This window comes from Streptomyces sp. NPDC017448 (assembly GCF_044330565.1).
Taxonomy (GTDB): Bacteria; Actinomycetota; Actinomycetes; order Streptomycetales; family Streptomycetaceae; genus Streptomyces.
In genome coordinates this window covers 1-87009 of sequence record NZ_JBIRLM010000028.1, presented here as the reverse complement: position 1 = coordinate 87009, position 87009 = coordinate 1, and the positions used below count along the sequence as shown (strand labels likewise).

Genomic DNA, 87009 nt, shown 5'->3' with positions numbered 1-87009 from the left:
GCCACACTGCACAACCACGCCCTGGCCGCATGATCAACAAGGCCCCGGCCGACAGCTTCGCCTGCCCACTCACAGCCTTCTGCAACACGCTTTAGAGGTTGTCCCGTAAATGATCTGAGGCATGCAGGATGACCTGCTTGTTTGCCTTTCATCCGGTGAGGGTGAGGTTGTGGAGGCGGGCGATGCCGAGCATCGCGTGGTGGACGCCGTCACCTTTCAGGCGGCAGTCACGGAGGATCTTCCAGCTCTTCATGCGGGCGAAGGCGTGCTCGACGCGGGCGCGGACCTTGCGGTGGGAGGCGTTGTGGCCCTCCTTCCAGGCCGGCAGTTCTTCGTTCTCTGAGGTGGCCTCGACAGCGGCCTTCGTGCCGGAGTCTTCCCAGGCCCGGCAGTCGTTGCGGTTGCCGGGCAGCGGCTTGCCGAAAACCCGCGCGGGGCGGCGAGGCCAGGGGAGAGCAGGATGACCCCGGCCGCTCCGGTCGCCAGGCCTGCAGTCACCCACGGACGGCCGGTTCGTGCAGCAGAGTAGAGGGCGACCGCGAGGGCGGCGCCGAAGTGATGGCTCACGGACGTCGTCAGGTTCAGCAGCGCGCCGAGCACCAGGCTGACGGCCATGACGGTGAGCGGAAGGCGTCGCCTCACCAGCAGCGGTAGCGCCGAGACGGTCACCAGCAGGATGCCGACAGTCGATACGGGCACACCCGCGACCTGTGAGAACGCGCGGTACCCGACGAGATCCACCACAGCGGCACCGCCGGCCAGCAGGACATCGTTACGGGACCACGGCAAAGAGCCGGCTCCCGCCGGAAAGAGGCGCGCGCAGCCCGGGCGCGAGGGCGGAGCGCTGTACCACGTCGCCATGCCGGCCCCTCCCTGGTCGTCCTTCGCCGCGATGCCGAACGGTCCGGACGGCATCGATCCCGCTGGTGCCATTGTCGCCGCGTGCCACGCCACCCGGCTCAGTCGCAGGGCCGAGACCGGACCAGGACCAGGGCCCCGGTCCGGCGGGCGACCGGGCCCAGGGCCCCGTACTGCTTCTCGTCCCACGCTCGTACGGTTTCCGCGTATTTCGGTGATGTGCTGAAGGGGAACTTCCCGAGAGCGTGTGGGGCATGGCTTCAGCGTTTGTCGCGGGCCTTCCCCGAAGACCTCATACGCCATGATCGAAGGACCGAATCAGATGGCCACTCATAAGAAGCGCGTCAGCCGCCGGGTACTCCTCGCCTCAGCGGCGATCGCGGCGGGAGCACTCTTCACTCCCGCGGCGGTCAATGCGGCCACCGCCGACAAGTCCCCCGCGGGCGGGGAAGCCCGCAGCGAGGTACGCGCGCTAGAGTCGGCCGCGCACCCGCTGCGCTCGATCGAGCCCGGGGGCAGCACAGCAGACCTGCGGGCCTTGTCCTCCATGATCGGCAACGCCAAGGTGGTGGGTCTCGGCGAGGCCACCCACGGATCCCACGAGTTCTTCACCATGAAAGAGCGGGTCTTCCGTCACCTCGTGGAGAAGAAGGGCTTCACGACCTTCTCCCTGGAGATGGGCTGGGCCTCTGGGCTCCAGGTCGAAGAATACCTCCAGAGCGGAAAGGGGGACGTGCGCAAGATCGCCAAGGAGGCTCTGGGCGGTTCCCCCTGGGAGCGGGAGGAATTCGTGAGCCTTATCGGGTGGATGCGGGATCACAATCGCCGCCACCCGAGCCGCACCGTCCATTTCATGGGCAACGACGTCAGCGCTCCCACACTGAGTGACGCGTTCTTCGCCCGGGTCACCGGGTACGTACAGCGCAACCGCCCCGAGGCGCTCCCCCAGCTCAACGAGCTCTACGCGGGTCTGCGCCCGATCGACGACGCCTTCGCGTACTTGGGCAAGCCCCTCGCGGAACGGCAGGAACTCGCCGCCAAGGCGCACCAAGCCCTGGAACTGGTCAGCAGCCGGGAGGACTCCGGCGATGAAGATTTCGTATGGGCCGAGCAGAACGCTCGGTCGATCGCCCAGACCGCCGAATTCCTCACCATGGACGTAACCGACCCGGAATCGGTGGCGACCTCGCAGCGCTTCCGCGACAAGGTGATGGCCGACAACGTCACCTGGTGGCAGCGGCAGATCGGCGGCAAGGTGCTCCTGTCGGCGCACAACGAACATGTCGGCTACCTCGCCGCCGACCCCAAGATGTATCCCAAGACGCAGGGTTCATTCCTGCGCGACACTTTGGGTAGGAATTATCTCCCTATCGGCTTCACTTTCAATCAGGGCTCCTTCCTGTCCAAGGACACCGCCCTCGGCGGCGAATGGAAGAAGTTCACCGTCGGTGCCGCCGGCCCCGGCAGGAACGAGCACACCCTCGACCGCATCAGGTACCGGGACTTCTACCTCGACGTCCGGCGCGCCCCGGCCGCCGCGCGCGCCTGGCTGAACACTGCCCGTCCCACGCTCAGCCTCGGTACCCAGTTCCCCGCCGAGCCGCGCGACGTCGCGCTCGCCGCATCCTTCGACGTCCTCATCCACCTGCACGAGGTCCGGGAGGCCGACAAACTGAAGCCGTGACAGTGCCTCACCGGGGGCTCCCGGTCCGGGCCGCACGGCACCGCGCCTCACCCGGAGGTCACTCGGCCGAGAGCGCCTCGACGTAGTCGTTCAGGACGACGTCCGCCGCGAGCGGACCGCCGCGCGTGGACCACACCGAGCCGTCGACCGTCACCGCGTGGCCGTTCTTGACGGCGTCCAGCTCCTTGTAGGCGGGCTTGGACTGGACGTCCTTGAGCGCCTTCTCGCCGTCCGAGGTCAGCGTGGACATGAAGAGCCAGTCGCCGTCGATCTCGTCGATCTTCTCCAGGCTCAGCGACGGCGTGTGCGCGTTGCCGTCCTTGTTCTGGGACGCGGGCCGCTTCAGCCCCATCTCCAGGGCGACGCCGCTGGCGAACTGCTTGTTCTCCATCCAGCTCGGCCCGTCCGGGTTCCAGCGGACGATGGAGACCTCGGCGCCCTTGTTCGCGCCGAGCTTCTCACCGGCGGCCTTGGCGGCGGCCTCGTGGCCGGTGATGAACTCGTTGGCCTCGTCCAGCTTGTTGACGGCGTTGCCCACGCCCCGGAAGAACAGCTTCCAGTCGTCGGTCGGGGCCATCGTCACCAGCGTGGCCGGGGTGATCTCCCGCAGCTGTTCGAGCACCTGCTCGTCCTGCATGTCACCGGCGAGGATCAGGTCCGGCTTCGCGGCGACGACCTTGTCCATGACCGGCTGGAGCAGGTTGCCGACGACATCGACGCCCTCGACCTTGTCGGCCAGGTAGGCCGGAGGCTTGTCCAGCCCCTGCCCGTTGGTGATGCCGACCGGCTTGATGTCCAGCGCCAGGACGGCGTCCAGGTCCTCCTGGGTGAGGGTGACGATGCGCTTCGGCTCCGCCGGGATCTCCACCGCCTTGCCGGTGGCGTCCTTGACCGTACGGGTCGCGGAGGAGGCGGAGTCGGCCTTGCCGGCCTTCCCCCCGGCGGAGGCGCCCGAGTCGGAGTCCGATCCGCAGGCCGTCAGGAGCAGGGTGGCGGCGCCGAGGGCGGCGACGGCGTGCGCCGCTCTCCGGGCGGCGGTGCGGGCGGGACGACGGTGCAGGTTCATCAAGGGCTCCGGGTTCAACGGGACATGAAGCGGCGACGGCCGTACGGGCGCAGGGATGCGCCCATCGGCTCGTGAGCGAGCTAAGGTTAGCCTTACTTTAGCTGCACCGGGCGCAGTGGTGCCCAAGTCCTCCGGAAAGGCCGGTCTCCGTGGAAATCCGTGTCGAACAGCTCACCGCTGGATACGCCGGTCACACCGCCGTCGATCGGGTCGATCTGACGGTCCCCTCCGGACAGGTCGTGGCGATCGTCGGCCCCAACGGCTGCGGCAAGTCGACCCTCCTGCGCTCCATGGCCCGCCTCCACCAGCCCCGCTCCGGCGCCGTCCTCGTCGGCGGCGCCGATGTCTGGCGACTGCGCCAGCGCGACGCCGCCCACCGCATCGCCCTGCTGCCCCAGGCCCCGCAGGCCCCCGAAGCGGTCACCGTGGCCGGACTCGTACGGTACGGACGCCACCCGCACCAGGGCCTGTTCCGCCAGTGGTCCCACCGGGACGAGGAGGCCGTCGCCCGCGCCCTGGAGGCCACCGGGACCGCCGCGCTGGCCGGACGCCGCCTCGACCAGCTCTCCGGCGGCCAGCGCCAGCGCTGCTGGCTCGCCATGGCCCTCGCCCAGGAGACCCCCGTGGTCCTGCTCGACGAGCCCACCAGCGCCCTCGACATCGGCCACGCCGTGGAGGTCCTGGACCTGGTCCGCGAGGTGGCCGCGCAGGGCCGCACCATCGTCATGGTCGTGCACGACCTCGCCGCGGCGGCCCGGTACGCCGACACCCTGGTCGCCATGCGCGACGGCCGGATCGTCGCCTCCGGCCCGCCCCGCACGACCGTGGACGCCGCGCTGGTGCGGGAGCTGTACGGCATCGAGGCGGAGATCCTCACCGCGGCCTCGGACGGCGCCCCCGTCGTCGTGCCGAGGGTGAGCGCGCCCGCGGCCGGCGTCTGAGCCGACCGGCGCGGGCCCCGCGCGCACCCGCACCGGCGCGGGCCCCGGACGGCTCGCTAGGGTCGAACGCATGACGACATCCCCGGCCGGCAGCGCCTTCGACTCGCTCCGTCTCGACGCCGTGTCCGACCACGAGGAGCTGCGCCGGGCGTACGCGCTGCCCGGCGCCGCGGCCGTGCGCAAGCAGATGACCGAACTCACCGAGCAGACCCGGCAGTTGATCCGATGTTCCTCGCTGGTCCTGGTCTCCAGCGTGGACGCCGGGGGCAACTGCGACGTCTCACCGCGCGGCGGCCCCGCCGGTTTCGTCAGCGTCCTGGACTCGCGGACCGTGGTGATCCCGGACGCGACCGGCAACAAGCGCCTGGACACCATGCAGAACATCATCACCACCGGACGGGCCGGCCTGCTCTTCCTCATCCCCGGGCGCACCACGACGCTCAGGGTGAACGGCCGTGCCTGCGTCTCCACCCGCCCGGAACTGCTCGCGCAGCTGACCGCCGTGGGCAAGCCCCCGGCCGGCGCGCTGGTGGTCGGGATCGAGGAGGTCTACCCGCACTGCCCCAAGTCGCTCATGCGCAGCGGCGCCTGGAAGCCGGAGCAGTGGCTGCCGGCGGACGCCCAGCCGACCTCGGCCGAGGTGACGCTGGCCCAGTTGAGGATGCCGGAGCTGACGATCGCCGACATCGAGCGCGTGGAGGCGGAATCGCTGAAGTACCGGTACGAGTAGCAGCACCGCTCCCGCGGCTCGCCCGGCCGAGGCACCGGTCCTCACCTCCCGCCGGCGCGGCTGCGGCCGCGCCGGCATGCGCGAACGCCTCCCGGGCGGGAGTGCGGAGGCATTCCCTAGGCTGTCCCCAGGTCCGATCAAGAAGCGGGGCAGGGTTCATGCGCGTAGAACGTCATCAGGTGTCCCGGGCCGCCGTGTCGGCGGCCCGCGAGGACTTCACCGACCGGATCGGAAGCCGGGTGCGCTCCCTGTCGAGGGCCGACCGGATGACCACCTACGCATGGCGGTCGATCGCGGACGAGTTCCTGGAGTACCTGGGCGCCCTCTCGGTCGAGACGCCCGACCTGGACACACCGGAGGCCGAGGCCGTTCTCAAGGACGCCTCCGAGGCCGCGGCGGGTGCCGTCGCCTACGCGGCCTACCACCCCCACTGCGGCTTCCAGGTCTTCCTGGACTACGTCAACTTCGGCATGAGCTACGACCGGGGCGAGGACGCCCCCGAGGAGAGCGTCACGGCGGGGGAGTGGACCGACGCCCTCTGCCTGGCGGTCCTCAGAGACCGGGCCGCCCGGCACGGAGAGGCGTTCCGCTTCGCACGGGACAAGTTCGTCGAGCAGACCCGGGGCACCCCGGCGGGCGAACTCGCCACCGGGCTGATGGCCGTGGTTCTGGACGACACCGGCGACGAGGACGACTGCCCGCCGAGCGCCGAGGCCAAGCTCTCCGCCCTCGACGCCGCCCTGGACCGTGTCCGTGCCCGCGCGGAGGAGACCGGCGAGTCCCTGCTGGAGAGGCCGGGCAGCGCCGCGCTGTACGCGTTGCGTGCCCTGGTCGCCGAGGACCGGGACGCCTTCGACGCCGCGCTGGCCGACATCCTGACCCGGCACGCGGCGCTGCACAGCGCCTCCGCCACCCCCGCCAGCCTCCTCCCGCTCGTCCCCCTGGCCCTCGCCGCGCTCGCGTACCGCACCCTGGGCTGGTCCCCGGCCGTCCGGACCGACTACCTTCCGCACGCGCTGGTCACCGGCTTCGAGCCGCGGAGTCCGCGGGTGGCCGGGTTCGGCCGGAACCGGCGGCCCGACGCGGTGGCCGCGCTCGCCGCCGGCCCCCTGACGGTGGAGCGGCCGTCCTTCGAGTGGACGGTGCACCTGCAGGCCGAGACCCTGTACGAGGAGCACGTCGCGGACCTCCTCGCCACCGGCGGCGGCGAGCCCCACGCGGTCTGGCGGCTCGGCCGGGCCATGGGCGACCAGGAACGCCTGTTCAAATGGCGCTCGGGTGTGTCGGAGGGGGCCACGGACGACCAGCTCCGGAACGTCCGCCTGGCCTCGCAGATGGGGGCGGCACTGTTCCGCATCGCGCTGGCCGAGCCGGGGACCGACGTCGAGGTCGCCATCGACGGCCGCCCCCTGCGCTACCGGGCCCAGCGCGACGAGAAGGCCGGGCCCGGCCCCTGGCACACGGCCACGGCCTTCGCCCTCATCACCGGCTCACGGGAGGACCTCGCCCCTCTCGTCCTCACCGGCCCGACGTTCGCCGCCCCGGACGGCTCCGCGTTCAGCGCCTACCGCGAGGCCCTGCACGCCTACTTGACGGGGACGGCCCCCGAAGCGGCGGCCGAGCGGGCTCTGCGGCAGGCCGAGAAGGCCAGGGAGTGGGGCTGGGCGATGCCGCCGGCCGTCCTGCTGTCCCAGCTGGTGGAAGGCGACGCCGAAAGCTTCAACCTGGCCCTGGCCGACGCGCTCGAAACCCACCGCGCCCACTACCAGGTCGCCGACCGGGCCGACGACCCGGACGCCGCCGTCAACCTCGACGCGCTCGCACTGGCCTGCCACGCCCGCCGCCGCGGCTGGGACATCCGCGTCGACTCCGCGTACCTCCCGAAGGAACTCCTCCGGGCCGCCGAGCCCTTCGAGGACGCGTCCGGCCGATGATCTGATCACTCGGTGAAAAGCCCGGGAAGCGCGTGCCCTCGACAAGCATGTGCGGAAGACCGGCGAACAGGTGCGTTCAGCGCGCAAGCAGGTATGCCGACCACGGCGGGCCGGACGAATCGGGCGAGGCTCTCCCGGCAGTGTGGCGCACCGCGAGGCGAGGCATTCCGTGCTCGACGCGTTCGGCCAAGGGGGCCACTTTCGGCGTAGGCGTTCCTCCAGCCGTGCTCCGTGCGATCGGAAAGTCCGGGCAACACCCCGCTCCTGAGCCAAGTGGACTGACCCGCCGGGGGTATCTTCGCTCGGACGCGACGGTCGTAGATCCGTTCTGATCGCAGGCGGGCGGTGCCGTGTCTCGGGATTGCGCCGCCGGCCGGTCATCACTTTTGACGCATGAAGAGACCCGGGCGTCTCGCTGTGTGGCCGACAGGCCGCGTACGTGGAGTACAGGGAAAACCCCGTGCCGCCGTCCCTCCGCCCCCCGGTCGCGCGCTCTCGACGCAGTGGCCGGGAAAGCCCGTGACCGCCCGAGAAAGGATTTTTGATGAACTCTGAGTCGGAACATGTGCTGACGGCGCGGTTTCGTGCGGACGCGAACCCCTGGCCCACATGCGAAGAAGACCGCCGGGAGGCAGACGCGCTCGTCGCCCGGATGACGCTGGAGGAGAAGGTCTCCCTGCTCACAGCGCCCATGGGCTACGGTCCCCGTCCCCCACGCGACGCAGTGGGTTCCGCCGGGCACTGCGGCGGTCTGCCACGCCTGGGGATTCCGCCCTGGGACGAAAGCGACGCGAGCCTCGGCGTGACGAACCCCATGTCGGTGCGCGGGGATGAAGCGGCGACGGCTTTCCCCTCCAGCCTGGCTCTGGGCGCTACGTTCGACCGTGAACTCGCGGCTGCCCAAGGACGCGCTCTGGGCGTCGAGTCCCGGGCGGCGGGCATGAGTGTTCAGTTGGCCGGCGGCATGAACCTGATTCGTGAGCCGCGAGGGGGACGCAACTTCGAGTACTTCAGCGAAGACCCGCTTCTCAGCGGAATCCTCGCGGGGAGCAGCGTCCGCGGTGTACAGGAGAAAGGCGTCGTCTCCACGCTGAAGCACTTCGCGCTGAATGCTCAGGACACGGGACGAGTGATGATCAGCTCGGATCTCGCGGAACCCGAATTGCGCGCATCGGACCTTCTCGCCTTTCAGATCGCGATCGAGCACGGCGGTCCTCGTTCGATCATGACGGGCTACAACATGGTCAATCGCGTCTACGCTTCGGAGAACCCGTGGCTGCTGAACACTGTGCTCAAGGGCGACTGGGACTTTCGGGGCTTCGTCATGTCGGACTGGGGCGGAACCCACTCCTCGGCCCATGCCGCGACGGCCGGGCTGGACCGGCAATCCGGCCATCAGCTCGACACGGACACCTTCTTCGGTGACGGACTGATCGCGGCCGTGCGGGCGGGCCGTGTGCCCGAGGCGCGGATCGACGACATGGCCGCGCGCATCATCGGCGCGCTGCGATCGGTCGGCGCGCTCGGCGCGCGACGGGAACCGGTCGCCCTCTCGCAGGAAGTCCGGGAGCAGCACGCCGGCATCGCCGGCCGAGTGGCAGTGCGGTCCCTGGTGCTGCTGCGCAACGAGAACGGCGTCTTGCCCCTGGATTCCGGGCTGCCGCGTCTGGTCGTGGTCGGTGGCCGGGCGGACACCGGAGTCCTGTCCGGAGGCGGAAGTTCGGCGGTCACCCCACCCGACGCCGAAGTGGAGGAGGGCTTCACGATCGCCCAGATGTCGATGCCCAAGGTCCTGCACCGCCCGGCGCCTCTCGACGAGATGCGACGAGCCTTTCCGCACACGGAGGTCGTCTTCCTGGAAGGCGGGGCTGACGAGGTCGCGGCGTCGCTCCGGGAGGACGACACCGCGGTCGTCTTCGCCGGCAGATGGGCCACGGAGGGACGCGACAACCGGGATCTCCGTCTCGACGGCGATCAGGACGCCCTCATCAGCGCTGTCGCCGCCGGGGCCCGCCGAACGGTGGTCGTACTGGAAACCCCCGGCGCGGTGACCATGCCGTGGCTCGAGGACGTCGAGGCCGTACTCGCGGCCTGGTACGGCGGCGGAGGCGGGGCGGCCGCGATCGCCGCCGTGCTGGCCGGGAAGGCGAACCCCTCCGGACGGCTGCCCGTGACCTTTCCCGCGCAGGAGAGTCAGCTTCCACGCCGCGAACTGCCCTCCTTCGACGCGACCACGTCGAATCCCGGGGAGCCCCTTCGCGGCTCCTTCCCGCTGGTGAGCTATGACATCGAGGGGGCGGACGTCGGATACCGCTGGTACGCGCGAGAGGGGCTGCGCCCACTCTTCTGGTTCGGTTCCGGTTTGTCCTACACCGAGTTCGAGTACAGCGAGGTGGACATCCGCGTGGGGCCGGGTGGCTATCCGACGGTGTCGTTCCGGCTCACGAACACGGGCGGGCGTGCGGGGATCGACGTTCCCCAGGTGTATCTCGCCCCGCCGGACGGTGTGTTCCGTCTCGTCGGCTGGGCCGACGTGGCCCTCGATCCGGGACAGCGGCGGACGGTGCGCATCACCGCCGACGAGGCCCGTTCGTACGGCCGCTACGTCGTCGACGACCCGCGGTGGGTGGTCGAGGCGGGAACCTACCGGGTTCGACTCGCGCGGAGCGCCGCCCCTGATGACGTGGTGACGGAGGCGGCGGTCGACCTCGAAGAGATCGTGCTGAAGCCGTGACCTCTCGGGTTCCCCAACAGGCATGGAGAGGCTGGGGGTTGACCACCCCGGAGGGCGGCGGCGCACCGATCGCACTGCCGGTGGGCGAGCGCTCGACGGAGTGATGGGGCCGGCACCGGACGCCGGCCCCGACGCCGCAGCCGGCCCGCTGGAACCAGGATCACGCACCGGACACGCAGCGGGGGCCCGGGGTCACCACGGGCCCCCGCTGCGTGTCCGCGACGGCGCGCGGCGCCGTCGCGCTCAGCCGTTCCCGCCGCGTGCGCCGCCCTCGGGGAGCGCGCCGCCGCGGAACGCGCCCAGGATCTCCTCGGCCGCCAGCGTCGCCGTCAACGTGCCCTCCCGGACCCGCTGTTCCAGCTCCGGCGCGAGCTTCCGCACCACCGGGTGGCTGCGCAGGCTGTCCAGCAGCTCGTCGCGGACCATCGACCAGGTCCAGTCCACCTGCTGGTCACGCCGTTTGGCGGCCAGCCGACCCGTCGAGTCCAGGACCGCGCGGTGCTGCTCCAGCCGCTCCCACAGGGTGTCCAACCCGGTCGACTCGCGCGCGCTGCACGTGAGCACCGGGGGCGTCCACGCCGCGTCCGACGGGTGCATCAGCCGGAGCGCGCCCGCCAGTTCACGCGCCGCCGAGCGGGCGTCGCGCTCGTGCGGGCCGTCGGCCTTGTTCACCGCGATGGCGTCCGCCAGCTCCAGGACGCCCTTCTTGATGCCCTGCAGCTGGTCGCCGGTACGGGCCAGCGTCAGCAGCAGGAACGTGTCGACCATGTTGGCCACCGCCGTCTCCGACTGCCCGACGCCCACCGTCTCCACCAGCACCACGTCGTAGCCCGCCGCCTCCATCACCACGATGGACTCCCGGGTCGCCTTCGCCACCCCGCCCAGCGTGCCCGCCGAGGGAGAGGGGCGCACGAAGGCGGCCGGGTCCACCGCCAGGCGCTCCATCCGGGTCTTGTCACCCAGGATGGAACCGCCCGTACGGCTGGAGGACGGGTCGACCGCCAGCACCGCCACCCGGTGACCGAGCCCCGTCAGCATGGTGCCGAGCGCGTCGATGAACGTGGACTTGCCCACGCCCGGCACCCCGCTGATCCCGATCCGCCGGGCCGCCCCCGCGTGCGGCAGCAGCCGTTTCAGCAACTCCTGCGCCAGCACCCGGTGTTCGGCGCGCGTGGACTCGACGAGCGTGATCGCGCGCGCCACGGACGCCCGCTTCCCGTCGAGCACTCCCCGCACATAACCGTCGATGTCGATCTTCACGGCCATCCGGTCAGCGGCTCACAGCTCGTGGCCGAGCGCGGCGCCGAGCCGCGTCACCAGGTCGTGGGCCGCGTCCGGGATCACCGTCCCCGGCGGGAAGACCGAGGCGGCGCCCGCCTCGTGCAGGGCCTCGACGTCCTGCGGCGGAATCACCCCGCCCACCACGATCATGATGTCCTCGCGCCCTTCGGCGGCCAGCTCCTCGCGCAGGGCGGGAACGAGCGTGAGGTGCCCCGCCGCCAGCGAGGAGACGCCCACGATGTGCACGTCGGCCTCGACGGCCTGCCGCGCCACCTCGCCCGGCGTCTGGAACAGCGGGCCGACGTCGACGTCGAAGCCCAGGTCGGCGAAGGCCGTGGCGATCACCTTCTGGCCCCGGTCGTGGCCGTCCTGGCCCATCTTGGCGACCAGGATGCGCGGCCGGCGGCCCTCCGCCTCCTCGAACGCGTCGACCAGCGCACGGGTCCGGTCCACGGAAGGGGACTCTCCTGCCTCTTTGCGGTACACACCGGAGATCGTACGGATCTGCCCGGCGTGGCGCCCGTACACCTTCTCCAGCGCGTCCGAGATCTCGCCGACCGTGGCCATCGCGCGCGCCGCCTCGACCGCCAGCGCCAGCAGATTGCCCTCCAGGTCCGGACCGGGATCGCGCCCGGCGGCGGCCGTCAGCGCGCGCAGCGCCTCCTGGCACTTCGCCTCGTCGCGCTCCTCGCGCAGTCGGCGCAGCTTCTCGATCTGCTGCGTGCGCACGGAGGAGTTGTCGACCTTGAGCACGTCGATCTGCTCGTCGGTCTCCACCCGGTACTTGTTCACGCCGATCACCGGCTGCCGCCCGGAGTCGATCCGCGCCTGCGTGCGCGCGGCCGCCTCCTCCACCCGGAGCTTGGGGATGCCCGCGTCGATGGCCTTCGCCATCCCGCCGGCCGCCTCGACCTCCTCGATGTGCTGCCAGGCCCGGTCCGCGAGGTCCCGCGTCAGCTTCTCCACGTACGCGCTGCCGCCCCACGGGTCGATGACCCGGCAGGTGCCCGACTCCTGCTGGAGCAGCAGCTGGGTGTTGCGGGCGATCCTGGCGGAGAAGTCGGTGGGCAGCGCCAGCGCCTCGTCCAGCGCGTTGGTGTGCAGCGACTGGGTGTGCCCCTGCGTCGCGGCCATCGCCTCCACACACGTACGCGTCACGTTGTTGAACACGTCCTGCGCGGTGAGCGACCAGCCCGACGTCTGCGAATGCGTGCGCAGGGAGAGCGACTTGGGGTTCTTCGGGTCGAACTGCTTGACCAGGCGCGCCCACAGCAGCCGGGCCGCCCGCAGTTTGGCGACCTCCATGAAGAAGTTCATCCCGATCGCCCAGAAGAACGACAGGCGCGGCGCGAACGCGTCGACGTCCAGCCCCGCCTCACGCCCGGCGCGCAGGTACTCCACCCCGTCGGCCAGCGTGTACGCCAGCTCCAGATCGGCCGTCGCCCCGGCCTCCTGGATGTGGTAGCCGGAGATCGAGATGGAGTTGTAGCGCGGCATCTTCCGTGAGGTGAACGCGAAGATGTCGGAGATGATCCGCATCGAGGGCGACGGCGGATAGATGTAGGTGTTGCGGACCATGAACTCCTTCAGAATGTCGTTCTGAATGGTCCCGGCCAACTTCTCGGGCGGTACGCCCTGTTCCTCGGCGGCCACGATGTACAGCGCCAGCACGGGGAGCACCGCGCCGTTCATCGTCATCGACACCGACATCCGGTCCAGCGGAATGCCGTCGAACAGCTGGCGCATGTCGTAGATCGAGTCGATCGCCACCCCGGCCATGCCGACGTCCCCGGTCACCCGGGGGTGGTCGCTGTCGTAGCCCCGGTGGGTCGGCAGGTCGAAGGCGACCGACAGGCCCTTCTGCCCGGCTGCGAGGTTGCGCCGGTAGAAGGCGTTGGACTCCTCGGCCGTGGAGAAACCGGCGTACTGGCGGATGGTCCAGGGCTGGTTGACGTACATCGTCGGGTAGGGCCCGCGCAGGTACGGGGCGATGCCCGGGTACGAGTGCAGCGCGTCCAGGCCCTCCAGGTCCTCACCGGTGTAGAGCGGCTTGACCGTGATGCCCTCGGGCGTCTCCCAGAGCGGGGCCCCGGCGCCGTCGGCGGCCTTCGTCACGGCCGCCTGCCACTCCTCGGCCGAACCGGCCGGGGCGGTGGGCGCGTCGGAGGCGAGCGGAACGTCGGAGAAATCGGGAACGGAGGGTTTCCGGTCCGTGGGCGAGGTCGGCATCACGCCACTCCCATGCGGTCGAGTACGGAGGTGAGAACGGCGACCGCGTCGCAGCCCGCGAAGACGTAGCCGTCGACGCCGGCGTACTCGCCGGGCCGTCCGGCGAGGAACACCCGCGCCGCGCCGGCCGACTTCAGCGCACCGGCCACCGGCTCCGCCTGCTCGGCGTAGAGCGCGTCGGAGGAGCACAGCACGGCGACCGACGCCCCGGAGGACTTCAGCGCCCCGGCGGCGGTCTCCGCGTCCACCGACACCGGATCGTGCACCGCCTCGATCCCGCCGGCCCCGAAGAGGTTGACGGCGAACGAGGCCCGCGCGGTGTGTGCCGCGGCCGGGCCGAGCGCGGCGACGAACACCTTCGGGCGGCTCCCGGTCGCCGCGAGGTGAGCGTCCGACCGGGCGCGCAGCGCCTCGAACGCCTCGTCCCGCCGGACCCGCGGCAGACCGCCCGGGGCGCCGGCGTACGGGTCGGGCGCGGGTTCCCGCTCCACCGCGCGCTCCCCGGGCATCGGGAACTCGCTCACCCCGGTGATCGGCTCCTTGCGGCGGGCCAGCTTCGCGCTGCGCGCCGCCCAGGTGGCGGCCAGCCGCTCCGCGACCATTCCCGAGCGCAGGGCGGCGGGCAGCCCGCCCGCCCGCTCGGTCTCCTGGAAGAACTCCCAGGCCGCAGCGGCGAGTTCGCCGGTCAGCCGCTCCACGTACCAGGAGCCGCCCGCCGGGTCGACGACCCGCGCCAGGTGGGACTCCTCGATGAGGATCGTCGAGGTGTTGCGGGCGATCCGCCGTGCGAACGCGTCGGGCAGGCCCAGCGCGTGATCGAACGGCAGCACGGTCACGGACTCCGCGCCGCCCACCCCCGCGCCCAGCGTGGCCAGGGTGGTGCGCAGCATGTTCACCCACGGGTCGCGGCGCGTCATCATCACCGGCGAGGTCACCGCGTGCTGCCGCTGCGCTCCGGCGGCGGGAGCCCCGGACGCCTCGGCGACCCGCGCCCACAGCCGGCGTGCCGCGCGCAGCTTGGCGATCGTCAGGAACTGGTCGGCGGTGGCCGCGTAGCGGAACTCCAGCTGCCCGCAGGCCGCTTCCACGCTCATCCCGGCCTCGGTGAGGGCCCGCAGGTAGGCGACGCCGGCGGCCAGGGAGAGGCCCAGCTCCTCGCCGGCCGAGCCGCCCGCCTCGTGGTAGGGCAGCGCGTCCACGGCGATCGCCCGCAGCTCCGGGTACTCCGCGTCGCACCGCTGCGCCCAGCGCACGGCGGGGGCGAGCTCCGCCTCGACGCCCGTCCGGGCCTCGTGGCCGAGCGGGTCGGCGCCCAGCGTGCCGCGCACCTCGCCCTTGGCGACGCCGCGCTCGCCGTACAGCCTCAGCAGCTCCGTCGCCGCGGCGTCCAGGTCGGCCGGGGCGTCGAGGGCGATCGGCGCGAGATCGAGGTACACGCCGTCCAGCGCCCGCGCGAGCCCGTCGACGGGGACGCCCGCCGGGCCGCCGACCGCGAGCCAGAGCGAGGTGGCCCCGTTCTCCAGGTCGCCCAGGAGCGCCTCGTTGAGCCGGACGGGGTCGGGGAGGGCGTGGCGCTGGCGCACGTCCCAGCCGCCCGCCGCGTTCCCCTCGGCTCTGCTGCCCCGGACGAAGGGGGCGAAGCCGGGGAAGCCGGTGTCCGGGGACTCGTCGTTCGCGGTGTAGAGGGGGCGGGTGGTGAGCCCGTCCTCCAAAGTGGTGGACAGGGCTTCCTCGGCGGCCGAGCCCGAGACTTCCTTACCCGACTTGCGCAGTACGCCTTCGACGAGGCTCTGCCACTGGTCGTGGGAGGGGTCGGGGAACGCGGCGGTTGGAGAGAGCCCGTCAGCAGGCTGGACCGTCATGCTCAGATGCTAGGGCAGGGCAGGGAACGAGCAGCAGGGGCACGGGCTGTGACCTTGCCCTCGCGGAGATGCACTTGATCCTTTACACCCGGTCGCGTAACCGGCGGGGCCGCCCGGTGAGGGGCAACACGACGGGTCGCGACATCGGGATGAATCGGACTGGCGACGCATATTATGTGCGGAGTTTCCTGATGTGTTGTGCCATCCCTGGAATGCCCGTATCCACCCCGGCGCGCCCACGGCCGCCGGGACACGGAGAGGACGCGACCGTGGCCGTCGGACCTGTGGAGTACCTCGTCATCGCCTTCCCCGGCAGCAGCTTCACCGGGTCGATCGCCCCCGCCCTCGCCGGAGCGGTGTCCTCCGGCGCCGTCCGGGCCGCCGATCTGGCTTTCGTCCACCGGCCCGGGGACGGTGCGCCGGTCCAGGTGGAGCTGCGGGCACTGGACGCCGGGGGAGCGGTCCCCGCGGACGCGGACGGCGGCGACGCTGCGCCGCTGAGCCGCCGGGACCTCGACCTGCTCGACGGGAGGGTGCCCGCCGGGGACGTCGCCGCGATCGTCGTCCGGGAGGACCGGTGGAGCACGGAGGCGGCCCGCGCGCTCCGCGAGGCGGGCGGCGTCTTCGTCGCGCACGAACGCCTGGGCCCCGGGGCCGGCGGGGAGGAGGCCGCCGACGACGACATCATCGACCGCCTGGAGCGCCTCGCCGACCTGTGGAAGCGCGAGATCCTCAGCGACGAGGAGTTCGTGGAGCAGAAGACCAGGCTCCTGTCGGACTGAGCTCCTTCCGGCGCCCCGGGCAGCCGGACCGCGTCTCCCGGGACCGGAGCCCACCCGCCACCGACATTGATCCTGATAGGGGGAATCCCTGGATTTCCTCGGGGAAAGAGGCAGTTCATCGTGCAGACCGCCCGGACCGTTCCGGCCTCCACCGTTGTCAATCTGCGCGACCTGGGCGGCATCGCCCTGGGCCGTGACCGCCGGGTGCGCCAGAGCGTCCTCTTCCGCTCCGGCCAGCTGAGCGAACTCGACCCGGAGAACGACCGGGCGGTCTTCGCGCTCGGCGTCCGCACCGTCGTGGACCTGCGCACCGCCGACGAGCGCCGGTGGGCCCCGGACCGGCTGCCGGTCCGGTCCCGGCTCTTCGTCGCCGACGTGCTGGGCGACCACCCCGGCGTCGCGCCCGCCCGGCTGCGCTCCCTGCTCGCCGACCCCGCCGAGGCGGAACGGGCGCTCGGCGGCGGCCGCGCCGAGGAGCTGTTCGCCGAGACCTACCGCAAGATGGTCCTCTCGCCCGGAGCGTCCGCCGCCTACCGGGCCTTCCTGGAGACCGCCGCCGACCCCCGCGCCCGTCCGGTGCTCTTCCACTGCACGGCGGGCAAGGACCGCACCGGCTGGGCGGCGGCCGTGCTGCTGATGGTCCTCGGAGCGCCCCGCGCCACGGTCCGGGCGGACTTCCTCGGAGTCAATCCGGCCGTACGGGCGGCGTTCGCCCCGCAGGTGGCGCGGTTCCTCGATCAGGGCGGCGACCCCGCCGTCGCCGCCGCGATCATCGAGGTCCGCCCCCGCTACCTGGACGTGGCGCTCGACGCCATGGACGAGCGGTGGGGCGGCCTCGACGGCTATGTGCGCGACGGACTGCGCGTGCCCGCCCCCGTACTGGAGCGGTTGCGCGAGGACCTGGTGGTCCGCGGCTGAGACGGTCGCCGGAACGGGCGAGCGCGGGGAGGGGGCGGGGGGGGGCCGGGGCCCCCCCCCCCCCGACCGGACCACGGAGGTCTCCATGCCGCCCGCTCCCGCCACCGCTACGGACGACGCAGGGGGAACGGGGACCGGCCGTCGTCGGCCCTCCCTCCTGCTCGTCACCGATCTCGCGTACGAGGCGCGCGGGCGGCGCTACGGCGACGAGGACGTCTTCCTCTCCTCCCGGCTGCGCGAGACGTTCGACGTCGCGCTCTGCCACCCCCGGGACGCGGCCGCGCTGCTGGAGGGGTTCGACCTCGCCCTCGTCCGCAACAGCGGGCCCGTCCTGCACCACCGGCAGGCGTACGACGCCTTCCGCGCACGTGCGCGGGGGCTGGCGACGCCGGTCTACAACCCGCTGGACGGGCGGGGCGACATGGCGGGCAAGGAGTACCTGGTCGAGATGGACCGGGCGGGCCTCCCGGTCATCCCCACCGTGGACCGGGCGGCCGATCTGGGCCGGCTGCCCGACGTCCCCCGGTACGCGGTCAAGCCGAAGCTGGGGGCGGACTCGGTCGGGCTGCGGTTCGTCACGGCGGCGGAGGCCCGGGCGGAGCTGGGGCGGGCGGCCGAGGGCTCCCTGCTCGTCCAGCCCCGGATCGGCTTCCGCCACGAGGTCTCCTTCTACTTCGTCGACCACGACTTCCAGTACGCGCTGTACGCCCCGGACCCGGAGCGGCGCTGGGAGCTGGAGCCGTACGCGGCGAGCGCGGCGGACCTGGAGTTCGCCCGGCGCTTCATCGCCTGGAACTCCCTCACCCACGGAATCCAGCGGGTCGACGCCTGCCGCACGGTGGACGGCGCTCTGCTGCTCGTCGAGTTGGAGGACCTCAATCCGTACCTCTCGCTCGACCGGCTCCCCGAGGAGGCCCGTGAGGCGTTCGTCTCCCGGCTGACGAGGTCGATCGCCTCACTGCTCCGCCGGCCCCCGTCCGGCCCGCTCCGCGTGCGGGGGGCCGGGGGCGGTGTGAGGGTGCAAGGGTGACCACTGCCAGCGAGCAAGCTTCCGCCGCGCAGGATTCCGCCGCGCCGCCGCCCGTCCTGGACCGGCGGCGGCGCAACATCGTGTTCGCCACGATCGTGCTCGGCATGCTGCTCGCGGCGCTCGACCAGACCATCGTGGGCACGGCCCTGCCGACGATCGTCTCGGATCTGGGCGGCGCCTCGCACATGTCGTGGGTGGTCACCGCCTATCTGCTGGCGGAGACGGTGGCCACCGTCCTCGTCGGGAAGTTCGGCGACCTGTTCGGACGGAAGCTGGTCTTCCAGGTCTCGGCGGTCATCTTCATCACGGGGTCGTTCCTGTGCGGCCTCGCCTCGGACATGCTGCTGCTGATCCTCTGGCGCGGCATGCAGGGCATCGGCGCGGGCGGTCTGATGGTCACCTCGATGGCGCTGATCGCGGATGTGATCCCGCTGCGCGAACGCGGCAAGTACCAGGGGGCCATCGGCGCGGTCTTCGGCATCTCGACCGTGATCGGACCGCTGCTCGGCGGACTGTTCACCGACCATCTGACCTGGCGCTGGGCGTTCTACGTCAACGTGCCGATCGCCATCGTGGTGGTCATCGCCGCCGCCCGGAACATCCCCTCGGTGAAGGCGGCGGGCCGCCCGGCCATCGACTACGCGGGCATCGCTCTGGTCAGCGTCGGGGCGAGCGCGCTGATCCTGGCGACGAGCTGGGGCGGCAACGAGTACGCCTGGGGATCGGTCGTGATCATCGGCCTCTTCGCCGGCGGTCTGATCGCGCTCGCCCTGTTCTGCGTGGTGGAGACGCGGGCGAAGGAGCCGATGCTGCCGATGCGGCTGTTCCGCAACCCGGTCTTCACGGTCTGCTCGGTCCTCAGCTTCATCGTGGGCTTCGCGATGCTGGGCTCGATGATCTTCCTGCCGACCTATCTGCAGTACGTGGACGGGGACTCGGCGACGCTCTCCGGGGTGCGGACGCTGCCGCTGGTCGTCGGCCTGCTGGCCGCCTCCATCTTCAGCGGCAACGTGGTGAGCAAGACGGGCCGCTACCGGGTGTTCCCGATCGTGGGGACGCTGGTCATGGCGGCCGGGCTGTTCCTGCTGTCGAGGATGGGGCCGGAGACCGGAGTCTGGCTGGAGTCCCTCTACATGGTGGTGCTGGGCCTCGGCATCGGGTTGGCGATGCAGGTGCTGACGATCGCCGTGCAGAACACCGTGGACTACGAGGACCTGGGCACGGCCACCTCGGGCGTGACGTTCTTCCGTACGCTGGGCAGCGCCTTCGGCACGGCGGTCTTCGGCACCATCTACGCCAACGCGCTGAAGCCGAACCTCACCGACGGCCTCGCGCGGGCGGTGGCGGCGGGCGGCGACCCGGCGGCCCTGGCCGGCGCCTCGCAGAGCCCGCAGGCGCTGCACGCGCTCCCCGCGGCCCAGTCGGAGCCGCTGGCCCAGGCGTACGCGGACACGCTGCACACCGTGTTCCTGTGGACGGTGCCCGTGGCGCTGATCGGCTTCGTCATCGCGCTGTTCCTCAAGGAGGTGAAGCTGCGGGACTCGGCCCGGCTCGGCTCGACGGACATGGGCGAGGGGTTCGCCCAGCCCGGCAGCGGGGACTCGGCGAAGGTCCTGGAGTACTCCGTGGCCACGATCCTGCGGAACGCCGGGCCGGAGACCGCCCGGCGGATCACCGCCGAGTCCGACACCCGGCTCGACATGGCGGGGGCCTGGGCGGTGATGCAGGTGGACCTCTTCACCCGGATGGTCGGCCATGCGGGCCTCCGGCTGATCGCGGCCCGGCACCGCATCCCGCCGGAGGTGCTCGTGCCCGTCTTCGACCGGATGATCGAGGAGGGGTACCTCACGGGCGACGGCCGGATCTTCTCGCACACGGCGGCGGGCCGGCGCGAGGCGGCGGTGATCTCCGACGCCTGGGGCCGCTGGCTCAACGACCGCCTGGCCGAGGACGGGGCCCGCCCCGACGACCGTCGGCTCCGCGCCACCGTCGACATCATCGCCAAGCGGCTGCTGGCGGAGGACCTGGCCCAGGAGTTGTCCCCCGCGCCCGCCCCGGGCGGCTCCTCACGGGTGGGCGCCCCCGTCTGAGGCCCGGACGGGCGCCCCGGCTCCGTCAGCGCTCCCAGGACCGGGGGCGGTCCAGCGCCTCCCACTCCGTGCGGAGCAGGCCGAGGATCGCGTTGTCATGGCGGCGGCCGCGGTGCAGACAGGAGGACCGGCGTACGCCCTCGTGGACGAACCCGGCTCCGCGCAGGGTGGCGAGGGCCGCCGCGTTCCCGGTGTGGGTGACGGCTTCGACCCGGTGCAGCGGCAGTTCGCCGAAGGCCAGGTCGGTGAGGGCGGCGAGCGCGTCGGACCCGATGCCCCGGCGGCGGTGCTCGGGGGCGAGCAGGAGGTACGCCTCGGCGGTGCCGTCGACGAAGTCCTCCTCGATGAGGGCGATGTGCCCGGCCGGTGTGCCGTCCGCCAGGAGGACGAGGAAGTCGTCGCGGTCCCGGTCCTCCACGTAGCCCTCGACGCGCTCGTGGAACTGCTGGAGCGCACCGGGCCAGACGCCGATCTCCTGGGCGGCCACGGGGTCGGCGCGCCAGTGGTGGATCAGCTCGGCGTCGTCGGGCTCCAGCGGGGTGAAGGCGACGTCACGGCCCCGCCAGAACCGTTCCCGCGCGGCGTACGACGTCACGTCCTCGTGCTCGTTCATGCGTTCGTGCTCGTTCACGCGTAGATCGTACGAACGGGCCCGAGCGGCGGGAAGCGGGTTTCCGTACCCGCCGCCGGGGCCGCTCCGGGCCCGGAGCGGTGGACGGCCGGGCTCAGTCGACGAAGACCGCCGTCGTGTAGACCCAGGCCCCCTCGTGCCGGACGAAGCGGCTCTTCTCGTGGAGGGAGTCGGGGCGTCCGTCGTCGGTGTAGTGGGCGCGGAAGGTGACCGTTCCGGTGGAGTGGAAGGCGCTGCCCTCGGTGGTGTCCAGGATCTCCAGGCGCACCCAGCGCATCGCGGGGTCGAAGTCGACGCCGGGCGGGCGGGTCTCGGGGTGCCAGGTACGGAGCAGGTACGCCGCGTCCTGGACGGCGAAGGCCGCGTACCGGGAACGCATCAGGGCCTCGCAGGTCGGTGCGGCGGCACTGCCGGAGTGGAACCGGCCGCAGCACTCCCCGTAGGCGGCGGACAGTCCGCAGGGGCACGGGGAGGCGGGGGCGACCGGCGGGGCGGCGGACGCCCGGGGCCGGGAGGCGCGTCGTGACATGGGTCCATTGTGACGCGTGCGGCGGACGGGGCGAGAACGGGCTCGGCCCCCGCCTCCCCGACGCGCGGCACCCCGCCTCTCCGACGCACGGGGCCTGTGCGTGTCGCCCCCGCGTGCGGGGCCGGCGCCGGGGCTCCCCGCCGCCGCGGAGGCGGGCGGGGAGGGGGAGGCACGGGTCAGGGCTTGCGGGCGACGCCGGCGTAGCCGGGGATCGGCTCGTCGCCGGGGACGTCGATGACCTCGCCCAGCTCCGGATGCCAGTCGGCGGAGAGCGTGACGCCCGGTTCGACCAGTTCGAGGCCGTCGAAGAAGGCGGTCAGTTCGGCGCGGCTGCGGGGCCGCAGCGTCATCCCGCGCTCCTTGTACATGGCCCGTGCCTGCGCGGCGCCCTCCGGGTTGAAATCGCCGGTGGTGTGCGAGAGCACCAGGTAACTGCCGGAGGGAAGCTGGTCGACGAGCTTGTCGACCAGCTCGCCCGCGCCGTCCTCGTCGTCGATGAAGTGGAGCAGGGCCAGCAGCGACAGGGCGATCGGCCGGTCGAAGTCCAGGACCTTGCCGGCCTCCGCCAGGATGGTCTCGGGCTTGCGGGCGTCGGCCTGGATGTACTCGGTCGCCCCCTCGGGCGTGGAGCGGAGGAGGGCCGCCGCGTGGGCCAGCACGATCGGGTCGTTGTCGCAGTAGACGACGCGGGCGTCGGGAGCGGCCTGCTGGGCGATCTGGTGGAGGTTCGGCTCGGTGGGTATGCCGGTGCCGATGTCCAGGAACTGGCGTACCCCGCTCTCGGCGAGCCAGCGGGTGGCCCGGTGCATGAACGCCCGGTTGACCCGTGCCATGTCACGTCCCCGCGCGTCGAGGGCGAGCAGTTGACGCGCCATCTGTTCATCGACCGGGTAGTTGTCCTTGCCGCCGAGGAACCAGTCGTACATCCGGGCCGGATGCGGCTTGGTGGTGTCGATCTCGATGGAGTGGTGCTCTGGTCCGGTCATGGCGTGCTCCGTGGTCGGGGTCCGTGGGTCGACGATGGGGGGACGCGTGGTACGAGGGGCGGGGCGGGGTGCGGACTCAGGTGAGCAGGAAGTCGGCCTGGCCGGCCTTGGCTCCCTGGATGAACGCGGCGATCTCGCCGTTGGAGTAGATGAGGGCCGGTCCGTCCGGGTCCGCGGACTGGCGGACGGCGACCCGCCCGTCGGCGAGTTTCATCGCCTCGATGCAGTTGCCGCCGTTGCCGCCGCTCCACGGCTTGTACCAGCCTTCGGAGCCGAGGTCACCGGCCGGCATGCCGTTGTATATGTGGTTCATCGCAGCTCCTTGCGGAAGTCCCGGAGGATTTCCTTCGTGCGTTGTGCAGTCGCGGCCTGAGCCGCCATGCGGTCCATGACTTCGAGGTAGGAGGCCACCTCGGGGCGGGCGTCGAAGTAGACGGCTCCGGTCAGGTACTCGCTGTAGACCATGTCGGGGAGTTCGGGGACGGCGAACCGGAAGAGGACGAACGGACCGTAGGTGCCCGGGTGGTGGCCGGTGGCGAACTCCGCTATCTGCAACGTGACGTGGGCCAGCTCGGTCGCTTCCAGCAGCTTGTCGGCCTGCTCGCGCATCACCCGGGCGCTGCCGACGGGACGTTGCAGCACGGTCTCGTCCATGATCACCCACAGTTTGGGGGCGTCGGGCTTGGCCAGCAGGGACTGCCGCTCCATCCGCAGCGCCACATGGCGCTCGATGTCCTCGGGGCGGGTCTGGCCGACCGCTCCGGTGCGCATCACGGAGCGGGCGTACTCCTCGGTCTGGAGCAGTCCGGGCACGAAGTGGGGCTCGTACATGCGCAGCAGGCTCGCCGCGCCCTCGAGGCTGACGTACATGCTGAACCAGTCGGGCAGGACGTCGTGGAAACGCTGCCACCACCCCGGCTTGTTGGCCTCCTCCGCCAGGTCGACGAAGGCGTCGGCCTCCTGGTCGCCGACGCCGTACGCCTTCAGCAGCAGCTGGACGTAGGGGATCTTCAGCCCGACCTCGGCCGTCTCCATCCTGCGTATCGTCGCCGGGGCGACCCGGAGCACCTTCGCCGCCTGGTCGCGGGTCAGGCCGACACGCTCGCGCAGATCCTGCAGGCGCTTGCCGAGAACGACCTGGCCCACGGTCGGGGCGGACCGCGGTTCGCTCACTTCAGACCTCCCCATGCGCTGTTCTGCGAGCAGTGTGCCATGCGTGCACCCGCCACGACACGGCCACTCTGGAAATTTCAGAGTGCCTCTTGCCAAGTGTCATCGTCAGGGGGAGAGTTGGCTCCCGAACCAGTTCGCTCAGTCACGCCTGCCCCCGGCCCGCCGGGGGGACGAAGCGTGACGCAGCCCCCACTGTGAGGAATCGGTCGTGGCACCTGGCAGTGCGCTCATCCCCCGGCTCATGGACCTCAGCCCCGGGACGGAGGCGCTCCGTTACTGCTTCGCGCTGCCGGCGCGACCCGAGTCGGTGGCCGGCGCCCGCGAGCTGACGCGGGTCCGGCTGGACGCCTGGGAGCTGGGCCGCGACACCTGTGACGCGGCTGTCCTGATCGTCTCCGAGCTGGTGACCAACGCGGTCGTGCACACCGCGAGCACCCGGGTGGTGTGCGAGCTGAGCCGTTCCGGCGGACGGCTGCGGATAGCCGTGCAGGACCAGGGCCACCAGCCCGACGGCCCGCGGTTGCGCCGCTCCTCCGACGACGAGCACGGCCGCGGTCTGCTCCTCGTGGACGCGATGAGCAGCGCCTGGGGTTCGCACGACGCGGGGGACGCCTCCGGGCGCATCGTCTGGGCCGAACTGCCGCACGACGCCGGGCACCGCTCCGGCGCCGAGCCGCCGTGTTGAGGCACGCGCTGGCCCGGCTGCGGACGGCGCACCGGGTCCGGACGCCGGAGCAGGCCCGCGTCGGCCGGATGCGGCTGACCCTGCCGGGCTCGATGTCGGTCTCCCTGGGCTGCGACGCGGTCGGGGTCCCCGCCCGGCACGGCTTCCGCCTCATGTCCCATCTGCCGCGTACCGGTTGCGTCTTCGCCGACGCGGACCGCTGGTGGTGGATCGTCCCGGCCGGCTCCGACCTGGAACTGGCCTGGCCCGAGCAGGTGACCTACGCGCGGGACGCGGACGTGCCCGGCGGGCGGCCCCGGTTGATCCACTCCCCGGACGCCCCCACTCCGTACACCCCGCCCATCCCGCTCTTCCTGATGGTCTGCCAGGTGACCGGGGTGGCCCCGCGCTGGTCCTCGGCCGGAGAACCCAGCGTCGTACCGGCCCCCTGAGCGGCGGGCCGAGCGGTCCCGGCCGGCCCCGGCAGGGGGTCAGGGCCGGTCGAGGTGGGCGAGGCCCGGGTGGACCTCGGTGTACCGGTCGAGCAGCCGCCGGGCCACCGTCACGGAATCGACCAGCGGATGCAGGGCGAACGCCTGGACGGCCGCCGCGCGGGAACCGCTCTCCGCCGCCTCCAGCACCGCGCGTTCCACGGCCTTCACCGCGCCGACCAGGCCGAGCGCGTGGTAGGGAAGGGGCGCGACGGCCACCGGACGCGCGCCGTTCGCGTCGACGAGGCAGGGGACCTCGACGACGGCGTCCGCGTCCAGGACCGAAAGCGCGGTGCGGTTGCGGACGTTGAGGATCAGCGAGGCGCGTTCGTCGCGGGCGACGGCCCGCATCAGGGCGAGTGCGACCTGTTCGTAGCCGCCGGACTCCAGGTCGCTCTCCTCCCGCTCCCCCGCCCCGGCGGCCTCGCGGTTCTCCGCCATGTACGTGGCCTCGCGCTCGGCGCGGGTGCGCTCCCAGGTGGCCAGGGCGGGGGCGCCCGGCTCGCGCATCCGGGCGTAGAAGCCCTCCTGCTGGTCCTGGAGGAAGGCGCCCCGGGTGCGCTCGGCCTGCCGGTGGGCGCGGACGGCTTCCCGGTTGAAGTAGTAGTAGTGCAGGTACTCGTTGGGGATCGCGCCCAGCGACCGGAGCAGCTCCGCGCCGAAGAGGCGGCCCTCCTCGAAGGAGCCGAGGAGCTTCGGGTCGGCGAGCAGCCGGGGCAACTCGTCCCGGCCGTCCACGTACAGCCCCCGCACCCACCCCAGGTGGTTGAGGCCCGCGTAGTCGATCCGGGCCCGGTCCGGGTCGGCCCCCAGGACACGGGCGATGCGCCGGCCCAGCCCGACCGGGGAGTCGCAGATCCCGATGACCCGGTCGCCCAGGTGCCGGGACATGGCCTCGGTGACGAGCCCGGCCGGATTGGTGAAGTTGATGGTCCAGGCGTCCGGGGCGATCCGGGCGATGCGCCGGGCGAGGTCGAGGGCGACGGGGACGGTGCGCAGCCCGTAGGCGATGCCTCCGGCGCCGACCGTCTCCTGGCCGAGCACGCCCTCGTCGAGGGCGATCCGTTCGTCGGCCGCGCGGCCGGCCAGACCGCCGACGCGGATGGCGGAGAAGACGAAGTCGGCGCCGCGCAGCGCCTCGTCCAGCTCCGTGGTGGCGACGACGGCGGGGGCGTCCGCGACGTCCCGGCCCTGTTCCGCCAGGACGCGGGTGACGGCGGTGAGCCGGTCGGCGTCGGTGTCGTACAGGGTGACCCGGGTGACGCGGCCCTCGGCGTGATCGCCGAGGAGGGCCCCGTACACGAGAGGCACCCGGAATCCGCCACCGCCAAGAATTGTCAGCTTCACGCTGCTCGATGGTACGGGCAGCTCCGGCTCCCCGGTGCTGCCCGCGCCCGACGCCCGCCGCGGTGCCGACCGCCCGGCCGGGCCGCACGGCGCGGCGGCCCGGCCCATGGACGTGGTCCGGGCCGCCGCGACCGTGACGCGGTCGGCCGGCCGGTCAGGCCGCCGACCGGTCAGATTGCCGGCGGCGGGTCAGTGGCCGTTCCACCAGCGGGCGACCGCCTGCCAGAGCCGGGCGGGGGCCGCGGGCCGGCGCTGCGGCGGGATCGTCGCCGCCGGGGCGGGTCCGGCGGAGGCAGGTTCGGCGGGGGCCGGTAGCGGCGCGGGGGCGGCCGGTGCGGGGCGGGGCTGGGCGTCGGGGGCGTGGGCGGGCTGCGTCCCGGCCGCCTCGTGCCGGGGCTCGGGGACGGTCCTGGCCGGGGAGGAGATCTCCCAGGCGTCGGCCGGGCGGGCGTTGCGGGCCATCACCGAGAGGGGGTCGGCGTCCAGCTTCTGCTGCGGGCTGGGGGCGAACTTCACCGGCAGTTCGACCAGGTGGCGGGACATGATGTTGCCGACCCAGCGCAACTCGCTCTCCTGGACGCCGAGTTCCAGGTCCGGCAGCCGCATCAGGAGGGCGTCGACCCCGACGTCGGCGATGGCCCGGCCGATGTCCTGGCCGGGGCACTCGTGAGGGCCGCCGCTGAAGGCGAGGTGGGCGCGGTTGCCGCCCATGTCGGCGCGGAGGTCGGGGCGGACGGCGGGGTCGGTGTTGGCCGGGGCGATCCCGACGAGCAGGGCGTCGCCCGCCTTGATCCGCTGTCCCCCCAGCTCGGTGTCCCCGACCGCCCAGCGGCCGAAGACGGCGGTGAACGGCGGCTCGTCCCAGAGAGTCTGCTCCACCGCCTCGGGGACGGTCATGTGGCCGCCGCTGAGCCGGGCGCGGAAGCGGGGGTCGGTCAGGACCATCCGCAGCACGTTGGCGATGAGGTTGGCGGTGGACTCGTAGGCGGCGATCATGGTGAGGCGCAGATGCTCGACGACCTCGATGTCGGTCATCTGCGCGGGGTGTTCGAGCAGCCAGCTCGCGAAGTCCGGTTCGGGGGCGGCGCGGCGACGCTCCACCAGGCGGGTCAGGACGGAGACGACGTGGGCGTTGCTGGTCACGGCGGTCTCGGTGCCGCGGATCATGTCCCGGGCCGCCTGGACGAGGCGCTCGTCGTACTCCTCCGGCATGCCGAAGATCGCGCACATGACCATCATCGGCAGGTGCTCCGCGAACTGGCCGACCAGGTCGGCGGAGCCCTTCTCGCAGAAGTCGTTGACGAGCCGGTTGCTGAAGCGGTTGATGTGGCGGCGGACGCCCCGGGTGTCGATGCGCGCCATGCTGTCGGTGACGGCGCCGCGCTGCCGTTCGTGCTGGGTGCCGTCGGCGAACACGCAGACGGGCTGCCAGGTGAAGATCGGCGCGAGCGGGTGGTCCGGGGCGACGGTGCCGTCCTGGAGGGCGCGCCAGCGCCGCGAGTCCCGGGAGAACTGGGACGGCGTACGGGTGAGGTGGAGGTTCTCGCTGTGGCCGAGCACCAGCCAGGCGGGCACGTCGCCGTGGAGCAGGACCGGGGCGACCGTACCGTGTTCGGCGCGGAGCTTGTCGTAGAGGCCGGCGGGGTCGTTCTCCGCCTCGGGCCCGTACAGGCGGCGCAGTCCGCCGGGGCCGATGTCGGGGTTGTGGGCCGGGCACTGCGGCGGGGGGACGGCGCCGGGTTCGTGGTGGAAGGGGGTTGTCACAGGGTCTCCAGGGATCAGGATTCCGGGGCCGGTGCGCGAGCGGGGGCGGGCCCGGCCGGGGGCGTGCGCCGCGGGATGGCGTACGCCCCGGCCGGGGCCCCGGTCGCGGGGCTCCGGCGCGTACGGCGTCAGGCGAGGGGGACGGCCAGACTGTGCAGGTAGCGCATCAGGGTCATCAGCACGTCGCGGCTGGACGTGCGCAGCCGGGCGTCGCAGTCGATCATCGGTACCTCGTCCGGCAGGTCGAGGGCCCTGCGCAGGGCTTCGACCGGGTGGTGCGGTGCGTTGGGGAAGGTGTTCACGGCCACCACGAACGGCACGCCGCGCTCCTCCAGCCGGCCGATGACGTCGAAGCTGACCTCCAGCCGTCTGGTGTCGATGAGGACGACGGCGCCGAGCGCACCCTCGAAGAGGCCGTTCCAGAGGAACCAGAAGCGTTCCTGGCCGGGGGTGCCGAACAGGTAGAGGACCAGTTCCTCGCTGAGGCTGATGCGCCCGAAGTCCATGGCGACCGTGGTGGCGGTCTTCGTCTCCACCCCGGCGTTGTCGTCCACGCCGACGCCGGCCTGGGTCATGGTCTCTTCGGTCGTCAGCGGCCGGATCTCGCTCACCGAGCCGACCATGGTCGTCTTGCCGACTCCGAACCCCCCGACGATCACGACCTTCACCGCGGCGGTGGCCGTGGTGGGCAGGACGTCCTCGCTGCGGGGTCCGGTGATCGTGTCAGAGCTTCTGAAGTCCATGCATCACCGCTTCGAGAAGGGACCTGTCGGGGAGCGTGGCGCGGACGATCGGCGCGCGCGACTCGATGAGTTCGGTCGCGAGGAGATCGCTCAGGAGCGAGGTGACCACGCTGAACGGCAGGCCGAGGTAGGCCGAGATCTCGGCGACGGACAGGGGGGACTGGCAGAGCCGCAGGATGGCCGCCTGTTCGGGCTGGAACGTCGGCGAGGGCTCCGCCTGGGCGACGACCATGGTGACGAGGTCGAGCGCGTCCCGGCCTCCGGTGTCGAGGTCGCCCGTGATCACGTACAGCCGTTCCGGATCGTGGAGGTCCGGATCGGCCTTGCGGCGCTCCCGTCGGGGTCCGCTCATCCGGACTGCCCGCCGTGGCGGGGCGGACTGGTCAGGTGGGCTCCGATCCGCACGACCATGTCCCGCATGCGGGCCCCGACGAGTCCGGCGTCGACGGTCTCGCCGGCCAGGACCGCGAGGTAAGCGCCGGTGCCGGCCGCCATCAGGTAGAAGAACCCGCCGGTCACCTCGATGACGACGAGCTTCATGAGGCCGTCGCTGTACGGGATCTCGGTGGCCACCGCGGCGGCCAGGCTCTGCAGTCCGGCGCAGGCCGCCGCCAGCCGGTCGGCGACGTCGGGGTCGCCGCCGTGCATGGCGATGCGCAGGCCGTCCGACGAGAGCACCACGATCTGGTGGATGCTCGGGACGTCGTCGGCCAGCTCCTTGAGCATCCAGTCCATGTTTCCCCGCTGCTGGATCACTTCAGGTCTCCCTTGTCCCACGCGTCATCGGAGTCTTCGCCGTGCTTGCGTTCCTGCGGTACGCCGTTGACGGCCTTGGTGAACGCCTCCAGCCACAGGCCGGGGGGCTTCTCGCCGCCGCTCCCGTCGCCCGCGCCCCGGTCCCGGCCGGGCTGGGCGCCGTTGGCGTGGGCGGGGGACGGCGGGGGCTGTGGCGGAAGGTTGTGCGAGCCGAGGGGGGCGCGGCCCCGGCTGCGGCGCTGCGGCAGCCCGTTCTCGGTCCACTCGGTGACCACGGGAACGTCGTCCTCCATGGCCGCCGCGGGGACGGCCGGGCGCGGGGCCCCCGGGGGGGCGCCGGCGGGGGCCGGTGCGACCGCGGACGGCACGGGCCCGGTCGCGGCGGGCTTGGGCTTGCGCTTGCCGGGCGGCGGCACCACGTGCTGGAGCTGCGACATGTCCAGCGAGCTGGTGGGCCGCGAGGTGGCGCCGATGCCGTGGGCGATGCCCGGGGCGGGCCCGGTGGTGATCATGTCGCGCGGTACGACGAGGACGGCGCGGACGCCGCCGTACGCCGACTGACGCAGCGACACCTGGAGCTGGTACATCCGGGAGAGCCGGCCGACGACGGCCATGCCGAGGCGCGGGGACTCCCCGAGGTCGTTCATGTTGATGCCGGCCTGGGCCTGGGCGAGCATGTTCTCGGCGCGGGCGCGGGCCTCCTCGCTGAGGCTGACGCCGCCGTCCTCGATCTCGATGGCGATGCCGGTCTGCACCTCGACCGCGGTGACGTGCACCCGGGTCTGGGGCGGGGAGTAGCGGGTCGCGTTGTCGAGGAGTTCGGCGCAGGCGTGGATGAGCGGTTCGACCGAGGTGCCGACGATGGCGACCTTGGCGATCGAGTGCAGATCGACGCGCTGGTACTCCAGGATGCGGGACATCGCGCCGCGCAGCACGCTGTACAGCGGGACGGGCTTGGGCCACTGGCGGCTGGGGCGGGCCCCGCCGAGCACGGCGATGGAGTCGGCGAGGCGGCCGATCAGCGCGGTGCCGTGGTCGATGCGCAGGAGGTCGTCGAAGACCTCGGGGTTGCGCCCGTAATGGTCCTCCATCTCCCGCAGTTCGCTGGCCTGGCGGTGCACGATCGCCTGGACGCGGCGGGCGACGCTGACGAAGGCGCGCTGGGCGGAGTCGCGGCGCGCCTCCTCGTTGTCGATGACCTCGAGGACCTGCCGGATCTGCTCGCGCAGCGCCTTGGGCAGATGGCGGTTGGCCACGTCCGCGTCGACGATGTCGCGCATCACCTCTTCGGGCGAATTGCCCACGCGCAGCCGCTTGATGGCGGCGGGCATGACTTCCTTGGTCAGCCGTACCGTCTCGGCGTCGTGCGAGAGGATCCGGTGGTCCAGGTAGGCGATGCGCTGTTCGTACTCCGCCCGCTGCACGCGCATGGCGTGCCGTCGGCGGTGCAGCGCCACGGTGAGTACGGCGACCACGAGCGTGGTGATCGCGCCGCACACGGCGACCGGTATCCGCGCGGCCGGGGCGACCAGGGCCGACCCGGCGGCGGTCGCGCCGAGGATCAGCACCACGGGAAGCAGGACTACGCGGACGACGGGTACTTCTCTGTCGGTCGGCGGTGATTCAACACGGACCATCTAAAACCCTCTGGCGGTTGATTCCGGGATGTATGCCACATGAGCGGAGACTTGAGGAACAAGCGCTCGAATTCATCTCAACTCGTCTTCACTGCGCGTGAGCTTAGCCAGATCAGAACAGTGCTTCGGCATATTCACCCAACCCCCTGCGGAAGCTCGCGGAGAGGAATACACTCACCAGTTTTTGCACGCAGAGCTTCTTCGCGTGTGCGGTGAGTAAGGATGGCGGGAAAGCGTCCGCCTCAGAAGTTCCGGAGGGCGTGAATCACGCTCACCACCACGCCTGAAGAGGGCGAGGTGGGGCAAATCGCCACCGCATCGACCGTGTTCACCGTGCAGAACAAGACAAGCGCACAGGCGAGCGAATCGGATCGAAAGGCGCGGATTCGCGGCCGCTCGGAGGGTGACGCGCCGTGCAACCGCTCTGACGGGTCTCCCGGGGCCCTCCGCTCCGAGGCGGGCATGCGGGGCCCGGGGCGCGACGCGTCGCCCGGGGCCCGCGTACCCGCCGCGTCACGCCGGCCCCGCGCTGGAGCGTCGAGCCCCGCGCCGGGGCGTCGGCTCAGTGCCGGGCGCCGCCGAGCCGCCCCTCCAGCTGGACGAGCAGTTCGCCGAGCCGGGAGCCGAGCTCCTCGCGCCCGCCGTCGTCGAGGCCCGCGAGCACCGTGCGTTCGTACGCCAGTTGCCGGGGCAGCAGCCGGTCCACCAGGGCCCGGCCCTCGTCGGTGAGGCGGACATGGGCGACCCGACGGTCGCGGTCGTCGCCCCGGCGGTCGACCAGACCGCGTTCCCCGAGGGCGCGCAGCCGCTTGGTGACGGCGGCGCCCGAGGAGAAGGTCTCCCGGGCCAGCTCGCCGGGGGTCAGCTCCCGGTCGGTCCGGCGCACGGCGCCGAGGAGGTCGAATTCGGCGCGGGTCAGCCCGGCGGAGCGCAGCGGGGCGTCCTCCGCCTGCTGGAGCAGGGCGGCGCAGCGGTTGATCCGGCCGATGATCTCCATCGGTCCGGTGTCGAGCCCGGGATGGACGGCCTGCCACTGCCGGACCACCGAGGCAACGATGTCGTCGGTCACTCCGCTCCGATCGAAGGGGCGCGGGCCGTGGAGGTCGTGCCGCCTTCCGGTCCCCGCCGTTGTGCTGTCGCGGCGAGCGTACGGTGTCCGGCCCGCTCGGCGGCGAGCAGGCGCTGCTCGGGCAGGGCCCGCTGCCACCATTCGCCCGCGGCGGTGTCGCCCGCCTCGCGCAGTTCGACGAGGCTCGCGGTGAGCGTCCGGCGCGCCCGGTCCCGGTCGGCGGGTGCGGCCCCGGGGTCGGCGCCGGTCCGCTCCGCCTCCGCGCGCGCCCGGTCGGCGGCGTCGAGCGCCCGCTCGACGCGCCCCGCCGCCCTCCGGTTGGTGACGAGCACGGCGGCCAGGAAGCCGGCGACGGCGCCGAGGACGGTGTCCAGGACCCGGTCGCCGATCAGCTCCCCGGCGGGGTGGGGCCCGCCGAACTCCAGGACCAGCAGGGCCATCGGCGTCACCGCGACGGAGCCGAACCAGTAGTTGCGGGTGATGAGGGCCTCGGCGGCGAAGCTGAAGAAGAGGCAGCAGCAGACGAGGGCGAGCGGGCCGGTCCGGGACACGGGGAGCACGGCGGCGAAGACGAGTACGCCCAGGAGGTTGCCGAGGGTGCGCTGGAGGGTTCGGTTCCACGACAGGGTGACGTTGGCCTGGTAGAGGGAGGCGGCGGTGACGATCGCCCAGTAGGGGCGGCCGACGCCGAGCGCGGCGCAGAGGTACCCGGCGAGCGCGCAGCCGGTCAGGGTGCGAACGGCGACGGGAAGCAGCGGCGAGGCGGGGCCGAGGCGGCCCAGCAGCGCGCGGCGGGCCGCGCGGCGGCCGTCCGGCCCGCGCAGGGCGGCGCGTTCGGCGTCGATCCCGTACAGCTCGGTGGCGGTGCCGGGGGCGGGCGGCGGGGCGGGGACGGGGCCTCTGGCCCGGGTCCGGGCGGCCCAGTCCCGCAGGCGGTCCGGGTCCGCGGCCCCGGCTCCGGGGCCCGGGGCGGCGAAGGCCGCTTCCGCGTGCACCACCAGGCGTTCCAGCGACCGGCGCACCGGGGTGGCGCGGCCGGAGGCGAGCAGGCACTGCCAGGCGGCGTGCACGGCGGCGGCAGCGGCGTTGCGGGTACCGGGCCCGGGGTCGGCGGCGCACGCGGCCGCCGCCTCCAGGGCGCGGGCGACGACCCGGCGTTCGGGGCCCTCGCGGCGGACCAGGGCGGGCGCGAGGACGACCAGCCAGGCGAACGCGCCCGCACCGAGGGTCAGGGCGAGGTGGCCGGGGATCTGCTCGGCGCGCTGGGGGGCGAAGAGGGCGGCGGAGCTGACGAACGTGAGGATCACATGGCCGGGCGGCCCGATCCGGGCGGCGTCGCACACCGCCTTCTGGACGGCGGCGAGCAGGGCCCCGACCGCGATGAGCACGGCGGTCGAGCCGGTGAGGGCCGCGGTGGTCAGGGAGACGGCGAGGCCGGCGGTCATGCCGAGCACGACGCCCGCGACGGCCCGGGCGCGCCGGGCGTACGGCAGGCCGTGCCCGTAGAGCGCGCAGAGCGAACCGGCCATGGTGAAGATCACGAGGTCCAGCCGCCCGAGGGCCAGGAGCGTCAGATGGGGGACGGCGGAGGCGACCACCACGCTGAGGGCGGGCTTGAACCAGATGTCCGAAGGGCGCGACAACCGGAGGGCCGGGGCCACCGGGAGCCTGCGGAGGGGCGGCGGGGCGGTACGGACGGAGGGCCGCGCCGGGGGGTCGGATGTATCGCTCACCCATATACGTTAACAGGTATTACACCTGTAAATTAATTGGCCACTGTTGGCGGGGCGGCGACTCGGGCACACTGTCCCGCGAACGGCGCGACCCGCGTTCTTTGAACTTTCACGCACCCACTACGATGACGGGCGATGACCAGGGTGAGCAGGCGGAGCGACCAGCAGTGGTGCCGCTCCCGCACGCCCCTCGCCCTGGGCTGGGTCTTCTTCCTTCTGGCCATGCTCTTCTGCTGCTCGGCCACCACCTCGTCCGCGGCCGTGCCGGTCGCGGCGGGCCCCGACCCGGCCGCCGTCCGCGCCTTCACCCCGGCCCCTCAGGCGGCCTTCGAGCCCGTCGTGCTGGCCACGCCGGGCGACCGCGGGCTCGGTACGTCGTGCCACGGCGGTTCGACGCACACGGTGGCCGTCGTGCTGCCCGTGCCGTCGGCCCCCGCGGGCGTCCCCTCGCCCGTGGCGCTCGTCCCCGCCGTTCCGCTCACCGGGGCCGCGGCCATCAGGGGCCCCGCGCACGACGGGGTGCGTTCCGTCGATCAACTGCGTCTCCAGGTTCAGCGGGTCTAGAACCCCGATTCCGCTCCCCCGCCGCGCCCCGGCGCCGGTTCACCGGGAGCGGCGTTCCGCATGCCCTGAACCCTTTCCCCCTCATGCATCGCCCCGTATGCACCGGTTGAACGACGAGGATTCCCCATGGCTTCCACCCAGAACCCGAACAACCCGGCCGCGGCCCGCCGCGCCAAGCTCGAAGAGGCCCGCCGCAAGGAGCGCGCCCGCGAGCGCCGGGGCCGCATACTCACCATCGGCGCCTCGGTCGCCGTGGTCGCCGCCCTGGTCGCCGGCGGCGGCTACCTGATGGCGCAGGCCGACGAGAAGGAGAAGAAGGACCAGCAGGCCAAGACCTCGCCGGTCACCGGCGAGCGCAGCTGGGACAAGCTGACGCAGGAGCACGTGGCGACCAAGGTCGACTACCCCATGAACCCGCCCGTCGGCGGTGACCACAACCAGGTGTGGATGAACTGCAACGCGGACGTCTACACCCACGAGCTGCCCAAGGAGAACGCCGTGCACTCGCTGGAGCACGGCGCGGTCTGGGTCACGTACAACGAGAAGGCGTCGGACGCGGACGTCGAGGCGCTCGCCAAGAAGGTCAAGGCGACCCCGTACTCCCTGATGAGCCCGGTCAAGGACCAGAAGGACCCGCTGATGCTCAGCGCATGGGGCAAGCAGGTCACGGTGAAGAGCGCGTCGGACGACCGGGTCGCGCAGTTCTTCACCAAGTACGTGCAGGGCCCGCAGACCCCCGAGCCGGGGGCCGCCTGCACGGGCGGGCTGGACAAGTGACCGCTCCCGCCCCGTCCCGCGCCACCCGCCGGATGGTGGTCGCGGGGGCCGGTGTGCTGCTCGTCGCGCTGGGGCTGGTGGCGCTGATGGTCGTACGCCCCTCCGCCGCGTCCCCGTCCGGGGCGTCCTCGTCCCTGTCCGCTCCGGCGGAGGACTCCGTGGACGCGGGTTTCGCCCGGGACATGGCGATCCACCACCAGCAGGCGGTCGAGATGTCGTTCATCGTGCGGGACCGCACCGACGACGAGGACGTGCGGCGTCTCGCGTACGACATCATCAACACCCAGGCCAACCAGCGCGGCATGATGCTGGGGTGGCTGGAGGTGTGGGGGCTGCCGAAGAGCGCGGCCGGGCCTCCGATGGAGTGGATGGGGCACACCGTCACGCCGACCGGTGACGGTGCGCTGATGCCGGGCATGGCCACCGACGCCCAGCTGGCGGCGCTCACCGCCGCGAAGGGCGAGAAGGCCGAGGTGCTGTTCCTGCGGCTGATGACCGTGCACCACCGCGCCGGCGCGGAGATGGCGCGGGCCGCCGCCGACGCGGCGGAGACGGACGTCATCCGGGATCTCGCGGCGGGCATGGTCCGCGGCCAGCGGTCGGAGATGGGGCTGATGGCGCACATGCTGGAGGAACGGGGCGCCAAGCCCTGAACACCGGACCCTGCGCGACGGGTTCGGAGTACCGGGCCCTGAGCGCCGGGCCCCGGACGACGGGTCCTGACCACGGCGGGGCGGTCGCGGCCGAAGGGGCGCGGCCGCCCCTGCCGTGTCCGCCCATCACATAGGCTCGGCGACGATATGAAGAGCATCCTCACTCCGCTGGGGCCTAAGGCCGACAAGGACACCGTGCGACGGCACAATCTGAGCCTGGTCCTGCGCGCCGTACGGGACGAGGGCGAGCGCGGCGAGGCGACCCGCGCCGGGGTGGCCGCCCGCGTCGGGCTGACCCGGGCGGCGGTGTCCTCGCTCGTCGAGCAGCTGATGGACAGCGGGTTCCTCACCGAGTCGGGCAAGACGTTCAGCGGCCAGGCGGGCCGCCCCGGCACCGCTCTCAAGGTGGCCCGCACCGGCCCGGCCGGGCTCGGCGTGGAGATCAACGTCGACTACGTCTCGGCCTGCGTGGTGGACCTGGCGGGCACCGGCCGGGTCCGGCAGACCGAACACCTCGACAACCGGGGCGCGCCCCCCGGGGAGACCCTGGCGCGGGCGGCCCGGCTCGCCGCCCGGACCCTGGAGTCGGCGGCCGAGCAGGAGCTGCGGCCGGTGGGCGCGACGCTGGCGCTGCCGGGCCTGGTCTCCGGCGGCTCGGTGCGGCAGGCCCCCAACCTGGGCTGGAACGAGGTACCGGCGCAGAAGGTGTTCGCCGACGCGCTCGCCGCCCTGCGCCCCGGCCACCCGGCTCTGCCGGTCGCCTCGGAGAACGAGGCCAACCTCGCTGCCCTGGCCGAGCTGTGGTTCGGGGGGCTGGAGGACGTGCGCAGCTTTCTCTACCTGACCGGGGAGATCGGGGTCGGCGGCGCCCTCGTCCTGAACGGCGAACTGCTGCGCGGGGCGCACGGTTTCGCCGGGGAGATCGGCCATGTGGTGGTGGATCCGGCGGGCCCTGAGTGCCGGTGCGGCTCGCGGGGGTGCCTGGAGCAGTACGCCGGGCAGACGGCGCTGCTGCGGTCCGCCGGGATCGAGGGCCTGGGCGGCGCTGGCGGGGTGCTGGAACTGGAGCGGCGCGCGGCGTCCGGGGATCGGCGTGCGGTGGCCGCCGTCCGGGAGGCGGGTCGCATGCTCGGCCGGGTGCTCTCGGGGGCGGTGAACCTGGTCGACCCGGACGCGGTGGTGCTCGGCGGGATCTACCGGGGCCTGATGCCGTGGCTGTCGCCGCCCGCCGGCGAGGAGTTGGCCGGCCGGGTGGTCTCGGGGCTCTGGTCCCCGGGCGGCGGCAGGCTCCGGGCGTCGTCGGCGGCGGGCGACGCGGCGCGGGGCGCGGCGGCGCTCGTGGTGCAGAACGTGCTGGACGATCCGGTGGCGTACGCGGATGGGGCGGGGGCGTCCGGCGGGTGAGGGGGCGGCCCCCCGCCGGGCGCCCCGGGCGAGTGCGATCCGGTGGGTACGGCCCGCCGGGGCGTCCGGCGGGCGAACGAGGGAGGGACCGCAGGCCGTGCGGGCGGGTGGGCGGGGCGCGTAGGGCGGGGCTGGCGAGCGGGGGCTCGCAGGCCGTGCCGGCGGGCGAGCGGGCCGAGAGGGCTCTGGGCCGCCGTGCCGGGCGGGCCGGGGCCGCTGCCGGTCCCGGCCCGCCCGGTGTCAGCGCACCGCCAGCAGGTGGTCCATCGCGAGCTGGTCCAGGGCCTCGAAGGCCATGCCGCGCCCGGCGGCGGCGTCCACGTCGAAGTCCTCGTACGCGGTGCGGTCGGCCAGCAGCCCCGCCAGGCCGTCGCCCGCGGTGGGGCGTGCCAGTTCGTCCAGGCGGGACGCGCGCAGGGCCGCCCGCACCTCGGGGTCGGCGCGGAAGGCGGCGGCGCGCTCCTTGAGGATGAGGTAGTTGCGCATGCAGCCGGCGGCGGAGGCCCAGACGCCGTCGTGGTCCTCGGTGCGCGGGGGCTTGAAGTCGAAGTGGCGGGGGCCCTCGTAGCCGCTCTCCAGCAGGTCCACGAGCCAGAACGCCTGGCGCAGATCGCCCGCTCCGAAACGCAGGTCCTGGTCGTACTTGATGCCGGACTGGCCGTTGAGGTCGATGTGGAAGAGCTTGTCCGCCCACATGGCCTGGGCGATGCCGTGCGGGAAGTTGAGCCCGGCCATCTGCTCGTGCCCGGTCTCCGGGTTGACGCCGACCAGCTCCGGGCGCTCCAGGCGCTCGATGAAGGCCAGGGCGTGGCCGATGGTGGGCAGCAGGATGTCGCCGCGCGGCTCGTTCGGCTTGGGCTCGATGGCGAAGCGGAGGTCGTAGCCCTGCTCGACGACGTACTCGCCCAGCAGGTCGAACGCCTCCTTCATCCGGTGCAGGGCCAGGCGGACGTCCTTCGCCCCGCCGGACTCGGCCCCTTCCCGGCCGCCCCACGCCACGAAGGTCTTCGCGCCCAGTTCGACGGCGAGGTCGATGGTGCGCAGGGTCTTGCGGAGCGCGTAGCGGCGCACGTCGCGGTCGTTGGCGGTGAACCCGCCGTCCTTGAAGACCGGGTGGGTGAAGAGGTTCGTCGTCACCATGGGCACCACGAGCCCGCTGTCGTCCACCGCCTTCCGGAAGCGCTGGACGATCCGTTCGCGCTCCGCCTGCGGCGATCCGAAGGGGATCAGGTCGTCGTCGTGGAGGGTCACCCCCCAGGCGCCCAGCTCCGCGAGCCGCCGCACCGCATCGACGGGGTCGAGGGCCGCGCGGGTCGCGTCTCCGAAGGGATCCCGGCCCTGCCAGCCCACGGTCCACAGCCCGAAACTGAACTTGTCCTCCGGAGTGGGGGTGAAGCGCTCCGTCATCGTCCGACCGCCTTCGCCTGCCGTCGGGACGCCCGGCGGAGAGCCCGGCGTCCCTATTTGTTCAGTGTCATGACTAATCAAGCACACCGCACCGGGACACGGAAGCCCCCTGCCGCACGGAGTCACCGCCCCCTGCCGCCCCGGGCAGCCGTGGCAGCCTGGGGAGAGCCGCGTCGCCCCCTGTGCGCAGGCTCGCACGTGCCGTAATTTGTTTCCGCCACAGCCGAATGCCCGGTCGTCCTGACCGGCCCCGCCAGCACGAAAGAGGCCCCCATGCCGTCACCCGCCGTCGTCATCGGCGTGGACAGCTCGACCCAGTCCACCAAGGCCGTCTTCATCGACGCCGGAAGCGGCGAGCAGCTCGCCGTGGGCCGCGCCCCGCACGTGGTCACCGGGGAGGGCGGGGCGCGGGAGAGCGACCCGGAGAGCTGGTGGCGGGCCCTGGGCGAGGCGGTGGCCGCCGGGCTGAAGGAGTCGGGGCTGCCCGGCCGCGCGGTCACCGGTATCGCGGTGGCCGGGCAGCAGCACGGGCTCGTCGTGCTGGACGGGGCGGGCCGGCCGCTGCGCCCCGCTCTGCTGTGGAACGACACCCGCTCCGCGCCGCAGGCCGCCGCGCTCACCGAGGCGCTCGGCGGGCCGGAAGCCTGGGCGGTGCGGACCGGTTCCGTGCCGGTGGCCTCGATCACCGCCTCCAAGTGGCGGTGGCTGCGCGAGAACGATCCGGCGGGCGCGGCGGGCGCGGCAGCGGTGCGGCTCCCCCACGACTTCCTGACCGAACGGCTCGCGGGCGTCGCCGCCACCGACCCCGGGGACGCCTCGGGCACCGGCTGGTACTCCACCGCCACCGGCGCGTACGACCCCGAACTGCTGGACCTCCTCGGCCTCGACGCGGCCCTGCTGCCCGAGGTCGCGCCCACCGGGGCGGCCCGGATCGGTTCGCTGACCGAAGCGGCGGCGCGTGCGCTGGGGCTGCCCCCGGGCATCGCGGTGGCGGCCGGCACCGGCGACAACATGAGCGCGGCCGTGGGCCTCGGGCTGGGCGGTGACGGACTGCTGGACCACCCGGTCCTCAGCCTCGGCACCTCCGGCACGGTGTTCGCCGCCTCCCGCGCCCGGCCCGCCTCCACCGCGCTGAACGGGTTCGCCGCCGCCGACGGCACCTACCTCCCGCTGGCCTGCACCCTCAACTGCACGCTCGCCGTGGACAAGGTGGCCGCCCTGCTGGGCCTGGACCGCGAGGACACCGCACCCGGTGGCGAGGCGGTCCTGCTGCCCTACCTCGACGGCGAACGGACCCCCGACCTACCGACCGCCGCCGGGCTGCTGACCGGGCTGCGCCACGACACGAGCCGGCAGCAGCTCCTGGGGGCCGCCTACGAGGGCGCGGCCGTCACCGTCCTGCGGGCCCTGGACGCCCTGCTGTCCGCCTGCGGCCTCGACCCGGACGCACCCGAGGTCGCGGCCCGCCCGCTGCGGCTGATCGGCGGCGGGGCGCAGGGACGGACGTGGGTGGAGACGGTGCGCCGGCTCTCCGGCCGGCCGCTCGTCATCCCCGGCAGAGGGGAGCTGGTCGCCCTCGGCGCGGCGGCGCTCGCCGCGGCGTCGGCGGGCGGGGGCGACCCGGTGGCGCTGGCGACGAGCTGGCAGGCGGCCGGGGCGGACCGTCGACTGCCTCCGGTGAACCGGGATCTGGAGACCTGGGAGAGGGTCACCTCGGTCCTGGAGCGGGCGTCGGCGCCGTTGCTCGGCGGGGCCTGACGCCCTCGGGGGCCAGCAGCTCCTCGATGAGGCGGACGGCGCGCGGGACGCCGCCCTCGCTCAGGGCGTCCGCGCGCAGCCCGGCCGACCGGCGGGCCGTCTCCGGGTCGGCGAGCAGGTCGTTCAGGGCGGCCCGGAGGGTTTCGGCGGTGGCGTCCGGGGTGTCGATCCGGCGGGCGACGCCCAGTTCGACCAGCCGGTCGGCGTTCATGAACTGTTCGGCGCCCTGGGGCACGGCGATCATCGGGACGCCCGCGCGCAGCCCGTCGCCGCAGCCGCCCATCCCGGCATGGGTGACGAAGGCGTCCGCCTGTTCCAGGACCTCCCGTTGCGGCACCCAGGAGTGCACTTCGACGTTGGGCGGGACGTCACCGAGCTCGCGCGGGTCGGTGTACGCGCCGATCTGGAGCACGACGTGCCAGCCGGGCAGGTTTCCGTACGCCGCGAGGCACTGGCGGTAGAACTCCGGCCGGTGCGTATAGGCCGAGCCGAGGGAGACCAGCAGGACGTTCTCGGCGCCCTCCGGCCGGGTCCACGGGGCGGTTTCGGTGCCGGGGTCGGGGCAGGGCCCGACGAAGGCGACCCTCCCGGGATCGACCTTGTCCGCGCTGGGCTGCATGGCCCGGGGGATCAGCGCGAGGGCCCGCGCCGGAGGGCCGGAGAAGGCGTCCACGTCGAGCGTGGCCGCCCCGCACCCGGCGAGCCAGCGGGCGAACTTCTCCCGGTACGCGGTGGCACCGGGCAGCTCCCGCAGGGGAGCGGCGACCTCCTCCTCGTACCCCTCCCAGGCCACGAAGGACGGGGACAGCTGCATCAGGGGCCGTCCCTGCGCTTCGGCGAGGGCGCGTGCGGCATAGGCGCCGATGTCGTACAGGTAGAGGTCGGCGGGGTCGTGGTCGTAGGCGGCGTGCAGCCGGGGCAGCGCCTGGACGGCGTCGTCGAGGAAGAGGTCCATCGCGGCGACGGGATCGGCGGGCCAGCTGTTGTCGGCGACGGGCAACGTCGAGGCGCAGGGGACGAATTCGGCGCCGGTGGCGGCGATCCGGTCCGCCACGGCCGGGTCGTTGGCGTAGGTGACCCGGTGACCGCGGGCCACCAGCTCCCGGACGATGCCGAGGCCGGGCAGGACGTGGCTGATGATCGGGATGCCGATGATCGCGACATGGGAACGGTGCGGGGACAAGGGTGATCGCTCGCTTCGGGTAGGGGGCGGGAGTCCGGGAGGGTTCAGGACCGGAGTCAGGCGGCGGGGGCTCAGCCCTTGGGTACGGGCTCACGGGCGGCCGGGAGGGTCAGCCGCGTGCCTCGCCAGCGGCGCCGGAGCAACCGGTCGTGGCTGACCAGGACGACGGCGCCGCCGAAACCGGCCAGGGCGGTCTCCAACTCCTCGGCGAGCGCCGGGGAGAGGTGGTTGGTCGGCTCGTCGAGCAGGAGGACGTCGGCGGGCCGGGAGACCAGCCGCGCCAGGGCGAGTCGCTGCCGCTGACCGGTGGAGAGCCGTGCGACGGGCGCCGACAGGCGGGCGCGGTCGAACAGGCCGAGCGCCAGCAGCCGTTCGGCGTGCTCGTCCGGGCCCCCCGGCAGCCCCCGGCCGTAGGCGGCCAGCAGGGTCTCATCGGGCGCGCCGGGCGCCGGGTCCTGCGGGAGGAAGCCGATCCGGCCGCGTCGGACGATGTGCCCGCGGTCGGCGGCCAGTTCGCCGGCCAGAACACGCAGCAGGGTGCTCTTGCCCGCCCCGTTCCCGCCCGTGATCAGCAGGTGTTCGCCCGCCCGGACCGTCAGACCGACCGGGCCGAGCCGGCCCGCGACGGAGACCCCGGCGGCGGCGAGCACCGCGCCGGTCAGCGGCGCGGCGCGCAGTACGGGTGCGAAGCGCAAAGGTTCCGGCGGGGCCGGGACGGGGTCGGCCAGCAGGCGGCGAAGCCGTTCCTCGGCGTTGCGGACGCGCCCTGCCAGCGCCTGCTGCACGCGGGCGCCGGCCTGGTTGTAGGAGAGTTTGTCGCCGTCCTTCATCGGCCGGCCGGGCGCCACCCGGCGGGCGGTGCCCGCGATCGTGTCGTGCAGCCGGCCGGTCTCCTCGCACCACCGTTCGTGACGCTGCCGCCGGCGCACCCGGGCCGCGGCCTTCTCCGCGAGGTAGCCGGCGTAGCCGTTGCCGTACCGCACCACGTCGTGGCGGTCCCCGTCCACCTCCAGGAGGCTCGTCGCGACCTGTTCGAGGAAGCCCCGGTCGTGGGAGACGACGGCGGTGGTGCCCCGGCGGCCGCGCAGGTGCTCTTCCAGCCAGGCCAGAGCGGTCGCGTCGAGGTGGTTGGTCGGCTCGTCGAGGAGCAGCACCTCGGGGGCAGCCGCCAGCACCGCGGCGAGCCGCAGCCGGGCCCGTTCGCCGCCGGAGAGCGCGCCCATGGTGGAGGCACGGTCCACCTGCCGCAGTCCGAGTCCGTGCAGGGCGCGTTCCAGGCGGGCGTCGGCGTCGTAGCCCCCGCGCAGTTCGAAGGCCGAGACGGCGTCGGCGTACGCGTCGAGCACCGACTCGTCCCCGGCGGCCATCGCCGTCTCCAGGCGGCGCATCCGGGCCTCGATCGCGCGGAGGTCGCCGAGCGCGCGGTCGATGACCTGCTGGGCCGTCATGCCGGGGGGCAGGTCCTCCTCCTGGGCGAGACAACCGACGCCGCCCTCGGCCCGCACGACGATCCGCCCCTGGTCGGGGCTCTCCCGTCCGGCGAGCAGCCGCAGCAGAGTGGTCTTGCCGGAGCCGTTCTCGCCGACGATGCCGGTGCGCTCGCCGCGAGCGAGCGAGCAGGTCACCGAGTCGAGGACGGTCCTGCCGTCGAAGGCCTTGCTGACGGCGAGCGCTGTGATCTGGGTGGGCATACGGGGGACTCCGAAGCTGTCGTGAACGGGGCGGTGGCGGCGGACCGCGAGGCCGGGGGGAAGCTTCGGAGGAACATCGACGACTCCACTAGTGCGACAACTGTTGCTTTAAGATGGTGTCATGACCCTTCTCGCCGGGCAACCGGATTGCCGATGACACCGCCGACGGACGACACCCCGGAACGCCGGCCGGGCGGCCGGACCGCGCGCATCCGGGCCCAGGTGCTCGAAGCGGTGCGCGCCGAGCTCGGTGAACACGGCTACGAGGGGCTGACGATGGAGGCGGTCGCGGCCCGCGCCGGTGTGCACCGGGCGACGGTGTACCGGCGCTGGCAGGACGTCGGCGGTCTGCTCGCCGATGTCCTCGACGCGGCGGGCGAGGACGACTGGGGACCGCCGGACACCGGCTCCCTGCTCGGCGACCTGACGGCCCTCAACGAGGAGATCCAGGGATCCCTGGTCGTACGGCCGTCGATCCCCCAGGCCCTGATGGCCGCCTCGTTCCGCTCCCCGCGCGCGGCCGAGGCCCAGCAGCGGCTGTGGGAGGACCGGTACACCCGCTGCGAGGCCGTCGTCGAGCGCGCCGTCGAACGCGGCGAACTCCCGCCGCGGACGGACGCCCGACGCCTGCTGATCGCCGCCACCGCACCCCTCTACCACCACCTGGTACTCCTGCGGGCCGCCCCGGACCCCCGCCTGGCCGCACAGGCGGCGACCACGGCGGCGCTGGCCGCCGCGGCGGGCGCGTTCGCCCACCCCTCTCCGGACGACCAGGGCTGACCTCCGGCCCGGGCCCCGGCGGCCGGTGGGGCGTCCCTCTCGACGGCGTCGACGAGAGGGACCTTGCCGGTGGAGCCGTCCGCGGAGCCGGCGGGGAGAACCCTTTGCGGTGGGCGGTGGGCGGCGGGTCAGACGGTCTGGCCGCCGTCGACGACGAGGGCGGTGCCGGTGGTGAAGGCGGCGTCGTCGGAGCAGAGCCAGAGCACGGCGGAGGCGATCTCCTCGGGCTTGCCGAGGCGGCCGACGGGTTCGTCGGCGATGAGCCCTTCGCGGCCGCCGGGGCGGGTGTCGCCGAAGCGGCGGATCATCTCGGTGTCGATGATCCCGGGGCAGACGGCGTTGATACGGATGCCTTCGGCGGCGTGGTCGAGGGCGGCGGAGCGGGTGAACCCGATGACGCCGTGCTTGGCGGCGGCATAGGCGGCCTGCCCCTTGAAGCCCTTGACCCCGGCGCCGGAGGAGACGTTGACGATCGCCCCGCCGCCGTCCTGCCGGAGCATCTGGCGGATCTGGGCGCGGGCGCACAGGAACACGCCGGTGAGGCTGACGCCGATGATGCGGTCCCAGCCGTCCTTGCCGGTGTGGGCGGCCGGCTGGACGGGCTGTTCGACGCCGGCGTTGTTGAACGCGGCGTCCAGCCGTCCGAAGCGCTCCACCGTGGCGTCGACGGCGGCTTGTACGTCGTCTTCGCGGGTGACGTCGCAGACCAGGGCGAGGCACTGGCCGCCGCCGTCGGTGATGAGCCGGGCGGTCTCTTCCAGCCCGCCGGTGTCGCGGTCGGCGACGGCGACCCGGGCGCCCGCCCGGGCGAAGGCGAGGGCGGTGGCCCGTCCGATGCCGGAGGCGGCGCCGGTGACGAAAGCGGTCCTGCCGGTGAAATCGTAGGTGGTGCTCATGGGGAATCTCCGAACGAAGAGGGGGCGGAAGAGGGGCGGGTTCCGTCTCGCGCGCCGGGTCGGTGGAGCGGGAGGGGGAGCGGGCGGGGAGCTGGGCGACGGGGGCCCGGTGAGCCCTGGTTGCAGGCGGTGACCGCCGGCGCCAGGGCCCCGCCGCAGACGGCGCCCGGAGACGGACGGGACACGGCCTGCCTCCTTACGGGGTCAGCCGGGCAGCGGTCCGGCGTAGCCCCGGAAGCCGCCGCGCTCGGTGGGGATCGCGTACCGGCGCTCGGCCGGAGCTGCGGGTGATCTGCACGGTTCCTCCTCGTGTGGTCGACGGTCGGGTCAGGGGGTGAGGAGCGTCTTGATCGCGCGGCGTTCGTCCATGGCCCGGTAGCCCTCGGCGACCTGGTCCAGGGGCAGGGTGAGGTCGAAGACCCCGCCCGGGTCGATCGCGCCGGTCAGGACGCGGTGGATCAGGTCGGGGAGGTAGCGGCGTACGGGGGCGGGGCCGCCGCGCAGCCCGACGTGCGAGAAGAACAGCTCCTGCCCGTCGAGGGCGACCTCGTGCGGGACGCCGACGAAGCCGACGTTGCCACCGGGGCGGGTGGAATGCAGCGCCTGGCTCATGGACTCGGCCGTGCCGACACACTCCAGGACGCTGTCCGCGCCGATCCCGCCGGTCAGCTCCTTGATCCGGGCCGCCCCCTCTTCGCCGCGCTCGGTGACGATGTCGGTGGCACCGAACTCGCGGGCGAGCTTCTGCCTCGGCTCGTGCCGTGACATGGCGATGATCCGCTCCGCGCCCAGCTCCTTGGCGGCGATCACCGCGCACAGGCCGACCGCGCCGTCACCGACGACCACGGCCGTCGAACCGGGCTCGACCTCGGCAGCCTCCGCCGCCCACCAGCCGGTGCCCATGACGTCGGAGACGGCCAGCAGACCGGGCCAGAACTTCTCGTCCGGCACACCGTCGGTGGCGACCAGGGTGCCCTGGGCGTTGGGGATGCGGACGTACTCGGCCTGGCAGGTGGACATGAACTCGCGGTTCAGGCAGTTGGACTGGAAGCCGTTACGGCAGTTAGCGCAGGTGTTGTCGGAGGTGGCGAACGAGCCGACGACGAACTGCCCCGGCTTGAGGGTGGTGACCTCGCTTCCGACCTCCTCGACGAAGCCGACGTACTCGTGGCCCATCGGATGGGCCTGGCCGGTCGGCTCCGCGCCCCGGTAGGGCCACAGGTCCGAGCCGCACACACACGTCAGGGCCGTACGGATGACGGCGTCGGTCGGCTTGAGGACCTTCGCGTCGTCCACCGTCTCGAAGCGGATGTCGCCGGGTCCGTGGATCACTGCTCCGCGCATGAGGAAGGCTCCTTGCCTGGGGGAAGGCCGCGGCACACGGGACGGGTGCACCGGGCGGCACCGGGTGCGGTCGCTGCCCGGGCGAGCGGGGCGGGCGCCGCTCTCCGCTCCCGGGCGGGACGCCGTGCCCACCACCTGCGGGTCCGGGCGCCACTCCCTCCAGGTAACCGCCGTTCCGTGCGGACATCCAGTCACTGACGAGGGGTGTACCAGCAGTACATCGCTCCCCCGCCGGGCAGGACGTACGGTCGAAGGCATGGACAACCGCGAGGAGGTCCGCGAGTTCCTGACGTCGCGGCGCGCCAAGATCACTCCCGAGCAGGCCGGGCTGCCCCCGGGCTCCCGGAGGCGTGTGCCCGGTCTGCGGCGCAGTGAGGTCGCGGCCCTGGCGGACATGAGCGTCGAGTACTACTCCAAGCTGGAGCGCGGCAACCTCGCCGGCGTCTCTCCGCCCGTCCTGGAGGCCGTCGCCCGCGCTCTGCGGCTGGACGACGCCGAACGCTCCCACCTGCTGAACCTGGCCCGGACGGCAGACGGCTCCGACACGCTGACCCGGCCTCGCCGCCGCCGTGCCGGAGGCCGGTGGAAGCCGCACCGCAGCCTGCAGTGGACCCTGGACGCGATCACGGCGGGGCCCGCGTTCGTCCGCAACGGGCGGATGGACCTCCTCGCCGCCAACCGGCTCGCCCGCGCCTTCTACGCCGACCTCTACGCCGCGCGCGGCAACCAGGCCAATCTGGCGCGCTTCAACTTCCTCGACCCCGCGTCCCGGCGCTTCTACCCCGACTGGGACGCCTTCGCCGACGTGGCGGTGGCGATCTTGCGCACGGAGGCAGGCCGCGCCCCGCACGACAAGGACCTGCACGACCTGGTCGGAGAGCTGTCCACCCGCAGCGAGGAATTCCGCACCCGCTGGGGCGTCCACGACGTCCGCCACCACGGCACCGGCACCAAACGTTTCCACCACCACGCCGTCGGGGAGCTCACCCTCGCCTTCGAGGGCCTGGAAATGGCCGCCGAACCCGGTCTGACCCTCACCGTCTACACCGCGGAACCGGGCTCGCCCTCCGAGGAGGGGCTGCGCCTGCTGGCCTCCTGGGCCGCCACGCGAGAGGCCGGTACGGCGACGGGAACGACCACCGCCGACTGACCGGGAAGCCCAGCGCTCGAGCCCCCTCGCAACGCCCCGCCCCCGGTGGAGCGGCTCCGGAGCGCCCCGGAGCGCCCCGGCGACGGAGAGCCGGGAAACCGGCCGGACCGGGGAACGGGTCCGGCCCCTGCGGACGAGGGGAGCGGAGCTGTTTCCCGGTGCGGTCCCCCGGCGACCGGTGCCGCCTACTGGCCGATCAACTCGCGCACCGTCGCCATGTCGCTGAAGGGCAGCAGCTCGTCACCGATGGTCTGGTGGGGCTCACTGCCCTTGCCGGCGATCAGCACGATGTCGGCCGGTCCCGCCGAGGCGAGGGCGCAGGCGATGGCCGCGCGGCGGTCCGTGAACCTTTCGAACGGTGTTCCGGTCGTCGCGATGCCCGGCGCGATCTGGTCGAGGATCGCCTCGGGGTCCTCGTACCGGGGATTGTCCGAGGTGAGGACGCACAGGTCGGAGTGGGTACCGGCGATGGCGCCCATCTCCGCGCGCTTGGTGGTGTCGCGGTCGCCGCCGCAGCCGAAGACGGTGATGACCCGGCCCTCGGCGAAGCCCCGGATCGTGGTCAGGACCTTGTCGAGGGAGTCCGGCGAGTGGGCGTAGTCCACGATCACCGAGGTGCCGTCGGGGGTGCGGAGGCGCTCGAAGCGGCCGGGAATCTGCGGCATGCGCTCCAGCGCGTCGACCAGCCCGGCCAGATCGTGGCCGAGCAGATGGCAGGCGGCCACCGTGGCCAGGGCGTTGGAGACGGAGAAGCGGCCCGGGGACGGGATCGCCGCCGGGTACTTCCGGCCGTCGTGGTGGAGGGTGAACCGGCTGCCCGAGGCGTCCACCACCAGGTCGGTCGCGAGGTAGTCCGCCGGACCGTCCAGGGCGTACGTGGTCACCGCGTCGGGCATCAGCTCCCGGACGGCGGCGCCGACCGGGTCGTCCGCGTTGACGACCGCACGTCGGCACAGCCCTTGGAAGAGGCGGAGTTTGGCGTCCCGGTAGTGCTCCATGGTGCCGTGGTCGTCGAGGTGGTCCTGCGACAGGTTGGTGAAGACGCCCACGTCGATGAAGGTCCGGTCCAGGCGGTGTGTCAGCAGGCCCATCGAGGTGGCTTCCAGGACGACACTGCCGGCCGCGCTGTCGCGCATCCGGCTCAGCAGGTACTGGAGGTCGGGCGATTCGGGGGTGGAGAGCACGGAGGGCGGCATCGGGATCGGTTCGTCCCCGACCCGGCTCCCCGCCGTGCCGATCACCCCGACCCTGGCTCCCTCGGCGAGCCGCAGCACCGACTCGACCATGTACGAGACGGAGGTCTTGCCGTTGGTCCCGGTGACGGCTATCAGGTCCATCGCCCGGCCCGGCTCACCGAAGTAGCGCGAGGCGATGACGGCCGCGGCCTTGCGGGCGTCCGGCACCCGGATCGCGCACACATCGCCGGCCGCCGCGGGGAGAGGCGGCGCCTGGGCGTCGACGACGACGGCTGCCGCGCCGCGGGCGACGGCCGGCGCCACGGCGCCGGGGCCGCCGGCCGCGTGGCCGGGTACCGCGACGAAGACGGAGCCGGGGACCACCCGGTCGGCGTCGAACGTCGTGCCGGCGGTGATCCGTGTGCGGTCCGGACTTCCCTGCAGTACGTGGTGGTCCTGCCCGGCCAGTAGGTCGCTCAGCTTCACGATGGTCCCTTCGAGTGCGGTTCGGTCCGTCTCCGGAGCCGGCGCCCGGCAGCGGCACGGGCGGGTGCGCCGTGTGCCGTGTGATGCGTGATGCGTGATGCGTGATGCGTGATGCGTGATGCGTGATGCGTGATGCGTGATGCGTGATGCGTGACGTAATCGGTCATGCAGCGGTGCTCGTGGACAGGCGCGCGTGGTGGCGCCCAGAAGCCGGTCGTGGTCCGCCGCTCCGGCGCGTGCCGGGGGGCGGGGCCCTCCCGCTCGGGGAGGGCGGAGTCGTTCGCGGACGAGGGCGGCGGGCCGGGAACAGCCCGGGGCCGGGGAGGCGGAAGGTCGCTAGCCGTGACCGTGCAGCGCGGTACGGCCCGTTCCGGGCGCCGCGGCCGGGGTCAGCGCGGAGGCGGCCCGGTGCGGGCACTTCCCCTGTTCGGCGCTACGACCCATGAGCCGAGTGTACGTCCGGCCCGGCGTGCCCCGGTCCGCGCGGGAGGAATCGGGGCACGTCAGGGCTTCGGGAGCCGTGGAGCCCGGCGGCGTCCGCTCCGGTGCCGACCACCGGACCGGGCCCCGGGCCGGACAGGGACGTCGAGCCGCCCCAGGGCGGGGGAGCCCCGGCCCGCCCGGCGGCTTCGCCCCCCCTTCGGCCGCCGGGCCGGCGGCGCGCACAGGACGCACAGGGCGCGCACAGGAGGCGCCGTCCCGACTGCTTGCGGCCCGGCGAGGGGGCGTCGGCCGCCCGAGCGCGGTCTCAGGAGTCTTCGCGGCGGGGCTCCGCGGCGTCCTCGCCCGGCTTCCGGTCGGCTTCCTCCTCCGCCCGTGACGCGCGCCGTCCCCGTGTCACGGCCAGGACGGTGCCGACCACCGCGATCACCGTGATGGCGATGGCGATGCTGAGCCCGCCCTCGGTGTCCCAGTACACGTCCTCCAGGCTGATCAGCAGGGCCGCCTCGTCGATGACGAGGGCCGTGCCCACCCCGTAGGCCAGTCCGAACCAGGCGCGGGCGCGCGGTGAGTTTTCGGACAGCCCGGCGGCGCCGACCACCATGAGCAGCAGGATGCCCCACACGTAGTGGTGCAGATGGATCCCGCCGACGCTCACGTCGCCGAAGCCGCCCACATCGATGTGGATGAGCCAGGTGAGCAGCCGCATTCCGCCGAAAGTGAGCGTGAACCCGTACCAGGCCAGCACGTAGCTGCGGCGCTTCGGGGAGATGCCGGGCAGCAGGCGCAGCCAGGGCGAGGGGCCCTTGGCGCCCTCGGCGCGGGTCGCGCCGCGAGGGGGTGGTGCCGTCATGAGGGTTCTCCGGGTCCGTCCGTGGTGAATTTCCGGATCAGTGCCGCCGTGGCGTCCGGCGCACTGTAGTGGGCCGCGTGGGCGGCTCCGGCGATCTCGGCGGTCCGTCCGTCGCCGGTGAGGAGCGCCGCCCGCCGGGTCCAGGAGGGGGAGGCGAGGGGGTCGCCCGCTCCGCGGATGACGAGGGTCGGCGCCTGGACCCGTGCCAGCCGGGCCTCGAACGAGTCGGCGGCGTCCCGCAGGGCGTGCCGGAATTCGACGGCGCACCGTGCCGGACCGGTGACCAAGTAGTCCGAGACCGCGATCCCGAACAGGCGCAGAGGTTCGTGGGGCGCGTCCTCGACCAGCCGGAGGACCTGGTGCCGGGCCGGTACAGCGGGGTCGAGCGCCGGACCGATCAGGACCAGCCGGCTCACGGTGTGCGGATGCTCGGCGGCGAGCGCGGCGGCGGTCTGGCAGCCCACCGAATTGGCGATCAGCACGACCGGGCCCAGGGCCAGTCGCCGGTGCCAGTGCGCGAGGGCGCGGGCGTGCTGGGTGATGTCCGGCGCACGCCTGGCGGCTGCCCGTGAGCGTCCGTTGCCGGGCAGGTCGGGTACGAGGACGGTGGTCCCCTGGGCCGCGAGGCGCCGGGCGAGCGGGACGAAGTAGCGCCCCGAGAGGCCGAGCCCGTGGACGAGTACCAGGGCCGGCTCGCCCGCGCGCGGGGGCGTTCCGCATACGCGGGCGGAGAACCCGCCCCTTGTCGTCAACTGCATCAACCCGCCCTTCCCGTGCGGACGGCGACGGGCCCGGACGACGTTCCGGGGTGCGGCCGGGGCCCGAGGAAGCCGCGAGCGGGGGCGCCCCGCGCGGGGCGGCGGCCGGTGCCGCGGGCGGCTGTCCGGCAGTGGCCGGGCCGAGGACGTGGCGTCCGGTCCGGCGGCTCGGCGGGCTGGTCATGCGCTCCGCGTTGACGCGGTCGCTTCCGTACACGCTCCACGAGGGCCCCTTTCACCCTTTCACTCACGTGAGTCCGCTGTCCGGTCCGCCGTCACCGTAAGCAGAAACAGCGTGCGCAAGGGCTCGTGGGGCCACCCGTGGGCGAGGGCGACCGGCCGGGGGCGGAGGGTTCGTCGGTCCCGGGGGGCGCGGGAGCCTTCGGCCGGGCCGGAGCAGCCCGGCCGCCCGGCTGCGGAGGGGTCAGGAGGACGCCTGTGCCGGCTTGGGCTCGCCGGGATTGACCACCGCGACCCCTTCACCCTCCAGCTTCAACTGAACCGCCTCACCGCTGCCGCCCTTGAACATCGAGCCGACGCTCTGGGACCGGTGGAGGGACGTCCGCAGCTGCGGGCTCCACGCGACAGCCGCGTCCGTGTCGACGTACACGGGCGAGTCAGGCGTGACCGGCAGCACGAGCGGGACGCCCGCGCTGGTCAGCGCGAGGCGGCCGGTCCCCCCGAAGGTGCAGTTGAACAGGCCGCCACCGGCCATCCCGGCGCCCTCCACGGTGGTGATGTCATAACTCAGCGACGCGTCGAAGCAGAGGATGTTCTTGCCGTTGACGGTGAGGCCGCGGCCCTCCTCCACGTCCACGAGGAAACAGTGCGCCGCGTCGGAGGCGAACCACGCCTCGCCCTCGCCGCTGACGGTCATCAAGGGCAGCCCTTCGCCGGTGACCGCGCGCTTGAGGAAGTTGCCCACGCCCTGCCCCTGCCGCTCGAACGACAGTGATCCGCGCCAGGCCACCATCGTGCCCTGGCGGGCGTACGCCTCGCCTTTGACGGCGTAGCGCACCGCCATGGGGTTCTCCTGCGTCAGACCGGGGGCCTGGGCGGGCCGGATGAAGTTCTCGGGGTCGAACAGGTTTCGGTTCATACCGCGTCGCCTACCCGGGCCGTGCACGGTCAGCCCCGGAGCCGAGCGCTCCGCTTCCTGCGCTCCTTCTGCCGTCCCGAACCACGCCCCGCCCGGCCGCTCCGGCGGGGAAGAAGCCGTAGGGGGCTCTGAAGGCCGGGGCCTGCGCGGCCGGTCGGAGGAACCGTTCGCCGCAGCAGAGGAGGCGGCGTGGCCGAGGAAGCCCGGGTGGGTGCGGGAGGGCGTCCGTAGCGCTGCCGGTCTCGACGCCGCGGGAGGCGGCCGACCCGCCGGAGGGCCTTTTCGGGGACCTCCCTGTCGAACTTCCCCCCCACCCCGCCGATCTTCGCTCCCGCCCCCCTTGACCAGCGGTTTTGCGTGGCTGAGAGTGGGTCTCCTGAGCGACGGGGGTGGGAAGTGTGACGCATGGGGAATACGCCGACCGGTGTGAGGAACTCTTCGCGGTGGGCGGCTTCACCGAGGTCCGGAAGGCGGCGGACTCCGGACTGGAAGAGCTCGGAGCCGATCCGGTGCTCTACCGGTGGCTCGGACTCGCCCACGCCGCGGAGGACGACGACGACCACGACGACGCTGCGGAGAAGGCCTACGAGAACGGGCTGGCGCAGTGGCCGGACGATCTCGGACTCCTCGTCTGCTATCTGGAGCTGTGCCTGCGGGCGGATGCCTGGACGTACCCGGGGCGCGCAGCCCGGGCGGACCGGCTCAAGGAGCGGATCGCGGTCCTGGCGCCCCCGGGGTCGCCCGAGGCGGAGCGGGTGGAGGCCGCCCTCGGGTGGGCCGGGCGGGGCTACTGGCAGGACGTACGGGAGAGGACGGCTGCCGCGAGGGCGGACCGAGCCGCCCTGGCGTCCCACGCCGCCGATGTGGCCGACGCGTTGGAGCGGGGCGGCCCGGCGCCCGCTCCCCCGGAGGACCTGCGGGCCGCCGAGGTCGTAGCCGCGGTCGAGTTGCTGGCCGGCCCGTGGCGGGCCCCGCTCCGCCTCATGGCCCGCCACCGGGCGGCGGCGTACGTCATCACGTTGGCGCTGGTCTTCGCGACCAACACGGTACTGGTGCTGAGCGGGACGGTCTCCTACAGCGCGTGGGGCTGGATCTGGTTCCTGCCCCTCCTGCTGGTCGAATCGAAGCTCAAGCAGGCCCGGCGGCTGGCCCGGCGGCGGGTGATCGCCGCGGTGGAGGCCCGGCACGTCTCAGCCGCCGGGTAGGGCCGGCAGCGGTCGCCGCGACCACTCGTGCGCGACGCAGGTTACGCGCAGGGGGGCGACGCGGTGTCGGTGGAAAGCCGATGACGGCCTGCTGTCTGCTGCTGCCGGCCCCGGGGCCGGCATGGAGACGATGGCCGCGAGGACCTGCCTCACCACCGATGCCCGCGCCCCTGTCCCCCGGTGCGATCACGCCCTGGCCCACGGCGCCACCGGCCTCGCCCTCTCCCGCACTCCGTCCGGAACGTTCCCTCCCCGACGCCCACTCCCCTGCCCGGCCCCCGGACCGAGTGGCCGTGGCGGGCGCGGTCTCGGCCGGCGGGGAGGCACTCACCGGTTTTTGCGTCGCCTGTGGCGCCAACGCCGCCGACCGTAGGCGTTGCTCAGGAGGATCGCTCCGTGGAACAGCGCGAAAGCGCCCGCCAGGAAGGCGGGCATGACCCACCACCCGGCGTTCGACGACCCCCGGGTGCCCTCGGTGCCGCCCGTGGAGACCGTGCCGCCCACGCCGCTGGTCATGCCACTCGTCATGCCGCTGTTCATGCCGCTGTTCATGCCGCTCGTCATGCCCGCGCTGCCCGCGCTGTTCATGCCGCTCGTCATGCCCATCACCCCCATGCCGCCCGCACTGCTCATGCTGCCCGGGACACCGGAAGAACCGGTCCCGCCGGAAACGCGAGCGGGTACCAGGGCGACCGCTCCGGCCTCAGCGGTGTACGAGACCGCAGTGGCCCGAACCGGCTCCGCGGCTTGCGGAGCAGCTGCGGACGCGAAGTGCAGGACGGCCGGTGGCCCTGCCAGCAACGCGCTCAGCAGGGCGAGTACGGTCCACATGCGCATGGTTCCCCCCAGGGAAGCGAGCACGGGCAGGACGCATGAGCGCCAGGGGCCGGGACGTGCGGGCGATTCCAGCGCTGATTTCTTCTACCCGTCGGGGGAACTCCCTACCGCGTTGGTCAGGCACCAGTTCGGTAACCCTTGAAGGTGAACCCGGAATGTCGTGCTGTTGTTCAGGCGGGCGGGGGGCGGCGGTCGTGCCGTAGCGGGTGGGTGCGTCCCTCCAAAGCCTCGACCGCCCTCACCTGCCTACGGTCCCGACTCCTCGCCGACCTTGCGGACACCCCCTGAAGCGAGGACCCGGGGGTGGAGAAGGCCCTCGCCGCTCGGGGGCGGGCTTTCCGCTCTGCCGGGGGCCGCCCCCTCCCCCGGACCGCTCACCCCAAGCAGGGGACCGAAAGGTGGCCGATGCCACGTCGGCTCCGACGCACAAGCGCACGAAGGGAGTTGAGCACGGAGGCTCACCCCGTGAACATGAAGGCGTCTTCGTCCGCCCCCACCCGAGGAGCACCGTGCCGCACATAGCCATCGGCAATGACCATCCCGGCATCCGGGGCCTGATGTTCCACCGGCCCGACACCGCCGCACCGCTCAGCCACCTCGCCGACGTCCTGCTGCGCGCCCCCGCCTCCCTGAGCCGGGGCGAACGGGAACTGATCGCCGCCTATGTCTCCCGCCTGAACGACACCCCGTTCTGCGCCGGAACCCACGGGGCCGCGGCAGCAGCCCAGTTGGACGGCGGCCCGGAGGCAGTGGCGGCCGTCCTCGCCGCACCGCAGGACGCCCCGGTCTCCCCCCGGATGCGTGCCCTGCTGGCCATCGCCGCCGAGGTCCGGACGGCGGCGCGCGCCCTCACCGACGAGGCGGTGGCGGCCGCCCGCGCGGCGGGCGCCGAGGACAGCGACATCCACGACACCGTGCTGATCGCCGCCGCCTTCTGCATGTACAACCGCTACGTCAGCTGCCTGGGGACCGACATCCCGACGCAGGACGACTACTACGACCAGGCCGCGGACCGCATCCTCACCGACGGCTACGCCACGCCGAGCGAGCAGAAGGACGTCCGGGCCGACACCGCCCTCGCCGAATGAGCTTGTTCTCCATGGTCTGAACGCGAATCGAACCGACCGGTCCCCGCTGCGGGCATACGGGCCGATGAAGAGCTCGGCCGACCTCACGCCCGCCGTCGGGCGCCCCCGCGGGCACGAGCCCGTCAGCGGAGCCGGGCGCTACGTCTCCCCCCGAAACAGCGGTGGTCGGCCGGGTCGGGAAATGACGGGCAGATCCCTCTCCGTCGGGGTGTAACCGTGAGGAAGCCGCTCGGACATGGGCGGTGAACTCGGCAGTACGCGGGGGGAGGGCGGAACGCCGCTGAATTCCTTCTGTGCGGCGGCCAGGAGGTAGGTCAACGTCTCGTCGAAGGCATCCCAGTCCTGTGACGGCCGGCCGGCCCCCGGTCTGGCGTCCGACTCGGCCAGGACATAGGCCACTGCGATCGCGGATCCGTCGCTCAAGGATTCGCCCCGCAGGAGCCGGCGCACGGTAGCCGTGCTCACGGCAACCCCCCGCTTCCGCGCCCTGCCGGCGGTCTCGGCCAGGGAGGGGGTGCCGGCTCGACGGCGCAGGTCGCTCAGCCACTCCAACCAGGTCCGCAGCGGCCCGTCCCCCACCGCGTCGGGGATCTCTATGGCTCTGGTCGCCGAACCCGGCACTGGCCCCCCTCACCGTGGCGCCGAAGGTTCGGTCCACCACGATCCACCACAGTTCTTCGCGCCTCACAGCGTATCGCTTCGAGCCATCGCCGCGAAGGGTCCTGGAAGCTCAACTCACCTGACCAGAAAGGGAGGTGAGCAACATGAGGCCAGACAAGGAGTGGTGGCGAACGGTGCGTTACGCCATCGCGGAAGGGCGCCGGACGGCACGTCTCATCAGCGTCCTGGTCGCGCTGGGCGCCATCGCGGGGGCACTGATCATCATCGGAAACGGGTTCTCGGTGACGGTTGGCTGAGGCCCCTGCCTTTTCGGCCCAGGCGTGACCCCGGCCCCCGGACCGGGGCCACGCCGTTCGCAGGCACGGATCCTCGCGCCGCCCGCACAACCTCTTGAGGGGGCCCTCCCGTCCACGCCGGTCAGACGGCTTCGCCGCCCTTCTCGGGGAGGTGGGCGGCCAGGGCCCGCAGGCCCTCCAGGACCTCGTCGGCGGTGGGGGCGTTCTCCGGCCACGGGACGAGCCCCGAACGCCTCCGCCCGCCACGGACGACGAGGGACGGCCCGCCCCGGCCGCGGCAGGGACACGGAGCCGCGCCTCGCGTCCGGCGCGCCGCCCGGAGGCCCTCCGCCCCCTGCGGACAGAGCCCACGAGCGCCGACGGCGGACCCCGAAGGGCCCGGTTGGGAATACGAACTGGTTTTCCATAGGATCCGGCGATGATCACTAGTAAACGGCTGACGGCCGGGGTGGGCATAGCGCTCGCCACCCTGGCCGCCGGGCTCGGCACCGCGATCCCCGCCGCCGCCGACGAAGCCCCCGCCGCCCCCTCCCCCAAGGTCGAGCTGGTGCTCGACGTCAGCGGTTCCATGCGCACCCGCGACATCGACGGCCAGTCCCGGATGGCCGCCGCCAAGCAGGCGTTCAACGACGTCCTGGACGCGGTGCCCGAGCAGGTGCGGCTCGGCATCCGGACGCTCGGGGCGAACTACCCGGGCGAGGACCGCGAGGTCGGCTGCAAGGACACCCGGCAGCTCTATCCGGTCGGCCCGCTGGACCGTACGGAGGCCAAGGCCGCGGTGGCCACCCTCGCCCCCACCGGCTTCACCCCGATCGGCCCCGCCCTGCTCGGCGCGGCCGACGACCTGGAGGGCGGGGACGGCTCCCGCCGGATCGTCCTCATCACGGACGGCGAGGACACCTGCGGTCCGCTCGACCCGTGCGAGGTGGCCCGCGAGATCGCCGCGCGCGGCACCCACCTCGTCGTGGACACGCTGGGCCTGGTGCCCAACGCCAAGATCCGCCAGCAGCTGACCTGCATCGCGGAAGCCACCGGCGGTACGTACACCGCCGTTCAGCACAAGGAGGAACTCTCCGGCCGGGTCAAGCAGTTGGTGGACCGCGCCGCCGAGCCGACGGTGACACCGGTGGCCACCGAGGGAGCCGAGAGCTGTGCCGCGGCCCCCGAACTGAAGCCGGGTCTCTACACCGACCGCGCGGAGATCGCCCAGCACCGCTGGTACCGCGTGGAGGTGCTGCCGGGCCAGGAGCTGCGCGCCTCCGCGAGCGTCGCGGCCGACCGCGCCGTGGACGACGACTACGGGGTGCTGCTGCGCGCGGTGACCGTGCACGGGCGGGAGATCGTCCGCGGTTCCGAGGCCGGGACGGGGCGCACCGACGTGATCTCGTCCGGGCTGCGCTATCCGAAGGCCGAGGCGGAGGACGGGGACGACGGCGACGGCAAGCCCGCCGCCGAGGCCGTCTGCCTCCAGCTCGCCCACTCCTTCTCCGCCCCGGCCTCGGTGAAGCGCTCCCCCGGCCTGCCGGTCGAGCTGACCGTGGACCTCGTGGACGGTCCGGGCAGCGCCTCCGACGTGGCCGCCTTCGGGCTCGGCCGCGGCTGGTGGCTGCTCGGCGCGCTCGTCCTGACCGGCCTGGTCGCGGGCCTGCTGACCGGCTGGCTCTCACGCTGGCGCGTCGCCGTCTGGAGGACCAACTGATGCGTACCCCTTCCCGCCGTGCCCACGGCGTACGACGCGCGCTCACCGGGGCGCTGCTCACCGGGGCGCTGCTCGCCGGCCTGACCCTCCTCACCACGGGCGCCCCGGCCTTCGCGGACGACCCGTCGGCCGGCGCGAGCCCCGCCGGGGAGGAGGCCGGCCCCACGGAGGCCGGCACCACGTTCCGTACGGCGACCGCCCTGAAGCCGGGGCAGACCGGCACCGCGCAGGCGTCGGCGGGCGACTACCTGTACTGGGTGTTCCCGGCCGACGCCGGTCAGCGGCCCACCGTCGAGGCCACGGTGAAGCTGCCCGAGAACGCCGCCCGGCGCTCCACGTCCACCTGGCAGATCGACGTGTACGACGGGCTGCGCCGCCGCCAGGCGTGCATGTACGGGCACCAGACCCGCAAGGCGGCGCCCGACGCGGCCGCCGTGGAGCTGTCCTGCGTCCTGCGGCCGGTGCGGGCGTGGTCCGAACCGTGGGCGAACGACCCGCTGCCCGGCAGCTACTACGTCCGCCTCACCGTGGTCGATCTGCCCGCCGACGAGCTCGGGCTGCCGGTCGGAGCCGAAGTGCGGCCCGCCGTGAAGGAGTTGGGCGGGGCCCACGACGGGGACGGCACCCTCTCCGAGCCGCTGGTGCCGGGCGTCTCGGTCGCCTCGGCCGGGGACGACGGCGCCGGGGACGGGACGGGCGCTTCGGCCGCGCCGCGTACGATCGCCTCCGGTGAGCCGGAGGGCGGCTGGGCCTCGGGCCGGTGGACCGACCGCTGGCTGTGGACCGTGGGCGGCGGCGTACTCGCCGCGGTGGCGGCCGTGTTCGGCTACTCGCTGACGCGGGGCCGGGGCCGCCCGGCGCACGTGCCGCCCGGCGCCTGAGGGGTGGGCGGGGCCGGGGCCGCGCGCCCCGGCCCCGCCCCGGGACGCCCCGCCCCGCCTCACCGCCCGGGCCGGGGACCGTCCGGCCGCGACGGAGGAGACGAACGGAATGCGCGACATGGTGTACGTACGGTTCCAGAGCCCGGAGCGGAGCCCCCGCGGCCACTTCCCCGGAGTCTTCGCCCTGGCCAACGGCCTGGCCCGGGAGGGCCGTCTGACCGAGGAGCAGTACCGCTTCTGGCGGGCGGCCAACGACTGGTACGACGCCGCGTACCAGGACCCCTCGCGGGTCGATCCGGCCGTGTACGACCCCGGGGTGAACCCGGAGGCGGTCGCCTGGTTCAAGGAGTCCGCCGTCCACCTGCTGGACCGCGTCCCGGGCTACCTCGCCCTGCTCGCCGCGCACGGAGTGGCGTGCGAACGGCTGGAGTCCGCCGATCCCGGCCGGATCGTGTACGAGGACGAGCACCAGGTCGTCGTGGTGCCCCATGGCCGCCGGCCCCGCCCGCAACCGGGCACGGTCCCGGCCGGTCCGGGCAACTCGGCTTCCGCGTAAGGTAATCCGGCATATTCCGGCCATGCCGGTCGCCGCCCTGGTGAAGCGCCCTCCCATCCTGTTCGATTGAGTTCGAACGTGCGCGCGCCGTCGGTGGCGCGCCCCAGGAAGCGGAGTCCTCTCGATGTCCACCCAGACCGATCCGGCGCTCGGCACCCCACCGCGCGGCCGCGCGTTCGTACCGGGGCCCAAGGGGCTGCCGCTGGTGGGGAATCTGCCGCAGTTCGGCAAGAACCCGCTCGCCTTCTTCGAACTCCTGCGCAGCCATGGGGACATGGTGCGCTGGCGGTTCGGCCGCAACCGGTGCGTCTTCCTCGCCGACCCCGAGTGCATAGGCGAGTTGCTGACCGAGACGGAGCGCACCTTCGACCAGCCGAACCTGGGCATCGCCTTCCGTACGGTCCTGGGCAACGGGATGCTCGTGGCACGCGGCCGGGACTGGCGGCGCAAACGCTCGCTGGTGCAGCCCTCGGTGCGGCCCAAGCAGGTCACCTCGTACGCGGCCACGATGGCGGAGTGCGCGGTGGAGCTGGCGGACCGGTGGTCGGACGGCCAACGGATCGACGTCAAGCGGGAGATGTCCGCCCTGACGCAGCGGATCGCGGTGCGCACGATCTTCGGCGTGGACACCCCGGCGGACTCCGAGGCGATGGGCCGGGCCATGGAGATCGCCCAGATGGAGATCGGCAAGGAGTTCGCCGGGATCGGCGCGCTGCTGCCGGACTGGGTGCCGACGCCGGGGCGGGCGCGGATCAGGAAGGCCGCCGCCGTCATCGACGCCGAGGTGCGCCGGGTCGTCGCCCGGCACCGGGACGGCGGTGAGGAACGTCCGGACCTGCTCAGCCGGTTGCTCACCGCCGTCGACGAGAGCGGGACGCGCCTGAGCGAGGAGGAGATCCGGGACGAGACGGTCACGCTGTACATCGGCGGCCACGAGACGACGAGTACGACGCTGGTGTGGACGTGGTACCTGCTCGCCCGCAATCCCCGCGTCCGGGAGGCGCTCGCCGAGGAGTTGGACCGGGTGCTCGGCGACCGGGAGCCCGGTTTCGAGGACTACGCGCGGCTGACGTACGCCCAGGCCGTGGTGAAGGAGGTCCTGCGGCTGTACCCGCCGATCTGGCTGATCACCGGGATCGCGAAGGAGGGGGCGACGATCGGGGGCCTGCCCGTCGAGAAGGGCACCCGCGTGTGGAGCAGCCAGTGGGCCACGCAGCGCGACGCCCGGTGGTTCCCCGAGCCCGAGGAGTTCCGGCCGGAGCGCTGGGACGCGGAGGACGGCGACCCGGCCCCGGAGTACGCGTGGTTCCCGTTCGGCGGCGGCCCCCGGGTCTGCATCGGTACGCGCTTCGCGATGGTGGAGTCCGTCCTCCTCCTCGCCGTACTGGCCCGCCGCTTCACCCTGGACCTCGACCCGGGCGAGATCACCCCGCTCACCGGCCTGACGCTCCAGCCCGACCGGGAGATGACGGCGACGGTCCGGGCGCGGTAGCGGGACGGCGCCCGAACCCACGGGAGGGGGTCCGGGCGCCGGACGGCGTCAGCCCTTCGGCAGCCACTTCTTCCAGACGTCCGGGTGGCGGTCGCTCCAGCGCTTCGCCGCCTCCTGCGGGGTGAGCTTCTGCGAGGCGATCATCTCGGAGACCTCGTTCTGGTCCTCCTCCGACCAGTGGAACTTCTTCAGGAACGCGGCGGCGTCCCCGCCGCGTTCGGCGAAGTCGGCGTTGAGGAACTTCTGCAGCGGTGTCGTCGGGTACGCGCAGTCGATGTCCTCGGGGTCCTTGGCCGCGCACTCGTCCGTGTGCTCGGGGAGCTTCACCTCGACCATGGGCACCTCGTTGAACAGCCACTGCGGCTGGTACCAGTAGCTGAGGAAGGGCTTCCTCTCCTTGGCGAACTGCTGGATCTGGGTGATCTGGGCCGCCTCGGAACCGGCGAAGACGACCTTGTAGTCCAGGTCGAGGTTCTTCACCAGGGCCACGTCGTTGGTGACGTAGGACGGCGAGCCGTCCAGGAGCTGGCCCTTGCCGCCGCTCTCGGCGGTCCTCAGCTCCTCGGCGTACTCGTCGAGGTTCTTCCAGTCCGTGACGTCCGGGTTCTCGTCGGCCCAGTACTTCGGCACGTACCAGCCGATGTGGCCGGTGACGCCGAGGTCGCCGCCGCGGACGATGGTCTCCTTCTCGTCGACGTACAGCTTCTCCTGGTCCGGGTGGCCCCAGTCCTCCAGGATCGCGTCGACGCGGCCCTGGCTGAGGGCGTCCCAGGCGGGGACCTCGTCGGTCTGGACGAGATCGACGCGGTAGCCCAGCTCCTCCTTCAGCAGGTGTTCGGCCACGGCGACGTTGGCCTGGGCGCCGACCCAGGACTGGACGGAGAGCGTCACGGTCCTGACCCCGGCGGGGGCCGCGAACGGCGAGGCCTGCTCGGTCATGTCGGCGGCGCCGCAGCCGGCGGTGGCGAGCAGGGCCCCGGCCGAGGCGAGCGCCACGAGCAGGCGGGTGCGGGAGCGGTTCATCTCAGCTCTCCTGTCGCTGGCGGCGGGTGGTGGGCTGGGTGACCCGGTCGAGCACCAGGCCGAGGCAGACGATCGCCGCTCCGGCGACGAGGCCGGTGGCCAGGTCGCCCTGGGCGAGGCCGAGGACGACGTCGTAACCGAGGGCCCCGGAGCCGACGAGTCCGCCGATGATGACGACGGCGAGGACCAGGACGACCGCCTGGTTGACGGCGAGCAGCAGGGAGGGCCTGGCCAGCGGGATCTGGACCTGGCGCAGTTGCTGGCCGGGGGTCGCGCCGAGCGAGCGGGCGCACTCCATCGCCGCCGGGTCGACGCCCCGCAGCCCCTGGGTGGTGATGCGGATGACGGCGGGCAGCGCGTAGACGACGGCGGCCGCGGCCGCGGGGGCGCGCCCGACGCCGAAGAGGGCGACGACGGGGATCAGGTAGACGAACTGCGGCAGGGTCTGGAAGACGTCCAGGACCGGGCGCAGCAGCCGCTCCAGCCGTTGGCTGCGAGCCGTCGCGACGGCGGTGCCGAAGCCGATGGCCAGGGTGACCGCGACGGCGGCGAGCACCTGGCTGAGGGTGTCCATGGAGGGCTCCCACACGCCGAGGACGCCGATCGCGGCCATGGCGAGGACGGCGGTCGCGGCGGTGCGCCAGGTGCCGATGGTCCAGGCGAGGGCGGCGACGATCAGCAGCACCGACCACCAGGGCAGTCCGGTGAGCCCGCCGCGCAGCGGGTTGAGGACGCCGCTGGTGAAGTGGGAGGCGAGGTCGGCGGTGCCGCCGACGACGGGCACCCCGGTGTAGAGGTGGTCGACCATCCAGTCCTTGGCGGTGTTGACCGGTCCGGCGATGGCCACGGTCATGTCGTCGGGCCAGACCCGGCCGTCGGCGGCCCGTCCGGCGGCGGCGACGGCCGCGGTGGCCGCGGCGGCCAGGGTCCAGCCGCGCCACCCGCGCAGCAGGGCCGGTCCGGTGGGCTCGGCGCCGATGCGGCGGCCGGCCGCCTCCGTCGTACGGTCCAGGACGACGGCGAGCAGGACGATCGGGATGCCGGCGGCGAGCGCCGCGCCGACGTCCACGGAGGACAGCGCCTGGTAGACGCGGTCGCCGAGGCCGCCCGCGCCGATCACGGAGGCGATGACGGCCATGGAGAGGGCCATCATGATGGTCTGGTTGAGGCCGAGGAGGAGTTCCTTGCGGGCCAGCGGGAGCCGGGCGCTCAGGAGCCGCTGGCGGCCGGTGGCGCCGAGCGAGGCGACGGCCTCCATGACGCCGGCGTCCGCGCCGCGCAGGCCGAGCGCGGTGAGCCGGGCCATCGGCGGGGCCGCGTACACGACGGTGGCGAGGACGGCTCCGGGGACGCCGATGCCGAACACCAGCACCACCGGGAGCAGGTACGCGAAGGCGGGCAGCACCTGCATGGTGTCCAGGACGGGGCGCAGGGTGCGGAAGACGCGGTCCGAGAGACCGGCCGCCAGGCCGAGGAGCAGCCCCAGGGCGACGGAGGCGAGGACGGCGACGGTCATCAGCGCGAGCGTCTGCATGGTCGGCACCCACATGCCGAGCAGTCCGCAGACCAGGAACGAGGCGGCCGCGGTCAGCGCGAGCCGGAGCCCCGCGACGCGCCAGGCGACGGCGGCGGCGAACACGGTGACCCCGGCCCAGCCGAGGGCCAGGAGCGCCAGGTAGACACCGCGGACGGAGAGCACCACGGCGTTGCTGATGTGGCCGAAGAAGTAGAGGAACAGGGGGTGGCTGTCGCGGTGGGAGACGATCCAGTCGGTGACGTCGCCGAGCGGTCCCGAGAGGTCGGCGGTCAGCGCGGCGGGCCAGATCCCGCCGCCCCAGCGGCCGTGCACGAGGGGGACGGCGACGGCGGCGACGAGCGCGAGCAGCAGGAGCTTCGCGGCGGCGGGGTGATCGCGGAGGAGCGCCAGCGGTCCCCGGCGGGTGCCCGGGGCGGCGGGGCGGGACGGGGTGGCCCGGGCGGTGGCCATCAGACGGTCACCTCGCGGGGGCCGTCCGGTACGTCGGGGTCCGGGGCCGCCGCGGCGGGTCCGGTCGTTCCGGCGACGACGTCGAGCAGCCGAGCGCGGTCGACGACGCCGACGAGGCGGCCGCCGTCCATCACGCGGGCGGCGGGGTCGCCGGAGCGGGAGACCGCTTCGATCGCTTCGGAGACGGTGGCCTCGGGCCGCACGGCCGGTCCGCGCCCGCTCTCCCCGGCGAGTGCGGGGCGCATGGCGGTGGCGACGGTGAGGACCTGCTCGCGCGGTACGTCGCGGACGAACGCGCGTACGTAGTCGTCGGCCGGCGAGCCCACGATCTCCTCGGGGGTGCCGAGCTGGACGATGCCGCCGTCGCGCATCAACGCGATCCGGGTGCCCAGGCGCAGGGCCTCGCTGAGGTCGTGGGTGATGAAGACCATGGTGCGGCCCTCCTCGCGGTGCAGCCGGACCACCTCGTCCTGCATCTCGCGGCGGATCAGCGGGTCCAGCGCGCTGAACGGTTCGTCGAAGAGGAGGACGGACGGGTCGACGGCGAGTGCGCGGGCGAGCCCGACACGCTGCTGCTGGCCGCCGGAGAGCTGCGAGGGCCGGCGGTCCTCCATGCCCGCGAGACCGACCTTGGCCACCAACTCGGCGGCTTTGGCGCGGCGTTCGGCCTTGCCGAGCCCCTGGATCTCCAGGCCGTAGGCGACGTTGTCCAACACCGAGCGGTGCGGGAGGAGTCCGAAGTGCTGGAAGACCATCGCGGCTCGGTGGCGGCGCAGTTCGCGCAGCCGGGAGCGGTCCATCGCGAGGACGTCCTCGCCGTCGATGGCGAGGGTGCCGCTGGTGGGCTCGATCAGCCGGGTGAGGCAGCGGACGAGGGTGGACTTGCCGGAGCCGGAGAGGCCCATGACGACGAACACCTCGCCCTTGCGGACGTCGAAGGAGACGTCGCGGACGGCGGCGGTGCAGCCGGTGGCCTCGCGCAGTTCGGCGGGCGGGAGCGCGGCGTGCTCGCCGCCGGGGACGCGCTCGGCCCCGGGGCCGAAGACCTTCCAGAGGTTGCGCACGGAGAACACGGCGTCCTCGGCGGCCCCGACTGCGGCCTCGGGGGCCTGGGTTGCGGTCATCGGGCATCGCCTCCGGTGCTGGTACCAGTGACCGGGGCGGTGTCGCCCGCCCGGCCCGTGAGGAGTTCGGCGCACTTCTCGCCGACCATGAGGACGCCGATCATCGGGTTGACGGCGGGCATCGTCGGGAAGACGGAGGCGTCGGCGATCCGGATGCCGTCGAGGCCCCGGATGCGCAACTGCGGGTCCACCACGGCCTTCTGGTCGTCGGCCGCGCCCATCCTGCAGGTGCCGGCCGGGTGGTAGACGGTGTGGGCGACCTTGCGGGCGTACTCGCTGATGTCCTCGTCCGAGGTGATCTCCGGCCCCGGGCAGACCTCGCGCTTGAGCCAGTGGGCCAGCGGTTCGGTGGCGGCGATCTCGCGGGCGAGCTTGATGCCGTCGACCAGGGTGCGGCCGTCGTGGTCGTCCTCGTCGGTGAAGTACCGGAAGTCCAGGGCGGGTTTGACCTGGGGGTCGGCGCTGGTGAGGTAGAGGCGGCCCCGGCTGCGCGGCTTGGGGATGTTCGGGGTCATCGACACCCCGTGCTCGGGCTTCTCGTAGCCGAGCCGTTCGGGGTTGTCGGTGAACGGGATCTGGTAGAAGTGGAACATCAGGTCCGGGCCCCGGGATCCGGGGTCGCGGCGGACGAAGAGTCCCGCGTCGGAGTCCATCGCGGAGTTCTCCGGGATGGGCCCGTCGGTCTCCCAGACGATGACGGACTCGGGGTGGTCGAGCAGGTTCTCGCCGACGCCCGGGAGGTCGTGGCGGACCTCGATGCCGAGCGCGGCCAGGTCCTCGCGCGGGCCTATCCCGGAGTGCAGGAGCAGCCGGGGCGTGTCCACGGCGCCCGCGCAGACGACGACCTCGCGGGCGGCGCGCAGCAGGATCTCCTCGCCGTCCGCTCTCCGGACGTGGACGCCGGTGGCGCGGGTGCCGTCGAACTCCAGGCGGTAGGCCCAGGTCTCCAGGAGGATGCGGAGGTTGGGGCGGTCGCCGGCCTCGATATGCGGGTGGAGGTAGGCGACCGAGGCGGAGGAGCGCTTGTTGTCCTCGGGGTGGTAGGCGAGGTCGAAGAAGCCGACGCCCTCGTGGAACGGCTCGCGGTTGAAGCTGTCCACGCGCGGCACCCCGGCCGCCTGCCGGGCGGCGTCGACGAAGTCGCGGGCGATGGCGTTGCGGTCCTTCTCGTCGACCGGGACGATGTTGTTGCGCAGCTTGGCGAAGTACGGGTCCATCGCTGCGGCGTCCCAGCCCTCCGCGCCCGCCTCGGCCCACTCGTCCCAGTCCCCGGGCAGCGGCTTGAAGCTGATCAGCGTGTTGTGCGAGGAGCAGCCGCCGAGGACCCGGGCGCGGCTGTGGCGGATGTGGGAGTTGCCGCGCGGCTGCTCGGTGGTGGGGTAGTCGTAGTCGAGGTCGCCGCCGAGCAGACCGAGCCAGCGGCGCAGCGTCAGCACGTCGTCCCGGTCGATGTCGGTGGGGCCGCCCTCGATGACCGTGACGGTGGTGCCGGGGTCCTCGGCGAGCCGGGAGGCGATGACCGACCCGGCGGTGCCGCCGCCGACGATCACGTAGTCGGAGACGGGGCTTCCGGGGTCGGGGGCCGCGGTGCTGCGAGGGGTGGAGGGCATCGGTCACTGCTCCTTCTGCAAGGTTCGTGCGTGTGCGTGGTGCTGCGAACAGCCGGGCGGGGCCCCGGTGGCCGTACCGGTGCGGGGCCCCCGCAGGCGTCAGCCGGCGAACCACCGCTGGGGGCGCGGGTTGAGGTTCTGGTAGATGTGCTTGGACTCGCGGTACTCCGCCAGCCCGGTCGGGCCGAGCTCGCGGCCGGTGCCGGACTTCCCGAAGCCGCCCCACTCGGCCTGCGGGAGGTAGGGGTGGTAGTCGTTGATCCAGACGGTGCCGTGGCGCAGCCGTCCGGCGACCCGGCGGGCCCGTCCGGCGTCGGCCGTCCAGACGGCGCCCGCGAGGCCGTAGTCGGTGTCGTTGGCCAGGGTGATGGCCTCTTCCTCGGTACGGAAGGTCTCGACGGTGAGAATCGGGCCGAAGGTCTCCTCGCGGACCACCGTCATCCCCCGGTGGCAGCCGTCGAGGACGGTCGGCCGGTAGAAGTAGCCGCCTGCGGGCCGTACGTCGCTGGGTTCGGGGCGCTTCCCGCCCGCCCGGACGATCGCGCCCTCCGCGCGGGCGGAGGCGACGTACGCCTCGACCTTGGCGAGCTGCTGGGCGGAGACGAGGGGGCCGCACTCGACGCCGTCGAGGGTGCCCCGGCCGAGGCGGATGGCGTCGGCGCGGCGGGCCAGCTCGGTGACGAACCGCTCGCTGACGGTGTCCTGGACGATCAGGCGGGCCCCGGCGGAGCAGACCTGGCCGCTGTGGAAGAACGCGGCGTTCAGCGCCTGGTCGACGGCGGTGTCGAAGCCCTCGTCGGTGGCGCAGGCGTCGGCGAAGACCACGTTGGGGTTCTTGCCGCCCAGCTCCAGGGCGACCTTCTTCACGGTCGGCGCGGCGGCCCGGGCCACCTTCGTACCGCTGGCGAGGCCGCCGGTGAAGGAGACCAGGTCGACGTCCGGGTGCTCGGCGAAGCGGGCGCCCACCGGGTCGCCGGCTCCGGTGACCAGGTTGGCCGCACCGTCGGGGAGTCCGGCCTCGGCGAGCAGCTTGACCAGGTGGACGGTGGAGAGCGGAGTGACCTCGCTGGGCTTGAGGACGAAGGTGTTGCCGGCGGCGAGCGCGGGGGCGATCTTCCAGCTGGCCTGGAGGAGCGGGTAGTTCCAGGGGGCGATGAGCGCGCAGACGCCGACCGGCTCGTGGACGACGATGCTGTGGACGTCGGGGTCGCCCGCATCGACGACCCGGCCGCCGCTCTCGTTCATCACGAGGTCGGCGAAGTACCGGAAGGCGTTGGTCACGTCGTCCACGTCGACCCGGCCCTCTTCGAGGGTCTTGCCGGTGTCGCGGCTCTCGGTGATCGCGATCTCCTCGCGGTCCCGCTGGAGCAGGTCGGCGACCCGGCGCAGCAGGGCGGCCCGCTCGGCGACGGGCTTGTGCGGCCAGGGGCCGTCGTCGAAGGCGCGCCGCGCCGCCGCGATCGCCGCGTCGGCGTCCTCCGCTCCGCCTTCCGCGACGACGGCCAGGACCGTGGCGTCGGCGGGGTCGATGACCTCGCGCGTGGCGCCTGATCCGGCGGCCCGCCAGGTGCCGTCGATGTGGATGGTAGTGAGCGCCGCCATGGTGTTTTCGCCTTCCGTGCCTGAAATGCCCCCTCCGGTTCGGCGGGGGCACGGTGCGCGGTGAGCCGGGTACGGCCGCACCAGCGACCTGGACCCCTCCCCGGTATGGCGAAATCCATGCCGAGAATTTCACGCAGAGTGACGTGCCTCACGTGGGGCGGCCTCGGCGGGAAGGGCCCGGAGGCACGGCCGGCTCCGCTCGCGGACCGGCCATCGGGGGCCGGTCCGCGAGCGGAGCACCAGGTCCGGGGCGCGGTCGGAACCGGGGGCGGCGGCGTGCACGGTGGTGAACCAGGCCGTGTCGGCCTCGACCGCCGCCCGCCGTCAGTCCAGGAGGACGGGGAAGGCGGCTATGTCGTTCTGCGTCATCACCGGGAGCTTGGTGATCTCCGCGTCCGGGACGGCGAGGCGCAGCCCGGGGAAGCGTCCGAACAGGGCGGGCAGTGCGATCCCCGCCTCGACGCGCGACAGGGCCGCGCCGGGGCAGATGTGCGGGCCGTGGCCGAACGTCATGTGCCGGTTGCGGGTGGGCCGGGTGATGTCGAAGGCGTCGGCGTCGGGACCGTGCTGCCCGGTGTCCCGTCCGATGGCCCGGTAGGAGACGACGACGCCCTCGCCCTTGCGGATCACCTCGCCGCCGACGGCGATGTCCTCGGTGGCGAACCGCATCAGCAGATGGGTGGTGGGGGTGTCCCAGCGCAGCGTCTCCTCGATCACCGCGTCCCAGCCGGCCTCCCCGTCGAGCACCATGCGCAGCTGGTCGGGGTGGGAGAGGAGAGCGCGCACGGCGTTGAGGACCAGTCCGATGGTGGTCTCGTGCCCGGCGGCGACCATGGCCTTGAGGTTGCCCACCACCTCCTCCTCGGTGAGCGGCTCGCCGCCCTCCTCCGCCAGGATCAGCGCGCTGGTGAGGTCGTCCGTGGGCCGGGCGGCCTTCTCCCGTACGAGATCGGTGTAGAAGACGTCCAACTCCGCGAGCAGGGCGAGGCGTTCGTCCTGCGGGGTGAGCATGGAGAAGAACGCCTTGTACTGCCGGGTCAGCATGGCGTGCCGGGACTCGTCGACGCCCATCAGCATGCCGACCACCTTCATGGGAAGCGGCTGGGCGAAGACCGCCTTGAGGTCGACGACCCCGTTCTCGTCCCGGCCCGCCTCCAGGCGGTCCAGCAGCTCCCCGGTGAACTCCTCGATGGCGGGGCGGATCGCCTCCAGCCTGCGCGGCGTGAGCGCCTGGGAGGTCTTGGTGCGCAGCCGCCGGTGCTCGGCCCCGTCGACGGTGAACATCGAGCGGCCCGCGTCGATCATGCCGATGAGCGGCCATGCACGTGTCACCACCCCGCTCCGCCACGGCTCCCAGGCGTCGATGTCCTTCACCAGCCGCTGGTCGACCAGGAGTCGCCGGGCCTCCGCATGCCGGGTGACCGTCCACGCGGGCACGCCGAGCAGGTCGATCCGGGCGAGGACGCCGGCGTCGCGCAGCCGCGCGGTCTCCCCGTCGAGGTCCCGGACCAGGGGGTCGATGGCGACGGCCCCGGCGTTCCGGTCGGCCGGCGCGGCGGCCGTGTGCGGGCAGTTCACAACGCGTCTCCTGTCGTACGTACGGGCGTGAAGCGGACGGGCAGCGCGATCGTGCCGCGCAGGAAGGCGGACGGGCGGCGGACCAGTTCGGTCGCGGGAACGGACAGTTCGAGGTCGGGCAGCCGGTCCATCAGCACCTCGATCCCGGTACGGGCGATGGTCTCGGCGATCTCCTGGGCCGGGAAGGGGCAGCGGTACTCGCCGTGGCTGAACGCCAGGTGCGCGCTGTTGCCCCCGTGCCCGGAGCGGACGACGGAGGCGGAGACCTGCTGCCGGATGTGCGGGTCGGCGTTGGCCGCGCCGAGCCCGAGGAGCAGCATGTCGCCGCGCGCGATGTCCCGCCCGCCGAGCCGGGCGTCGCGCGCCGCCCAGCGCCCGGCCAGGATCTGGGTGGGGCCCTCCTCCCACAGCACCTCGTTCATGGCTTCGGCGACGCTGTGCCGGCCGCCGGCGAGGGCGTCGGCGAACTGGTCCTCGGTGAGCATCAGCCGGGTGGAGTTGCCGATCCAGTCGGCGGTGGTCAGGTGCCCGGCAGCCGTGACGGCCATCAGGTCGAGCGCGTACTCCTCGTCGGTGAACGGTCCGGGGTGGGCGAGCATGCGGGAGGTCACGTCGTCCCCGGGCCGCTCCCGCTTGGCGGCGACGAGCCGGTGCATGTGCTCGCCGAAGCGCTGGTGCGCCTTCTGGGCCCCGGGGCCGCCGTCTGCGAGGTCCTTCAGCACCCGGGCGATGTCGGCCCCCTCCTCGTCGGGGAAGCCGACGAGCCGGGCGAGGACGAGGACGGGCAGCGGCTCGGCGTACTCGGCGATGAGGTCGGCGGTTCCCCGCATACACACGGCGTCGATGAGCCGATCGGCCAACTGCTCGCAGTGCTGCCTGATTTCGAAGGGATCCACCGCTTCGAGCGCGGGGACGACCATGTCGGCGTGGCGGCGGTGCTCGGCCCCGGCGGTGAAGTAGATGGACGGCATGGGCGTCCCCACCATGGGCAGGAGCGGCCAGTCGGCGGGGATGTTCTCCCACTGGTTCCACAGGGAGACGTCCCGGGGGAACAACTCGCCGTCGCTGGTGACCTGGTGGAGTTCCCGGTAGCCGATCACCAGCCAGGCGGGGACGCCGCCGGGCAGCTCGACCGGGACGACGGGTCCGTGATCGCGCCGCATCCGCCGGTAGAGCTCCTGCGGTTCGGTGGGGAAGCCGGGCCCGCCGAGCGCGACCGCCCCCGCGGCGCCCACGGGGCAGCCGCCGCCGGCCACGGACGAGGGCGTGGCGGACGAGGGGTGCGTCATCGTACGGACTCCAGTGGCAGCGGCTTCGCGCGTTGGGACCTTACGATCAACGCGGCTCCACTATAAGGAGGTTGCGTGAATACGGGAGCTGTTCGCGCTCATTCCCGCCCGAACTTCGAACGGTACGGCTTCGTCTTCCGACCTCTCCCCTACGAGATCTGCCCAACTTTGCGCATAACTGATCGTTTTAGAATGAACCCCTCAGTAAGCCCGAGCCCGGGGCGGCTCGCACGTGGCCGGCGCCCGGTCGTCAACGCCACGGTGCCGCCTTGGCGTTGGAGGCCGGGCCCGGCCACGCCTGGACCGGTGTGCGGGAGAACGCGAGCTGAGTACGGAGGATCCCGACGGAACCCAGCGGATGCGTCAGTCCAGGTTCAGTTCGGCGAGGAACGCTTCGGGGGTCACCGCGTAGCCCATGGGGTTGATGACGGTGACGGGGCGGCCGTCGAAGAGCACGGTGGGTGTACCCGTGACACCACTGGCCTCGAAGGCCGCCGAGACACGACGGGCCCAGGGGATGTAGAAGCCCTCGGTCACCTTGCGGTCGAAGTCGGGACCGCGCAGTCCGTCCACCTCCTCGGCCAGGCGCAGCAGGACGCCGGTGTCGGCGAAGGCGTCGTCGTCCTCGGCGGGTTGAGAGGCGAACAGGGAGCGGATATAGCGCAGGGCGGTCGCCGCGCCCGCGTCGGACGCCGCTCCCACGGCGCTCAGCGCGCACAGCGACCCGGTGCCGCCGGCTCCGCCGTCGATGAACGTGGCGAACTGGTACTCGAGGGTGACGCGGCCCTCCTCGGCCAGCTTCTCCATGACCGGGCCGAGACCTCGCTCCATGCTTTTGCAGAAGGGGCACCGTAGATCGGCATAGACCCGCAGGACGTGGCCGGGCTGTGCCCCGGCGCCCTTGCCGTAGACGAGGGTGGTGCCGCCGGGGCCGGCAGTGTTGGCCGGTGCAGAGGTGCTCGATGACGTCATGGTCGCCTTTCGGACGGCTGTGCGGACGCGCTTCCCTGACGAAGGCGGCGGCGCGCACCCCTTCTCGGTGAACTGCCCACGACCGGCGGGTTCGCGTGATGCTCCCGGACGGGAATCGGCACCGATCGTGTCAGGAAGGCTCCCGGCACAGGAGCCCTGACGAGGCCGTACGCCCGCGAGCCACTCCCCCGGGTGACAGCGTGCGGCCCTCTGCTGAAATCCCGGCGGCAACGAGGTTCACCGGGCCGGTGGGGACACCGGATCTCGGGAACGCGGGCGGGTCCGCTGATGAAGAGGGGGCTGTCCGGCTTGAGGCCGACAGCCCCGCGACAAGGTCTTCCGCTGCCTTCTTACCCGGGGATACGTCTGCCGGGGCTCGGCGGCCGGAGAAGGGGAGGCGGGCCGGTGCCGTGGCGGGGCTCGGCGAGGCGGAACGGGGGGTCTCCCGCCGGGAGCGGGTCAGGCGGTGTGCCGGTACGACGGGTAGGTGATGTACCCGTCGTCGCCGCCCTGGTAGAAGGTGTCCTCGTCGACGGGCGCGAGGGGCAGGCCGGTGCGCAGGCGTTCGACGAGGTCGGGGTTGGCGAGGAAGGCGCGGCCGAAGGCGATCAGGTCGGCGCCGAGCCCCAGCCAGTGGTCGGCTTCGGACTTGCCGGTCCGCTTGGCTCCGCCGGGCATGGTGGGGCTGACGACCAGGGTGCCGGGCCAGGCGTGCCTGAGCCGGAGGAGGGTGTCCTCGTCGGCGGTGCCCTCCAGGTGCACATAGGCGAGGTCGAGGCGGGCCAGTTCGGTCAGCAGGGCGGTGTTCAGCTCGACGGCGTCGTCCTCGACCGCGTCCCAGATGCCACCTCCGGGCGACAGTCGGATGCCGGTGCGGGTGGCGCCCACGGCCTCGACGGTGGCGGCGGCCGCCTCGACGGCGAAGCGTATGCGGTGGGCGATCGAGCCGCCGTAGCGGTCGTCGCGCAGGTTGGCGTTGGAGGAGAGGAACTGGGAGATCAGGTAGCCGTTGGCACCGTGCAGTTCGACGCCGTCGAAACCCGCGTCGACGGCCCGGCGGGCGGCGTGCGCGTAGGAGTGGACGTGATCGGCGACCTCGTCCGTCGGCAGGGCGCGCGGCACAGGCATCGGCCGGGGGCCACTCGGTGTGAAGACGCTGCCCGCCCCGGCCACGGCCGAGGGACCGACCGGCTGGAACCCCGTGGTCTCCGGATGCGAGACCCGGCCGCCGTGCATGATCTGGGCGAAGACGCGTCCGCCGTTGACGTGGACGGCCTCGGTCACCTGCCGCCAGGAGTCCCGCTGCTCGTCGGTGTGCAGACCGGGCGTCCCTGGATTGGACTGGCCGATGAGGCTGGGCTGGATGCCCTCGGTGATGATCAGGCCGGCCGTGGCGCGCTGCGCGTAATAGGTGGCCATCGAGGGGGTCGCCAGACCGCCGGCTGCGGCCCGGACGCGGCCCATGGGGGCCATGACGGTCCGGTTGGGCAGCGAGAGGCCGCCGAGACGGTAGCCGCTGAACAGGGACGGCATGGGGGTTCTCCTCACGTGCAGGGGCGCTCCGATTGCCGGGGCACACATGTACGGTAGAACCTGACGCCAATGTCAGATTCAAGCGAGGAGCGCCGCAGACTGCCGTGAGGTGCGTCACAGGGAGTGTCGTGGCGGGGCGCAGGAACGGAGTCGTCCATGCGGATCGGGGAGTTGGCGGACCTCGCCGGGGTGAGCGTGCGGTCATTGCGCTATTACGAGCAGCAAGGACTGCTCAGCAGTACCCGTACCCCGGGCGGGCAGCGCCGGTACACCGAACACGACGTGGACCGCGTCCACTTCATCCAGGGGCTGTACGCGGCGAACCTCTCCAGCCGCACCATCGCCGGACTCCTGCCCTGCACCGACTCCCCAAGCGTGCACAACTCCGACGCCGCGCTCGAACGGCTGGCCCACGAGCGCGAGCGGATCACCGCGCAGATCGAAGGACTTCTGCGCGCCCGGTCCACGCTCGACGACATGGCCGCCGCGGCGCGGGCTCACCGCGCGTCCCTGCTGCCCGGGGCCGACCGCACCGCGGCCACTACTTCCCGGTGACATCGGTGCAGTAGAGGTCCTTGTCCGGCAGCCGGCCGGTGCTCAGGAAGCCGACGGCCGCCTGGTCGGCGCAGGCGGAACCCTGCCCGTAGACGTAGTGCCCGCCGTTGTCGACGCCGACGTAGGCGGAACCCTTGCCGAGCGCCTGGTGCAGCCCGACGCCGCTTTCCCACGGAGTGGCGTGGTCCCGGCGGTTCTGCAGGATCAGGGTGTCGCGCGATCCGCCCTCCACGACCTCGACCGCCGGCTCGACCGGCTTGTCCCAAAAGGCGCACGCCCAGATGTTGGCGGGCATGCCCGCGGTGAGCGGCCACTTCTCGCGGTCGGCGGCGTGGCGGGCGGCGTAGCCGTCGGTGCCCTCCGGCCACGCGGCGTCGCCGCAGGTAAGGGCCAGGAACAGGGTGGCCTGGTTGTCCGCCGGAACCTCCGCGGACGGCGCCCGAGCGGCGAACGCCTGCTGGAGGACCTTGGTGTCGGCGGCCGTGACGCTGCCGTGGGACAGGTTCTCGGCGGCCTTCCAGAAGTGGACGAGCACGGGAAGGGTCTCGTTCTTCAGAAGCAGGGCGTAGGTCACGTTGCGCAGCATCGCCCCGTCCAGCGGCATCGATACGCCGGGAAGCCGCGCCGGGCTGCGGTCGAGCCGGTCGGCGAGGGTGAGGTAGGTGCGGGTCACCTCCGCCACGTCCGTGCCCAGTTCGAGGGTGTCTGCCTGTGCCGCTGCGACGCGGGCGGCGTCGGGGAACCGGTCGGCCATGCCCTTGCCCCAGGTGTCCGCGACCTGGCCGGCCCACACCTTGGCGGGGTCGACGTTGCTCTCCAGGACCATCCGGTCGGTGCGGCCCTGGAAGAGGGAGCGGTACACCGCGCCGAGGTAGGTGCCGTAGGACTGGCCCCAGTAGGAGATCTTCCTCTCGCCGAGCGCCTGCCGGATGCGGTCCATGTCGCGTGCGGTGTTGGCGGTGTTGTAGTACCGCAGGTCCTTGCCCGTCTTCTCGGCACACCGCTCGGCCACGGCCTCGGCGTGCGCCGCGTTCTTCGCGATCGAGCCGTCCGCGGCGGGATAGGGGAAGAGCCCGGGCACGCTGGGATCCCGCAGACCGCAGCTCTGCGGGGTGCTGTGCTCGACGCCGCGCGGGTCGAAACCGATCAGGTCATAGCGGTCCAGCACCGACTTCGGCAGTACGGACGCCATGGTCTCGGGCATGCCCAGACCGCCCACGGCCGGTCCGCCGGGATTCAGCAGCAGGACGCCGCGCCGCTTTTCGGGCAGGGCGGTGGACAGCCGGGAGACCGCCACGTCGATCTTCTCGCCGTCCGGGTCCTGGTAGTCGAGTGGTACCTCCAACGTCCCACACTCCAGGTCCTGGTCACGGGTTTGCCTCTCGGCTGCGGGTGGGCACTCGCCCCACGCGATGGCATCCGGCCGCGCGTCGTCGGCGCCGGCAGAACACCCGGCCAGTACGCCTCCCACCAGTGTGGACACCAGCAGCGTCGCGACGATCCGGCGGCTTCCGCGGAGACGGGACGGCTGAGCGGGACTGGACTTCGTAGACATGGTGTGGTCCTCGACTGCCGGCCTGATCGGCCTTGCCCGGCCGTTGGGTTGACGATGCGAGTCAACAAGAGACGATCGGAGGGCACGTCACCCCGGAGAGGACGAAAAAACGTAGCTCGCACGGGGGACACCGGGCCGCCGGGGCCTGCGGTGTTCGCCCACGACGAGCCGGCCCCGCGCCGGCGCATTCCTTGCGCTGGACCACGCCGGAGGGACGGTGGCGTGCTCCCCGCGCATTCCGGGTGTCCCCCGTGAGAGCTACCCGAACTGTCCATGCGCGGGGGATTCGCGAGCGCCTGCGGCCTCCTAGCGTGGCTGTCAGGTCACCGCAGGAGTGGCCCACCGCACGGGAGGCCGCCATGGGCACGAAATCCGCCGTACGACAGAGCGCAGGGTCCGACCCGGAGGAGGGCCGAGAGGGGGACGGCGGCCGTTTCGGCCGGATCGTGCGTTCCCCGCTGGGCTGGATGCTGACGGGGATGGTCGGCGTCGGAGTGGTCGCGGGGCTGACGGCCACCCGGCCCGGGCCCGTGCCGGTGGTGGGCGCGGCCGCCGCGGTGGCTGTGTACTGGTATGTCATGCGCCGCGTGGCCCGACGTGCGACGCCGGAGATCGCCCGGTCCGGAGCAGGGAGGGAGGCGCTGCTCGGCGGTGCGATCGGGCTGGGCTTCATCCTTGTCTCCGCCCTGCTGATCACGGCGTTCGGAGGCTATTCGTTCGCCTGGGCGGGCGACGGCGTCATGTCGGTCCTGTGGACGACGATCGCGCTCCAGATCGGCGCCGCGGTCACCGAGGAGCTGTTGTTCCGCGGTCTCGCCCTGCAGGCCCTCGAACAGCTGTGGGGCAGCCGGGCCGCCATCGTGGTCACCTCGCTGTTCTTCGGCGTCGCCCACCTGGGTGCCGAGGGTGCGAACGCTTGGAGCGGACTGGCGATCGCTCTGGAGGCGGGCGCCCTGCTCGGAGCCGCGTTCCTGTGGCGGCGTAGCATCTGGTTCGTCGTCGGGCTGCACTTCGCCTGGAACACCACGGAGCAGCTGCTCGGCATCCCCGTCTCCGGGCACGTCCCCGAGGGCCTGTTCACCGTCGACGTCCACGGCTCCGCACTGTTGACCGGCGGCGGCTTCGGCCTGGAGGCGTCGATCATGCCCGTCCTCATCGGAGTGGCCATCGCCGCCACGATGCTCGTGCGCGCCCACCGCAACGGTGACATCAGGCCTCGTCGACGCGCGGACCGCTGAGACAGGCCGACTGGAGGAAACCGCAGTGATGCCTCTTCAGGAACCGCGGAGCAGCGGGAGCCTCCCGCTGCTCCGGGCGTCGCTCGACCGGTGGCGGGAGCGGGATGCGCTCGTCACGGACGGCGTCCTCGCCCTGACGCTGACCCTGCTGGCTTTCGTTCCGCCCCTCTCCCAGGTCGGGGCGCAGATCGGCGACCTGCCCGAGCGGGCGCCGAGTGTGCTGAGCGGCGGGCTGGCTCTCGCCCAGACCGCACCCCTGACCGTCCGCCGCAGATGGCCCGCGGCGTGCCTGGCCGTCGTCGCGGCCGCGTTCGCTGTGCACCAGGCTCTGGGCTTCGCCACGACGTTCGCGAGCGTCGGGTTGTACCTGGCCCTGTACTCCGCCGGCGCCCACCAGGTCCGGTGCCGCGCCGGCCTGGTCGTCGCGGCGGGTGCGGGTTACGCGGTGCTGGCCGTCGTCCTGCACCGTGCCGGCTCACCGAACGGCATTCCGGACTATCTCGCCTTCTCGCTGGCTCTGGCGGCGGCGTGGCTCGTGGGGAGCACGGTGCGTACGCGGCGGAGGGAGGAGACGGAGCGCAGGCACCTGGCCGCCGAGGTGGCCACGGCCGCCGAGCGGGCGCGCATCGCCCGCGAGTTGCACGACGTGGTCACCCACCACGTGACGGCCATGGTGGTCCAGGCCGACGCGGCGCAGTACCTGCTCACGTCCGCGCCGGAACGCGTCGGTGAAGGGCTGACCGCGGTGAGCGACACCGGCCGCAGGGCGCTGAGGGAACTGAGGTACCTGCTCGGTGTCCTGGAGGCGACCGGCGAGGCGGCGTCCGCGGAGCCGACCGGTGCGGGCCGGGCCCCCGCCCTCGGCCAGGTGGGGGACCTGGTCGAGCAGGCCCGCAGGTCGGGCCAGCCGGTCGAGTTCGACGAGCGGGGCGAGCGGCGGCCCCAGGGCGTGGACGTGGAACTGGCCGCCTACCGGGTCGCGCAGGAGGCGCTCACCAACGCCACGAAGTACGCCCACGGGGAGCCGACCCGGGTCCTGCTCGGGTACGGCGACGACCACATCGAGATCGTGGTGACCACCGACGGGCCGACTGTCGCTCCGGTGGCGCGGAAGCCGGGCGCCGGCGGCGGACGGGGACTGGCCGGGCTGCGCACCCGTGTGCGGATGCTCGATGGTGAACTGACGTCCGGACCGCGGCCCGAAGGCGGGTTCGAGGTCCGTGCCACGATTCCGTCCCAGCCCTTTCAGGAGTGACCCCCTTGAGCCACACGCCGCCTGCGATCCGTGTACTCGTCTGCGACGACCAGGCGCTGGTGCGGACCGGCTATGTCACCATCTTCTCCGCCCAGCCCGACATGGAGGTCGTTGCGGAGGCCGAGAACGGTCATGAAGCGGTCGCGGCCGCGCGCCGGCTGCGGCCCGACGTGGTCGTGATGGACATCCGGATGCCGCTGCTCGACGGCATCCGGGCGACCCGGCAGCTCGCCGGTCCCGACAGCGAGAACGCGCCGAAGGTGCTGGTGGTGACCACGTTCAACGTCGACGCCTACGTCTACGACGCGCTGCGCGCCGGAGCGAGCGGCTTTCTCCTCAAGGACGCGCCTCCGGCGGAGCTGGTCAACGGTATCCGTACCGTCGCACGGGGCGAGGCCCTGCTCGCCCCCGCCGTCACCCGCCACCTCATCGGCGCTTTCGCCCAGCATGTGAGGCCGGCCGACATCTCCCGGCCGGCCAGGCAGGACATCGTGCAGGCGCTGACCCCCCGTGAACTGGAAGTGCTCCAGCTGATCGCCGAGGGGCTGTCCAACGCGGAGATCGCCGCCGCCCTGTTCATCACGCCCGAAACCGTCAAAACCTACGTGTCGCGCATCCTGGCCAAACTCGGCCTGCGCGACCGCGTCCAGGCCGTCGTCCTCGCCTACCGGGTCGGACTGGTCTCCGGCACACCGTGACCCGGTACGGCGCCGTCCACCACCGGCTCCGCCGGACAGCCGCCCCGGGTCGGGCCGGCCCGGCGGAGCCGGCTCCCCTGAAGGGTTTTCAGGCGGTGAAGCGGTTGTCCTGGCGTGCCATGAGCACGGTCCCGGTGCTGGCGCGGGCGGGCAGGCAGGTGCCCATCCCGGTGACGCCGAGCGGGCGGGCCGGCCGTTCGGCGATGGCTGCCCGGGCCAGGGGGCCGTCGGCGTCCTTGGCGCGGCGCCGGACACCGGGGAGGGCGCCCAGCCCTGAGGCGTCGCAGAAGGTGACGCCCGCCAGGTCGGCGACCGGGCCGGGATGTCCGGCCGCGATGAGTTCCAGGGCGCGGGCGCGTACGGCGGGCGCGGTGGTGACGTTCGATTCGCCGGACAGGGCGATCGCCGCCCAGGCGTCCTGGGCGTACGGGAGATCGGTGAGGAATGTGCCGGTCATGGGCGTCAGCTCTCCTGCCCGAATCAGACGTCGGTGGTCGGGGCGGCGGCGCTGGGGGCCGGGGGGCGTCCCGCGCGTGATCACGTACGGGACGCGCCCGGCGGGGTGAAGACCACCCGGACGCTCCTCTCGCCGGTGCGCAGCGTCAGCCCGTCGCCCAGGTCATTCGTCCGTTCCGGATCGGTCAGCCACAGGTTGACGGCCGCCCCCAGGAGCACCGGGTCGAGCGGGGGGGCGGCGGGCGCCCCAGGCGCGTTCGGCGCGGGCCTCCCACTTCCGTCCGCCGCGCAGCCGGACGAGGCAGCGGGTCTCGTCCAGCCGGGCGACCAGGACGTTGAGGTTCTCGTACCGCAGGGCGGCGTCCGCGATCCAGTCGAGCGCGGCCACCTCCGCGTCCTCGACCGTACGGGCCAGCACCTCCGCGGCGTCCGGCCAATGCGGATGGTTCTCCTCGGTGGTGACGGCGTAGAAGCCGAGGGCCCGGGTGTGGTGGCCCGCGACGAGAGGCCGCCGCTGGACCTCGACACCGCCCCGCCCGTCGTGGGCGCCCGTCACGTCGTACGCGGTGACCGCCGCCCGGCGCACCGGTTCGGGCGCCGGTACGGGGACGGGTCGCGGCGCCTCCTCCGGCGCCCGGACCCCGCGCCCGGCGAGGAACGCGTACATCCGGGCCCGTGTCACCTCCCCGGAGGTGTCGACCGAGGCGAGCTGCCCGTCGACCACGGGCCGCAGCACCGCCGGGTCGTGCCGGGCCGCCGCATCCAGCAGCTGGGCGTGGACGTCCCCCTCGGGGTCCAGGCGCGGCGCCTCCCGGCCGAACGCGGCGGCGGGCGAGAGCGGGTCCAGCTCGTCCAGGCCGGTGGCCGCGAGCAGCGTGACGCGGTCCGCGGCGGCCGAGTAGAAGGACGTACTGCCGTGGTCGCCGACCACCCAGTCGCTGGCCACCACCGCGGCCCGCCAGCCCTCCTGCGGCGGGATGATCATGAGTCCGGCGTCCATCGCGGCCCCGAGCCGCTCCAGCACTCCGGCACGGGTGTGCCGGGCCCACACGTTGGGGTGGAAGACGGCCGCGACGGCGAACTCGTCGGCCGGGAGCGAGGTGACCAGCCGCAGCGGCAGCTCCGGGTGGCGCCCGAGCAGCGAGTGCTCGCTCCAGGTGGAGTGGATGACGACCAGCCTCCGCCCGTCGACCGCGCCGAGCCGCACACGGTACCGGTCCCGGTGGGACATGCTCGCGGTGATGCGCTGGAAGCACCAGTCGCCGACGGGCACGGCGTAGGGAACCGCCTCGGGGCAGATCTCGGTGAGCCGGTCGATCTGCCCCGGATGGGAGACGCCGATCGCCTTCGGCACCACCTTTCCGCGCCACATCAGCTCCCGGCGCGACAGTCCGGCGGGGGCGGCGGCCTCCCCGGTCGACTCGGTGACGAGACGGTTGTACCCGGCGCCGTGCGGCAGCACCATCAGCGGGGCGTCGAGCCGGCGCATCGTCGGATGCACCGAACAGCTCACGGCCAGATCGAACGAGCGGCGAATCGCCTCCTCCCAGCTCAGCACGTGGATGCCGAGGCCGGACAGGTAGGAGTCGAGCCCGTCCGCGAACGCCGATCCCGGATTGACCGTGTAGTACTTCTCGATCCCGTCCTCGCTCCGCAGCAGATGCATCACGTCCACCACCCGCGTGGCGGACGTGAGCGTCCGGGCCACTCCGAGCACCTCGGCCCTCGGCGGGCCCCAGGTGTTCCAGCGGGACGGGCCCGGCCGGCCGGCTCGACGGAACCAGTTGGAGGGGCGGCTCAGCAGTGATGACACCGAGGACAACATGGCTCCGGGAAGAGGGGGAGGGAACAGGGCGGGGCCGGAAGGGGCCTTGGGGCCGGGCGGGGCAGGAGACGGGAGAGGGAAGAGGGGAGACGGGAGGCAGGCCGCGGGGGGCCCGGCTCAGTCCGTGACGGCCGGCGGCCTCAACCCCATCGCCTGCCGCAACGTCCGCAGCTTCTCCTCGTACGCGGCCCGCAGGGATTCCTCCTCCGCCCGTCCGGCCAGCGAGGCGAGCAGCGCGAGCGCCTGGTCGAACTTGGCCAGCTGCCTCAGCTCCGCCGCCCCGTCGGCCGCCGCGACGGCCGCCGCCACCGCCCGGTCCAGTTCGCCGCGCCCGCCCAGGGCGCGTGCCCGTACCAGCTCGATCCTCGGCAGCATCGGATCGTCGCCGGTGGCCCGGGCGGCCCCGGCCGCGGCGTCCAGGACGTCGAGCGCCTCGTCCCATCGCCCTCCGGCCACCAGCGCCTGCCCGACGTTGTAGCTCTGCACGACGACGCCGTGCGGGTCCGGCACCGCGCGGTTGGCCTCCAGCGCCCGTTCGAAAAGTTGGCGGGCCTCGTCCGCCCGGTCACGGGCCAGGGCGATCAGGCCGCGGGTCTCCCACACCACACCGCTCAGCCGGGGGTCCGCGACCAGGCCCAACAGCTCGGTGGCGGCGGCCAGTTCCGCGTCCGCGCCGTCGAGGTCGCCCAGTTCGTACGCGGCACGGGCCACCTGGTTCAGCATCCGGACCTCCACATCGGGGCGGGCCTCGTGCCGGGCCGCCTCGACCCCCAGCGCGCCGGTGGCGACGCAGTCCGCGAGGTGTTTGCGGCTGTGGTAGAGCGACCACAGCGACTCGCACAACCGCCACACGTCCTCGTGCCACCCCTGCTCCGCCGCGGTGCGGATCACGTGCTCCAGGTTGACACGTTCGGCGTCCAGCCAGTCCAGCGCGTCGGACCGTCCGACGAACAGCGGTTCCTTCGCGGAGAGTTCGGCCAGGGTCCGGTCCGGTGGCGGTTGGATCCTGAAGCGGTCGCCGAGCACCAGCGCGTCCGCGTGGGCCGCCGCGTCCCGGTAGAAGCCCACGACGAGCCGCAGGACCGACCGCCGCCCGTCCTCGGTCGTCGCCCGTGCGCGCAGCCGGGCGTGGGCGCGGACCACATCGTGCAACCGGCAGCGCCGGGGGCGGTCCGGCGACTCCACCAGGACCGCGAGCCGCGACGAGACGAGTTCACCGAGCGCCTCGTCGACCCGGACGGCGCCCGCGGCGCGCAGCAGATCCGTGGTCGCCGTCGTGCCGGGAAGGGCGCCGAGCAGGTCGTAGAGCCGCCGGGTGTGCTCGGACACCTCGGCGAGCACCGAGTCCAGCACCGTGTCGACCGCTTCGCCCACACCGTCCCCGCTCCCCTGAGCTCCCTCGCTCGCGCCCATGGCCGCTGCCCTCGCCTCCCGTCCGCCGTCGCCGCCCCCGGCGCCCGGCCCGCCGCCTGTTCCGTACCGTCCGGCGGCCGCCAGGTCGCGTACCACGTCGTCGAGGGTCAGGTGCGGTCGCGCCGCCAGCCACTCCACCGCGGCCCGCAGGGCCAGCGGATGCCCGGCGCACAGCCGTACGACGTCGGCGGCCGTGCTCTCGTCGGCGTCGGCATGCCAGCGGCGCACCAACTCCGTCCCCGCCGCCTCGTCGAGCGGGTCGACGCCGATCAGCACGGCCCCGTCCATCAGCAGCGACGGCAGGGCCCGTCGGCCGATCACCACGAGCAGCCCGCTCGGCGGCACGAGCGCCCGCGCCTCCGGGGCGTGCTGGACGTTGTCCGCCATCACGAGGAGGCGTTTGCCTGCGGCGACGCTGCGGAAGAGGGCCGTGCACTCGGCGAGCCCGGCGGGCACATAGTCCTTGCTGACCCCCAGGGCGCGCAGGAACCGGCCGAGGACGGCGGCGAGATCGACGACGCCGTCGCGCCGCAGATCCTCCAGATCGACGTAGAGCTGCCCGTCCGGGAAGATCTGCTTCAGCTCCCGTCTCACGCTCTGGGCGACGAGTTGCGTCTTGCCGACCCCGCCGACGCCGACCACGAGCAGTGTTCCGGGCTCCGGTTCGCCGGCCAGGGCCACGGCCGCGTCCCGCAGACCGGCGAGTTCCTTCGTCCGGTTGACGAACACCCGGCTGGGCGGGGGCCCCTGGCTCGGCGGGGCGTCGGGGGCCCTCTCCGGCAGCCGCAGGCCCTCGATGTGCTGCGCCATCAGGACGGGCCCGACGATGACGGCGTCCCCCGACACCGTGTTGTACGCCGTTCCGCCGCCGTCGGTACCGAGGCTGTTCAACCCGTCTCCTTCCACCGGTGCGGCCGCCCTCGCGCGGGCGGACGTGCCGGTTCCCTTCCGGGCTCCCGCTGTGCCGGAACCCGCCCCGGTCTCGCACTGTAGTCCCGCCGCTCTACGATCGGGGGCGTGTGCGCAGACGTCATGGTCGCCGAGGACGACGGGAAACAGGCCGAGCTGGTACGCCGCTATCTGGAACGGGAGGGTCACACCGTACGGATCGTGGGCGACGGCCGGGCCGCGCTCGACGCCGTCCGGCAGCGGGAACCCGATCTGCTCGTCCTCGATGTGATGATGCCCCGCACCGACGGCCTGGACGTGGTGCGGGTGCTGCGGGCCGAGGGCCGGGAGCTGCCGGTGCTGATGCTGACCGCGCGCTCGACCGAGGACGATCTGCTGCTCGGTCTCGACCTCGGGGCCGACGACTACATGACCAAGCCGTACAGCCCGCGCGAGCTGATGGCCCGCGTCCGCACCCTGCTGCGGCGTACCCGGCGGCCGCCCTCTCCGGAGCCGGCGGCCGAGGACCCCGTCCTGCGTGTCGGCGCCCTGGTGGTCGATCCGGAGCGGCACGAGGTGTCCGTGGACGGTGGGACGGTGGAGTGCACGCCGGGGGAGTTCCGCATCCTGGCGGCCCTGGCGGCGGGCCCGGACCGGGTGTTCAGCCGGCAGCGGCTGCTGGAGGAACTGCACGGGTTCGACCGCTACATCAGCGCCCGGACCGTCGACGTGCACGTGATGAACCTGCGCAAGAAGATCGAGCGGGCCCCGAGACGGCCGGAACGGCTGCTCACCGTCTTCGGCGTCGGCTACAAGCTGACCGACCCGGCCAGGACCGGCCGGCGTGCGTAGGGCACGGGCGGCGGGCCACGGCAGCGGTGGGGCCGGGGCGGGGACCGGGGACGGTCACGGCGAGGCCGGCGGGGGGCGGGGCCGCGACGTCCCGGCCGGTCATGGCGGACGTGAGGGGCGGCGGGCGGCGGGGCGGGCACGGGTGCCGTTGCGGCGGAGCCTGCTCGGACGGCTGCTCGCCGTCTCGGCCCTGGTGGCCGCGTGCTCGGTGGCGGCCACCGCCTGGATCGCCGTCCAGACCACCTCGGGCGCGATCAAGCAGGAGCAGGGGCAGAACCTCACCGCGGACGCCCGGATCTACGACACCCTGCTGGAATACGCGGCACGGAACCCGACCTGGGACGGGGTCGGCGCCACGGTGCGGGAGCTGGCCCGGGAGTCGGGCCGCCGGGTCGCGCTGACCACGCAGAGCCGGCAGCCCCTCGCCGACTCCGCCACCGGGGCGAACGCCCCGGCGCTTCCGCCGCAGGCGTCCGCCGTGGTGGACCCGTTGTCCGTGGACACCGTCCTGGCGGCGCGCGGCCCTGACGGGCAGAGCGCGGCGGCCGACCGGATCGACCCCCGGGCGGTGGGGCCGTTCCGCCTGTCGGCGGCCGACAGCGCGGCGTTGCGGCACAAGGCCGACATCCAGGTGGAGTGCCTGAACCGGGCCGGGATCGCCTCCGACGTGGTGGTCGGCGCCAGCGGCCGCCCTCGGGTGCAGGTCGTGGGCAACGACCCCGAGCGCGCGCTGGGCACCCGCTGCGACCTCGCGGAGCTGGACACGCCCACGCGTTCGGAGCGGAAGGCGCTCGACGCGCTCACCGAGCTGGCCGACGCCTGCCTGAAGCGGCAGGGCCGCGAGGGCGTACGGCTGAACAACGATCTGTCGTGGGGCGATCCGGTCCCGGTGGTCGTGCCGAGCACGCCCGGGCCGGTGGCCCCGCGGCCGGCGCCCGCCCCGGGTGACGCCCCTCCGCGGGAGGCCGGGCCCTCGGCCGAGGGCCCGGAGCGCACCGGGGAGAACGACCGGGCCATCGCGTCCTGTGTGGGCACGGCGCGCAGCGAACAGCTCAGTTCGTACGTGGCCTCCCCCGCCCTCCTCTTCATCGGCGACGAGGGGGGCGCGACCCTGACCGGTTTCGACCTCTCCCCCGCCAACACCGCCCGGATCGCCGGTGCGGCGGCACTCGTGCTCGCCCTCACCGTGGGCGCCTCGGTGTTCGCCGGGGCCCGGCTGGTGCGTCCGCTGCACGCGCTGACCGGGGCGGCGCAGCGGATGCGGGACGGGGAGGAGCCCGCTTCGGTGCCCGTCACGGGGGACGACGAGGTCGCGCGGCTGGCGGCGGCGTTCAACGACATGTCCGCGCACCGGGCGCGGCTGGAGGAGCAGCGCAAGGCCATGGTGAGCGACGTCGCCCATGAGCTGCGCACCCCGCTGAGCAACATCCGGGGCTGGCTGGAGGCCGCGCAGGACGGACTCGCCGACCCCGACCCGGCGTTCGTCTCCTCGCTGCTGGAGGAAGCCGTGCTGCTCCAGCACATCATCGACGACCTCCAGGACCTGGCGGAGGCCGACGCCGGGGCGCTGCGTCTGCATCCGGAGACCGTCGAGGTCCGGGAGCTGTTGGGCCAGGTGGCCGCCGCCCACCAGGCGCGGGCGGAGAACGCGGGCGTCACGCTCGTCGTCGCGGCCCCCTCTCCGGGTCCGGAGCTGTGCGCCGACCCGGTCCGGCTCCGGCAGGTGGTGGGCAACCTGGTGTCCAACGCCGTACGGCACACGCCGGAGGGCGGCCGGGTCACGCTGAGCGCCTGCGCCTGCGCCTGCGACGAGGACGGCGGGGCGGTGCTGATCGAGGTGGCGGACACCGGCTCCGGCATCCCGGCCGCGGCTCTCCCCCATGTCTTCGACCGGTTCTGGCGCGCGGAGAAGTCCCGCAGCCGCCGCACGGGCGGAAGCGGTCTGGGCCTGGCCATCGTCCGCAAACTGGTCGAGGCCCACGGGGGCACGGTGGGTGCCGCCAGCACCGAGGGCGAGGGATCGGCATTCGTTCTCCGGCTGCCCGCAACGCCCCCTGATGGGATGACCACAGCGATCTGACAGCTTCTTCATATCTCCGCGCCAGCCTGGCGGCATGCCCCGCTCCCGGTGCGAACCGGCATCCGGGACCGTCACGGGGCCGAGTAGGGAATGGAGCAATCCGTATGACCGCTTTCACCTTCCGCCGCACGCTGCGTGGCGCCGTGCTCGCCGCCGTCGCGGCCGGCGCGGTACTGGTCCCGGCCGCCGCGGCCTCCGCCGACACCGCGCCGAAGCCGGCGCCGTCGGCGCCCGCCGCGGCCGCACCGTCCCCCGAGCGCGGCAAGACCGCGCCCGCCCCGGAGAAGGCCGCACCGGCCGCTGCCCCGCGCGGCGGCGTCGCGGCAGGCGAAGCCCCGGCGCCCGCGCCCGAGGAAGCAGCGCCGACGGTGGTCGCGCCGCGCGGAGGCGTCGCCGCGGGCGAGCGTCCCGTCACCGGCGACGACAGCAGCACCGCCGTGCTGGCCGGTTCGGCGGTCGGCACCGTCCTGCTGGCGGGCGTGGGCACGATCGTGCTGCGCCGCCGCTCGGCGGCCGGCCACACCGCCTGACCCGCACCGCTTCCCGTCGATGACCGTGGCGCCGCCCCGCACCGGGGCGGCGCCACGCCCGCTCCCCGGCCGGGCCCCCCCCCCCCCCCCCCCCCCCAACCCGGGTGCGGGTTGGCCGCCCCGAACCCCCCCCCCCTACCGGGGGCCCCCCCCCCGTGGACCCCCCACACCGGCCGGGGCCTGCGGGGCC

The 87009-nt window shown here is 73.2% G+C and carries 71 protein-coding genes and 2 pseudogenes; 32 read left to right on the top strand and 41 right to left on the bottom strand.

Annotation, left to right across the window (positions count from 1 at the left end; translation table 11 throughout):
• Nucleotides 1-148 precede the first annotated feature (148 nt).
• Nucleotides 149-421, bottom strand: a pseudogene (locus ACH4K1_RS31245) (transposase); the annotation flags it as partial.
• A gap of 759 nt (nucleotides 422-1180) precedes the next feature.
• Here ACH4K1_RS31245 and ACH4K1_RS31240 point away from each other — a divergent pair.
• Nucleotides 1181-2542 (top strand): erythromycin esterase family protein, encoded by a 1362-nt coding sequence (locus ACH4K1_RS31240; protein WP_398092900.1) that lies wholly within the window; start codon nucleotides 1181-1183, stop codon nucleotides 2540-2542.
• A 58-nt stretch (nucleotides 2543-2600) separates the two neighbouring features.
• Here the strand turns inward: ACH4K1_RS31240 and ACH4K1_RS31235 are convergent, their stop codons facing one another.
• Nucleotides 2601-3608: an ABC transporter substrate-binding protein gene (locus ACH4K1_RS31235; protein ID WP_398092899.1), complete on the bottom strand. Its 1008-nt coding sequence runs from the start codon at nucleotides 3606-3608 to the stop codon at nucleotides 2601-2603.
• 149 nt (nucleotides 3609-3757) lie between these two features.
• Here ACH4K1_RS31235 and ACH4K1_RS31230 point away from each other — a divergent pair, with 149 nt between their 5' ends.
• From ACH4K1_RS31230 to ACH4K1_RS31215, 4 genes are all read left to right on the top strand, one after another.
• Nucleotides 3758-4549, top strand: coding sequence for an ABC transporter ATP-binding protein (locus ACH4K1_RS31230; RefSeq protein WP_398092898.1), 792 nt, complete (start codon nucleotides 3758-3760; stop codon nucleotides 4547-4549).
• Nucleotides 4550-4619: 70 nt separating this feature from the next.
• Complete coding sequence (locus tag ACH4K1_RS31225) at nucleotides 4620-5279, top strand: MSMEG_1061 family FMN-dependent PPOX-type flavoprotein (protein ID WP_398092897.1); 660 nt, start codon at nucleotides 4620-4622, stop codon at nucleotides 5277-5279.
• A 158-nt stretch (nucleotides 5280-5437) separates the two neighbouring features.
• A complete protein-coding gene (locus ACH4K1_RS31220; RefSeq protein WP_398092896.1) occupies nucleotides 5438-7213 on the top strand; it encodes an Imm49 family immunity protein in 1776 nt (591 codons plus the stop codon).
• A gap of 544 nt (nucleotides 7214-7757) precedes the next feature.
• Nucleotides 7758-9947, top strand: a complete 2190-nt coding sequence (locus ACH4K1_RS31215; RefSeq protein ID WP_398092895.1) for a glycoside hydrolase family 3 C-terminal domain-containing protein — start codon at nucleotides 7758-7760, stop codon at nucleotides 9945-9947.
• 243 nt (nucleotides 9948-10190) lie between these two features.
• On the opposite strand, the gene meaB is transcribed toward ACH4K1_RS31215, so the two are convergent.
• The 3 genes from meaB to ACH4K1_RS31200 are packed head-to-tail and all read right to left on the bottom strand — an operon-like array spanning nucleotide 10191 to nucleotide 15319.
• Nucleotides 10191-11213: a methylmalonyl Co-A mutase-associated GTPase MeaB gene (gene meaB, locus ACH4K1_RS31210; protein ID WP_398092894.1), complete on the bottom strand. Its 1023-nt coding sequence runs from the start codon at nucleotides 11211-11213 to the stop codon at nucleotides 10191-10193.
• A gap of 12 nt (nucleotides 11214-11225) precedes the next feature.
• On the bottom strand, nucleotides 11226-13457 hold the full coding sequence (gene scpA / locus ACH4K1_RS31205; protein WP_398092893.1) for a methylmalonyl-CoA mutase: 2232 nt from the start codon (nucleotides 13455-13457) through the stop codon (nucleotides 11226-11228).
• Complete coding sequence (locus tag ACH4K1_RS31200) at nucleotides 13457-15319, bottom strand: methylmalonyl-CoA mutase family protein (RefSeq protein ID WP_398092892.1); 1863 nt, start codon at nucleotides 15317-15319, stop codon at nucleotides 13457-13459. Before ACH4K1_RS31200 ends, scpA begins: the two co-directional genes overlap by 1 nt.
• 269 nt (nucleotides 15320-15588) lie before the next feature.
• Between ACH4K1_RS31200 and ACH4K1_RS31195 the strand changes: the two genes are divergently transcribed.
• From ACH4K1_RS31195 to ACH4K1_RS31180, 4 genes are all read left to right on the top strand, one after another.
• A complete protein-coding gene (locus ACH4K1_RS31195) occupies nucleotides 15589-16101 on the top strand; it encodes an SHOCT domain-containing protein (protein ID WP_398092891.1) in 513 nt (170 codons plus the stop codon).
• 120 nt (nucleotides 16102-16221) lie between these two features.
• The gene (locus ACH4K1_RS31190; protein WP_398092890.1) at nucleotides 16222-17019 is read left to right on the top strand and encodes a tyrosine-protein phosphatase; all 798 of its coding nucleotides are present in this window, start codon (nucleotides 16222-16224) and stop codon (nucleotides 17017-17019) included.
• An 85-nt stretch (nucleotides 17020-17104) separates the two neighbouring features.
• Nucleotides 17105-18049 (top strand): hypothetical protein, encoded by a 945-nt coding sequence (locus ACH4K1_RS31185; RefSeq protein ID WP_398092889.1) that lies wholly within the window; start codon nucleotides 17105-17107, stop codon nucleotides 18047-18049.
• Nucleotides 18046-20139 (top strand): MDR family MFS transporter, encoded by a 2094-nt coding sequence (locus tag ACH4K1_RS31180; RefSeq protein ID WP_398092888.1) that lies wholly within the window; start codon nucleotides 18046-18048, stop codon nucleotides 20137-20139. The genes ACH4K1_RS31185 and ACH4K1_RS31180 overlap by 4 nt, the downstream gene beginning before the upstream one ends.
• Nucleotides 20140-20164: 25 nt before the next feature.
• Here the strand turns inward: ACH4K1_RS31180 and ACH4K1_RS31175 are convergent, their stop codons facing one another.
• The 5 genes from ACH4K1_RS31175 to ACH4K1_RS31155 all read right to left on the bottom strand — a co-directional run bounded on the left by ACH4K1_RS31175 (nucleotide 20165) and on the right by ACH4K1_RS31155 (nucleotide 23458).
• Entirely contained in the window at nucleotides 20165-20752 is a 588-nt protein-coding gene (locus ACH4K1_RS31175; protein WP_398092904.1) for a GNAT family N-acetyltransferase, read from the bottom strand.
• 112 nt (nucleotides 20753-20864) lie between these two features.
• Nucleotides 20865-21299, bottom strand: a complete 435-nt coding sequence (locus tag ACH4K1_RS31170; RefSeq protein ID WP_228989260.1) for a YchJ family metal-binding protein — start codon at nucleotides 21297-21299, stop codon at nucleotides 20865-20867.
• A gap of 176 nt (nucleotides 21300-21475) precedes the next feature.
• Complete coding sequence (locus ACH4K1_RS31165) at nucleotides 21476-22285, bottom strand: SAM-dependent methyltransferase (protein ID WP_398092887.1); 810 nt, start codon at nucleotides 22283-22285, stop codon at nucleotides 21476-21478.
• A gap of 76 nt (nucleotides 22286-22361) precedes the next feature.
• On the bottom strand, nucleotides 22362-22598 hold the full coding sequence (locus ACH4K1_RS31160) for a DUF397 domain-containing protein (RefSeq protein WP_010058136.1): 237 nt from the start codon (nucleotides 22596-22598) through the stop codon (nucleotides 22362-22364).
• On the bottom strand, nucleotides 22595-23458 hold the full coding sequence (locus tag ACH4K1_RS31155) for a helix-turn-helix domain-containing protein (protein ID WP_398092886.1): 864 nt from the start codon (nucleotides 23456-23458) through the stop codon (nucleotides 22595-22597). The genes ACH4K1_RS31160 and ACH4K1_RS31155 overlap by 4 nt, the downstream gene beginning before the upstream one ends.
• A 208-nt stretch (nucleotides 23459-23666) precedes the next feature.
• Between ACH4K1_RS31155 and ACH4K1_RS31150 the strand changes: the two genes are divergently transcribed.
• Both ACH4K1_RS31150 and ACH4K1_RS31145 read left to right on the top strand, forming a co-directional pair.
• A complete protein-coding gene (locus ACH4K1_RS31150; protein WP_398092885.1) occupies nucleotides 23667-24143 on the top strand; it encodes an ATP-binding protein in 477 nt (158 codons plus the stop codon).
• Entirely contained in the window at nucleotides 24137-24574 is a 438-nt protein-coding gene (locus ACH4K1_RS31145) for a hypothetical protein (RefSeq protein ID WP_398092884.1), read from the top strand. The genes ACH4K1_RS31150 and ACH4K1_RS31145 overlap by 7 nt, the downstream gene beginning before the upstream one ends.
• Nucleotides 24575-24613: 39 nt before the next feature.
• On the opposite strand, the gene ACH4K1_RS31140 is transcribed toward ACH4K1_RS31145, so the two are convergent.
• The 8 genes from ACH4K1_RS31140 to ACH4K1_RS31105 all read right to left on the bottom strand — a co-directional run bounded on the left by ACH4K1_RS31140 (nucleotide 24614) and on the right by ACH4K1_RS31105 (nucleotide 33662).
• The gene (locus ACH4K1_RS31140; RefSeq protein ID WP_398092883.1) at nucleotides 24614-25960 is read right to left on the bottom strand and encodes a 6-phospho-beta-glucosidase; all 1347 of its coding nucleotides are present in this window, start codon (nucleotides 25958-25960) and stop codon (nucleotides 24614-24616) included.
• Between the two features lie 189 nt (nucleotides 25961-26149).
• Nucleotides 26150-27724 (bottom strand): cytochrome P450, encoded by a 1575-nt coding sequence (locus ACH4K1_RS31135; RefSeq protein ID WP_398092882.1) that lies wholly within the window; start codon nucleotides 27722-27724, stop codon nucleotides 26150-26152.
• Between the two features lie 128 nt (nucleotides 27725-27852).
• Nucleotides 27853-28467 carry an ATP/GTP-binding protein gene (locus ACH4K1_RS31130; RefSeq protein ID WP_030113890.1) on the bottom strand — a complete coding sequence of 205 codons (615 nt, stop codon included), beginning with the start codon at nucleotides 28465-28467 and terminating at the stop codon, nucleotides 27853-27855.
• The gene (locus ACH4K1_RS31125; RefSeq protein WP_073770128.1) at nucleotides 28448-28819 is read right to left on the bottom strand and encodes a DUF742 domain-containing protein; all 372 of its coding nucleotides are present in this window, start codon (nucleotides 28817-28819) and stop codon (nucleotides 28448-28450) included. Before ACH4K1_RS31125 ends, ACH4K1_RS31130 begins: the two co-directional genes overlap by 20 nt.
• A complete protein-coding gene (locus ACH4K1_RS31120) occupies nucleotides 28816-29223 on the bottom strand; it encodes a roadblock/LC7 domain-containing protein (protein ID WP_006128841.1) in 408 nt (135 codons plus the stop codon). The genes ACH4K1_RS31125 and ACH4K1_RS31120 overlap by 4 nt, the downstream gene beginning before the upstream one ends.
• Complete coding sequence (locus tag ACH4K1_RS31115; protein ID WP_398092881.1) at nucleotides 29220-30860, bottom strand: ATP-binding protein; 1641 nt, start codon at nucleotides 30858-30860, stop codon at nucleotides 29220-29222. Before ACH4K1_RS31115 ends, ACH4K1_RS31120 begins: the two co-directional genes overlap by 4 nt.
• Nucleotides 30861-31422: 562 nt before the next feature.
• The gene (locus ACH4K1_RS31110) at nucleotides 31423-31929 is read right to left on the bottom strand and encodes a MarR family winged helix-turn-helix transcriptional regulator (RefSeq protein ID WP_228989252.1); all 507 of its coding nucleotides are present in this window, start codon (nucleotides 31927-31929) and stop codon (nucleotides 31423-31425) included.
• Nucleotides 31926-33662 (bottom strand): FUSC family protein, encoded by a 1737-nt coding sequence (locus tag ACH4K1_RS31105; RefSeq protein ID WP_398092880.1) that lies wholly within the window; start codon nucleotides 33660-33662, stop codon nucleotides 31926-31928. Before ACH4K1_RS31105 ends, ACH4K1_RS31110 begins: the two co-directional genes overlap by 4 nt.
• A 135-nt stretch (nucleotides 33663-33797) precedes the next feature.
• Here ACH4K1_RS31105 and ACH4K1_RS31100 point away from each other — a divergent pair, with 135 nt between their 5' ends.
• From ACH4K1_RS31100 to ACH4K1_RS31085, 4 genes are all read left to right on the top strand, one after another.
• Nucleotides 33798-34226 (top strand): hypothetical protein, encoded by a 429-nt coding sequence (locus ACH4K1_RS31100; RefSeq protein ID WP_398092879.1) that lies wholly within the window; start codon nucleotides 33798-33800, stop codon nucleotides 34224-34226.
• A gap of 126 nt (nucleotides 34227-34352) precedes the next feature.
• Nucleotides 34353-35003 carry a DUF3105 domain-containing protein gene (locus ACH4K1_RS31095; RefSeq protein ID WP_073770123.1) on the top strand — a complete coding sequence of 217 codons (651 nt, stop codon included), beginning with the start codon at nucleotides 34353-34355 and terminating at the stop codon, nucleotides 35001-35003.
• A 32-nt stretch (nucleotides 35004-35035) separates the two neighbouring features.
• A complete protein-coding gene (locus tag ACH4K1_RS31090) occupies nucleotides 35036-35656 on the top strand; it encodes a DUF305 domain-containing protein (RefSeq protein WP_398092903.1) in 621 nt (206 codons plus the stop codon).
• Between the two features lie 147 nt (nucleotides 35657-35803).
• A complete protein-coding gene (locus ACH4K1_RS31085) occupies nucleotides 35804-37060 on the top strand; it encodes an ROK family protein (RefSeq protein ID WP_398092878.1) in 1257 nt (418 codons plus the stop codon).
• Between the two features lie 240 nt (nucleotides 37061-37300).
• Here the strand turns inward: ACH4K1_RS31085 and xylA are convergent, their stop codons facing one another.
• A complete protein-coding gene (gene xylA / locus ACH4K1_RS31080) occupies nucleotides 37301-38467 on the bottom strand; it encodes a xylose isomerase (protein WP_398092877.1) in 1167 nt (388 codons plus the stop codon).
• 273 nt (nucleotides 38468-38740) lie between these two features.
• Between xylA and xylB the strand changes: the two genes are divergently transcribed.
• Nucleotides 38741-40225 carry a xylulokinase gene (gene xylB, locus ACH4K1_RS31075; RefSeq protein WP_398092876.1) on the top strand — a complete coding sequence of 495 codons (1485 nt, stop codon included), beginning with the start codon at nucleotides 38741-38743 and terminating at the stop codon, nucleotides 40223-40225.
• Here xylB and ACH4K1_RS31070 read toward each other — a convergent pair.
• Entirely contained in the window at nucleotides 40176-41408 is a 1233-nt protein-coding gene (locus ACH4K1_RS31070; RefSeq protein ID WP_398092875.1) for a macrolide family glycosyltransferase, read from the bottom strand. The two genes, xylB and ACH4K1_RS31070, sit on opposite strands and share 50 nt — an antisense overlap.
• 71 nt (nucleotides 41409-41479) lie before the next feature.
• Nucleotides 41480-43099, bottom strand: a complete 1620-nt coding sequence (locus ACH4K1_RS31065; protein ID WP_398092874.1) for an ABC-F family ATP-binding cassette domain-containing protein — start codon at nucleotides 43097-43099, stop codon at nucleotides 41480-41482.
• 153 nt (nucleotides 43100-43252) lie between these two features.
• Between ACH4K1_RS31065 and ACH4K1_RS31060 the strand changes: the two genes are divergently transcribed.
• A complete protein-coding gene (locus ACH4K1_RS31060; protein ID WP_398092873.1) occupies nucleotides 43253-43879 on the top strand; it encodes a TetR/AcrR family transcriptional regulator in 627 nt (208 codons plus the stop codon).
• Between the two features lie 128 nt (nucleotides 43880-44007).
• Here the strand turns inward: ACH4K1_RS31060 and ACH4K1_RS31055 are convergent, their stop codons facing one another.
• Both ACH4K1_RS31055 and ACH4K1_RS31050 read right to left on the bottom strand, forming a co-directional pair.
• Complete coding sequence (locus ACH4K1_RS31055) at nucleotides 44008-44775, bottom strand: glucose 1-dehydrogenase (RefSeq protein WP_398092872.1); 768 nt, start codon at nucleotides 44773-44775, stop codon at nucleotides 44008-44010.
• A 327-nt stretch (nucleotides 44776-45102) separates the two neighbouring features.
• Nucleotides 45103-46119 (bottom strand): zinc-dependent alcohol dehydrogenase family protein, encoded by a 1017-nt coding sequence (locus tag ACH4K1_RS31050; protein ID WP_398092871.1) that lies wholly within the window; start codon nucleotides 46117-46119, stop codon nucleotides 45103-45105.
• A gap of 256 nt (nucleotides 46120-46375) precedes the next feature.
• On the opposite strand from ACH4K1_RS31050, the gene ACH4K1_RS31045 reads away from it, so the two are divergent.
• A complete protein-coding gene (locus ACH4K1_RS31045) occupies nucleotides 46376-47269 on the top strand; it encodes a helix-turn-helix transcriptional regulator (protein ID WP_398092870.1) in 894 nt (297 codons plus the stop codon).
• Between the two features lie 185 nt (nucleotides 47270-47454).
• On the opposite strand, the gene ACH4K1_RS31040 is transcribed toward ACH4K1_RS31045, so the two are convergent.
• From ACH4K1_RS31040 to ACH4K1_RS31025, 4 genes are all read right to left on the bottom strand, one after another.
• Nucleotides 47455-48930, bottom strand: a complete 1476-nt coding sequence (locus ACH4K1_RS31040) for a UDP-N-acetylmuramoyl-L-alanyl-D-glutamate--2,6-diaminopimelate ligase (RefSeq protein ID WP_398092869.1) — start codon at nucleotides 48928-48930, stop codon at nucleotides 47455-47457.
• Between the two features lie 748 nt (nucleotides 48931-49678).
• Nucleotides 49679-50224 (bottom strand): hypothetical protein, encoded by a 546-nt coding sequence (locus ACH4K1_RS31035; RefSeq protein WP_398092868.1) that lies wholly within the window; start codon nucleotides 50222-50224, stop codon nucleotides 49679-49681.
• Nucleotides 50221-50982: an alpha/beta fold hydrolase gene (locus ACH4K1_RS31030; protein ID WP_398092867.1), complete on the bottom strand. Its 762-nt coding sequence runs from the start codon at nucleotides 50980-50982 to the stop codon at nucleotides 50221-50223. The genes ACH4K1_RS31035 and ACH4K1_RS31030 overlap by 4 nt, the downstream gene beginning before the upstream one ends.
• Nucleotides 50983-51406: 424 nt before the next feature.
• A complete protein-coding gene (locus tag ACH4K1_RS31025; protein WP_398092866.1) occupies nucleotides 51407-52081 on the bottom strand; it encodes an AIM24 family protein in 675 nt (224 codons plus the stop codon).
• Nucleotides 52082-52479: 398 nt separating this feature from the next.
• Here ACH4K1_RS31025 and ACH4K1_RS31020 point away from each other — a divergent pair, with 398 nt between their 5' ends.
• Complete coding sequence (locus ACH4K1_RS31020) at nucleotides 52480-53286, top strand: hypothetical protein (protein WP_398092865.1); 807 nt, start codon at nucleotides 52480-52482, stop codon at nucleotides 53284-53286.
• Nucleotides 53287-53613: 327 nt separating this feature from the next.
• On the opposite strand, the gene ACH4K1_RS31015 is transcribed toward ACH4K1_RS31020, so the two are convergent.
• Nucleotides 53614-54123 carry a hypothetical protein gene (locus tag ACH4K1_RS31015; protein WP_398092864.1) on the bottom strand — a complete coding sequence of 170 codons (510 nt, stop codon included), beginning with the start codon at nucleotides 54121-54123 and terminating at the stop codon, nucleotides 53614-53616.
• 509 nt (nucleotides 54124-54632) lie between these two features.
• Between ACH4K1_RS31015 and ACH4K1_RS31010 the strand changes: the two genes are divergently transcribed.
• The 6 genes from ACH4K1_RS31010 (at nucleotide 54633) to ACH4K1_RS30985 (ending at nucleotide 60756) form a co-directional block, all read left to right on the top strand.
• On the top strand, nucleotides 54633-55211 hold the full coding sequence (locus ACH4K1_RS31010) for a carboxymuconolactone decarboxylase family protein (protein ID WP_398092863.1): 579 nt from the start codon (nucleotides 54633-54635) through the stop codon (nucleotides 55209-55211).
• 764 nt (nucleotides 55212-55975) lie between these two features.
• A complete protein-coding gene (locus ACH4K1_RS31005; RefSeq protein ID WP_398092862.1) occupies nucleotides 55976-56128 on the top strand; it encodes a hypothetical protein in 153 nt (50 codons plus the stop codon).
• Between the two features lie 418 nt (nucleotides 56129-56546).
• Nucleotides 56547-57827: a VWA domain-containing protein gene (locus tag ACH4K1_RS31000; protein WP_398092861.1), complete on the top strand. Its 1281-nt coding sequence runs from the start codon at nucleotides 56547-56549 to the stop codon at nucleotides 57825-57827.
• Nucleotides 57827-58708 carry a hypothetical protein gene (locus ACH4K1_RS30995; RefSeq protein WP_398092860.1) on the top strand — a complete coding sequence of 294 codons (882 nt, stop codon included), beginning with the start codon at nucleotides 57827-57829 and terminating at the stop codon, nucleotides 58706-58708. The genes ACH4K1_RS31000 and ACH4K1_RS30995 overlap by 1 nt, the downstream gene beginning before the upstream one ends.
• A gap of 109 nt (nucleotides 58709-58817) precedes the next feature.
• Nucleotides 58818-59264: a hypothetical protein gene (locus ACH4K1_RS30990; protein WP_398092859.1), complete on the top strand. Its 447-nt coding sequence runs from the start codon at nucleotides 58818-58820 to the stop codon at nucleotides 59262-59264.
• Nucleotides 59265-59388: 124 nt separating this feature from the next.
• Nucleotides 59389-60756 carry a cytochrome P450 gene (locus ACH4K1_RS30985; RefSeq protein ID WP_398092858.1) on the top strand — a complete coding sequence of 456 codons (1368 nt, stop codon included), beginning with the start codon at nucleotides 59389-59391 and terminating at the stop codon, nucleotides 60754-60756.
• A 48-nt stretch (nucleotides 60757-60804) separates the two neighbouring features.
• Here the strand turns inward: ACH4K1_RS30985 and ACH4K1_RS30980 are convergent, their stop codons facing one another.
• The 9 genes from ACH4K1_RS30980 to ACH4K1_RS30940 all read right to left on the bottom strand — a co-directional run bounded on the left by ACH4K1_RS30980 (nucleotide 60805) and on the right by ACH4K1_RS30940 (nucleotide 73474).
• A complete protein-coding gene (locus tag ACH4K1_RS30980) occupies nucleotides 60805-61779 on the bottom strand; it encodes an ABC transporter substrate-binding protein (RefSeq protein ID WP_398092857.1) in 975 nt (324 codons plus the stop codon).
• Nucleotide 61780: 1 nt separating this feature from the next.
• Entirely contained in the window at nucleotides 61781-63766 is a 1986-nt protein-coding gene (locus ACH4K1_RS30975) for an ABC transporter permease (RefSeq protein WP_398092856.1), read from the bottom strand.
• The gene (locus tag ACH4K1_RS30970) at nucleotides 63766-64890 is read right to left on the bottom strand and encodes a glycine betaine/L-proline ABC transporter ATP-binding protein (RefSeq protein WP_398092855.1); all 1125 of its coding nucleotides are present in this window, start codon (nucleotides 64888-64890) and stop codon (nucleotides 63766-63768) included. Before ACH4K1_RS30970 ends, ACH4K1_RS30975 begins: the two co-directional genes overlap by 1 nt.
• Nucleotides 64887-66500, bottom strand: a complete 1614-nt coding sequence (locus tag ACH4K1_RS30965) for a GMC family oxidoreductase (RefSeq protein ID WP_398092854.1) — start codon at nucleotides 66498-66500, stop codon at nucleotides 64887-64889. The genes ACH4K1_RS30970 and ACH4K1_RS30965 overlap by 4 nt, the downstream gene beginning before the upstream one ends.
• Before the next feature lie 99 nt (nucleotides 66501-66599).
• Nucleotides 66600-68102, bottom strand: coding sequence for an aldehyde dehydrogenase family protein (locus ACH4K1_RS30960; RefSeq protein ID WP_398092853.1), 1503 nt, complete (start codon nucleotides 68100-68102; stop codon nucleotides 66600-66602).
• 324 nt (nucleotides 68103-68426) lie between these two features.
• Nucleotides 68427-69680 (bottom strand): cytochrome P450, encoded by a 1254-nt coding sequence (locus ACH4K1_RS30955; protein WP_398092852.1) that lies wholly within the window; start codon nucleotides 69678-69680, stop codon nucleotides 68427-68429.
• Nucleotides 69677-70969 carry a cytochrome P450 gene (locus tag ACH4K1_RS30950; RefSeq protein WP_398092851.1) on the bottom strand — a complete coding sequence of 431 codons (1293 nt, stop codon included), beginning with the start codon at nucleotides 70967-70969 and terminating at the stop codon, nucleotides 69677-69679. The genes ACH4K1_RS30955 and ACH4K1_RS30950 overlap by 4 nt, the downstream gene beginning before the upstream one ends.
• Nucleotides 70970-71332: 363 nt before the next feature.
• Nucleotides 71333-71941, bottom strand: coding sequence for a DsbA family protein (locus ACH4K1_RS30945; protein WP_398092850.1), 609 nt, complete (start codon nucleotides 71939-71941; stop codon nucleotides 71333-71335).
• 459 nt (nucleotides 71942-72400) lie between these two features.
• Nucleotides 72401-73474 (bottom strand): alkene reductase, encoded by a 1074-nt coding sequence (locus ACH4K1_RS30940; protein WP_398092849.1) that lies wholly within the window; start codon nucleotides 73472-73474, stop codon nucleotides 72401-72403.
• A gap of 156 nt (nucleotides 73475-73630) precedes the next feature.
• Here ACH4K1_RS30940 and ACH4K1_RS30935 point away from each other — a divergent pair, with 156 nt between their 5' ends.
• Nucleotides 73631-74029 carry a MerR family transcriptional regulator gene (locus tag ACH4K1_RS30935; RefSeq protein WP_398092848.1) on the top strand — a complete coding sequence of 133 codons (399 nt, stop codon included), beginning with the start codon at nucleotides 73631-73633 and terminating at the stop codon, nucleotides 74027-74029.
• On the opposite strand, the gene ACH4K1_RS30930 is transcribed toward ACH4K1_RS30935, so the two are convergent.
• A complete protein-coding gene (locus ACH4K1_RS30930) occupies nucleotides 74016-75374 on the bottom strand; it encodes an alpha/beta hydrolase (protein ID WP_398092847.1) in 1359 nt (452 codons plus the stop codon). The two genes, ACH4K1_RS30935 and ACH4K1_RS30930, sit on opposite strands and share 14 nt — an antisense overlap.
• 569 nt (nucleotides 75375-75943) lie before the next feature.
• Here ACH4K1_RS30930 and ACH4K1_RS30925 point away from each other — a divergent pair.
• Genes ACH4K1_RS30925 through ACH4K1_RS30915 form a run of 3 tightly spaced genes read left to right on the top strand, consistent with a single transcriptional unit; the run spans nucleotide 75944 to nucleotide 78775 of the window.
• Nucleotides 75944-76822 carry a lysostaphin resistance A-like protein gene (locus tag ACH4K1_RS30925; protein WP_398092846.1) on the top strand — a complete coding sequence of 293 codons (879 nt, stop codon included), beginning with the start codon at nucleotides 75944-75946 and terminating at the stop codon, nucleotides 76820-76822.
• Nucleotides 76823-76850: 28 nt separating this feature from the next.
• A complete protein-coding gene (locus ACH4K1_RS30920; protein ID WP_398092845.1) occupies nucleotides 76851-78077 on the top strand; it encodes a sensor histidine kinase in 1227 nt (408 codons plus the stop codon).
• A 5-nt stretch (nucleotides 78078-78082) separates the two neighbouring features.
• Nucleotides 78083-78775, top strand: coding sequence for a response regulator (locus ACH4K1_RS30915; RefSeq protein ID WP_398092844.1), 693 nt, complete (start codon nucleotides 78083-78085; stop codon nucleotides 78773-78775).
• Between the two features lie 88 nt (nucleotides 78776-78863).
• Here ACH4K1_RS30915 and ACH4K1_RS30910 read toward each other — a convergent pair whose 3' ends face one another.
• The 3 genes and pseudogenes from ACH4K1_RS30910 to ACH4K1_RS30900 form a co-directional block, all read right to left on the bottom strand.
• Entirely contained in the window at nucleotides 78864-79232 is a 369-nt protein-coding gene (locus ACH4K1_RS30910; RefSeq protein ID WP_398092843.1) for an STAS domain-containing protein, read from the bottom strand.
• Between the two features lie 80 nt (nucleotides 79233-79312).
• A pseudogene (locus tag ACH4K1_RS30905) lies at nucleotides 79313-81056 on the bottom strand (hypothetical protein).
• A gap of 117 nt (nucleotides 81057-81173) precedes the next feature.
• Entirely contained in the window at nucleotides 81174-83360 is a 2187-nt protein-coding gene (locus ACH4K1_RS30900) for a regulator (RefSeq protein ID WP_398092842.1), read from the bottom strand.
• A gap of 141 nt (nucleotides 83361-83501) precedes the next feature.
• On the opposite strand from ACH4K1_RS30900, the gene ACH4K1_RS30895 reads away from it, so the two are divergent.
• The 3 genes from ACH4K1_RS30895 (at nucleotide 83502) to ACH4K1_RS30885 (ending at nucleotide 86819) form a co-directional block, all read left to right on the top strand.
• A complete protein-coding gene (locus tag ACH4K1_RS30895) occupies nucleotides 83502-84209 on the top strand; it encodes a response regulator transcription factor (RefSeq protein ID WP_398092902.1) in 708 nt (235 codons plus the stop codon).
• A gap of 148 nt (nucleotides 84210-84357) precedes the next feature.
• A complete protein-coding gene (locus ACH4K1_RS30890; protein WP_398092901.1) occupies nucleotides 84358-86289 on the top strand; it encodes a sensor histidine kinase in 1932 nt (643 codons plus the stop codon).
• A gap of 104 nt (nucleotides 86290-86393) precedes the next feature.
• On the top strand, nucleotides 86394-86819 hold the full coding sequence (locus ACH4K1_RS30885) for a hypothetical protein (protein ID WP_398092841.1): 426 nt from the start codon (nucleotides 86394-86396) through the stop codon (nucleotides 86817-86819).
• Nucleotides 86820-87009 lie beyond the last annotated feature (190 nt).

Coding starts and splice junctions, on each gene's coding strand:
- ACH4K1_RS31240 (WP_398092900.1), top strand. CDS start 1,181: ATGGCCACTCATAAGAAGCGCGTCAGCCGCCGGGTACTCCTCGCCTCA.
- ACH4K1_RS31235 (WP_398092899.1), bottom strand. CDS start 3,608: ATGAACCTGCACCGTCGTCCCGCCCGCACCGCCGCCCGGAGAGCGGCG.
- ACH4K1_RS31225 (WP_398092897.1), top strand. CDS start 4,620: ATGACGACATCCCCGGCCGGCAGCGCCTTCGACTCGCTCCGTCTCGAC.
- ACH4K1_RS31220 (WP_398092896.1), top strand. CDS start 5,438: ATGCGCGTAGAACGTCATCAGGTGTCCCGGGCCGCCGTGTCGGCGGCC.
- ACH4K1_RS31215 (WP_398092895.1), top strand. CDS start 7,758: ATGAACTCTGAGTCGGAACATGTGCTGACGGCGCGGTTTCGTGCGGAC.
- meaB (WP_398092894.1), bottom strand. CDS start 11,213: ATGGCCGTGAAGATCGACATCGACGGTTATGTGCGGGGAGTGCTCGAC.
- scpA (WP_398092893.1), bottom strand. CDS start 13,457: ATGCCGACCTCGCCCACGGACCGGAAACCCTCCGTTCCCGATTTCTCC.
- ACH4K1_RS31200 (WP_398092892.1), bottom strand. CDS start 15,319: ATGACGGTCCAGCCTGCTGACGGGCTCTCTCCAACCGCCGCGTTCCCC.
- ACH4K1_RS31185 (WP_398092889.1), top strand. CDS start 17,105: ATGCCGCCCGCTCCCGCCACCGCTACGGACGACGCAGGGGGAACGGGG.
- ACH4K1_RS31175 (WP_398092904.1), bottom strand. CDS start 20,752: ATGAACGAGCACGAGGACGTGACGTCGTACGCCGCGCGGGAACGGTTC.
- ACH4K1_RS31170 (WP_228989260.1), bottom strand. CDS start 21,299: ATGTCACGACGCGCCTCCCGGCCCCGGGCGTCCGCCGCCCCGCCGGTC.
- ACH4K1_RS31165 (WP_398092887.1), bottom strand. CDS start 22,285: ATGACCGGACCAGAGCACCACTCCATCGAGATCGACACCACCAAGCCG.
- ACH4K1_RS31160 (WP_010058136.1), bottom strand. CDS start 22,598: ATGAACCACATATACAACGGCATGCCGGCCGGTGACCTCGGCTCCGAA.
- ACH4K1_RS31130 (WP_030113890.1), bottom strand. CDS start 28,467: ATGGACTTCAGAAGCTCTGACACGATCACCGGACCCCGCAGCGAGGAC.
- ACH4K1_RS31125 (WP_073770128.1), bottom strand. CDS start 28,819: ATGAGCGGACCCCGACGGGAGCGCCGCAAGGCCGATCCGGACCTCCAC.
- ACH4K1_RS31115 (WP_398092881.1), bottom strand. CDS start 30,860: ATGGTCCGTGTTGAATCACCGCCGACCGACAGAGAAGTACCCGTCGTC.
- ACH4K1_RS31100 (WP_398092879.1), top strand. CDS start 33,798: ATGACCAGGGTGAGCAGGCGGAGCGACCAGCAGTGGTGCCGCTCCCGC.
- ACH4K1_RS31095 (WP_073770123.1), top strand. CDS start 34,353: ATGGCTTCCACCCAGAACCCGAACAACCCGGCCGCGGCCCGCCGCGCC.
- ACH4K1_RS31090 (WP_398092903.1), top strand. CDS start 35,036: ATGGTGGTCGCGGGGGCCGGTGTGCTGCTCGTCGCGCTGGGGCTGGTG.
- ACH4K1_RS31085 (WP_398092878.1), top strand. CDS start 35,804: ATGAAGAGCATCCTCACTCCGCTGGGGCCTAAGGCCGACAAGGACACC.
- xylA (WP_398092877.1), bottom strand. CDS start 38,467: ATGACGGAGCGCTTCACCCCCACTCCGGAGGACAAGTTCAGTTTCGGG.
- xylB (WP_398092876.1), top strand. CDS start 38,741: ATGCCGTCACCCGCCGTCGTCATCGGCGTGGACAGCTCGACCCAGTCC.
- ACH4K1_RS31065 (WP_398092874.1), bottom strand. CDS start 43,099: ATGCCCACCCAGATCACAGCGCTCGCCGTCAGCAAGGCCTTCGACGGC.
- ACH4K1_RS31060 (WP_398092873.1), top strand. CDS start 43,253: ATGACACCGCCGACGGACGACACCCCGGAACGCCGGCCGGGCGGCCGG.
- ACH4K1_RS31055 (WP_398092872.1), bottom strand. CDS start 44,775: ATGAGCACCACCTACGATTTCACCGGCAGGACCGCTTTCGTCACCGGC.
- ACH4K1_RS31050 (WP_398092871.1), bottom strand. CDS start 46,119: ATGCGCGGAGCAGTGATCCACGGACCCGGCGACATCCGCTTCGAGACG.
- ACH4K1_RS31045 (WP_398092870.1), top strand. CDS start 46,376: ATGGACAACCGCGAGGAGGTCCGCGAGTTCCTGACGTCGCGGCGCGCC.
- ACH4K1_RS31035 (WP_398092868.1), bottom strand. CDS start 50,224: ATGACGGCACCACCCCCTCGCGGCGCGACCCGCGCCGAGGGCGCCAAG.
- ACH4K1_RS31030 (WP_398092867.1), bottom strand. CDS start 50,982: ATGCAGTTGACGACAAGGGGCGGGTTCTCCGCCCGCGTATGCGGAACG.
- ACH4K1_RS31025 (WP_398092866.1), bottom strand. CDS start 52,081: ATGAACCGAAACCTGTTCGACCCCGAGAACTTCATCCGGCCCGCCCAG.
- ACH4K1_RS31015 (WP_398092864.1), bottom strand. CDS start 54,123: ATGCGCATGTGGACCGTACTCGCCCTGCTGAGCGCGTTGCTGGCAGGG.
- ACH4K1_RS31005 (WP_398092862.1), top strand. CDS start 55,976: ATGAGGCCAGACAAGGAGTGGTGGCGAACGGTGCGTTACGCCATCGCG.
- ACH4K1_RS31000 (WP_398092861.1), top strand. CDS start 56,547: ATGATCACTAGTAAACGGCTGACGGCCGGGGTGGGCATAGCGCTCGCC.
- ACH4K1_RS30995 (WP_398092860.1), top strand. CDS start 57,827: ATGCGTACCCCTTCCCGCCGTGCCCACGGCGTACGACGCGCGCTCACC.
- ACH4K1_RS30990 (WP_398092859.1), top strand. CDS start 58,818: ATGCGCGACATGGTGTACGTACGGTTCCAGAGCCCGGAGCGGAGCCCC.
- ACH4K1_RS30985 (WP_398092858.1), top strand. CDS start 59,389: ATGTCCACCCAGACCGATCCGGCGCTCGGCACCCCACCGCGCGGCCGC.
- ACH4K1_RS30980 (WP_398092857.1), bottom strand. CDS start 61,779: ATGAACCGCTCCCGCACCCGCCTGCTCGTGGCGCTCGCCTCGGCCGGG.
- ACH4K1_RS30975 (WP_398092856.1), bottom strand. CDS start 63,766: ATGGCCACCGCCCGGGCCACCCCGTCCCGCCCCGCCGCCCCGGGCACC.
- ACH4K1_RS30970 (WP_398092855.1), bottom strand. CDS start 64,890: ATGACCGCAACCCAGGCCCCCGAGGCCGCAGTCGGGGCCGCCGAGGAC.
- ACH4K1_RS30965 (WP_398092854.1), bottom strand. CDS start 66,500: ATGCCCTCCACCCCTCGCAGCACCGCGGCCCCCGACCCCGGAAGCCCC.
- ACH4K1_RS30960 (WP_398092853.1), bottom strand. CDS start 68,102: ATGGCGGCGCTCACTACCATCCACATCGACGGCACCTGGCGGGCCGCC.
- ACH4K1_RS30950 (WP_398092851.1), bottom strand. CDS start 70,969: ATGACGCACCCCTCGTCCGCCACGCCCTCGTCCGTGGCCGGCGGCGGC.
- ACH4K1_RS30945 (WP_398092850.1), bottom strand. CDS start 71,941: ATGACGTCATCGAGCACCTCTGCACCGGCCAACACTGCCGGCCCCGGC.
- ACH4K1_RS30940 (WP_398092849.1), bottom strand. CDS start 73,474: ATGCCGTCCCTGTTCAGCGGCTACCGTCTCGGCGGCCTCTCGCTGCCC.
- ACH4K1_RS30935 (WP_398092848.1), top strand. CDS start 73,631: ATGCGGATCGGGGAGTTGGCGGACCTCGCCGGGGTGAGCGTGCGGTCA.
- ACH4K1_RS30925 (WP_398092846.1), top strand. CDS start 75,944: ATGGGCACGAAATCCGCCGTACGACAGAGCGCAGGGTCCGACCCGGAG.
- ACH4K1_RS30920 (WP_398092845.1), top strand. CDS start 76,851: ATGCCTCTTCAGGAACCGCGGAGCAGCGGGAGCCTCCCGCTGCTCCGG.
- ACH4K1_RS30910 (WP_398092843.1), bottom strand. CDS start 79,232: ATGACCGGCACATTCCTCACCGATCTCCCGTACGCCCAGGACGCCTGG.
- ACH4K1_RS30895 (WP_398092902.1), top strand. CDS start 83,502: ATGGTCGCCGAGGACGACGGGAAACAGGCCGAGCTGGTACGCCGCTAT.
- ACH4K1_RS30885 (WP_398092841.1), top strand. CDS start 86,394: ATGACCGCTTTCACCTTCCGCCGCACGCTGCGTGGCGCCGTGCTCGCC.